103 protein-coding genes, 1 tRNA gene, 1 pseudogene and 1 riboswitch (2 of these 106 only partly in view) are annotated in these 115343 nt (G+C 60.0%); of the genes and pseudogenes, 35 read left to right on the top strand and 70 right to left on the bottom strand.

The features are described from left to right. Positions 1-1915, top strand: the final stretch of a protein-coding gene (locus ACYU7Z_RS15520) for a T9SS type A sorting domain-containing protein (RefSeq protein WP_460572099.1). 3002 nt of this gene lie to the left of the window's left edge; 1915 of the gene's 4917 nt are visible here — the last part of the coding sequence; the start codon falls outside the window, past its left edge; it ends in the stop codon at positions 1913-1915. A gap of 86 nt (positions 1916-2001) precedes the next feature. Next, positions 2002-2580, top strand: coding sequence for a hypothetical protein (locus tag ACYU7Z_RS15515; RefSeq protein ID WP_460572097.1), 579 nt, complete (start codon positions 2002-2004; stop codon positions 2578-2580). Here the strand turns inward: ACYU7Z_RS15515 and ACYU7Z_RS15510 are convergent. From ACYU7Z_RS15510 to dtd, 5 genes are all read right to left on the bottom strand, one after another. Beyond that, positions 2577-3278: a LytR/AlgR family response regulator transcription factor gene (locus tag ACYU7Z_RS15510; RefSeq protein WP_460572095.1), complete on the bottom strand. Its 702-nt coding sequence runs from the start codon at positions 3276-3278 to the stop codon at positions 2577-2579. The genes ACYU7Z_RS15515 and ACYU7Z_RS15510 overlap by 4 nt on opposite strands. Before the next feature lie 3 nt (positions 3279-3281). Beyond that, on the bottom strand, positions 3282-4322 hold the full coding sequence (locus ACYU7Z_RS15505; RefSeq protein WP_460572093.1) for a sensor histidine kinase: 1041 nt from the start codon (positions 4320-4322) through the stop codon (positions 3282-3284). Between the two features lie 268 nt (positions 4323-4590). Further along, complete coding sequence (locus ACYU7Z_RS15500) at positions 4591-4920, bottom strand: nucleotide pyrophosphohydrolase (protein WP_460572091.1); 330 nt, start codon at positions 4918-4920, stop codon at positions 4591-4593. After that, positions 4917-5300, bottom strand: coding sequence for a group III truncated hemoglobin (locus ACYU7Z_RS15495; RefSeq protein ID WP_460572089.1), 384 nt, complete (start codon positions 5298-5300; stop codon positions 4917-4919). The genes ACYU7Z_RS15500 and ACYU7Z_RS15495 overlap by 4 nt, the downstream gene beginning before the upstream one ends. Next, positions 5300-5752, bottom strand: coding sequence for a D-aminoacyl-tRNA deacylase (dtd, locus tag ACYU7Z_RS15490; protein ID WP_460572087.1), 453 nt, complete (start codon positions 5750-5752; stop codon positions 5300-5302). Before dtd ends, ACYU7Z_RS15495 begins: the two co-directional genes overlap by 1 nt. Positions 5753-6011: 259 nt before the next feature. Between dtd and arfB the strand changes: the two are divergent. The 3 genes and pseudogenes from arfB to ACYU7Z_RS15475 all read left to right on the top strand — a co-directional run. After that, positions 6012-6401, top strand: a pseudogene (arfB, locus tag ACYU7Z_RS15485) (alternative ribosome rescue aminoacyl-tRNA hydrolase ArfB); the annotation flags it as partial. A gap of 46 nt (positions 6402-6447) precedes the next feature. Then, on the top strand, positions 6448-7485 hold the full coding sequence (locus tag ACYU7Z_RS15480; RefSeq protein WP_460572085.1) for a cytochrome-c peroxidase: 1038 nt from the start codon (positions 6448-6450) through the stop codon (positions 7483-7485). A 241-nt stretch (positions 7486-7726) separates the two neighbouring features. Further along, a complete protein-coding gene (locus ACYU7Z_RS15475; RefSeq protein WP_460572083.1) occupies positions 7727-9235 on the top strand; it encodes a lipopolysaccharide biosynthesis protein in 1509 nt (502 codons plus the stop codon). Between the two features lie 674 nt (positions 9236-9909). Here the strand turns inward: ACYU7Z_RS15475 and ACYU7Z_RS15470 are convergent. Then, on the bottom strand, positions 9910-10554 hold the full coding sequence (locus tag ACYU7Z_RS15470; protein ID WP_460572081.1) for an MBL fold metallo-hydrolase: 645 nt from the start codon (positions 10552-10554) through the stop codon (positions 9910-9912). Between the two features lie 74 nt (positions 10555-10628). On the opposite strand from ACYU7Z_RS15470, the gene ACYU7Z_RS15465 reads away from it, so the two are divergent. After that, positions 10629-14123: a hypothetical protein gene (locus ACYU7Z_RS15465; RefSeq protein WP_460572080.1), complete on the top strand. Its 3495-nt coding sequence runs from the start codon at positions 10629-10631 to the stop codon at positions 14121-14123. A 191-nt stretch (positions 14124-14314) separates the two neighbouring features. Here the strand turns inward: ACYU7Z_RS15465 and ACYU7Z_RS15460 are convergent, their stop codons facing one another. From ACYU7Z_RS15460 to ACYU7Z_RS15415, 10 genes are all read right to left on the bottom strand, one after another. Further along, positions 14315-15001 (bottom strand): DUF1361 domain-containing protein, encoded by a 687-nt coding sequence (locus tag ACYU7Z_RS15460; protein WP_460572078.1) that lies wholly within the window; start codon positions 14999-15001, stop codon positions 14315-14317. A 3-nt stretch (positions 15002-15004) separates the two neighbouring features. After that, positions 15005-16327 carry a cell envelope integrity protein CreD gene (gene creD, locus ACYU7Z_RS15455; RefSeq protein WP_460572076.1) on the bottom strand — a complete coding sequence of 441 codons (1323 nt, stop codon included), beginning with the start codon at positions 16325-16327 and terminating at the stop codon, positions 15005-15007. A 12-nt stretch (positions 16328-16339) separates the two neighbouring features. Then, positions 16340-16744, bottom strand: coding sequence for a hypothetical protein (locus ACYU7Z_RS15450; RefSeq protein WP_460572074.1), 405 nt, complete (start codon positions 16742-16744; stop codon positions 16340-16342). A gap of 54 nt (positions 16745-16798) precedes the next feature. After that, the gene (locus ACYU7Z_RS15445) at positions 16799-17005 is read right to left on the bottom strand and encodes a hypothetical protein (protein WP_460572072.1); all 207 of its coding nucleotides are present in this window, start codon (positions 17003-17005) and stop codon (positions 16799-16801) included. A 46-nt stretch (positions 17006-17051) separates the two neighbouring features. Then, positions 17052-18194 carry a B12-binding domain-containing radical SAM protein gene (locus tag ACYU7Z_RS15440; protein ID WP_460572070.1) on the bottom strand — a complete coding sequence of 381 codons (1143 nt, stop codon included), beginning with the start codon at positions 18192-18194 and terminating at the stop codon, positions 17052-17054. Between the two features lie 35 nt (positions 18195-18229). Further along, positions 18230-18718, bottom strand: coding sequence for a hypothetical protein (locus tag ACYU7Z_RS15435; RefSeq protein WP_460572068.1), 489 nt, complete (start codon positions 18716-18718; stop codon positions 18230-18232). Positions 18719-18761: 43 nt separating this feature from the next. After that, a complete protein-coding gene (locus ACYU7Z_RS15430; RefSeq protein WP_460572066.1) occupies positions 18762-19067 on the bottom strand; it encodes a winged helix-turn-helix domain-containing protein in 306 nt (101 codons plus the stop codon). Continuing rightward, positions 19064-19714: a hypothetical protein gene (locus ACYU7Z_RS15425; RefSeq protein WP_460572064.1), complete on the bottom strand. Its 651-nt coding sequence runs from the start codon at positions 19712-19714 to the stop codon at positions 19064-19066. The genes ACYU7Z_RS15430 and ACYU7Z_RS15425 overlap by 4 nt, the downstream gene beginning before the upstream one ends. Positions 19715-19775: 61 nt before the next feature. Next, positions 19776-20699 (bottom strand): TraB/GumN family protein, encoded by a 924-nt coding sequence (locus ACYU7Z_RS15420; RefSeq protein WP_460572062.1) that lies wholly within the window; start codon positions 20697-20699, stop codon positions 19776-19778. Between the two features lie 33 nt (positions 20700-20732). Beyond that, entirely contained in the window at positions 20733-21917 is a 1185-nt protein-coding gene (locus ACYU7Z_RS15415; protein ID WP_460572060.1) for an aspartate aminotransferase family protein, read from the bottom strand. Between the two features lie 94 nt (positions 21918-22011). Here ACYU7Z_RS15415 and ACYU7Z_RS15410 point away from each other — a divergent pair, with 94 nt between their 5' ends. The 3 genes from ACYU7Z_RS15410 (at position 22012) to ACYU7Z_RS15400 (ending at position 23231) form a co-directional block, all read left to right on the top strand. Next, positions 22012-22575, top strand: a complete 564-nt coding sequence (locus tag ACYU7Z_RS15410; protein WP_460572058.1) for a gamma carbonic anhydrase family protein — start codon at positions 22012-22014, stop codon at positions 22573-22575. A gap of 67 nt (positions 22576-22642) precedes the next feature. Continuing rightward, a complete protein-coding gene (locus tag ACYU7Z_RS15405) occupies positions 22643-22828 on the top strand; it encodes a hypothetical protein (RefSeq protein WP_460572056.1) in 186 nt (61 codons plus the stop codon). 79 nt (positions 22829-22907) lie between these two features. Next, on the top strand, positions 22908-23231 hold the full coding sequence (locus ACYU7Z_RS15400; RefSeq protein WP_460572054.1) for a hypothetical protein: 324 nt from the start codon (positions 22908-22910) through the stop codon (positions 23229-23231). Between the two features lie 104 nt (positions 23232-23335). Here the strand turns inward: ACYU7Z_RS15400 and ACYU7Z_RS15395 are convergent, their stop codons facing one another. From ACYU7Z_RS15395 to ACYU7Z_RS15370, 6 genes are all read right to left on the bottom strand, one after another. Then, positions 23336-24616, bottom strand: coding sequence for an OmpA family protein (locus ACYU7Z_RS15395; protein ID WP_460572052.1), 1281 nt, complete (start codon positions 24614-24616; stop codon positions 23336-23338). A 241-nt stretch (positions 24617-24857) separates the two neighbouring features. Continuing rightward, a complete protein-coding gene (rsgA, locus tag ACYU7Z_RS15390; RefSeq protein WP_460572050.1) occupies positions 24858-25784 on the bottom strand; it encodes a ribosome small subunit-dependent GTPase A in 927 nt (308 codons plus the stop codon). After that, positions 25784-26776: a vWA domain-containing protein gene (locus ACYU7Z_RS15385; protein WP_460572048.1), complete on the bottom strand. Its 993-nt coding sequence runs from the start codon at positions 26774-26776 to the stop codon at positions 25784-25786. The genes rsgA and ACYU7Z_RS15385 overlap by 1 nt, the downstream gene beginning before the upstream one ends. Then, entirely contained in the window at positions 26773-27639 is an 867-nt protein-coding gene (locus tag ACYU7Z_RS15380) for a hypothetical protein (RefSeq protein ID WP_460572046.1), read from the bottom strand. The genes ACYU7Z_RS15385 and ACYU7Z_RS15380 overlap by 4 nt, the downstream gene beginning before the upstream one ends. Then, positions 27636-28511 carry a DUF58 domain-containing protein gene (locus ACYU7Z_RS15375; protein ID WP_460572045.1) on the bottom strand — a complete coding sequence of 292 codons (876 nt, stop codon included), beginning with the start codon at positions 28509-28511 and terminating at the stop codon, positions 27636-27638. Before ACYU7Z_RS15375 ends, ACYU7Z_RS15380 begins: the two co-directional genes overlap by 4 nt. Before the next feature lie 136 nt (positions 28512-28647). Then, entirely contained in the window at positions 28648-29649 is a 1002-nt protein-coding gene (locus ACYU7Z_RS15370; RefSeq protein ID WP_460572043.1) for an AAA family ATPase, read from the bottom strand. Positions 29650-29739: 90 nt separating this feature from the next. Between ACYU7Z_RS15370 and ACYU7Z_RS15365 the strand changes: the two genes are divergently transcribed. Both ACYU7Z_RS15365 and ACYU7Z_RS15360 read left to right on the top strand, forming a co-directional pair. Further along, the gene (locus ACYU7Z_RS15365) at positions 29740-30252 is read left to right on the top strand and encodes a hypothetical protein (RefSeq protein ID WP_460572041.1); all 513 of its coding nucleotides are present in this window, start codon (positions 29740-29742) and stop codon (positions 30250-30252) included. After that, the gene (locus ACYU7Z_RS15360) at positions 30252-31061 is read left to right on the top strand and encodes a hypothetical protein (protein WP_460572039.1); all 810 of its coding nucleotides are present in this window, start codon (positions 30252-30254) and stop codon (positions 31059-31061) included. The genes ACYU7Z_RS15365 and ACYU7Z_RS15360 overlap by 1 nt, the downstream gene beginning before the upstream one ends. A 190-nt stretch (positions 31062-31251) precedes the next feature. Here the strand turns inward: ACYU7Z_RS15360 and ACYU7Z_RS15355 are convergent, their stop codons facing one another. Next, positions 31252-32952, bottom strand: coding sequence for an NAD(+) synthetase (locus tag ACYU7Z_RS15355; protein WP_460572037.1), 1701 nt, complete (start codon positions 32950-32952; stop codon positions 31252-31254). Positions 32953-33135: 183 nt separating this feature from the next. Between ACYU7Z_RS15355 and gldB the strand changes: the two genes are divergently transcribed. Next, positions 33136-34146: a gliding motility lipoprotein GldB gene (gene gldB, locus ACYU7Z_RS15350; protein ID WP_460572036.1), complete on the top strand. Its 1011-nt coding sequence runs from the start codon at positions 33136-33138 to the stop codon at positions 34144-34146. Positions 34147-34490: 344 nt separating this feature from the next. Here the strand turns inward: gldB and apaG are convergent, their stop codons facing one another. Further along, the gene (gene apaG, locus ACYU7Z_RS15345; protein ID WP_131449253.1) at positions 34491-34877 is read right to left on the bottom strand and encodes a Co2+/Mg2+ efflux protein ApaG; all 387 of its coding nucleotides are present in this window, start codon (positions 34875-34877) and stop codon (positions 34491-34493) included. A 214-nt stretch (positions 34878-35091) separates the two neighbouring features. Here apaG and ACYU7Z_RS15340 point away from each other — a divergent pair, with 214 nt between their 5' ends. Continuing rightward, positions 35092-36543, top strand: coding sequence for an NADP-dependent isocitrate dehydrogenase (locus tag ACYU7Z_RS15340; protein ID WP_460572034.1), 1452 nt, complete (start codon positions 35092-35094; stop codon positions 36541-36543). Positions 36544-36664: 121 nt separating this feature from the next. Here the strand turns inward: ACYU7Z_RS15340 and ACYU7Z_RS15335 are convergent, their stop codons facing one another. From ACYU7Z_RS15335 to ACYU7Z_RS15320, 4 genes are all read right to left on the bottom strand, one after another. After that, positions 36665-36883 (bottom strand): hypothetical protein, encoded by a 219-nt coding sequence (locus tag ACYU7Z_RS15335; protein ID WP_460572032.1) that lies wholly within the window; start codon positions 36881-36883, stop codon positions 36665-36667. Further along, positions 36880-37224 carry a translation initiation factor gene (locus tag ACYU7Z_RS15330; protein ID WP_460572030.1) on the bottom strand — a complete coding sequence of 115 codons (345 nt, stop codon included), beginning with the start codon at positions 37222-37224 and terminating at the stop codon, positions 36880-36882. The genes ACYU7Z_RS15335 and ACYU7Z_RS15330 overlap by 4 nt, the downstream gene beginning before the upstream one ends. A gap of 126 nt (positions 37225-37350) precedes the next feature. Further along, positions 37351-38214, bottom strand: a complete 864-nt coding sequence (nadC, locus tag ACYU7Z_RS15325; RefSeq protein WP_460572028.1) for a nicotinate-nucleotide diphosphorylase — start codon at positions 38212-38214, stop codon at positions 37351-37353. Positions 38215-38946: 732 nt separating this feature from the next. Further along, on the bottom strand, positions 38947-39324 hold the full coding sequence (locus ACYU7Z_RS15320; protein ID WP_460572026.1) for a DUF4783 domain-containing protein: 378 nt from the start codon (positions 39322-39324) through the stop codon (positions 38947-38949). Between the two features lie 125 nt (positions 39325-39449). On the opposite strand from ACYU7Z_RS15320, the gene gpmI reads away from it, so the two are divergent. The 6 genes from gpmI to uvrC all read left to right on the top strand — a co-directional run bounded on the left by gpmI (position 39450) and on the right by uvrC (position 46169). Continuing rightward, positions 39450-40985, top strand: a complete 1536-nt coding sequence (gene gpmI / locus ACYU7Z_RS15315) for a 2,3-bisphosphoglycerate-independent phosphoglycerate mutase (RefSeq protein WP_460572024.1) — start codon at positions 39450-39452, stop codon at positions 40983-40985. Between the two features lie 20 nt (positions 40986-41005). Then, entirely contained in the window at positions 41006-41479 is a 474-nt protein-coding gene (locus tag ACYU7Z_RS15310) for a heme-binding domain-containing protein (protein WP_460572022.1), read from the top strand. Between the two features lie 255 nt (positions 41480-41734). Further along, positions 41735-42280 carry an RNA polymerase sigma factor gene (locus ACYU7Z_RS15305; RefSeq protein ID WP_460572020.1) on the top strand — a complete coding sequence of 182 codons (546 nt, stop codon included), beginning with the start codon at positions 41735-41737 and terminating at the stop codon, positions 42278-42280. A gap of 95 nt (positions 42281-42375) precedes the next feature. Then, a complete protein-coding gene (locus ACYU7Z_RS15300) occupies positions 42376-43668 on the top strand; it encodes a hypothetical protein (RefSeq protein ID WP_460572018.1) in 1293 nt (430 codons plus the stop codon). Positions 43669-43741: 73 nt separating this feature from the next. Continuing rightward, on the top strand, positions 43742-44308 hold the full coding sequence (locus ACYU7Z_RS15295) for a hypothetical protein (protein ID WP_460572016.1): 567 nt from the start codon (positions 43742-43744) through the stop codon (positions 44306-44308). A gap of 19 nt (positions 44309-44327) precedes the next feature. Continuing rightward, complete coding sequence (uvrC, locus tag ACYU7Z_RS15290) at positions 44328-46169, top strand: excinuclease ABC subunit UvrC (protein ID WP_460572014.1); 1842 nt, start codon at positions 44328-44330, stop codon at positions 46167-46169. A gap of 331 nt (positions 46170-46500) precedes the next feature. Here uvrC and porN read toward each other — a convergent pair whose 3' ends face one another. The 7 genes from porN to ACYU7Z_RS15255 form a co-directional block, all read right to left on the bottom strand. Continuing rightward, positions 46501-47541 (bottom strand): type IX secretion system ring subunit PorN/GldN, encoded by a 1041-nt coding sequence (gene porN, locus ACYU7Z_RS15285; protein ID WP_460572012.1) that lies wholly within the window; start codon positions 47539-47541, stop codon positions 46501-46503. A 9-nt stretch (positions 47542-47550) separates the two neighbouring features. Continuing rightward, positions 47551-49098, bottom strand: a complete 1548-nt coding sequence (gene porM, locus ACYU7Z_RS15280; RefSeq protein ID WP_460572010.1) for a type IX secretion system motor protein PorM/GldM — start codon at positions 49096-49098, stop codon at positions 47551-47553. Positions 49099-49160: 62 nt separating this feature from the next. Further along, positions 49161-49940 (bottom strand): type IX secretion system motor protein PorL/GldL, encoded by a 780-nt coding sequence (gene porL, locus ACYU7Z_RS15275; protein ID WP_460572008.1) that lies wholly within the window; start codon positions 49938-49940, stop codon positions 49161-49163. Between the two features lie 118 nt (positions 49941-50058). Beyond that, on the bottom strand, positions 50059-51357 hold the full coding sequence (gene porK, locus ACYU7Z_RS15270; RefSeq protein WP_460572006.1) for a T9SS ring complex lipoprotein PorK/GldK: 1299 nt from the start codon (positions 51355-51357) through the stop codon (positions 50059-50061). A gap of 255 nt (positions 51358-51612) precedes the next feature. Beyond that, complete coding sequence (locus tag ACYU7Z_RS15265; protein WP_460572004.1) at positions 51613-52413, bottom strand: uroporphyrinogen-III synthase; 801 nt, start codon at positions 52411-52413, stop codon at positions 51613-51615. Positions 52414-52449: 36 nt separating this feature from the next. Beyond that, on the bottom strand, positions 52450-53361 hold the full coding sequence (locus ACYU7Z_RS15260; protein ID WP_460572002.1) for a DUF4271 domain-containing protein: 912 nt from the start codon (positions 53359-53361) through the stop codon (positions 52450-52452). Between the two features lie 143 nt (positions 53362-53504). Beyond that, entirely contained in the window at positions 53505-55256 is a 1752-nt protein-coding gene (locus ACYU7Z_RS15255; RefSeq protein ID WP_460571999.1) for a BamA/TamA family outer membrane protein, read from the bottom strand. A gap of 75 nt (positions 55257-55331) precedes the next feature. Here ACYU7Z_RS15255 and hemW point away from each other — a divergent pair, with 75 nt between their 5' ends. Next, entirely contained in the window at positions 55332-56441 is a 1110-nt protein-coding gene (hemW, locus tag ACYU7Z_RS15250) for a coproporphyrinogen-III oxidase family protein (RefSeq protein ID WP_460571997.1), read from the top strand. A 64-nt stretch (positions 56442-56505) separates the two neighbouring features. On the opposite strand, the gene ACYU7Z_RS15245 is transcribed toward hemW, so the two are convergent. The 8 genes from ACYU7Z_RS15245 to ACYU7Z_RS15210 form a co-directional block, all read right to left on the bottom strand. Continuing rightward, positions 56506-57450 (bottom strand): hypothetical protein, encoded by a 945-nt coding sequence (locus ACYU7Z_RS15245; RefSeq protein WP_460571995.1) that lies wholly within the window; start codon positions 57448-57450, stop codon positions 56506-56508. A 1-nt stretch (position 57451) separates the two neighbouring features. Continuing rightward, complete coding sequence (locus ACYU7Z_RS15240; RefSeq protein WP_460571993.1) at positions 57452-58894, bottom strand: MBOAT family O-acyltransferase; 1443 nt, start codon at positions 58892-58894, stop codon at positions 57452-57454. Positions 58895-59124: 230 nt separating this feature from the next. Continuing rightward, positions 59125-60171 (bottom strand): NAD(P)H-dependent glycerol-3-phosphate dehydrogenase, encoded by a 1047-nt coding sequence (locus ACYU7Z_RS15235; RefSeq protein ID WP_460571991.1) that lies wholly within the window; start codon positions 60169-60171, stop codon positions 59125-59127. Positions 60172-60175: 4 nt separating this feature from the next. Further along, positions 60176-61549 (bottom strand): efflux RND transporter periplasmic adaptor subunit, encoded by a 1374-nt coding sequence (locus ACYU7Z_RS15230; RefSeq protein ID WP_460571989.1) that lies wholly within the window; start codon positions 61547-61549, stop codon positions 60176-60178. A 119-nt stretch (positions 61550-61668) separates the two neighbouring features. Beyond that, entirely contained in the window at positions 61669-63102 is a 1434-nt protein-coding gene (locus ACYU7Z_RS15225) for a TolC family protein (protein ID WP_460571987.1), read from the bottom strand. 120 nt (positions 63103-63222) lie between these two features. Beyond that, positions 63223-64383 (bottom strand): trans-sulfuration enzyme family protein, encoded by a 1161-nt coding sequence (locus ACYU7Z_RS15220; protein WP_460571985.1) that lies wholly within the window; start codon positions 64381-64383, stop codon positions 63223-63225. Beyond that, the gene (locus ACYU7Z_RS15215) at positions 64383-64706 is read right to left on the bottom strand and encodes a hypothetical protein (RefSeq protein WP_460571983.1); all 324 of its coding nucleotides are present in this window, start codon (positions 64704-64706) and stop codon (positions 64383-64385) included. The genes ACYU7Z_RS15220 and ACYU7Z_RS15215 overlap by 1 nt, the downstream gene beginning before the upstream one ends. Further along, a complete protein-coding gene (locus ACYU7Z_RS15210; protein WP_460571981.1) occupies positions 64699-66063 on the bottom strand; it encodes an APC family permease in 1365 nt (454 codons plus the stop codon). The genes ACYU7Z_RS15215 and ACYU7Z_RS15210 overlap by 8 nt, the downstream gene beginning before the upstream one ends. Before the next feature lie 238 nt (positions 66064-66301). Here ACYU7Z_RS15210 and ACYU7Z_RS15205 point away from each other — a divergent pair, with 238 nt between their 5' ends. Then, entirely contained in the window at positions 66302-72955 is a 6654-nt protein-coding gene (locus tag ACYU7Z_RS15205) for a T9SS type A sorting domain-containing protein (protein WP_460571979.1), read from the top strand. 162 nt (positions 72956-73117) lie between these two features. Here the strand turns inward: ACYU7Z_RS15205 and ACYU7Z_RS15200 are convergent, their stop codons facing one another. The 9 genes from ACYU7Z_RS15200 to ACYU7Z_RS15160 all read right to left on the bottom strand — a co-directional run bounded on the left by ACYU7Z_RS15200 (position 73118) and on the right by ACYU7Z_RS15160 (position 79112). Beyond that, entirely contained in the window at positions 73118-73726 is a 609-nt protein-coding gene (locus tag ACYU7Z_RS15200) for a dihydrofolate reductase family protein (RefSeq protein WP_460571977.1), read from the bottom strand. 15 nt (positions 73727-73741) lie between these two features. Next, the gene (locus ACYU7Z_RS15195) at positions 73742-74635 is read right to left on the bottom strand and encodes a hypothetical protein (RefSeq protein ID WP_460571975.1); all 894 of its coding nucleotides are present in this window, start codon (positions 74633-74635) and stop codon (positions 73742-73744) included. 135 nt (positions 74636-74770) lie between these two features. Next, positions 74771-75088 (bottom strand): DUF3303 family protein, encoded by a 318-nt coding sequence (locus ACYU7Z_RS15190; protein ID WP_460571973.1) that lies wholly within the window; start codon positions 75086-75088, stop codon positions 74771-74773. Between the two features lie 201 nt (positions 75089-75289). Then, entirely contained in the window at positions 75290-75853 is a 564-nt protein-coding gene (locus tag ACYU7Z_RS15185) for a DUF4256 domain-containing protein (protein WP_460571971.1), read from the bottom strand. Positions 75854-75897: 44 nt separating this feature from the next. Beyond that, entirely contained in the window at positions 75898-76374 is a 477-nt protein-coding gene (locus tag ACYU7Z_RS15180; protein WP_460571969.1) for a hypothetical protein, read from the bottom strand. A gap of 184 nt (positions 76375-76558) precedes the next feature. Then, positions 76559-77050: a hypothetical protein gene (locus tag ACYU7Z_RS15175; RefSeq protein ID WP_460571967.1), complete on the bottom strand. Its 492-nt coding sequence runs from the start codon at positions 77048-77050 to the stop codon at positions 76559-76561. A gap of 197 nt (positions 77051-77247) precedes the next feature. Next, positions 77248-77757, bottom strand: coding sequence for a hypothetical protein (locus ACYU7Z_RS15170; RefSeq protein ID WP_460571965.1), 510 nt, complete (start codon positions 77755-77757; stop codon positions 77248-77250). 142 nt (positions 77758-77899) lie between these two features. Then, complete coding sequence (locus ACYU7Z_RS15165) at positions 77900-78538, bottom strand: SanA/YdcF family protein (protein ID WP_460571963.1); 639 nt, start codon at positions 78536-78538, stop codon at positions 77900-77902. A 130-nt stretch (positions 78539-78668) separates the two neighbouring features. After that, on the bottom strand, positions 78669-79112 hold the full coding sequence (locus tag ACYU7Z_RS15160; RefSeq protein WP_460571961.1) for a hypothetical protein: 444 nt from the start codon (positions 79110-79112) through the stop codon (positions 78669-78671). A 448-nt stretch (positions 79113-79560) separates the two neighbouring features. Here ACYU7Z_RS15160 and ACYU7Z_RS15155 point away from each other — a divergent pair, with 448 nt between their 5' ends. The 5 genes from ACYU7Z_RS15155 to ACYU7Z_RS15135 all read left to right on the top strand — a co-directional run bounded on the left by ACYU7Z_RS15155 (position 79561) and on the right by ACYU7Z_RS15135 (position 84485). Then, complete coding sequence (locus tag ACYU7Z_RS15155; protein ID WP_460571959.1) at positions 79561-80304, top strand: DUF6261 family protein; 744 nt, start codon at positions 79561-79563, stop codon at positions 80302-80304. Positions 80305-80377: 73 nt separating this feature from the next. Continuing rightward, positions 80378-80667: riboswitch (cobalamin riboswitch) on the top strand. 114 nt (positions 80668-80781) lie between these two features. Beyond that, entirely contained in the window at positions 80782-82746 is a 1965-nt protein-coding gene (locus tag ACYU7Z_RS15150; protein WP_460571957.1) for a TonB-dependent receptor plug domain-containing protein, read from the top strand. A gap of 1 nt (position 82747) precedes the next feature. Beyond that, positions 82748-83458, top strand: a complete 711-nt coding sequence (locus tag ACYU7Z_RS15145; RefSeq protein WP_460571955.1) for a Dph6-related ATP pyrophosphatase — start codon at positions 82748-82750, stop codon at positions 83456-83458. Between the two features lie 167 nt (positions 83459-83625). Continuing rightward, positions 83626-84204 (top strand): MarC family protein, encoded by a 579-nt coding sequence (locus ACYU7Z_RS15140; RefSeq protein ID WP_460571953.1) that lies wholly within the window; start codon positions 83626-83628, stop codon positions 84202-84204. Between the two features lie 209 nt (positions 84205-84413). Next, positions 84414-84485, top strand: a tRNA-Arg gene (locus ACYU7Z_RS15135). Positions 84486-84579: 94 nt separating this feature from the next. Here ACYU7Z_RS15135 and ACYU7Z_RS15130 read toward each other — a convergent pair. The 4 genes from ACYU7Z_RS15130 to ACYU7Z_RS15115 all read right to left on the bottom strand — a co-directional run bounded on the left by ACYU7Z_RS15130 (position 84580) and on the right by ACYU7Z_RS15115 (position 89167). Next, complete coding sequence (locus ACYU7Z_RS15130; protein ID WP_460571951.1) at positions 84580-85092, bottom strand: DUF6691 family protein; 513 nt, start codon at positions 85090-85092, stop codon at positions 84580-84582. A gap of 20 nt (positions 85093-85112) precedes the next feature. After that, on the bottom strand, positions 85113-85676 hold the full coding sequence (locus tag ACYU7Z_RS15125; protein WP_460571949.1) for a YeeE/YedE family protein: 564 nt from the start codon (positions 85674-85676) through the stop codon (positions 85113-85115). A gap of 212 nt (positions 85677-85888) precedes the next feature. Next, positions 85889-88057, bottom strand: a complete 2169-nt coding sequence (locus ACYU7Z_RS15120) for a PAS domain S-box protein (protein WP_460571947.1) — start codon at positions 88055-88057, stop codon at positions 85889-85891. Positions 88058-88255: 198 nt separating this feature from the next. Beyond that, positions 88256-89167, bottom strand: a complete 912-nt coding sequence (locus tag ACYU7Z_RS15115; RefSeq protein ID WP_460571945.1) for a helix-turn-helix domain-containing protein — start codon at positions 89165-89167, stop codon at positions 88256-88258. Positions 89168-89318: 151 nt separating this feature from the next. Between ACYU7Z_RS15115 and ACYU7Z_RS15110 the strand changes: the two genes are divergently transcribed. The 3 genes from ACYU7Z_RS15110 to ACYU7Z_RS15100 are packed head-to-tail and all read left to right on the top strand — an operon-like array spanning position 89319 to position 92070. Beyond that, positions 89319-90170, top strand: a complete 852-nt coding sequence (locus tag ACYU7Z_RS15110) for an aldo/keto reductase (RefSeq protein WP_460571943.1) — start codon at positions 89319-89321, stop codon at positions 90168-90170. A gap of 19 nt (positions 90171-90189) precedes the next feature. Continuing rightward, positions 90190-91029, top strand: a complete 840-nt coding sequence (locus ACYU7Z_RS15105; RefSeq protein ID WP_460571941.1) for an SDR family oxidoreductase — start codon at positions 90190-90192, stop codon at positions 91027-91029. Positions 91030-91086: 57 nt separating this feature from the next. Continuing rightward, positions 91087-92070 carry an aldo/keto reductase gene (locus tag ACYU7Z_RS15100; protein WP_460571939.1) on the top strand — a complete coding sequence of 328 codons (984 nt, stop codon included), beginning with the start codon at positions 91087-91089 and terminating at the stop codon, positions 92068-92070. Positions 92071-92090: 20 nt separating this feature from the next. Here the strand turns inward: ACYU7Z_RS15100 and ACYU7Z_RS15095 are convergent, their stop codons facing one another. After that, a complete protein-coding gene (locus ACYU7Z_RS15095) occupies positions 92091-92477 on the bottom strand; it encodes a DUF302 domain-containing protein (protein ID WP_460571937.1) in 387 nt (128 codons plus the stop codon). Positions 92478-92591: 114 nt separating this feature from the next. On the opposite strand from ACYU7Z_RS15095, the gene ACYU7Z_RS15090 reads away from it, so the two are divergent. The 5 genes from ACYU7Z_RS15090 (at position 92592) to ACYU7Z_RS15070 (ending at position 98970) form a co-directional block, all read left to right on the top strand. Continuing rightward, positions 92592-93158 carry a helix-turn-helix domain-containing protein gene (locus ACYU7Z_RS15090; RefSeq protein ID WP_460571935.1) on the top strand — a complete coding sequence of 189 codons (567 nt, stop codon included), beginning with the start codon at positions 92592-92594 and terminating at the stop codon, positions 93156-93158. A gap of 84 nt (positions 93159-93242) precedes the next feature. Then, positions 93243-95663, top strand: coding sequence for a heavy metal translocating P-type ATPase (locus ACYU7Z_RS15085; protein ID WP_460571933.1), 2421 nt, complete (start codon positions 93243-93245; stop codon positions 95661-95663). A gap of 80 nt (positions 95664-95743) precedes the next feature. Next, positions 95744-95956: a heavy-metal-associated domain-containing protein gene (locus ACYU7Z_RS15080; RefSeq protein WP_460571931.1), complete on the top strand. Its 213-nt coding sequence runs from the start codon at positions 95744-95746 to the stop codon at positions 95954-95956. Between the two features lie 40 nt (positions 95957-95996). Beyond that, the gene (locus ACYU7Z_RS15075) at positions 95997-96470 is read left to right on the top strand and encodes a DUF3347 domain-containing protein (protein WP_460571929.1); all 474 of its coding nucleotides are present in this window, start codon (positions 95997-95999) and stop codon (positions 96468-96470) included. A gap of 31 nt (positions 96471-96501) precedes the next feature. Continuing rightward, positions 96502-98970 (top strand): multicopper oxidase domain-containing protein, encoded by a 2469-nt coding sequence (locus ACYU7Z_RS15070; protein WP_460571927.1) that lies wholly within the window; start codon positions 96502-96504, stop codon positions 98968-98970. Positions 98971-98990: 20 nt separating this feature from the next. On the opposite strand, the gene ACYU7Z_RS15065 is transcribed toward ACYU7Z_RS15070, so the two are convergent. Then, positions 98991-99260, bottom strand: coding sequence for a hypothetical protein (locus ACYU7Z_RS15065; RefSeq protein ID WP_460571925.1), 270 nt, complete (start codon positions 99258-99260; stop codon positions 98991-98993). Between the two features lie 166 nt (positions 99261-99426). Between ACYU7Z_RS15065 and ACYU7Z_RS15060 the strand changes: the two genes are divergently transcribed. Beyond that, on the top strand, positions 99427-100509 hold the full coding sequence (locus tag ACYU7Z_RS15060; RefSeq protein WP_460571923.1) for a serine hydrolase domain-containing protein: 1083 nt from the start codon (positions 99427-99429) through the stop codon (positions 100507-100509). 66 nt (positions 100510-100575) lie between these two features. Here ACYU7Z_RS15060 and cysK read toward each other — a convergent pair whose 3' ends face one another. The 12 genes from cysK to ACYU7Z_RS15000 form a co-directional block, all read right to left on the bottom strand. Further along, positions 100576-101487: a PLP-dependent cysteine synthase family protein gene (cysK, locus tag ACYU7Z_RS15055; RefSeq protein WP_460571921.1), complete on the bottom strand. Its 912-nt coding sequence runs from the start codon at positions 101485-101487 to the stop codon at positions 100576-100578. A 24-nt stretch (positions 101488-101511) separates the two neighbouring features. Further along, the gene (locus ACYU7Z_RS15050; RefSeq protein WP_460571919.1) at positions 101512-102321 is read right to left on the bottom strand and encodes a serine O-acetyltransferase; all 810 of its coding nucleotides are present in this window, start codon (positions 102319-102321) and stop codon (positions 101512-101514) included. Positions 102322-102374: 53 nt separating this feature from the next. Next, positions 102375-103628, bottom strand: a complete 1254-nt coding sequence (locus ACYU7Z_RS15045; protein WP_460571917.1) for a sulfate adenylyltransferase subunit 1 — start codon at positions 103626-103628, stop codon at positions 102375-102377. Between the two features lie 6 nt (positions 103629-103634). Next, complete coding sequence (locus ACYU7Z_RS15040; RefSeq protein WP_460571915.1) at positions 103635-104594, bottom strand: sulfite exporter TauE/SafE family protein; 960 nt, start codon at positions 104592-104594, stop codon at positions 103635-103637. 2 nt (positions 104595-104596) lie between these two features. Then, a complete protein-coding gene (locus tag ACYU7Z_RS15035) occupies positions 104597-105346 on the bottom strand; it encodes a DUF2490 domain-containing protein (protein ID WP_460571913.1) in 750 nt (249 codons plus the stop codon). Between the two features lie 8 nt (positions 105347-105354). Continuing rightward, positions 105355-108360 (bottom strand): TonB-dependent receptor, encoded by a 3006-nt coding sequence (locus tag ACYU7Z_RS15030; protein ID WP_460571911.1) that lies wholly within the window; start codon positions 108358-108360, stop codon positions 105355-105357. A 38-nt stretch (positions 108361-108398) separates the two neighbouring features. Beyond that, entirely contained in the window at positions 108399-109292 is an 894-nt protein-coding gene (gene cysD, locus ACYU7Z_RS15025) for a sulfate adenylyltransferase subunit CysD (RefSeq protein WP_460571909.1), read from the bottom strand. A gap of 7 nt (positions 109293-109299) precedes the next feature. Continuing rightward, positions 109300-109998 carry an adenylyl/phosphoadenylyl-sulfate reductase gene (locus tag ACYU7Z_RS15020; RefSeq protein WP_460571907.1) on the bottom strand — a complete coding sequence of 233 codons (699 nt, stop codon included), beginning with the start codon at positions 109996-109998 and terminating at the stop codon, positions 109300-109302. A gap of 179 nt (positions 109999-110177) precedes the next feature. Beyond that, positions 110178-110477: a hypothetical protein gene (locus tag ACYU7Z_RS15015; RefSeq protein ID WP_460571905.1), complete on the bottom strand. Its 300-nt coding sequence runs from the start codon at positions 110475-110477 to the stop codon at positions 110178-110180. Between the two features lie 168 nt (positions 110478-110645). Beyond that, positions 110646-111275 (bottom strand): response regulator transcription factor, encoded by a 630-nt coding sequence (locus tag ACYU7Z_RS15010; protein WP_460571903.1) that lies wholly within the window; start codon positions 111273-111275, stop codon positions 110646-110648. 9 nt (positions 111276-111284) lie between these two features. Next, positions 111285-113483 (bottom strand): PAS domain-containing sensor histidine kinase, encoded by a 2199-nt coding sequence (locus ACYU7Z_RS15005; RefSeq protein WP_460571901.1) that lies wholly within the window; start codon positions 113481-113483, stop codon positions 111285-111287. Positions 113484-114011: 528 nt separating this feature from the next. After that, positions 114012-115343, bottom strand: the end of a protein-coding gene (locus ACYU7Z_RS15000; protein WP_460571899.1) for a beta strand repeat-containing protein. It continues 1584 nt past the right edge of the window; only the last 1332 of its 2916 coding nucleotides appear in the window; the start codon falls outside the window, past its right edge — the gene reads right to left on this strand; the stop codon is at positions 114012-114014.

Here is a 115343-nt window from a genome sequence, read left to right as displayed (position 1 = left end):
CAGCGTGACACCGGTATCGGGCGGATGCAGCGGTGCTCCCATCTCCTTCACAATCACCGTCAACCCCGCGCCTTCCGCTACGATCACGTACGCGGGCTCGCCCTACGCAACCGGCAGCGGCTCTGCTTCGGCAAGTTTCTCCGGCACAACGAGCGGCAGCTATTCGTCCACTTCGGGTCTTGCACTTGATGCCACTACAGGAGCCATCGACCTGTCGGCCTCGCTGCCCGGTACCTACACGGTGACCTACACGGTAGCGGCCGCCGGCAGCTGCGACAGCTATAGTACCACAACGTCGGTAACGCTGTACAATCCCTTCTCGGCCAGCATCAGCTACAGCGGCTCGCCCTATTGCGATGCGACCGGTACAGCCACCGTTACCCACAGCGGCAGCAGCGGCGGTACCTACACGGCTACGCCCGCAGGCCTTTCCATTGACGCGGGTAGCGGCGCCATCGATCTTGCCGCATCGGCGGCCGGCACCTACACGGTGCGCTATGGCATCTCGCCCTCCCAGTTCAGCAACACGCAGGTCGTTATTCGCCCGGCCGTGCTGATCAACGGGTTACCCAATACGGTATTATGCAATGGCGACAGCTATGGTCCCGTGACCCTTACCGGCGCACCGGGCCTGACGCTCTCCTGGACTGCTCAAAACACGGCCATCGGCATTGCCGCCTCCGGCCAGGGCAGCATCCCCGCCTTCACCGGCAGCAACAGCGGCAACAGCCTCATCTCCTCCTACATCTACCTTCAGGCAAGGGGCGGCACAGGATGCCCCACCGGCAAGGCGATCTTCCGCCTCAGCGTCAACCCCACCCCTGTACTCAGCGGCCCCGGCAGCGCCCAGCTCTGCGCCGGCAGCGCCAGCGGTCCTATTACGTTCGCCAGCACCGTAGCCGGCACATCGGTATCGTGGACCAATACCAATACCTCCATCGGACTGAACGGCAGCGGCAGCGGTAGCATTCCTTCTTTCAGCACCGTGAACAACAGCGGCATCTTACAAACCGCAACGATCACAGCGACCGGCCAGGCGGAAGGATGCGCAGCCAGCCCCTATTCGCTGCAGCTCGACGTGTCGCCCGCCGCAGGCACAATCACCTACAGCGGATCTCCCTATTGCCAGGCGGGTTGGGCCTATGTGCGCCGCGCAGGCTCTCTGGGCGGTACGTTCTCATCCGCACCGGCCGGTCTTGCACTGAACCCCAGCGATGGATCGGTAAACCTCGCCGCTTCGACCCCGGGCACCTACACAGTGACCTACACGGTGGGCGCCTCGGGTGGCTGCTCGCCCACGGCTACAACCAGCATCACCATCAAGCCGATGGCTACGGTCAACGGCATCGCCAACCAGGTGTATTGCAACGGTACGGTAACGGCGCCCATCGCCTTCAGCGGTACGGCGACCAACTTCTCCTGGACCAACGACAATACCTCCGTCGGGCTGGCTGCCTCGGGCACCGGCACGAGCCTGCCTTCCTTTACAACGGTCAACGCAGGCCCGGGCGTACAGTATGCCTACATCAAGGTAACGCCGCTGGCCGGCTCGAACAGCTGCGTCGGCAAGGCCATTGGCTTCCGTATCTCGGTGAACTTCTGCCCGCCCATCACCCAGTCGGGTGGCACGGCTGCGGGTGGCGATGGTACGGCCCGCCTGTCGCCGGCGGCCAGCGTGCAGCTGAGCCCCAACCCCGCCAGCACCCAGCTGACGGTTCGCTACAGCGGCAGCGACGCAGGTCCCTTCTCGGTACAGCTTCTCGACGCCCAGGGTGCGCCCGCCACGCGCCTCCAGTCGTTCACCGGTGCAAGCACCACGATCGACCTGTCCACCGTGCGCCCCGGCATCTACCTGCTCCAGCTGGTCAACGCCCGCACAGCAGCTGCCCTGCAAAAACAGGTGATCAAGCTCTAGACTTCCGGCAGCAACGGCAAGCAATAAGAGGTCCCGTAGAAATACGGGACCTTTTTTATTAGGGACGGGCTTAGTACCTTGGAAGCATGAAGTCCAACGAATGGGACGTTTTGTGCTACGAGGGGCGGCAGCTCCCGCTCGGCGAGGCATTGCTGGAACCCTATTTTCAAAAGCACCCGGCCCTGCGCCCGCCGGGAAGCGGCCGTAGCTATTGGGCCAGCTATGCATTGGAGGATGGCGAGCTGCGGGTGCATGATGTGGAAGTGGCCGATGCGCGCAACCTGCGCACAGGGCGCCGCTCCGTGCTGGCGGGCGTGTTTGAAAGCCCCGAAGACCGCATCGTACGCTGGCACAGCGGCCTGTTGCTGCTGCCTTTCGACAAGCAGTTCCTGCTGCTTGAGATCCGCCGCGGGCGGCACACGGGAACACGGCTTTACGATGCCGCAAGCCTGGCCGCTTTCAAGAAAGAGCAATTTGATTATTTCTGCCTAACCGACGACTACGAAGCACTCGAGGCCGCGACACAAAAAGAGTTCGAGCTGCAGGAGCAGGAAGCGCGGAGAAAAGATGCGGGTCGCGGGTACCGCGCTTTTGATGCCGGCGCCTTTCGGCAGAAGCTTTTACAGGATATCCTGCTGCACTCGCGCGAGTTGCTCGCCGACTAGCGCCGCGCCAGCGCCGCCTGCAGGTCGGCGGCATAGCCTTCACTCACCGGTATCGGCCGGCCGCCGACGGTCACCTGCGTCCGCTCCACTTTATCGATCTGCGAAATAGCCACGGCAAAAGAACGATGCACCCGCAGGAAATGACCCGCAGGGAGCGCTGCCAGTGCTTCGGCCATATTGCTCCGCGACAGGAGGCTCCGCCCGCGCAGCACATAGGTAACATAGTTGCCCGAAGACTCCAGGAACAGGATATCATCCAGCGCCACTTTCACCTGCTCGTAGCCGGTCTTGATAAATACGTGCGCCGCGGCCGGCTCGGGCGCGCCGCGGTACCGAAACAGCTCGTAGGCCTTGTTACAGCCTTTCATGAAACGCGCCAGCGAAAAGGGCTTCAGCAGGTAATCCACCGCATCGAGCTCGAAGGAGGTGGCTGCGTGCTCGGCATAGGCCGTGGTGTAGATCAGCAGCGGCTTCCGCGACAGGCTCTGGAAAAAATCGATCCCCGAGATGTCGGGCATTTTGATGTCGAGGAAGATAAGGTCGACGGGCTCCTTCTGAAGGTATTCCAGCGCAGCGAACGCGTTGGTAAAGGTGGCCTTGAGCTCGAGGAACGGCACCCGGGCGGCATGGGCGCTGACGATGTCGAGCGCAAGCCGCTCATCGTCGACGGCGATGGCCTTCATTACGGGTTGCTGCATATGCTAAGTTAACCGGATCGACAGATGCACGAAGAATTCGGTGCCCGTGTTGCGCACGAACAGCTCGTGGCGATCGGGATAAAGCACCGCGAGGCGATGACGCACGTTGGCGAGGCCGATGCCGCTGCGGTCGCGCTCGGGATCGTCGGATGTCTTGGGTGCGACGCTGTTGTGGACATCGAGGAAAACGGTTCCATCCTTCACATCGAGCGTCACGTTGATATACGACGGCGTGCGGAAGGAAATACCATGCTTGAACGCATTCTCGACAAACGGGATAAGAAGCATCGGCGCAATGCGGAGGCCCGAAGGCACCTCGTTGATATGCGCCGTCACCAGCACCGACTCGTTGCCATCGGTACGGAGCCGCTGCAGGCGGATGTATTGCTGCAGGTAGTCGGCCTCGCGGGCCAGGTCGATCTCTTCCTGCTGGTTGTCGTGGATCATGAAGCGCATCAGGTCGCCGAGCATCTGCACGCCATCGGCGGTACGCTGCGCGCCCTCGTTGAGCGCCAGACCGTAGATGGAATTGAGTGCGTTGAACAGAAAGTGCGGGTTGATCTGCGAGCGGAGGAAATCAAGGCTGGCTTCCGACTGACCCAGCTCCTGCTTCAGGTGCGTGACCTCCTCTGTGGTTTTGCTGCTGCGTCGGTAGAAATACCAGGCCAGCGGCGTCATCACCAGCAGTTGCAGCGCCGCGTTCCCCATTACAAAGCCGAAGGCGTCGCTGGCGGTTTCGTGGTAGAGATGCGCGAGGAGGGCGAAGGGCACCGCCGAAAGCATCAGCAGCAGGCCGACCAGTACCAGCAGGGTGATAAAGTTGCGTCGTCCTTTCGGCATGCGCGGCAGGATCACCTGCGTGGTAAGCGTATACTGCAAAATGCTGTAGGGGAGCATAAGACCAAGCAGCACCATCATCTCACTGTCGGTGTCGGTAAAGCGGTAGAGGAGCAGGCTGAAGCTCCAGATCAGCAGGGATGCCAGGAAATTACGAAGAACGATGCCGTACCGGGGCCGGACCAGCAGGTCGATGTAGCGTTGCATGCTGCAATGTTAGCACGCACGGCCCACCTGGCGCGGGCCCATGTGACGAAGGGCCCCGAAAATGGGACAAGGCTGCCATGCCGGGCGCTCACCCCTTTTTTTCCGCGGACATCGTAACAGGGTGCGGTGCGCTGCGGACCGCAGGTGTACCCCGTTCATCAGTACGACGCTGACCAGCCGGCACAATGGGTAGGTCCTCAACCGGCTTGCTGATTGATTTCGTTGCGTGCGTGCTGCCTGGCCTCTTCGACCTCCGGCAGCGCGCGTTTTAGCTACCCAGCTTGGGGTTATCCCGATGACGGTTCGCGTCGCGGGCCGTTTTCTTTTCGAAATTCTTTTGCAGGGCATCGGTAAGGTCGACGCCGGTTTGGTTGGCAATGCAGATCAGGACCCAGAGCACGTCGGCAAGCTCGTCGCCCAGCTCTTTGTGGCGGTCGCTTTCCTTGAAGGATTGCTCGCCGTAGATCCGGCTCATGAGCCGCGCCACCTCGCCCACTTCCTCGGTGAGGATAGCCATGTTGGTGAGCTCGCCGAAGTAGCGCACGCCGGTGCTGCGGATCCATTGGTCTACCTGTTGCTGGGCCTCTTGCAGGGTCATAGTCCTTTGTTGGGGTGATTGAGTTTGATATCCATAAGGGTAGCCACCGAGCGTGCCCGCTGCTGCATGAGCGTGGCCCGTGGGCCTTCGAAATGCGCGGCGACGGTGGCCGTGAACAATTCGGCCCAGCGGTCGAGATGCTCCTTGCGGATGGCCGACAGCTCGTGAATGTGCTGGTGCACCGCCATCACGTTCTTTGTATAACTACGGGTATTGAGCACAATAGCTTCCCAGAAATCGGCGATCACCGGGAGGTGCGTTTCAAGGTCGAGGGGAACCACCTCGGTGAAGAACCGGCCGATGCGCTCGTCAGCAAAAGCCTTGCGGTAAAAGTCCTGCAGCACGGCCTCGATATCGGCCCTTGTTTCCACGTCGCGCATCATTCTTTGTTTTGCGTATCGATAATGATCGTTACCGGCCCGTCGTTGAGCAGGAACACCTCCATGTCGGCGCCGAAGCGGCCGGTTTCCACCTTCTTCCCGAGCTCCGCTTCCAGCTGCCGCACAAAGGCTTCGTATAGCGGGATGGCCACATCCGGGCGGGCGGCCCTGATAAACGAAGGGCGCGCGCCCTTCTTCGTGGCGGCATGGAGCGTAAACTGGCTGATGGCGAGGATACCGCCGTCCACATCGCGCAGCGAGCGGTTCATGAGTCCCGCCTCGTCGCCGAAGATCCGGAGCGATACGATCTTGGCGGCGAGCCACTGCACATCCTCCTGCGTATCGGCATCCTCCACACCCACGAGCACGAGCAGCCCCGCGCCGATGGCGCCGACCACATTGCCATCGACCTTTACCGATGCTTCCGTTACCCGTTGAATAACTGCGCGCATGCGGCAAAGCAAGGCAAAAATCAACAGGCAAAAATCAAAATCTTGGACGGCTGTGCCGGCGGAGCGCTCCCTGACCGTCATTGCGAGGAGGGCGCTCCGCAGGACGCCACTGCGAAGCAATCTCATGGGGCCCACCCGCAGGTCGAATGCATCCGCAGTACCAGCCGGGAAGGGATTGCTTCGCTGCGCTCGCAATGACGTTGCCAGACATGCATTCCGACGCTGCTAATGAACCTACTTTTGCCGCATGGATCTCTCCGCAGAAATACAATTCCAGACAACGCGCTCCGGCGGCAAGGGCGGGCAGAACGTGAACAAGGTGGAAACCGCCGTGATCGCCTGGTGGCCCGTTGCCGCGTCGGCGCTCGTGAGCGAGGAGCAGAAAGCGCTGCTGCTGCAGAAGCTCGCGCACCGGCTCAACGCGGAGGGCTCGTTGTGGGTGAAGGCCCAGGCCTACCGTACCCAGCTCGAGAACAAGCAGGATGCCCTGCGCAAGCTGCGGGAACTCGTGGAAGAAGCCCTCAAAAAGAAAAAGCCCCGCATCGCCACCCGCACACCGCGGGGTGTGAAGGAAGCGCGCCTCGAGCAGAAAAAGCGTTCGGGCGAGCGAAAGTCGGCACGCCGGCGGCTGCGTCCCGGCGACTTTTAACAGGTCTGCGCAGCCTTTTACTTTATTTTAGTAGCAACAAAAAAGCATGCGTTCGTTTCGTGTTATCGGGATCATTTGCGCCGGCGTGGTACTCGCGGTGGCGGCCCTGCAAAGCTGCCGCAGGGATGATATCGGCTTCGTGGGCACGCGGTTGCCCTTTGCCGTTCCGGCCGGTTTCCCCCAACCTGTTTACGACTTCACAGCCCACCCGTTGACTGTGGAGGCAGTCGATCTCGGGCGCCGCCTGTTTTATGAAGGGGCACTCTCGAAGGACAGCCTCTATGGCTGCGCTTCCTGCCACCAGCCCGCCGCGGCCTTTACCACCTTCGACCACGACCGCAGCCACGGCTACAACCATTCCCATACGCTCCGCAATGCGCCGGCACTGGCCAACCTGGCCTGGTACCGCGCTTACCTGCAGGACGGACGCTACGACAACCTCGAAAGTGTCATCTCCGGGCATATCACGCATCCCAATGAGATGGGCGAGAACTTCCCCGAGGTGATCGGCCGGCTTTCCGCCGACACGGCCTACCGGCGTCGCTTCCGGGCCGCTTACGGCGACGAGTCGGTAACCGAGGCCCGTATCGTGGATGCGCTCAGGCAGTTTTTGCTCAGCATGGTTTCGGCCGACAGCAAGTGGGACCGCGTGCAGCAGGGCACGGCCGCCTTCGACGCGGGCGAGGCCGCGGGCGCGCAGGTGTTTGCCGCGAAGTGCGCGACCTGCCACAGCGGCGCCCTCTTCAGCGACTTCAGCTACCGCAATACGGGGCTTCCCATCGACCCCAGCCTTTCCGACTTCGGCCGCATGCGCGTTACCGGTAACGGGGCCGACTCGCTCAAGTTCCGCGTACCGTCGCTGCGCAACCTGTCGCTCAGCAGCTATTACGGCCACGACGGCCGCTACAGCGCCTTTCGCCTCATGATCCGCCATTACCGCGACGCCGTAACGCCCTCGCCCACCGTTGACCCGTCGCTTGCCGGCGGCATCGCCCTCAGCAGCGCCGAGGAAGATGCGCTCGTGCGCTTTTTGTATACGCTTACGGATACGGGGTATATACACAACCCGAAGTACCTGCCGTAGGGGAAGTGATTAAGTCGGAAGTGGGAAGTGGGAGCTGTATACTCCACGTACTCATCGGGCAGCAGCGCCAGCCTGCAAGAGATTGCTTCGTTGCCTTCGTTTCACTGCGGCGCCTCGCAATGACGGTCCGGTTGGGGCGGCTCCTCGCAATGACAGTTCGAATGGGATATACTTGCAACGAAAGCGATCAACCCAACTTCCCGCTTCGCACTTCCGACTTCCGTACTTTTGTTGACCAACGATGAGTGAGATCAAGAAACTGGCCGGGCAAACGATGTGGTATGGCGTAAGCTCGATCGCCGCGCGTTTTCTCAACTACCTGCTGACCCCCTATATCACCAGCAAGCTGGCCACGAACGCATTTGGCGAGGTGAGCACGCTCTACGCGGCCATTCCCTTTCTCAATGTCATCTTCACCTATGGCCTCGAGACCGCCTATTTCCGCTACGCCAAAACCCGCGAAGACCACCAGCGGGTGTACAACACCGCGTCGATATCCCTGCTGACGAGTACGGCCCTGTTCACCACGATCCTCGTCGTTTTCCGCCAGCCGCTGGCGACGCTGCTGCTGTTCCCGGCCCACCCCGAGTACCTTACCTACAGCGCCCTCATCATCGGCCTCGATGCCGCTTCCACACTCGCCTTCGCACGGCTCCGCTACGAGGGACGCCCCCGGATGTACGCGCTGGTGCGCGTGTCGGGTATCCTGGTTAACATCGCGGCCACTTACTTTTTCCTGTCGGTCTGCCCCTCGCTGTATGCCGCCGATCCGTACAGCTTCGTGCACGGCTTTTACCGCCCCGGCTACGAGGTCGGCTACCTGATCTTCGCCAACCTGCTGCAGTCGGCCATCAGCTTCCTGCTGCTGGCGCGCGGCGTCTTCGCCTTCCGCTGGCGCTTTGAGCCGAAGCTGTGGACGGAGATCCTGGCCTACTCGGCGCCCCTTATCCTGGCCGGCTTTGCGGGGATGATCAACGAAACCTTCGACCGCATCATGCTCGGCTGGTGGGTGACGGCACCCACGCAGGAAGCCGCAAAGGCGCAGGTGGGCATCTACGGGGCCTGCTACAAGCTGTCCATTCTCATCACACTGTTCATCCAGGCCTTCCGGATGGGCGCGGAGCCCTTCTTCTTCAAGCAGGCGCAGGGGCAGGACCCGAAGCGCACCTATGCGCGCGTGCTCAAGTTCTTCGTTATCGTCATCTGCTTTATGTTCCTGGTGGTGGCCCTCTTCCTCGACCTGTGGAAGTATTTTATCGCGAAGCCGTATTGGCCCGGCCTCGGCGTCGTGCCGATCCTGCTGCTGGCCAATATGTTCCTGGGCGTGTATTACAACCTTTCCATCTGGTACAAGCTGTCCAACCGCACGTCGGCGGGCGCCTGGATCACGCTGATCGGGGCGGCACTGACGCTCGTGATCAACTACCTGTTCATCCCGCGCTTCGGCTACTATGCCTGCGCCTGGGCCACCTTCTTCTGCTATGGCAGCATGATGGTTGTATCGTATATCTGGGGACAGAAGGTGTACCGCGTTCCCTATCCCACCAAAAAACTGATCGCTTACGGAGTGATCAGCGTAGCGCTGTACGGCCTGCAGAGCGCCTTCAACTGGCTCGGGCTTTCCGCGGCGGTCAACTGGGCCTTCGGTGCCTTCCTGCTTTTGCTGTTTGGCGCGTTCCTGGTAACCGTCGAGCGCCGGGAGTTTGCCAAGCTGCCGGTTGTCGGCCGCTTTTTTCAGCAATCGGCGTGAGAAAGAACGCAGATTTCTTATGATTGTTAAGATTAGCGCATGGTTCGACAAGCTCACCAGGACATCCTTCGTATACGCTCAGGATGACAGTGTCACAGTAAGCATAGCCGAACTGGTCAGCCTGACGCCGTCGCCCAAAGCTTTGGCGTCGGACGAGCGCAGCTGAAGGCCGTTCGTCAGCAAATCATAACCAATCTTAATAATCTGCGCATACCGCCTGCGGGTCCCGAAGCTTCGGGATGTATTCTTTCTGTCCCGCCGCTTGCGGCGCTATGGCATCTTCACATACGGTTACCGTGGCCGGGTACACATCCTCGGGCAGACGAAGAACACTCCGCAGCGCGTGCGCATCGTACTTCGGGTGGCCGAAGGAGTATCTTCAGCCCCTGCGCATGGCACTTCGAATGGTCGAAGGAGTATCTGCACTTCCTGCGAAGGGTATTTCGTCTATCCGAAAGGTTATTTGCAGCACCTGCAGATGGTACTTCGGGTGGTCGAAGGGGCAAGTTCAACGCCTCCGGATCGCCATTCGACCGGGAAGCAGCAGGAATGTGAAACGGTCTTACCACATGCATTGCTGGCGAACCGCCCCATCGGGGCGGATGGTAGTAGCAAATCATAACCAATCATAACAATCTGCGCATCCCGCTCGCGGGATCTGCGTTCTTTCGCTCCTACGGCATCTTGACAAACGGGTTATCGCGCCGCTCGTCGCCGATGCTGGTGCTGCCGCCGTGGCCCGGGTATACGATCACATCCTCGGGGAGCGTATAGAGCTTCGTGCGGATGCTTTCTTCGAGAATGGTAAAGTCGCCGCCGGGGAGGTCGGTGCGACCCACCGAGCCTTCGAAAAGCACGTCGCCCGACAGCACGAAGCGCTGGGCCGCGGAATAGAAGGAGATATGGCCCGGCGAATGACCGGGAGTGAAGAGCACATGGAGCTCGTCGTCGCCGATGCGGACAATGTCGCCCTCATCGAGGAAGTGCAGCGGGCCGTCGTAGTTGACAAAGGGCAGCTGCCACAGTTGTCCCGACGCAGGGCCGCGCTCCAGCACGGGCAGCTCGGCTCGGTGCAGGTGGAGCTCAAGGCCCCAGCGCTCGTGCACAAAGCGGTTGCCGAATATGTGATCGAGATGACAGTGTGTGTTCAGAAGAAGCACCGGTTGGAGGCCGTTAGCACTGATAAATGAGGCCAACTGCTCCTCTTCGGAGGCGAAATAGCAGCCGGGATCGATAATACAGCAGGCGCCGTTTTCGTTAGAGAGCACGTACGTGTTCTCCTGGACCGGGTTGAACGTGAAGGTATGAACGGTAAGCATACTGCTTTTTTCCTATTTTTAAATGCAATTTAAATCATTAGCTGAGCGCCATTTCAGAAATTGAACCTGACTTTATGAAGCATCTGAGCCGAAGAGCCGCCCTAGCCGTCCTGATTTGTGTCGTTTTTTCCTTCCTTGGCCAGGCCCAGGTCAACACCGTTGAGTACGGCAAGAACCGGGTCCAGTTCAAGAAGTTCAAGTGGAAATACTACCAGACCGAGAACTTCAACACCTACTTTTCGCAAAACGGTCTCGAGCTGGGCAAATACGTGGCCCAGGTAGCCGAAAAAGAACTTCCGCAGCTGGAGGAGTTCGTGGAATACGGCATGCAGCGCCGCGCCAACGTGGTTGTGTACAACAACTTCGAAGACCTGCAGCAGTCCAATATCGGGCAGGGTATCGACTGGCAAAGCAACGGCGGCGTTACGCGCCTGGTGAACAACAAAATGGTGGTGTATTACGACGCCAACCGCAACAACCTGCGCCGCCAGGTGCGCCAGGGCATCGCGCAGATCCTGGTGCAGAACCTGCTCTTCGGCGACGACCTCGGTGAGTTTGCCGCCAACCAGGCCCTCCTCGATCTCCCCAAGTGGCTTACCGACGGCTACATCGCCTACGCCGCCGAGCCCTGGAGCACCGAGCTCGACGAGCAGCTGAAGAACGCCATGCTGGGTGGCAACTACAACAACTTCTACCAGTTCGCCTTCGAAAAGCCCGACCTGGCCGGCCATGCCTTCTGGTACTACGTCGCCAACAAGTACGGCCCCACGAAGCCGACCTACATGCTCTACCTCGCGCGCATCTACCGCAACCTGAACAGCGCCACGCAGAAGATCGCCAAGAAGAAATTCAAGGAGGTGCTCCGCGACTTCATGGAACAGGAGCAGAACATCTATTTCAAGGATATCCGCGGCCGCCGCATCATGCCGAAGGGCCAGCTGTCGGTGACGGAGGAAGTGAGCAGGAAAAAGGATTTCATCCGATTCAACGCCAACCCGCTGCCACGCTCGTTCACCTACGCCGTTACCGAATACAACCAGGGTAAGTACAGCGTGGTGCTCCACGAAAATTTCGTCAACACCAGGACGCTGCTCTCCTTCGGCCACCGCAGCCGCGAAGACGAGGTGAATCCCAACCTGCCGATCCTCGCCTGGGACAACAAAGGCACGCGCCTCGCCGTCGTGTATACCGAGAAGGGCAAGCTCAAGTTCTTCGTGTACGATGTCATCAACCGCATCAAGATCAACAAGCAGGAATGGAACCAGTTTGACCAGGTGCAGGACATCAAGTACATGCTCAACGCGAACACGCTGCTCGTAAGCGCCGTGCGTTCGGGCCAGAGCGACATCTACACCTACAACATCGAGAAGCAGACCTACGAGCAGGTGACCAACGACGTGTTCGACGACCTCGATCCTTCGTTTGTCAGCTTCCCCAACAAAACCGGGATCATCTTCGCGTCGAACCGCCCCTCGGCAAACGCCGTCAGCGCTGACAGCTCGATGCCCGCACCGCGCTTCAACATCTTCCTTGTCGACAACTGGAACAAGAGCGAGTTCAAGCAGGTGTCGCAGCTGACGAATATGAAGTTCGGCAACGCCCGCAACCCCTCGCCCTACAATACAACGCACTTCACCTTCACGTCTGACGAGAATGGCATCAACAACCGCTACGCCGGCTTCTTCACCACGCAAAAGACCGGTCTCGACACGCTCGTGTTCATCGGCGACGAGGTGCTCCGCAACCCCGAGGCCAAGGAGGTGGACAGCCTGCTGAAAGAATGGAAGAAGACCGACATCGACTCGGTGGGCTACTTTGCCACGAGCTCCGATTCGGCCTACGTGTTCCCGCTCACCAACTACCAGGCAGGCCTCGTCGAGACCCGCACCGCCGGCGACAACACACTGGTGAGCGAAGTGGTGCAGCAGGGCGACGTCAAGAACCTGTACCGCCTGCGGGTGGATGAGAACACGCTGCGCCGCCGCAACGTGAGCACGCCGCCCACCGAATACGTGAAGAAGCTCCGTGAGCAGGAACGCCTCCGCACGACGCAGACCAACACGATGACCAACACGGCCGACTCGACGCACAAGACGCAGACCGACTTCTTCCAGAGCGAGTTCAACGACAAGCGCGACAGCACAGCGGCCGCACCGGCCTCGTCGAATGCCAACAACGGCAAGATCTTCGAAGCCGAGGAGATCGTGGTGGAGCCCGTGCTTAGCCGGGCCAAGCTCTATGAATACCGTCCGCCGCGCTTCTTCACCGATTACGTGGCTGCCGGCTTCAACAACGCCGTCTTCCCGACCGCCAAGTACCAGCAGTATACCGGCGGCACCGGCCCCATCAACCCGGCCAACGGCAACCAGATCAACGGTCTTATCCGCATGGGTACCATCGACCTGTTTGAAGACTACAAGATCTCGGGCGGTATCCGCATCGCGCCGAACCTGCGCGACAACGACATCCTCTTCGAGCTGAATAATTACCGCAAGCGGCTCGACTGGGGCTTTACCTACTACCGCAGCTCCAACCGCGCCGACGTGACGGTCCCGGTATTGATCAACGGGGCACCGACGCTCGTTGACTTCCCCGGCAAGACCTTCGCCAACTACTACCTCGGCCGGTTCCGCTATGCGCTCGACAAAGTGCGCAGCCTGCGCCTCACGGTTGGTCCCCGCTTCGACCGCGTGGTGGTCACCACGGTGCCTGACCCGGGCTTCAACGCCATTTCGCTGCAGGTTCCCGATGTGAAGCAGTCCTTCGGCCAGGCTTCGCTCGAATACGTGCACGACAACACGCTCAACCCGGCCACCAACATCTGGAACGGGCTGCGCTACAAGATCTACTTCGACTACTTCAGCCGCCTCGACAAGGGCGGGCAGGCCTTTGGCCGCACGATGATGAACGCCGGATTCGACGCGCGTCACTATCTCCCGCTGTACCGCAACGTGATCTGGGCAGTACGCGCCGCCGGCGACTTCTCCTTTGCCGAGCAGAAAGTCGTTTACTACCTCGGTGGTGTAGACGGATGGCTCAAGCTGAAAAGCAACGAGATCGTGGACCCGAACACCAACCAGGTGACCGGCTACCGCTACTTCAACGCCGACCCGGCCGCCGCTCCCGATAACCTGACGAACTACTATGCGTACCAGACCCTCGCCGTGAACATGCGCGGCTTCAAGCAGAACCTGGCCAACGGCAACAACAACATCGTGATCAACTCGGAGTTCCGCGCGCCGATCTTCAGCACGTTCTTCAACCGCCCGATCAACAACGCCTTCCTGCGCAACCTGCAGGCGGTGCAGTTCTTCGACCTCGGTACGGCCTGGACCGGCGACATCACGCATATCGCCCGCCCGTCGACCACGTATAGCGATCCTTCGGGCGCCAACCCGATCACGGTACGCCTCAAGGCCGGCGGTATCGGACCCTTCGCCGGTGGCTATGGCTTCGGTCTTCGCAGCACGCTCCTCGGCTACTTCATCCGCTGGGATATCGCCTGGGAGATGAATGGCGTGTTCCGGGGCAAGCCGATGAACTACTTCGCACTCGGCCTGGATTTTTAAGAACAACACAAGCCCGTGATACACTAAGAAAGGCTGCCCTGCGGGCAGCCTTTCTTTCTTTAATGGTCAATGTTCAACACTCAAGAGTCAACTATCAACTGGTTTCGCTTGCTGTGTTGGAGGATTGAGGTGCCTGGCACCCCGTCCCTGAACATTGAATATTGAACATTGATTATTGAACATTTCCGATCTCACCCGCGCAGGCTGCTTCGCGTTCGCCGCATCGACTCGTACACCAGCACCAGGAAGCCGAAGAAGCAGAGGATCATGCTCCAGTCGAAGCGGTTGGCCAGCGGGTGCCGAAACAGGTCGAAGAGATCGCGGGCGAGGCTGCCCGGCGCGAGCAGCACGTCCCAGCTGTTGTAGCGGAGGTAGCGCCCGATGTAAACGCCGAAGCTGCACAGGGCCAGCACCGGAAACACAAAGAGCCAGCTCCGGCGCATGCCCCAGCGCGCGAGCAGCACCCGCTCCATTTGCCACAGCGACAGCACGCCCAGCAGGAGGCCGTTCCAGGCAAAGGCAAGCAGCAGCACGAGGTCGTACCAGATCGGCAGGCCGGCGCGTTGCCGCAGGTGCAGCAGGTCGGTAACGATGTAGAACGCATTGGGCAGAAACAGCATCCACAGCACAAACAGGCCGCGGAAGGTCCACCTGTGCTCGATCCAGTCGACGCGCCGGAGCAGCTGCCGCGTAAGCAGAAAAGGAAGTACCGCCAGCAGGAGGTTCCAGTTGAGAAAGAGAAAAAAACGGCTGCCCGTATACGCAAAGCGCAGGACCGACATGCCGACGGGGAAGGCTGCCGAAAGCAGCAGGCCACGCTCCGCCGCATCGAGGCGGCGGTAGCGGGCATACAGGTGTTGAGCAAAGGTGAGCTTCATCGGTTACCAGTTGATTTTACGGGAGAAATACATGACAACGGCCAGAGTGAGGAACAGACCAAGCGATCCCAGGAGCAGGGCAAAGTCCTGTAGCTGCAGGATCGTGAAGACATATCCATACAGCAGCACGAGCACCGCCGACAGCAGCGTGCTGAGCCGGCCCGATTGCAGCAGCCCGCGCACGAACCAGCCGATAAGACCAACCGTAGCGGCAGCGGCTACGGCGTAGGCCCAATTGAAGCCGATATACTCGGAGAACGAGAGGAGCAGCGCATAAAAGAGCACGAGCGCCAGCCCGATAAGGCCATACTGGAATGGATGCACGGAGCGGCGGTTTACCACTTCAATGAGGAAAAAAGCCGTGAAGGTGAGCACGATGCACAGGAGGCAATACTTTACCGAGCGCAGTGTTTTCTGGTACGCATTCACGGGCACAAAGAGGTCGACACCGAAGGAGGACGACGAAAGATCGTAAAGACGGCTGTCGGGGTGGTCGTCGTCGCGGAACTGCTGCGGGAAGCTGCGACGGTGGGCCAGGCTGCGCCAGGTGGCCACGAACCCATTCTCTGTGATGCTGCTTTGCTGCGGCAAGCCGGAGCCGCTGAAGCTCGGGTGCGGCCACGGAGACCGTAGTTCTACGGTCGTGGTCTTTCCCAGCGGGGCGAAGAGCAGCTGCTGCGATCCGTTGAGCGAGAGTGTTGCCGCGAAGGAGGCGCCGCCGATATCGGGTGCGCCCGTCAGCGGCAGTGGCGCTGCCAGCGACGAATCGCCGTAAGGATCGGAGGAGGCGTTGGGTGCGAATACGAGGCGGCGGGTTCCGTTCCAGGACATCGTGAGCTCGTCGTTGAGCCCGCGCACATCCGACAGCCGCAGGCTCAGGAAGGCTTCGTTCCAAAGCACGCGTGCGGGGTCGAGGTGTAACGCCGCGAGGTCGGGCGCGTCAAAGCGACCCGTGAGCTCCACCTGCGCCGAGTAAAGCATCACCTTGTAAATGCCGCGATGCCGCTCCTGCGGGTTGGCAACGGCCTTCACCTGGAGCTGGGCCGGCAGTATGTACGCATAGTGCCGCGCCAGCATGGCCTTTCCGCTGGCGTCGGTAAATGCCTGCAGGTAGGGAAGCACGAGCACAGGCCCGCCGAGGAGCTGCCGGCCAGCCCACTTGTCGCTCACTTCGGCAACGGCCTCCTTCTGCCGCGATTCGCGCTCTTCCACCAGCTGCTCCACCTTCCAGGCCGGGAGCAGGAGTACGAGAATAATGGCAGCCACCACGGCTACCTTGATAAGGATCTTGCTTTTCGAGCGGGGCTCGTTCGGTACTTCTTGCATGTTGATCAGGGTTTAGTATTCAGAAACAGGTATGTCGCGGTAATAGGGATAGCGGAGCAGCAGCACGAGCAGGGCCGTTCCGAAAAGCGGCACGATGAAGCGCGCAAACTCGCCGTCGAAGTCGAGCAGCTCGGGGCGGCCGAGCAGGGAGAGGATGGTCCACACCAGCAGCAGCACGGCGCCCGTCCAGAGCGTGTATTGCAGCAGCGGCGAGAGGCTGCGCACCTGCAGGAGCGAAAGCGCCAGCCAGCCCAGGAGCAAGGCCGGAAGCCCGAGCACGATAGCGCCGGCAAGCAGGGGCAGGAAAAGATGCAGCTCCGTAGAACTACGGGTGAGCACATCGCAGATCATCACGATAACGGGGTAGGAAAGCACGGCACACAGCCAGGTATACAGCACAAAGCGAAAGGTGTTCATGATCGGTTTTTTGAATGAACAGGAAAGCAGGCAGGTTCAGGTAACGACAGGGCGTCAGGCGATCGCGGGTGCAAAGCGGTCGCTGCGCTTTCGGCCCGAATCGGTCGAGAGAATGGATTCGAGCAGCGGCAGCATCCGGTTGAGGCCGCCGGTTTTGATAAGAAAATTCCAGAGCGGCTCGAACTTCTTCCAGCCGCCGGCGTAGGTGAAATGACGCAGGCGGTCTTTCCAGGCCTCGTGCGCGGCGCTTGCCTGCCACACGTTCCGCCACGAATAGAAGTCGCGGTAGGCGCGGCGATAGCCCTGCTCAAGAGTCGCGGCATCGAGCCCGCGCGTTTGGCACCACCTGGCGGGTATCGTAGCGGCTCCAGTCGCGGTGCAGGATGCGTCCCTCCTGCTCCATGCCGGCATAAAGCCGCGTGCCGGGGTAAGGTGTCAGTATATGAAAGGTAGCCGTCGTCAGCCCCTGCCGCACGGCCCAGTCGACAGTGCGCTCGAACACATCCGGGCCGTCGTCGTCAAGACCAAAAACAAAGGAGCCGTTGATCATGATACCGAGGTCGTGGAGGCGCCGGATCGCTTCGCCATAGTCGCGGCCCAGGTTCTGGCGCTTATTGCCTTGCGCGAGGTTGGCGTCGCTCAGGGTTTCAAAACCCACGAACACGCTCCGCAGACCCGCGCGGGCGGCGGTTTCCACGAGGTTACCCCGCAGCACCGCGTCGACCGTGGAGGCTCCCTGGAAAAGACGGCCCATGCCGCGCATTCCTTCGAAAAGAGCCGTGGCAAAGCGCTGGTTGCCGAGCAGGTGATCGTCTAAAAAATACAGGTGCTTCCCGGGAAGGCGGTCGATCTCGGCCAGCGCCGCGTCTACCTGCTGCGTGTAGAAGGAGCGGCCTCCCTCGAAGAAAGCATCCTTATAGCAAAAGCTGCAGTGATGCGGGCAGCCGCGCGACACCACGATCGAGTTGGGTACGAGGTAGCGCTCGCGACGGATAAGATCGCGGCGAACCGGCGGGAGCGCCGCCAGCGAGCGTTCGCGGTTGCTGTACACCCGCTTCGGCGCACCGGCGCGGAAGTCGGCGAGGAACTGAGGGAAGGTATCCTCGCCCGGCCCGATAAACACCGAGTCGGCATGCGCGCCGGCCTCGAGCGGCAGCGATGTCACGTGCAGCCCGCCGAGGCATACATGCACCCCGCGCGCACGGTAGCCGTCGGCGAGCTCGTAGGCGCGCCAGGCGTTGGTGATGTAGACCTGTATGACCACTACATCGGGGTTGTCGGATGTGTCGATGGTTTCGACATGCTCGTCGCAAAGCTCCACCTCGTCGTCGGTTGACGTGAAGGCAGCAAGGGTAGCAAGACCGAGCGGGGGAAACAGGGAGTACTTGATGGGGCGCCAGAAGGGGCTCTTCGCCTCGGTAAGCGCCGGGAGAATCATCTTGATCTTCATGACTGTATGTTTTGCAGTTGGGAAAGCGATGTTGTTCAGGCGCTGTGCGGCCGGCTGCCGTTTTCAAAGCGACGCACCGCGTTGTAACAGGGCCAGAGCACGGCGAAGCCGAACACGCCGAAGCTGCAGTCGACCAGCTGCCACCAGAACGGGATACCGCGGAGAGCGCCGCCGATAAAAGCCAGCGGGAAAATGGCGACGCAGGCACCGAGACCAAACTCGATCACCCAGCGGTTGCGCACCGGGTCGCGCCAGGGGCCGATGAAAAGACCGGCCAGCACAATGTGGGCAAAGGCCAGCCAGTCGTAGCCGTAAAACAGAAAGCCGTGCTCCGCCCCTACCCGTTCGTAAGCGCCGCGCACGCGCTCCAGCCAGAGCGCCACGCCGCTCCCGGGTCGCACGAGGCCGAGCGCGAAGCGCAGCTCCGCGGCCGCGGGCCATACGGTGAGGCCGCTGACAAACAGGGAAACGATAAAGAGGGCGAGCAGGAGGCGGGTGCGTTGGAGGGGGAATTGCTGTCTCATAAAAAGTACTTTGTATTTCAAAGTGAATGGGCAAAAAAAATAGTTACCGGATACCCTTGATCATTTTTTCGAGCGCCTGGATATGGTCGTTGAAGGCCTTCTCACCGGCTTTGGTGATGGAATAGGTGGTGTTGGTCTTGCGGCCGATGAATCCCTTGTGCACCTTCAGCAATCCATTCTCTTCCAGGCTCACGAGGTGCGTGGCGAGGTTGCCGTCGGTGACCTCGAGGAGGCCCTTCAGGTCGTTGAAGCTCACCTCCTCGTTCACGGCAAGGATGCTCATCACGCCCAGCCGGATCCGGTTGTCGAACAGTTTGTTGAGGCCTGCTATGGGATTGTTGTAGCTCATGCTCCTTTGTCGCCGCGTTCGTTTTTCCACCACATGATAAAGCCGTACACGATGTGCAGCAACCCGAATCCGAGCGCCCAGAAGAAAAGCCCGTAGCCGAGGTACTGCGTGTTGATAAGACCGAGTACAATTTCGAGAAGACCAAGGTAACGGATATCGTTGACCGTATACTTACTCGCATTCACGAGCGATAACCCGTAGAAGACGAGGCAGAGCGGTGCGATGAACCCGAGCATGTTGGCGTCTTCGTAGCGCAGCAGGGCCAGGAGCAGCACAGCACCGGAAACCAGCGGGATCATCATGTTGATGGAAAGCTGGCGGGCCGTGCGGTCCCAGATGGGAAGACCCTGCCGGCGGGCGCGGCGCCAGGTGAAAAAGAAGGCCGATGCCATGGCGAGGCCAAGCACCGCCGCGGCAATCAGGAGCAGGTGCTGCTTGAGCAACACGAACTCCGAAAGCGAATACCCGTTGCGGTTGTAGTCGTCGTAGTAGCTACCGATGCGCCGGGCCGCAGCCCAGGCGCCAATGAGGGCCCAGGCGCCGGCGGCAATGCCGCTGAGGCCGCTGAGCGAAAGGAAACGGCTGGAGCGGTTCATCAGGCGCCGTATGTCCTGTATCGCTTCGAGGGATTGGGTTTGCTCATTCATAAAAAGCACTTTGCACTACAAAGTAAATGCAGTTTTTCCATTCGCCAAGGATTTGCGTGGATTATTTTTTTCGGGGGCCATCGATCCCCTGCCAGCCTTCCGGCGGCAGATCCGAAGGATCGAGCAGGCGGCCGGCGGAGACAGCGCGTACGGTATAGCCCCGGCGCCGGAGCAGGGCCAGCACGCCTCCGGGGCCCGGCAGGTGACCGGCACCGATGGCGAAGAAGGTGGGCCGCAGCGCAGCAAGGCTGTCGATCCGGCCGGCCATCTTGCGGTTGCGCGCCAGCAGCTTCCGCGCTTCCTGCACACTGTCCGACAGCGCGAGCCGCTCGATGCCTTCAAGGTCCTGGTGGATATACAGCTGCACGATAGCCTCGGTTTGCTTCCGCACATCGGCCTCGGTCTGCAGCAGCGCGCGGGTATCGAAAGGCCCGTTCAGCACTTCGTCGGGACTGAACTGGTCCGACATATCCTCGATACCCAGGAGAAGCTTCTTCCTCTTTTTCGCCAGCCCGTGTAGGTACAGGTCCATCGGCAGCGGCATATCCCCGGGATGCGTTACCCGGTAGGGCCGCAGCTGCGCATAGAGCCAGGCCTCCTTGCGGGTAATGCTCCGCGCGGGCTTGTGCAGTGCGTCTTCAAGCAGGGGTCCGAGGCGGCTGAAAAGCGAGTCGGGGAGCACGGTGTAGAGAAGTGCCGACGTGTCCCGGCCCGTCAGGAAGGGCAGCAATTCCTGCGTGGTCTTTTCCGGGTCAAGCTCCATGGCGAAGGCGGCGCTCCGGTCGAAATAATAAAAGAATGAATCGGTGAAGCGGAACACGCGGCGGTCCTGCAGGTGAATGGTGCCCCAGAGATAGGAAGGCGCCGCGAGACCTTTGCCCGAGATCCGCCACAGGAGCGCCGCCGGCTGCGGCGATTGGGCCACTGCGGCTGCGCTGCTTCCCAGCAGGAAGGCAAAGAGCAGCAGGCGCAGGCGGGTTTTCATCGGGTTGTTTTGCTAAATGTACGACGGGCGCGCTCAGAGCCCCGCTGCGGCGGAACGGATCACGGCGCAGGCCCGCTCCACCTGCTCCGGGCTGATGCTGAGCGGCGGCGAAATGCGCAGGCAGTCGGCGGCAAACAGAAACCAGTCCGTCAGTACACCGGCCTCGATGCAGCGGTCAATAACGCCCTTGGCCGTTTCGAAGGAGTCGAAGCGGAGCGCCATCCAGAGGCCGCAGCGCGAAAAGCCGCGGACACCCGGCACAGCGCTAAGGCCGGCCTCGAATTGGGCGCCCAGCTTCTCGGCACCTTCCGCGAGCCGCTCCTGCCGCAGCGCGCTGAAAGCGGCAAGCCCCGCCGCACAGCATACGGGATGCCCGCCAAACGTGGTGATATGTCCGAGCACCGGCGCATCGGCGAGATGGTTCATGAGTGCGCGCGAGGCGATGAAGGCGCCCAGCGGCATGCCGCCGCCCAGAGCTTTGCCGAGCAGCAGCACGTCGGGCACAATGCCGTAGCGCTCGAAGGCCCACAGGGTCCCGGTACGGCCGAAACCCGTCTGGATCTCGTCGAGGATGAGCAGGGTGCCCGTTTCGGTACAGCGGGCACGCAGGGCCTGCATCCATTCGCGCGAAGGCGGAAGCACGCCGGCCTCGGCCTGCACCGTTTCGGCGATGACGCAGGCCGTATCCGTAGAAATACGGTCCAGCGATGCAAAGTCGTTGTAGCGTGCATGCTGTACGCCGGGGAGCAGCGGCCGGTAGGCATTGCGCCAGTATTCGGAGCCGATGATGCTGAGGGCGCCCTGCGTGGAGCCGTGGTACGAATCCTGGAAGGCCACGATACCGGTGCGGCCGGTGACCCGCTTGGCCAGCTTCATCGCTCCTTCCACCGCCTCGGCGCCGGAGTTGGTAAAGTAAACGCTGTCGAGCCCCGCGGGAAGCGAAGCGGCAAGCGCCTCGGCATAGCGCACCTGCGGGCTTTGCACAAACTCGCCGTACACCATCACGTGGAGATAGGCATCGAGCTGCGTGCGGATCGCGTCGAGCACGGCGGGATGACGGTGCCCCACGTTGGCAACGGAGATGCCGCCGATAAGATCGATGTATTCCTTTCCCGACGCGTCCCACAGGCTGCAGCCTTCGGCCTTGACCACCTCGATGGCAAGCGGCGCGGTGGAGGTCTGCGCTACATGGGAAAGAAAAAGCTGGCGGAGATTCATCGAACAAAGGTAGTTTGTAGTTTGTGGTTTGTAGTTTGTCGTTAGCTTTCGCCCGCAACCGGAAACGGCAAACTCAAAACTGAAAACCGATCTTATGGCACTCATCCTCCCCGTCGAAGACAAGCATCCCGCCTGGGGTGCTGACTGTTTTATCGCACCGAACGCCACCGTCGTGGGCGACGTCGTTATGGGCGATGAATGCAGCGTGTGGTTCAACGCCGTCGTACGCGGCGATGTGAACAGCATCCGCCTGGGCAACCGGGTGAACGTGCAGGACGGCGCGGTGATCCATGCCACCTACCAGAAAACAAAAGCCATCATCGGCAACCACGTTTCCATCGGTCACAACGCCATCGTGCACGGCTGCACGGTGCACGACCACGTGCTCGTTGGCATGGGCGCCATCGTGATGGACAACGCGGTCGTGCATCCGCATACGATCATCGCGGCGGGCGCGGTAGTGCTCGAAGGAACCGTATGCGAGGGCAACTCCATCTACGCGGGCGTGCCGGCAAAGAAGGTCAAGGAGCTCCCGGCGGGCTTGCTCGAAGGCGAGATCCACCGCATCGCCAACAACTACCTGCGCTACTCGGCCTGGTTCAGCGCGGTTAACGAAGCCGGCCCGGGGCACAAAAACGGGGATTCACCGCAAATCTGAGGCGCTGCGCCGGGAAGCCGGGCCATTCTGGGGAATTCTTCCGAAATTCGGGGTTCAATCGCCGTTTATGAAGCACCGCGTCTATCTCGTCATCACCGCTGCCTACCTGGTCCTGGGCTCGTCCTGCAGTGTGTTCAAGAAGAAAGGCGAAGGCTGCCCCAGCGACGGCCGCAACGTGGGCGCCGAGAAGCTGCTCAGCGAGCCGCCCAAGAAAAAGGCGAAGTGGCGCGGCCCGAAAAGCTATGATTTCTAAGGGTTTTTCTCCGGGCACAAAGTTTGCGAGGATGCAGCTAAGGACGCGCTTTCTGCGTCTTATTTAAAACCGCCCCGACATGAGCCTAACCTTACGCACCGCGCTGGGATGTACCGAAGCCGTTATCGACGACGACGGAGGCCTGAAGCGCTTTTACCTTGTAGCCGACATCCTTTCTACCGATCTCAACGTGTCCTTTGCGCAGAAAGAAGACGAGTTCGACAGCATCAACTGGAACTTTTCCTTCGGTAAGCACCTGATGACGCTTTGCTACAGCATTTACAACGGCATCTCCCTCTTCCCGACCCAGCTGAGCGAAGCTTCGCGCCGCGCCAATGAGGCCGTGGTGGAACTGGCGTCCGTGCTGGAAGGCAAGCTGATGACGGTCGACATGCGCAGCTGAAAACTGCTTCGCGCCGGCGCCTCCCGCCCGCGCAAAAAAAAGTTCCCGGCAAGCTGCCGGGAACCGTGGTAGAATGGAACTGAATTTCCAGGTGCGCGAAGCGCCTACTTTGCGTTCAGCTGCAGCGCAATGCGGCGGTCTTTTCTCCGCTCCTCATCGCTTGCCGTGGCAGGCACTTTCGCAAAAGCCGACCCATAACCTTCCGCACCAGTAAGCTGACCGGCTTTTCCTCCCGCCGCTTTTATGGCGTCCAGCACGGCATCCGCACGTTGCTGGCTGAGGGTCTTGTTGGCAGCATCATTACCGGTCTTATCGGTATAGCCACCCACCTTGACGTGCGCGCCGGGATAGGCATTCAGAATAGCGGCTATGTTGTTGATCTGCGCATTGCTTTCCGCTGTCAGGCGCGCGCTGCCCACTTCGAAGTTGATGTTATCGAAATCGAACCACTTGTCTTTTCCTGCCTTGCAGGCCGCGTCGTCGAGGCATTTCACCAATTGCTCCTCTACCCCACCCGCATAGGCATCCAGCTCAACTCCGTTGGCAAGGCGGACTTTGGTAGATGTTTTTCCCGTACTGCTCGTTGTGCTGGTATCCGGCGGCAGCGGGGCGGGTGTCACCGTAGTGACGGTATCGGACGTGCCGCTTTGCTCGTGCGACTTGTTGCAGCCTTTTCCGAGGAAATACCATAGTACCAGTGCGGCAATGACCAGCACCAGTGGCAATAGCCATTTGTTGCCGCTTGGGTTGCGGTCGGGAAGTGCCGGACGCACCTCGCTGATGCTGCGCTGCCGGATGTCGGGACCTGTAGCGGCGGTCGGTCCTGTCGTCGTTCCGGTCCACGAGCCCAGCGTGCCCAGGCCCGGGATGCTACCGAGGCTCAACCCGGCGGGGACCGCGGCCGCAATGGCTCCTTTCTGGCTTTCGAGGTACGAGGCGAAGCTGGACGCGTTCATGTTGTTTGCCGCAGCATGCTCACCCAGCTTGCCCAGGGCCACGGGCGCAACCAGCGCCATCAGCGAATTGGCCGATGGCTCCGATACACCCGAGAAGCCCGAGATGGATTTGTTGACGGCTGGCGCATGGCTTCCGAACAATCCGTGTACAAGGTCCATCCCGCGCGAAATGATCGATTGCAGGTCGCCGGTAGCAAGCCCCTTCAGTGTATTGGCAAGGCCTCCGCTCCCCGCGCTTTTCGCCATGTCGAGCACAGAGCCCGCATCGCCCGAACTCGCTTTGGAAACAGCCGACCCGAGGATCACGGGGATGATACCGGAAAGCGCCTTGTGAACATTGCTGTCGCTTTCACCGAGCGAAGCAGCGGCGCGCCCGGCTACTTCGTGGTTGAAAAAAGCCTTTACTGACTCAAGTACATTCGCTGACATAAAAATGATTTTGGTTAAGGGATAAAAACGAAAGGCTCCAGGTGGGAAGTGGTATTAAATATAAGCGAGGGCCAACCGCTACAGGACGACACAGGTCATGTTTTATTTACGGCTCAACCGTATTTCTACTGAATACCCGCATAGGGGCGACGCCCGGAATAACGCGGCTGCACAGCCGAAGGCCTGCGCATGTTCGTGTAAGTGATTGATGAATAAGGCATATGCAACGCCGGCGGAAGAGCTAGTAACGCTTCTCGTCGATCGTATCGAGGATGGTCCGGTAACTGATGTACCGCTCCTCCGAAATTTCGCCCGCGGCGACCGCTTCCTTGATGGCACAGCCCGGCTCTTCGGCGTGCAGGCAGTTGTTGAACTGGCAGCCCTGCAGGCGATCGCGCATCTCGGGAAAATAACCGCTCAGTTCGGCTTTTTCAATATTCACCAGCCCGAACTCTTTCAATCCCGGTGTATCGATGATCGAGCCACCGCCCGGCAGGTCATACATCTCGGCGAACGTGGTGGTATGCTGGCCCTTGCCGCTCCAGCCGCTCACATCCTGCGTCTTGATGGCAGTACCGAGCACCGTGTTGATAAACGATGATTTGCCCACGCCGCTGTGCCCGCTTACGAGCGTTGTCTTTCCCTGGAGCAGGCCCGCGACATCCTCCATTCCTGTTCCTTCTTTCAGCGAAATGAGCAGCACGCGGTAGCCGACCTCCGTGTAGATCGCTTCGGTCTCGGCATAAAGCTCCCATTCCTTATCGCGGTACAGGTCGGCCTTGTTGAAAAGGATCACGGCGGGCACATGGTACATCTCGCAGGTAACGAGGAAGCGGTCGATAAAGCCCATGGAGGTGCGCGGCTCGCGCAGCGTGGCGATAAGCAGCGACTGGTCGACGTTGGCGGCTACGATATGCTGCTGGTGCCGCCCCTTTGGCGAAAGCCGGTTGATGTGATTGCGCCGGTCGTGGATGCGGGTGATGGTGGCGGTATCCTCGCCTTCGTTTTCCGATACGATATCGACCACGTCGCCGACGGCGATGGGGTTGGTCGACGTGAGGCCATCCTGCTTGAAGATGCCCTTCAGCCTTGCCTTCCACCAGCGGCCCGCGCTGTCTTTCACGGAATACCAGCTGCCCGTCGATTTATACACCACACCTTCCATCATCAGGGCAAAGTACGGAATAAAGTATAGCGCAACAGCCCTTCCAGGAGCAGAAAAAAGAGGGCGCCGAGCACGAACCAGTGAAACTCTTCGTGGAAGCGTGTGCGGTTGATCACCTGTACGTCGCTTTTCTCGAGCTGGTTGATGCGGGCGTAGATGCCTTCGAGGGCCTGCCGGTCGCGGGCACGGAAGTAAGCACCGCCCGTGGTCTGCGCCATGCGCTGCAGGAGCGGCTCGTCGATATCAGCCAGCTTGCGCATCCCCTGCCCGGGCACGTCGATGCTGCCGCCCGAGTTGAGCCCGATGGTATAGACTTTCACGCCTTTGGCGTGGGCAATGCCGATGGCGGTCTGCGGGTCGATAAGGCGCGTCGGTGGCGCTTCCTCGCTTCCGTCGGTGAGCAGCACCACCACCTTGCTTTTTCCGGGCACGTCGTTGAGACGGGCTACCGAGGTGGCCAGCCCCTCGCCGATCAATGTACCGCGTACCAGCATGTCGGGCCGGAGGCTCCGGATCTGCTCCAGCAGCGCCTCGTGGTCAGTGGAGATCGGAAACTGCGTGAAGGTCTCGCCGGCAAACACCACCAGGCCGATCTGGTCGACGGGGCGGGCGCGCACAAATTCCATGGCCACTTCCTTGGCCACCGCGAGGCGGTAGGGTGCTATGTCGGGCGTTGCCATGGAGCCGCTCACATCCATGCACAGCACGATGGAGATGCCGTTGCCGAGAAAGCGCTTTTGCACGTCGCGCACCTGCGGGCGGGCGAGCGCGGCCACAAGCAGCAGCCCGGCCAGCATGCGAAACAGCGGCAGCAGGAAAAGCCAGCGGCTGCGGGCTGACCGCACGCGGAAGACGGCGGCTGTCGACACGCGCAGCGAGGGACGTCGTCCGTGCCGGCTGCGCGCCCAGATAAAGGCCAGCACCGGCACCAGGCCCACAAAGGGCAGCATCCAGTTGTAGGCAAAGCTTAGCTGCTGTATCCAGTCGTAGATCATCGGCTATGCTCCTCCATGGCCACGACGGCTCGTTTTAGGGTTTGCACGGCACCATCCATAGCGGCGGCACCGGGATCGTATTTGGCGAATTTCGCAAGATCACTTTCCTGGAGTGTGGCTTTCAGCTCCTGCTGCAGCGCAGCGGGTACCCGCCACTGCGGCAGCCTTGCCACGAGGTCGGTGGTCGTATCGGCGTCGGAGTAGTAGCCTTTCCGCTTCAGCAGGTAACCGCGGAAAATGAGCACGAGGTCTGTATAGAATTGCTTGGGCTGCCGGCGCCGCGCCTCGTCGTTCTGGAGCGCCTGCAGCTGCTGCAGCACCTTCTTGTAATACTGCTCGTCGATCCGCAGGGCCGCCGGCGCATCGCCCTTGCGGCGCGGGAAGAGCAGCAGCGCGATACCGGCAAGCAGGATCGCCAGCACCACGTACCAGACCCAGGTGTTGCGCGTGGGCAGCTCCACGTCTTCAACGTCCTTGATGTCGTGGTAGGGCGCATCCTTATCGAACGGCGACGAGAACCGCACGGCGATGGGGATCGCCGGCGACGATTGTTTTCCGTATACGATCGGCGGAATGCGCCGCAGCCCGCTGTCCCAGCTGGTAAGGGTCCAGTGCTGGTGCACGCTGTAGGCCCCGGCCTGCAATACCGTATCGGTTCGAACAGCCTGGAGCACCTCAAAGTAAGGGATGCTGTCAAGGGTGATCGGAGCCGCGGGCTGCGCGCCCGTGAGCGCCACCTCGAGGTCGAGCGGCTCGCCGATGAGGATCGTGCTTTTATCGGTGCGTACCGACAAGCGCGTCTCCTGGGCCGCAAGGGCCCCGCCTGAAAAAACAAGGAGCAGCAGGAAACAAAAACGTGTCATGGGCGGACGCGGCTGATGAAGAATCGCTGGAGCACTTTTACATAATCCTCGTCGGTGCGGAGGTGCAGCAGGTCGCTGCCTGCCTTCTTGAATTGCGTATTGGCATACTCGGTAATCCGGAAAAATTCCTGCTCGTATTCATAGCGTACAAAAGAATTGCCCGTGTCCACCAGCTGGCGGCGGCCGGTCTCGAGGTCCTGCACTTCCAGCAGGCCCACGTCGGGCAGCGTCTGGTCGAGCCGGTCGTAGATCTTCATCCCGACCACGTCGTGACGGCGCGACACCACGCGGAGCGCATCGGCATAATCGCGGTCTAGGAAGTCGCTCAGCACAAAGGAGATGCTGCTCTGGCGTCGTGTGTTGTTGAAGTAGCGCAGGGCCTGGTCAAGGTTGGTGCCTTTGCCTTTCGGCTCGATGGTCAGCAGCGTGCGCATCAGGAAGAGCACCTGCTGGCGTCCCTTCTTGGGCGGTATGTATTTTTCGATGCGGTCGCTGTACAGGATGGCACCCACCTTGTCGCCGTTGTTGATGGCCGAAAAGGCAAGCACCGCCGCGATCTCGGTGGCCAGCTCGCGCTTGCTGCTCGCCGAAGTGCCGAAGAGCGACGAAGCGCTTACATCGATCAGCAGCATTACCGTCAGCTCGCGCTCTTCCTCGAACACCTTGCTGAAGGCATGCCCGAAGCGGGCAGACACGTTCCAGTCGATAAAGCGCACATCGTCGCCCGGCGCATACTCGCGCACTTCCTTGAACGACATACCGCGGCCCTTGAAGGCGCTGTGGTACTCGCCGGTAAACAGGTCGCTCGTAAGCTTCTTGCTTTTGATCTCCAGGATCCGGACCTTCTTTAATATGTCGGGTGTCGTGAGCAACGGAGCGATTGATTAGTCTATTGGTAAAAAGTCCTTTCTGAATTATTTGCCTGCCTGTGTCAGCAATTCAACCGGCACACTGCAGAAGCATTACTGAAACCTGAAGCCAACTACAAACCCCAAACTACAAACTTTCCTAAGGCAGCGGAACCGCCTTAAGGATCTGTTCGATAACCATCTCCGGAGTGATGCTTTCCGCCTCTGCTTCGTAAGTGATGCCGATGCGGTGGCGCAGCACGTCGTTGCAGATGGAGCGCACGTCTTCGGGGATCACGTAGCCGCGGTGGTTGAGGAACGCATGGGCCTTGGCGGCGATCGCGAGGTTGATGGAGCCGCGCGGCGAGGAGCCGTACGAGATAAGGCCATCCAGGTTCTTGAGTCCCATGCCGCCGGGGTCGCGGGTGGCGAAGACGATGTCGAGGATGTACTGCTCCACTTTTTCGTCGAGGTATACCTGGCGCACCAGCTTGCGGGCGTCGAGCACTTCCTGCATGGCCACCACGGGCTCCACTTTGGGCGGTGCGGCGCCGGCCACCTGTTGGCGGATAATAAGCTGCTCTTCCTCGCGCGTGGGATAGCCCACCACCACTTTCATGATAAAGCGGTCGACCTGCGCCTCGGGGAGCGGGTAGGTTCCCTCCTGCTCGAGCGGGTTCTGGGTGGCCAGTACCAGGAAAGGCTCTTCCAGCTTATACGTATGGTCGCCGATCGTTACCTGCCGCTCCTGCATCGCCTCGAGCAGCGCGCTCTGGACCTTGGCCGGTGCGCGGTTGATCTCGTCGGCGAGGATCAGGTTGGCGAAGATCGGCCCCTTGCGCACCACGAAGTCGGCGCGCTGCTGGTTGTAGATCATCGTACCGATAACGTCGGCAGGAAGCAGGTCGGGGGTGAACTGGATGCGGCTGAACTGCGCGTGGATGGCCTGCGCCAGCGATTTGATGGTGAGGGTCTTTGCCAGCCCGGGCACGCCTTCGAGCAGCACGTGGCCGTTGCTGAGCATCCCGATGAGGAGACGGTCCAGCATATAGGGTTGCCCGATGATCACTTTACCCACCTCCTTGCGGAGGATGTCGACAAAGCGGGCGGAATAGGCAATGCGCTCATTGAGCTGCCTGATCTCTTCGGAGGATTGTACCATGGTGCCAAATTACGAAGCGGTACTCAGCAAATGACGGGCCGTTATCGCTGAGCCGTGCAGTGCCGGCCGGAACGACTATCTTTACCCGACATGAACCGCTCACTCAAAAAGACCGCAGCCGCCCTGCTGGCCTGCATCCTGGCCTTTGCGGCCTGCCAAAAGAAAAACGACGGCGACAGCCTCAGTTACGAGCAGCAGGAACGCCGCGCCTGGCTCACCGATACCACCTGGTCGTTCGACTGGGCCGCCCTCGACCTCAACGGCGACGGCAGCGCCGACCAGTACATCCAGCCCGGAACCCTGGCCGATTGCGTCTGGGACAACAGCTACACCTTCCTGCCCAACGGCAGCGGGATCACTAACGACAGCGCCTACCGCTGCGACACCACCCGACCCGTGCTGGCGCCCTTCAGCTGGAACCTGTCCGACAACGACCAATACCTCAACGTAAACGGTACTTCGATCCTCGGGATCGGCGGCCACCTGCGCCTGTACTACATCGGGCCGCACAACCTCACCGTGGGCCGCGATACCCTCGTGCCCGATCCGCTCGTGAACCAGCCCATCACCGCCACGCTCCTGGTAAGCCTTAAACACCGATAATGAAAAAGATCACAGCGCTTACCGCCCTCCTCGTATTGCTGTTCCTGGCCTGGAGCTGCCAGAAGGAGATCAGCCTCGAAGGCGGCGGACTACCGGCCACGGGCAACCGCCAATGCATCAATTGCCCCTACCTGCCTTTTTGCGATTCGTCCGTCTTCACCTACCTCGTGGATGGCACCGACACGGCCACCGGACCCGTGTATGTACTGGGCGATACGACGGTAGACGGGCAGGCCTTTTCTCAGGTAAGCGCCATCCCGGGCTTTGGCCAGGGACTCCTGTATAGCTGCGCCAACGGCGACTACCGCCTGGCGATGCCGCTGGCCGGCATGGGTATCGACCCCGACTCGATCCGCGCCCTCATCGCGCCGCTGCTCGATTCGCTGCTGCCCGTTCCCGCCGATCCGTCCTCGCTCTATATCCCGGCTACTTTTTACGCCACCGTGCTCAAAGCCAACAACGCGCAGGGCAGCACCTGGCTCGATACGCTTACGGCCATCACGATCCCGTTCAACGCAGGCCCCGTGACCCTCAACGTCCGGCTTTACGCAGCGATTGAATATACCTACCTGGAGAAAAACAGCAACCACAGCGTGCTTGGCCACCTTTACCCCAACACGCAGCACGTACAGGGCAAGCCCACGATCGGCGTTGCTTCGCAGTTCCCCGTGCCCATCCCGCTCCCGCTGCCGGCAATCAATGGCCAGATCGATTTTTACCTGGCGAAAGACGTAGGTGTTGTGGAAATGAAAGCCACCGACTCCACGGGCGTGCGCAACTCGGCGCAGCTGATAAGCTACAGACTTTAGGAAGCGCTCGCCTTGAAACGTCATTGCGAGCGCAGCGAAGCAATCTCTTGGAGCATACGCTGCGGCCCGATCGAGCCGCGGAGCCAGCCCGGAAGAGATTGCTTCGTCCGCTCCGCTCCCTCGCAATGACGGGCATAGGTGTACTGCGCAACCCTTCTTCCGACTTCCGACTTCCCACTTCCAGACTTTCTCACCCGAGGTACTTCGCCACGATCGGCAAGCGCCGGCCCACACCGAATGCTTTTGCCGACACGCGGATGATGGGGCAGAACTGGTTGCGCTTGTATTCGTTCATGTTCACAAGACGCAGCACGCGGTTCACCAGGGCCTCGTCGAAGCCCTGGGCGATGATGTCGCGCGGGCCCTGACGCAGCTCGATGTACTGGTACAGGATCCGGTCGAGAACCTCGTAATCGGGGAGCGAGTCGGAGTCCTTCTGGCCCGGCCGCAATTCGGCGCTGGGCGCTTTTTCAAGAATATTGTTGGGGATGATCTCGCGGTCGCGGTTGATGAAGCGCGCGAGGGCATATACCTGCATCTTGTACAGGTCGCCCAGTACAGACAGGCCACCGGCCATATCGCCGTAGAGCGTGCCGTAGCCCGTGGCGAGCTCGCTTTTGTTGGACGTATTGAGCAGGATGTAGCCGAATTTATTGGCGAGCCCCATGAGGATGTTGCCGCGGGCGCGGCTTTGCAGGTTTTCCTCCGCTACATTGAAGGGCAGGTCGCCAAACAGCGGCTTGAGCGCGCCCAGCAGGGCCTCGTACACGGGCGCAATGGGCACGATGTCGTGCCGGTTGCCCAGGGTCTTGCTCAGTGCAACGGCATCCGTTACCGAATGATCCGAAGAGAACTCCGAGGGCAGCAGGAGCACATGCACCGCATCCTTACCCAAAGCTTCCACCGCCAGGGCCTGCACTACGGCGCTGTCGATGCCGCCCGAGGCACCGAGCGTGGCCTTGCTGAAGCCCATCTTGCCGAAGTAGTCGCGGATGCCGAGGATCAGCGCATCGTGGATCTCGCTGATATTCTTGTCGTCGCTGAGGTAGTGCAGCGTATCGGTATCGCGTCCCACCTCGGTGGCCGAATAGTAGTACTTGTGGGCCACGGAAGGCACCTCGGCTACTTTCGTCAGCTCGTCGAGGTCGAAGAGGGCTTCGTCTTCCCGGAAATAAGCCATCTCCTTTACCAGCAGGCCGTTGCGGTCATAGACAAGCGAGCCGCCGTCGAACACGATCTCGGTTTGCGAACCCACCGTGTTGCAATACAGCATCGGGATGCCGTACTTGACAGTATGCGCTTCCACGATGGAGCGGCGCACGGTATCCTGGGCGTAGTTATACGGGGAGGCCGAAAGATTGATCATCACCTCGGGACCTTCCTTGATCAGGTGCTCCATCGGCGTTTCGCGGTACGTCGGGTTGTCGCCAAGGTTCCAGATATCCTCGCAGATCGTCACGGCGAGCTTGCGGCCCTTGAAGTCGACGCAGCTCCAGGAGAAGGCCGGCTCGAAGTAGCGGTTCTCGTCGAACACGTCGTAGGTAGGCAGCAGCGTCTTGTGGATCTCGGCCTTCACTTTGCCTTCATGCAGGAGAAAAGCCGCGTTGAACAGGTCCTTGCCCTCGCGCTGCGGGTTGCGGGCGGGCGCACCCACGAGCACACCGAGGTCGCCGGCATAGGTCGCCACGTCCTGGAGCGACTCGTAGCACTGGCGCACGAAATCGCCGAACTCGAGGAAGTCGCGCGGGGGGTAGCCACAGATACACAGCTCCGAAAAAACGGCCAGGTCGGCGCCGGCCGCGCGGGCACTGTCGATACCCTTCTTGATCCGCGCCACGTTGGCGGCGAAGTTGCCGATATGGTAATTCTGCTGCGCGAGGAAGATCTTCATACGAGAATGCGTGTATTCGTTCATTAGTTTGCCGGCCAGTAGGTACCGACCTTTCAAAACCTGTCAAAACCTGTCAAAACTCTCCGAAACCTTTCAAAACTCTCCGAAACCCTTTCAAAACCTTAAGAACCCGGAGAACCTTGAGAACCTTGGCTAAATTGCCGCAAAGTTCCGGAAAAGACAATGAAGCCACTTCCCTTCCTCGCTGCAATTTTGATGCTCCTCGCCGCCTGTGGTCACGACAGCCGTCACCCCAACATCTCGAAGATCAAGGTGCACCTCGAAACCGAGCGCTTCGAGCGCGACTTCTTCCGGATCGACAGCAACAACATCCCATCCGGCCTCGCGGCGCTGCGCAACGCGCACCCGGCCTTCTACGGCGATTTCCTCGGACGCATCGTCGGCATCAACCCGGCAGATTCCGCCGGCCAGAAGGTAGTGCGCCTCATGCTTCACGACTACAAGCCCATCTACGACAGCATCGAGCGCAAGTACCCCTCGCTCGACGATGTGCGCGAAGACCTGGAGAAAGGCTACCGCTATGTCAAATATTATTACCCCGATTATGCCGTCCCTGGCCGCATGATCACGTATATCGGCCCGCTCGACGCCGAGTGGACCGCCATCAGCACCGACTATGTAGCCATCGGACTCCACGCCTTTGCCGGCAAGAATTTCTCGGTGTATGCCGCACCCGACGTGCAGCAGATGTACCCGCTCTACGTCAGCCGCCGCTTCGACCGCGAGTACATTGTGCCGGTGGCGATGAAGAACGTGGTGAACGAGCTCTATCCCGACATGAGTACCGGGCGCCCCCTGCTGGAGCAGCTGGTGGAAAAGGGCAAGCAGCTCTTCCTCCTCGACCACCTGCTCCCCGACGCGCCCGACAGCGTAAAGACGGGCTACACGGCCGCGCAGCTGAAGTTCATCGCGAGCAACGAAGGCAATATCTGGGGCGAGCTGCTCAAGAATGAAAATCTCTACAGCATCGACCCGTCGACGATCCAGACCTATATCGGCGAGGCGCCCTTCACGCAGGGGCTTCCCGAAGAGGTGCCCGGCAACATCGGGCCCTGGATCGGCTGGCGGATGCTCCGCGCCTACGCCGACCGCAACAGCAAAAAGACGCTCCAGGAGATCCTCGCCACGCCGGCCCGGACGATTTACGAGGAAAGCCGGTATAAGCCGAAATAACAGCCTGCTTAAGCTCCGGGACGTGAATCGGGAATCGGGAATCGTGAATCGTGAATCGTGAATGGCTGACGCCCGAAGCCAAAGAACGGATGCCTTTGGCATCCGTTCTTCCTTACCGCGCCTGGCGGATTGACGATTGACGATTCACGATTCACGATACTAAAAAAGGAAAGCCCCCGCCTGCGACGGGGGCTCTTCGTGAATCGTGAGCCGTGAACCTGGGCTACGGGCCCTGGTGCACGATTCACGTTTCACGCTCCTGTGGTATCCAAAGGAATAATATTGTTTTGTGTCATCCCGGTCGCCGCATAGCGGTCCCACGGCGCTCGCAGGGATGAGCCTGGTTAGTTGTATTTGAACGGGGTGATCATCTCGAAAGCCGGGATATTCACTTCGAACAGCTGCTTCGTATGGAGGTTTTCCATCAGGTACGTGCCGTGCATGCGGCCCATCTCGGTGTGCAGGTTGCAACCACTCACATACTGGTACTCATCGTGTGCGTTGATAACGGGCTGCATTCCTACGACGCCCTCGCCCTCTACTTCACGGTATTCACCGTCGGAATCAAAGATGTACCAGTGGCGGCTCAGCAGCTTCACCGGGAAGGAATTGTTGTTCTCAATCGTGATCCGGTATGCGAACATAAACTCCGACTGGAGCGGGTTGCTGTAGTCTTGTTGGTAGAACGTCTCCACGCTTATCTTGACCCCCTCTGATATTTTGGATACCATACTACAAGTTTAGAGTAAACTATTCAAACCCGGTACCAAGAATTAAGTGCAAAGCCCTTCGTACAATAGATTCCCCACTCCTAATTTTGCGGGCACATTAATTACCCAACCAACGGGGCCCCGCGGGGGCCGGCGGAGGGAATGCAGCACGGCCCGGGCTTTTCAGCACAGCCGTGGATTGCCCCTTTCGCATTCAAAACCAAAATATTAGACAATGAAAATCGCTGTAGCCAAAGGAGATGGGATCGGACCGGAAATCATGGACGCGGTATTGAGCATCTTTACCGCCAATAAGATCGACCTGGAGTATGAATTTGTGGAAATGGGTAAATGGGTCTTCGATAAAGGCTACTCCAACGGGATGACACCCGAAGCGCAGGCTACGATCGAGCGTTACGGCATCCTCTTCAAAGGCCCCATGGAAACGCCGAAGGGCAAAGGCGTCAAGAGCGTGAATGTCACGGCCCGCAAGACCTGGAACACCTACGCCAACAAGCGCACCTTCCAGACGCTCCACGGCGTGGACACGGTTTTCTCCAAGGCCGGCATTCCCATCGACCTTACCATCGTGCGCGAGAACATCGAAGACACCTACGGCGGTATCGAGCATATGCTCACCCACGACGTAGCCCTCTCCCGCCGCTTTATCACCCGCCCCGGCTCCATGCAGGTGATCCGCTACGCCTTTGATATGGCGCAGAAGAAAGGAGCGCGCCGCATCACCTGCGGCCACAAGGCCAACATCATGAAGCTCACCGATGGTCTTTTCCTGGATTGCTTTAATGAGGTTGCCAAAGAATACCCCGACCTAAAAGCCGACGACAAGATCGTCGACGACCTCGCCATGCAACTCGTGGTGCGCCCCGACCAGTTTGACGTGATTGTGATGACCAACCTCCAGGGCGACATCATCTCCGACCTCTGCGCGGGTCTTGTGGGCGGCCTTGGCTTCGCTCCTTCCGCCAACATCGGCGACCATATCTCCATCTTCGAGGCCGTACACGGCACCGCGCCGGATATCGCCGGGAAGAACGTAGCCAACCCCACGGCCCTGCTGCTGTCGGGCCTGGCGATGCTCCGCCACCTCGGCTACCGCGAGAATGCCGCCGTGATCGAGAACGCGCTTCTTTATACACTCGAGCAGGGTATCCGCACCGGCGACTTCGGCGATCGCAGCAAGCCCGCCGTCAACACCACCGAGTTTGCACAGGCCATTATCGACAACTTCGGCCGCGTACCCGAGCAGGGAATGAAGCCGAGCCTCCCCAACGTGCCCGAAACCGCTGCCGTATGTCGCCTCGAGCACAACACCATGATGGTGAGCCGCGAGGTAAGCGAGGAAAAGATCGTGGGCGCCGACGTATTTATCGAAAGCTCCGAAAACCACAACGAGGTGGCCCGCAAGTGCCTCCTCCATACCGGCGACCTCTTCAAGCTCGTCACCATCTCCAACCGCGGCACGCAGGTGTGGCCCAAAGGATCGGTCTACACCAACCTCGTAAACCAGTACACGGCACGCTTCGAAAGCGTCGGCGAGGAAGCCGTTACGCAGACCGACATCCTCGAGCTCCTGAAGCGCCTTACGGCCGACTTCAAGATCTGCTCGACCGAGCTGCTGAATGTATGGGATGGGAAAAAGGCATACAGCCTCGCGCAAGGGCAGTAAGTCCTGCAGCCACTGAATAAACAATAATGTCTATTGAATAATGTTTACCGGGGCGCCAGCCCCGCATTATTCAATAGACATTTTTCATTAGCTATTATTCAATGCGCGGCGCCCGCCGCGCTCAGTCCATCTGCCACATCAGCCAGAACCAAAGGCGGTACAGCAGCACGAGGGCAATAAAGCACAAGGCGATCATGTATACAGAATTGCGCTGCCGGCGCTGGTCGTCGTGGCGGAAGCCGCCGACCATCTGGCGCAGCGAAAGGGCGAGCTGCAGCAGCACAAAGCCCGCGGCGGCGATAAAGAGAAGCGTTACCAGCATCTGAAGAAGCTCACTCATGCGCCGCCTGCTTTCTTGGTTCCGGAATAGCCGTTCTTGAGAAGCCAGCCAATCACCTTCTCGCGCTGGTCGCCCTGCACGAGCACTTCGCCATCCTTCACCGAGCCGCCGGTGCCGCAAAAGCCTTTGAGCTTCTTGCCGAGCTCCTCGAGGTCGGCGGGTTGCCCCACGAAGCCGAAGACAACGGTTGTCGGCTTGCCGCCCCGCTTTTCGAGCAGCACGCGCAGCTTCTGGCGGGCCGGGGGCAGCGTTTCCGCGGCGCCCGTCTCGTCGGGTGCATATTGAAAGTTGGGATCGGTGCTGTACACGAACCCGTTCTTATCGGATTTCTTTTTGCTCACCTTCGTACGTTTTACGTTCTGCGTGTTACGTTTTACGTTTTGTGTATTACGTGTTACGTTCAGGGTCCTGTGCTTCAGTTCAGGTTGAACGTTGCAAACCCAAACGTAAAACATAAAATCTAAAACTTACTTCACGACTGCCTTCAGGCTCAGGTCGAGGCTCCGGGCCTGGTGAATAAGCCCGCCAACGGAGACATAATCGACGCCGGTGGCAGCATAAGCCTTGATCGTGTCTTTGTTGATACCGCCCGACGCTTCCGTTTCAAAGGCGCCGGCAATCAGGGCAACGGCTTCCTGCACCTGCGCCGGACTGAAGTTATCCAGCATCACGCGGAACACCTTGCCTTGGCCGATCTCCAGCACCGTGCGTACGTCGTCGAGCGAGCGGGTTTCCACCTCGATCTTCTGGTCGGGGCGGTACCGCTGCACATAGTCGTGCGCACGCTCGATCGCGGGCTGCAGCCCACCGGCATAGTCGATGTGGTTGTCCTTAAGCATGATCATATCGAACAGCCCGAAGCGGTGGTTGACGCCACCGCCGATCCGGACGGCTTCTTTCTCCAGGAGGCGAAAGTTGGGTGTCGTCTTGCGCGTATCGAGCAGCTTCGTCTTAAAGCCTTCGAGCAATACCGTATAACTACGGGTGAGGGTGGCGATCCCGCTCATGCGCTGCATGATGTTGAGCACGAGCCGCTCGCACTGAAGGATTACGTGTACCGGCGCTTCCACCTCGAAGGCGGTTTCGCCCGCGCGCATGGCCTCGCCGTCGCGCTTATGCTCCCGGAATACGGTCTGCGGGTACTGGCGCCGGAATACGGTTTCGGCCACGGCTACGCCTGCCAGCACGCCGTCTTCCTTGATCTTGAGCACGGCTGTCCCGCGCGCGTCGGCGGGAATGCAGCAAAGCGTGGAATGGTCGCCGTCGCCAACGTCTTCCCGCAGGGCACTGGCAATGAGTTCATCAAGTCGGTTGTCGAAGTCGGGGATCATGCCGCTAAGGTAACGCCAGGTTGGCCGCAAGCGGCGGGGAGAGAAAGAACGCAGATTTTTTATGATTTATAAGATTAGCGCAGATTTTCTTTCGCGTGCGTAAGCAAATCATAACCAATCATAATAATCTGCGCATCCGCCAGCTGGCGGATCTGCGTTCTTTCGCTCCTCGCCGCAGGCACAAAAAAGCACCCTATCACTGCGGGGCAGGCTGCGATCGCGCAAGCGCGATGGGCAGGTTTTCAGGATGATCCAGATCAGCATGGATTTTTTGCGGAAGGCTTCGTAAGCCTTACAAACCGTTCTGCATTTTTCACAATAGGGTTTGTACACCGTACAAAGCGGATGTTCAAATCCGCGATCGGGTTTGTACACGTTACAAAGTGGATGTTCAAATCTGCGTTCAAGTTTGTAAAGCGCACAAAGTCGCTTGTCAAATCCGCGACCGGGTTTGTAAGCCGTACAAAGTGGGTTCCCGTTTTGAAAACCCGCTTTGCAATCGTTACAAGGGAAAAGCGGCATACAGGACCGAATGAGCGCTTGTCGTAAGTGGAATGCGGACCGTTTCCGCCTCCCTTTCCGGGAGGGTCCAAGTGCTGGGGGCAACGAAAAAGGCCCCTTCCGGGGCCCTGGTGGATGATGGTCTGTCTTTTCAATCAGGTCTACTCCCCTTCCCTTTTACCGCCGGCCGTAGCCTTTGGCGAAGGACGGGGGAACGGGTAGGGGGATGGGTCATTGCTGGAAGCGGATCTCCCGGACCAGCTGGCGGCCATTGCGGCTCGACAGGTATACGGTGGTGCGGTAGGTGCCGCCGCGTGTCAGAAGCGTGCCGATGCAGAACTGGTTGCCGCCGTTGTCGCCTTTGTGCTTCAGCTCAAAGCTTTTGACACCGTTGGAGGCGAAAAAATCCTGGAGCACCATGGTCGCCTGGGCGCGGCTGTAGCGGTCGGATTTATCGGGCAGCGAGATCTCCACGTTGTCGTCGATGTAGCGGGCCAGCTCGCTGGCATTGCCGCTGCGCAGGGCGCCGATGACATCGTCCAGGCCGCTGAGGGCGCGGAACGAAAGCAGCGCCACAAGAGCGAACGAGAAAAGTAATAGTTTCTTCATAGTGGATTGTTTTCAACCGCCACTTGGCTAAAATGGTGCCAGTTGCAGCGGCAGGGCTTTACGGCACTAAAATAAACAAAAGGTTTACGATTCGGTAGCTTTGCGTCCAACGAAACAAATTTCAAATGCCGCAACATAAAGTCATTCTCCTGATCATGGACGGCTGGGGCCTCGGACGCGTCGAAAAAGCCGATGCGATCCGCGCCGCCAACACGCCCTTTGTCGATGCGCTGTACCAGCAATACCCTCATACCACGCTTACCACCTGCGGCGAGGACGTAGGGCTTCCCGAGGGCCAGATGGGCAACTCCGAAGTGGGTCACCTGAACCTGGGCGCCGGCCGCATCGTGTACCAGGAGCTCCAGCGGATCAACGTGGCCGTCCGCGACGGCGAGCTGGCGCGGAACCCCGAGCTGCTCGCGCTTATCGACTATGCGAAGCAGCACGGCAAGCCCCTGCACCTGCTTGGCCTCGTCAGCGACGGCGGGGTACACTCCCACAGCCGCCACCTGATGGCCCTGCTCGACATCTGCAAGGAGCACGGCCTCAGCGAGGTTTACATCCACGCCTTTACCGATGGCCGCGACACCGACCCCAAAGGCGGCTACAACTATATCCGCCAGATCGAGGAGCACCTCCCCGGCTCGACCGGCCGTATTGCTACGGTCAGCGGCCGCTACTACGCGATGGACCGCGACAACCGCTGGGAACGTGTTCAAAAGGCCTGGGATGCGCTGGTGCAGGGCCGCGGCGAAACGGCCCCCTCGGCGCTGGAAGCGATCCGGGCTTCCTACGATAAAGGCGTTACCGACGAATTCATCCTGCCCACCGTTATCACCGAAAACGGCGCCCCCGTGGCCCGCATCCAGGAAGGCGACGCCGTTCTTTGCTTCAACTTCCGCACGGACCGTTGCCGCGAGATCAGCCGCGCGCTGACGCAGACCGAGTTCCCGACCTACGGCATGCACCCGCTGAAGCTGTACTATGCAACGATGACCGAATACGACGCGACCTTCCAGGACGTGCACGTGCTCTTTCACAACGACAACCTCAACAACACGATCGGCGAAGTGATCAGCAAGGCCGGTCTCCGGCAGATCCGCCTGGCCGAAACGGAGAAATACCCGCACGTAACGTTCTTCTTCAGCGGCGGGCGCGAGCAGCCTTTCGAAGGAGAGCAACGCATCATGGTGCCTTCGCCCAAGGTGGCCACCTATGACCTGCAGCCCGAAATGAGCGCCATCCCCCTCACCGACGCCATCGTGGCGGAGCTGCAGGGCGAAGGTCCCGATTTCGTGTGCCTCAATTACGCCAATGCCGATATGGTGGGCCATACGGGCGTATGGGATGCGGTGATCAAAGCCGTCGAAACGGTCGACCAGTGCGTGGCCCGGGTTGTAACTACGGCCCTGGCGCATGGTTATACCGTGTTCCTGACTGCCGATCACGGGAACTCTGATTATATGATCAACGAGGACGGCACGCCCAACACCGCGCACACCACCAACCCGGTACCCCTCTTCATCATTGACAAGAATTGGCGTGGCAGCATCCACCCCGGGAAGCTCGGCGATATTGCCCCTACTATTCTTAAAATGATGGGGCTCCCGATCCCGGCAGAGATGACCGGCACGATTTTGATCGAACCGGAAGTATTGTGATCGTTCAAAAGTTTTGATGTATGGTTAAGCGCATATTGCTCATCGTTGTCATTCTGCTGGTGCTCATCCAGCTCATCCGTCCTGAAAGAAACATCCATCCCGGCCGCCAGGCGGCGGCTATCGGCGAGCACTACCCGGTGCCCGCGGGCGTACAGTCCATCCTGGCAAAAGCCTGTAACGACTGCCATTCCAACAACACCCGGTACCCCTGGTACGCCAACATACAGCCGGTGGGCTGGTGGCTGCAGCACCACGTGAACGAGGGCAAGGGAAAGCTCAACTTCGACGAGTTTGCCGGCTATACCCGCCGCCGCCAGAGCCGCAAGATGGAAGAGTCGGCCGAGCTGATTGAAAAAGGCGCGATGCCGCTCGACTCCTATACCTGGATTCACAAGGATGCCGTGCTCTCCACCGAGGAGCGTGCTGCCCTTATTGCCTGGGCCCACGATATCCATCGCCAGGCTGCCGACAGCACGAAGGCGGATACGGATTAAGCCTTCGACTGCGCTCAGGCTGACAGGGGTGAGCGGTGGGCAGTGAGCGCAAAGCTCCCCTTTAAACGAACGGATGCCATTGGGCATCCGTTCGTTGTTTCTGCGCTTCCCGCTGCCCGATTGCCGGTTCCCGCTCACCCGCTCACCGCTCACGATTTTTTTCCCCGCCATGCAGCATTTCCCAGCGGCAATTGTCTAACTTACAGGCACACCACACGGAAGCTTATGACAGAGGAAGCCCTCTTACAAGGATGTTTGCAAAACAACGCTTCGGCGCAGAAGGAACTGTACCTCCGGTTCAGCTCCAAGATGCTCGGCGTCTGTTACCGCTACGCCCACAACCGGGAGGATGCCGAGGATATGCTGCAGGAAGGATTCATCAAGGTCTTTTCGCAGATCCGAAGCTTTGAAAACCGCGGCTCGCTCGAAGGCTGGATCCGCCGCATCATGGTGCACACCTGCATCAACATCCTGAAGAAAAACAAGAAATTCAACGAGAGCGTGGACCTGATCCACGCCAATACGCTGCAGGTCCGGGAAGACGCGATCCCGTCCATCATGCAGGCTAAAGAAGTGGTCGAATGCATCCGCCTGCTGCCCCTGGGCTACCGGACGGTGCTCAACCTCTTCGCCCTTGAAGGCTTCTCCCACCGCGAGATCGCCGATATGCTCGACATCGAAGAAAGCACCAGCCGCAGCCAGTACACACGGGCCAAGGCGATGCTCGAAGATATTTTGAAAAAGAAAAACATCCTGCTGCCCCGCTCCCCCGAGTGGATGTCGGTGGCAGCCAGGCGTTAACCAAAAAGCTTGCTTTAGCAGACACGACCATGAGGCGATTTTATACAGATGATTCGTTGGAGGACTTTCTGAAACAGAATGCAGATCGGTTTCAGATGCGCCCGTCCGATAAGGTGTGGAAAGGAATTTCCGACCGCCTGAAGCGCCGCAACCGCCGGATCGGCTGGTTCACCGGTTTCTTCATGGTGGCGGCATCGCTTTCCGGTTACCTGCTCAGCGGGCGCTCCGGCGATAGCCCCGCTCCTGGCCGCATAGCCCAGGCGGGTTCCGCCAACGCTTCGATAGCCGGCACTACCCGGCAGGATCGTCCCGGCTACGGTATCGCCTCCGGCAGTGCCGACGCGGGTACCGCGGGCTCCGCTCCTGTCCGCTCGCTGTTTGCGACAAACGAGCTTCCTCAATCTAATTTCGAACTGACTGCAAGCATCGCAACGCATAACCGCCGCCGCCACGCCGGCACCCGGGGTGCCGCTTCGAGCAAAACTCTGTCTGACGCCGCACCCGGCACAGACGATTTAGCCAGCCTGGAATCGGCCGGGGCCGATGAGCTCGGTCGCCTCTATACCGACGCATCCCTCGCCGAGCCCTATGCGCTGAAGCTGGCCAATGCCGCCCCCGCGAATCCTGCTGCGAAGGTCAGCCTACCCAAAGCTGCCGACAGCCGCCTGAGCGTCCAGGTCTTCTTTACGCCGACGCTCAGCTACCGCTCGCTGACCGAGAACAAGGATTTCGTCGACAACGTTCCGCCCACGAATGCCGATCCCAATACCCTCGCACTGTATAATGTAAACGATGCCGTGAGCCACAAGCCAAGCCTCGGCCTGGAAGTGGGCGTTACGGCCAAGTACGCCTTCGCCCGCAACCTGAAGGTCCAGGGTGGTGTGCAGTTCAATGTAAGCCGCTACGTGGTACAGGCCTTCGACAATTTCGCACCGCAAACGGCCACGATGGCCTATAACGGCGGCGGCTCAACGCAGCGCAGCACCCCGTACAGCAACCTCGACGGCGGTGGCCGGAAGGAGAACCTGCAGAACATGTACTTCCAGGTATCCGCACCTGTTGGTGTGGAGCTCCGGATCGCCGGCAACGAACGCACGCAGTTCGGGCTGACCAGCACTATTCAGCCGACCTATATCCTCAGCGACCGTGTGTACCTCCTTTCCACCGACTACAAGAGCTACGCGGAAGTGCCCTGGCTCGTTCGCCGCTTCAACGTCAACACTGCCCTCTCGACCTACGTAGGCTATTCCACCGGGAAGCTTGCCTGGCAGATCGGCCCCCAGGTACGCTACCAGCTGATGTCGAGCTTCGTCAGCAAGTACCCTGTCAAGGAAAACCTGTTCGATGTCGGTCTCCGCATCGGCGTATCGCTTAACGGCAAGCACTAGGAAATCCGCCTGCTTACCGCATTTGATCCCGGCTTATGGCCGGGATCTTTTGTTGATCCCTAATTTTGAAGCTATGAAGTACCTGCTGCCCGGATTGCTGTCGCTGCTGTTCCTGTCGTGCAAAGACAAGAAAGACCCCGCGGCCGATACGCAGTCCTTCCCGGCGCTTTCCTTTATCCGCAGCCAGGTACGCGACGTCGACACGAGCCTGTACCATATCCGCAAAATCAGCGAGGAGCCCGGCCACAGCGACACAACGGTGATCAGCCGCGAGGAGTTCCGGAAAGAGGCAGCCCCCTTTCTCAACATGCCCGACATCAGCTCCGACGAGCTGCGTGACGACTATACGGAGAATAAGTACTTCGATGAAACCCTGAACAAGGTGGTGCTTTTCTATACGGCGAAAAATGCAGAAGCGCCCCTGCAGCGCCAGCAGGTATATATCGATCCCGATGAGGGCGGCGGCCTGGTAAAGACCATCATCATCGACATCTACGAAAACAAGAATGGCTTCAGCGCCCACCGAAACCTGATCTGGAGCTCCAACAGCCATTTCCAGATCTCCGAGAATTACCCCGGCCCCGGCGGCACCGAGCGCATCCGGCGCACCAAGGTGTTCTGGAACGATTTTCCCAGCTAACCCTCACGAGCGGAACAAAATGACCCAGGAAGAATTCCAGAAGATAGCCTCTACCCTCCCACAGGAACCGGGCATCTATAAATATTACGACGTCAATGGCAACCTGCTCTACGTGGGAAAGGCCAAACATATCCGCAAGCGGGTGGCTTCCTATTTCAGCAAGAGCGACCATAGCTACAAAACCCACGAGCTCGTGCGCCGCATCCGCCGCATCGAGTTCACCATCGTCGGCACCGAGCAGGACGCATTCCTCCTGGAGAACTCGCTCATCAAGCAGTTCCAGCCGCTCTTCAATATCAACCTCAAAGACGACAAGACCTATCCTTGGATCGTGATCAAGAACGAGCCCTTCCCGCGGGTGTTCCTAACGCGCCAGCGTATCGAAGATGGCTCGCAGTATTTCGGTCCGTACACCTCGGTGGGAAAGGTGCGCGACCTGCTCAACTTCATCAAGCAAACCATTCCGCTCCGCACCTGCCCGCTCAACCTGACGCCGCGCAATATCGAAAAGGGAAAGTTCAAGGTGTGCCTCGAGTTTCACCTGGGCAACTGCAAAGGCCCCTGCGAGGCGCGGCAATCGCTCGAAGACTACGACGAAAACATCGCCCAGGTAAAGAACCTGCTCAAGGGCCAGTTATCACCGGTATTCCAGCATTTCAAAAAAGAGATGAAAGCCCACGCCGAAGCGCTCGAGTTCGAGAAGGCGGAGGCCGTGCACCGCAAGATTCGCTTCCTGGAGCAATACCAGTCGCGCTCCATCGTGGTCAATAACCAGGTCGACGGGCTCGATGTGTTCTCGATCCAGAAGGAAGGCGACATAGCGTACGTCAATTACCTGATGCTCGAAAACGGCGCCATCGTGCAAACAAAAACGCTTCGTGTGGAAGCCCAGCTCGACGAAGGCGTCGAGGAGATCCTTTCCTTTTCGATCGGGCAGCTCCGCTCTACTTTCAACAGCACGGCCCATGAGATCGTCATTCCGTTCCCGATCGAGTACGACGAGCCCGGCGTGCAGGTAACGATCCCGAAAGCAGGAGAAAAGAAAAAGCTGCTGGAGCTTTCGGAAAAGAACGTGCAGTATTTCGTGAACGAGCAGCGCAACAAGGAGCGGCTGAATACGGGTACCAAATCGACGAAGTATCCCGTGCTGCTCCAGATCAAGGAAGACCTCAACCTGTCGGAAGTGCCGGTACATATCGAGTGCTTCGATAACTCCCACTTTCACGGCTCCTTCCCGGTGTCGGCCATGGTCTGCTTCCGCAACGGCGAGCCAAGCCGCAAAGACTACCGGATCTTCAACCTCAAGACCACCGAGGGAAAGAACAATGATTTCGCTTCGATGAAAGAAGGCGTGTACCGCCGCTACCGGCGCCTGCTGAATGAAGGGGAGGACCTGCCGCAGCTCGTGATCATCGACGGCGGCAAGGGGCAGCTGGGTGCCGCGCATGAAGCCATCGAGGAACTCGGACTGCAGGGCCGCATGACCCTCGTTGGCCTCGCCAAGAACGAAGAGGAACTCTTCTTCGTGGGCGATAAGGAATCGCTGAAGCTGCCCTACAACGGGGAAAGCTTGCTGCTGATCCGCCGCATCCGCGACGAGGTACACAACCATGGCGTTTCGAGCCACCGCAACAAGCGCAGCAAAGGCACCTTTAAGAACGAATTGGAAGATATCAAGGGCATCGGCACACAAACCGCGCAAACCCTGCTGAAAACGTTCCGCAGCGTGGCGGGCGTGCGGCGCCAGTCGCTCGAAGACCTCTCGAAAGTGATCGGGGTGGGGAAGGCGAAGATCGTGCGGGCGTACTTCAACCGCGATGATGAGACAGACGAATCCGTCCCGGCTTCGTCGGAACAATGAACAAGGAACAAGGAATTGAGAGTTACGCATAAGGCAGCAACAGTAAAGGGCGAATGTTGATTCGCCCTTTACTATTTCGGTCTTCATTTCAGCACTCCTTGTTCCTTGTTCTTCTGTTCGCTACTCTTTCCCCGTAGGGACAAAAGAAAAGGGCTGGATGGAAATCCGGCCCCGTTTAAAATCCAATATCCTATGAAAAACCGAGGTAAAAGTACTGTACTTTCTTTGATAAACACCCGAAAATGCCCGGAAATATTTTGAGTTTTTTTCATGTCGCTCCAAAGAAAAAGTCCCTCGTTTCCGGGGGACTTTTTCTAAGAGGAAAGATCTGTTAGTACGACCAGAGGTCCTGCTCGTAGTTGAAGATGCGGTCTTTGATGTTGTCGCCTTCCAGCAGCGCCAGGATCGGGTCCTTGATCATCGCTTTGATACCCTTGTTACCCGGGTTGTCGAGCGTGGACTTGATGATGTAGGAGCTGAACATGCGGGCTTCGAAGAGTTCTTCCCAGGTCATGCGGCTAGCACCCATGTTCTTGGGGTTATACACTTCGTACTTGGCCAGCGTGCCGCGGAGGTCGGGGTAGTAAACCCAGAACATAACCGAGGAGCCACGCTCTGTACCGTTGGCATTGAAGAGGGTCTTCAGCGGCGCGATACCGAGGATACGCACAAACATGCGGCTCGCTTCGCGGTCGAATACCCACTCTTCCTTGATACGCAGCTTCGTTACCGACTTGGCATCGAAGGAAGCGCTCGTTACCGTGTACTTCACAATCTTGCTCGGGTCGTTGATATCAACAACGGGTGTTGTATCGCGCGAGCCCTGGGTGAGACCCTGGATCTCCGTGGAGGTCATGGGCGTCGTAAAGCGCTCATCGGAGAAGGCCGTCACCGAGCCGTTGTTGACGGCGCGCATCAGGATGTTGATGAACATCTGGCTGCCGTTATCGTCTTCAGCGGAGTATTGGAAGGATTTGTTGATCTTCTCGCGGAGATCGATCTCACGCCATACCTTTTCGGCAAAGAGGGCGTCGTCCCAGCGCAGGTGCTCGTAATTAAGCGGCGTGCGGTCATTCAGCGCCGACTTGTCGTAGGCGTTGTCGTTGCGCAGCGATTTACGAACCGTGGTGTCGTTGGAACCGGTCGAATCCACTTCGATCGGAATGTTGCCATAGGGGTTGTAGCCGGAGGGGGCCTTTGTTTGGTTCACCGACTCCTGCGTACCCGCACCGGCACCAGTGGTACCGGCACCCGCACCGGCTGCGTTACCACCGGCAGGGCGGCGACGCGGGGCGCGCTGGGCATCGGCCTGGCTGAAGGCCAGGGTCAGAAGCAGGGCGAAGAAACTACCCTTGAGGACAAGGTTTTTCATATTCAATGGTTATTTGATATAGTAAACGAGCGAAGGCAGTTTGCGCGATACACCGTCCGGGCCCTGGGCGCGGATGGCATCGATGGTCACCGTGCGGCCGGCTGTGAGGCCTTTGAGGGCAGCCTGCGCCTTGGGGCTCCAGGTGTTGCCGGTGCAGGGAGCTTCAACGATATCGCCGTCTTCCGTATCCATGGTGAGCGTAAAGGACGTAACCGTGTACTTCAGCTCGAAGGGGAAGTCTTTGATATAGGCACCAACACCAGCCTGGGCGCGGAACGTACCGGCATTGATGTTGTCACCCGAAGCGTAGCCACCTACGGTAGCCGTCGGCGTGGGGATCGTACGAACACGGAACTCAGATACGCCGGCAACTTTACCGTCAACCATTACCTGGATCTTGGCGTTGTCGGTCACCGAGCTGACACGGACGACGTACTTACCGGGAGCAACACGGTTGATCGAACCACCGCCACCGATGATCGAGGCTTGAACCTTGTCGTCACCACCACCCGAAGCGGCGATAGTTACGGGGTTGTCAACACCGATGTACAGTACGTTCATCTTATCGAGGGCGATCGAGGCGTTGGCCTGGCCCACCGTGTATTCTACATTCTTCGTAACGGTCTGCATTTTACCGTCCTGGTCCTGGAAGCGGATCACTACAGGCACGCTGTGCTTGCCGAGACCACCACCGGGAACTTTGAGTACAGCCTGGCCGTCGGCACCGATGGGAGCACCCTGTCCGTTGATCGAGATCTGCGGAGCAGCGGCGCGCGAGAAGGCACCTACGCCTGCATTGATTTCGATTTCCTGGCCGGGCATCACGTAGTTGGTGTTCTGGCCTACGATAGCGGCGAAGGTGTCGTAACGAACGGTTACTTTACCTACCTGCTCGTGGCAGAAGGCAACCACCTTGTTCTCAGAGGTCTTTACGTCGTTCTGGAATTTGCTGAGGATCGTGATGGCAGCCACGGTGGGCACCATGTGGAAATAAGCGGATTCCAGGGTCTTGTTCGACTTGTCCTGCGTTACCGGCATGTTGAGGTCGATCTGCAGGCTGTTTTCGAATTCCTTGGCAATCAGCGGGTCGATGGCCAGGAGTTGCTGGCGGTACTGCTTCAGGCGCTCGAAGAGCTTCTTGCCGTCGCCTTCTTCCACCATGATGCGGGTAGCGATGTCGAGGTTGTCGGCGCGGAACGAAGAGTCCGGCTTGCCGTCCTTCATGCGGGTCGGGTCGAAATCGGCCGCTTTCAGGATCTTGTTGCGGAGCTCCCCGATGTAGTTGTACATATCCTTCGACAGGGCTTGAGCCTGCTGGGCTTTGGGAAGCCAGATCTCGGCTTTGGCCTTCGACGAGGGATCGGACAGCTTGTCCTGGAGCGAGGAAATGATCGAGACAGTCGACGCGTCTACTGTCTGGTTGGTCTTCCGCAGACTGTTGTCTACGGTTCGGAAGGCGTTCAGAATCTCAGCCGAGACGTTCAGTGCCAGCAGGGCTGTCAGCACCAGGTACATCAGGTTGATCATCTTTTGCCGTGGCTCTTTAGGTAGTGCCATATCGGGTCAAAAATTTAAAGGTCGGGTTGTTGAGAAGTGGTTTAAAACGGATCGCAGCGCGATTAGCGGCCCTGCATGGCGCTCAGCATGTTGCCGTACACCGTGTTGAGGCGGGTCAGGTTACCGGCGAGGCCAGCGATCTGCTCCTGTACCTTCTTGGCATCTTCGGCGCTGTTCGACATAACCTTGGCAGTTTCGGCGAGCTTGCCGTAGAAACCATTGAGGGTCTTCAGGTGGTTGTTGCTTTCCTGCAGCTCCAGCTCGTAGATCGTGTTGAGCGAGGAGAGGTTCTTCGTCAGCACCTGTACCTGCTCGTGGAAGATCTTGGCACCTTCGGTAGCCTGGTTGAAGGCACCTACGGAGTTGGCAGCACCGAGGTACGCGTCCTTCACTTTGGAGAGGGCCTGCGTTACTTCAGCGGTACGGGTTGTATAGTCGCCGGTAACTTTCACTACGTCGGCGATCTGGTTCATGTTCGTCAGGGTCGTGTTGAGCTTCTTGAAGTTCTCACCCAGCAGGTTGAGGTTCTGGGGCGTGATGTCGGCCTGTGCCATTGCCTTGTCGAGGGCGTGCACGGTACCGGGGGCAGCTTTGTGACCACCGGAGGTTTCAACCAGCAGCTCTTCGCTGTGCGAGGCGTCGCCAACAGCGGGGTAAATGATGTAAAGAACACCATAGATAAGGAATACAACGGCTTCCGTATAGAGACCGATCTTCAGCCAAAGGTCGGCAGTGGGCGAGTGAAGGATTTTTTGGAGAGCACCGTAGATAACGAGCGCCGCAGCGATCGAAACGACTACGTCTACATACTTGCTTACTTTGGGAGGAATAGCAGCTGCCATAAAATTGAGCGTTTAAGAAATGGTTGGTTAAAAAAAGTTAGTATGAAACAGAAGGCAGCTTTACTAACGAAAGCTGTCTTCTGTTTATTGAATAAGTGGAGATAATTCTTTGGGAAGATTATTTGCGGCGACCGCGGCCAGACATGGCCGGAAGATCGATCACCGAGCGGAAGCCGATGTACGACTTGGCGGAATCCTGGTACTCGTAAGTGCGGGTGCTCGTTTGCAGGTAGTAGCCAACATCTTTCCAGCTACCGCCGCGAATCACTTTGCGCTTCATTTTCGGGGGATCGCTTTCCTTGGCATTGAAACGAACATCGGGGTTCATGTCGTGCTGGAAGGTATAGCCACCCTCGTAGTAGATGGAGGAGGTCCACTCGGCTACGTTACCCGACATGTTGTACAGGCCGAAATCGTTGGGCCAGTAAGCATCGGCACGAACCGTGTAGAAACCGCCGTCTTCGGGGTAGTTACCGCGGCCGGGCTTGAAGTTGGCGAGCAGGCAACCCTTCTTGTTACGGAGGTAGTAGTTACCCCAGGGGAACATCGACTGGGAGCGTCCGCCACGGGCGGCGTATTCCCACTGGGCCTCGGTGGGCAGGCGGAAATCGGATTCCTGCGCCTGCTTCTTCGACTCCAGCCAGGAGTTGAGGTAGTGTGTACGCCAGTTACAGAAAGCCTCGGCCTGCTTCCAGTTAACACCTACCAGGGGGTAGTTGCCGAAAGCGGGGTGCGCGTAGTAGCGCTTGGCCATGGGCTCGTTGTAGGAGTAGGAGAAGTCGCGGATCCAGACGAGAGTGTCGGGATACACACGGATGGGATACTTGCGGATGAACTGCGAGCGGGGCTTGGAGGCGTTCTCACGCTTGGCGGCCTCACCGTAGTCGTAGGCTTCGAACTGGTAGACGATCTTGTTGGCGTCCAACTCTTTCTTACCGTAGATGCGGTCTTCGGGCGAGAGGATGATGTCGGTCTGGCCGAGCTGCTCCACCACTTTGGGGTCGCCCCACTTCATGGTCTTCATCTTGGCCCAGTCAACGTACTCATTGCCGTCGGCGCCGCTCTTCACATAGCCCATTTTCTTGGCTACGATCGAGTCGGTTACCCACTTGGTGAACTGACGATACTGGTTGTTGGTTATCTCTGTGGCGTCCATCCAGAAGCCACTGATCGAGACGGAGCGGTTGCGTGCGCTGAAGGCGTAAGCCGGATCTTCGTCGGAAGGTCCCATGTGGAACGTACCTTGAGGTACATAGACCATGCCGGGGGGGCGCTTCATAACAAACTTGCCGCCAGGAGCGACACCGTGGAGCTGGCCGTCATTCGGCAGAGCGCCACCACTTTTCTTCCCGGAGCCACATGATACAAGGGCGAGGGAAGTCGCAGCCGCGAGGATCGCAACGTAATGGTTTTTCATTGTCATACACGAGGGTATTGGGCAAATATAAGCTTTTGATAAAATTGACCGCACAAGGTTACAACTTATTTTTTTCATCTGCAAGCCCTTTTGGCGTACCGTCTTAAACGGGCCTGTACTGCAATTATTGCATTAATTTTTAAGTTTTCTATCGCTATTCCGGTGAAATCCGCAAAAGATCAGATGAATTGTCACCCCGCATCGAAAAAGGGACCGCTGTGGCGGTCCCTTCGGGGAAAATAGGGTCAATAACGGTTATTTTTTCTTGAGGGTCGACGCCAGGAACTGGTCCAGCGCAGCCACCATGGACGGCGCCTGGGGCTGCGGCGCCTTGATGCCGAGCTCCAGGCCAAACTCTTCCACCGCTTTCGAGGTGTTGGAGCCGAAGGCGCCGATAACGGTGCCGTTCTGCCGGAAATCAGGCCGGTTGTCGAAGAGGCTCTTCACGCCCGATGGGGTAAAGAAGCAGATGACGTCGAACTCGGTCGCCGTAAGCAGCTCCTTCACATCGCGGCTGACGGTGCGGTACATGAACGCCAGCGAAAAGTCGCAGCCGTTGCTCTTGAGCCAGCCGGTGATCTCGGAGTCCTGCTGGTTTTCGGAGCAGACATAGAGAAACTTCTCGTTGCTCTTGTGCTTGTTGATGACGTCGAACAGGCTCTTGTTGGACCCGTCGGCGCCATAGAAGACCTTGCGCTTGCGGTAGAGGATGAACTTCTGGAGGTAGAGGGCTACGGCCTCGGTGATACAGAAGTATTTCGTGTCCTGCGAAACGGAAACGCGCATCTCCTCGCAGGTACGGAAGAAGTGGTCGATGGCGTTGCGGCTCGTGAGGATCACGGCGCTGTGGGCCTGGATATCGATCTTCTGCTTTCGGAATTCTTTAGCGGGAATAGGCTCCAGCTGGATAAAGGGCTGGAAGTCGAGGGCGACCCCATACTTGCGGCTCAGCTCAAAATAGGGCGATTTGTCGCTTTCCGGTTTAGGCTGTGTGATCAGGATCCGCATGCCGGCTTTGGCCTGCGCACCCGCCTTTGAAACCTCGTTTTTTACCATAAATGGGTAACCTAATGTAGGGCGAAGGTACGTATTTTACCCTAATAAGCGGAACAACAGTTTGTTAATCAGCAGTAAGGGGATCAACTCAAAGGCAAGCAGGTAGAGCAGGAAATGAAAGAACGGCAATCGAACCTGCCGCTGAACGGTGGTGTACGACAGGAAATAGCGGTAGGCGAAAACGGCGCCGGCCAGCGTCAGGGCAAGGGTGAGCGCCACCTGGTTGAGCGCGCCTTCCGTGAATGCGAGCAGCAGCACAAAGGGCATCAGCAGAATCCCGAGAATCTTGTTGGCGGTAAAGACGATGAACACGTAAGCCTCTGTGGACGCAGGTATGCGGAATACCCAGCCCAGCACGCGGAGCACCACGAACTTCCCGATGTACAGGGCCGCGAGGCCGGCCGCCAGGTAGCCAAAAAGCGGCCAGAAACCAAACTGCTCTCCAAGCCCGAAGCGCTGGAACACGAGGTACAGGAAAAGGGCACCGGCCCCGAAGAACAGGATGTTCATGTACACCGAAGGAACGGGCGATTGCTGGAGCTGCTCCTTCGCATGGCGCTGCCGCAGGTTCGTGCGGAAAAACAGCCGGAACAGGTCGGCGAGGTAGCGCGGAAAGCCGCTGCGGGCAATGGCCAGCAGGAGCATCAGCCCCATCACGCAATAGAAAAGCGACTCCTTGCCATGCGCCACGTGGATGGACTCGCGCAGCCGCACCGGGTTTTGAAAGTTGATGAAGGGATGGCTTGTCCAGGTGATGCTGTCGAAACGCATCGGCACGACCACGAGTGCGGGCAACTGGAAGGTATCGCGGCGGAGGCTGTCTGCACGGAGCGTTGTGTCAAACGACTGTACTAACGGAGGGGCCGAAAGGGCAGGACTTGTATCGCGCCGGCGGGAGCTGTCGCGCTGCTGGGCCCCGGCGCACAGGCCGGCCAGCAAAAGGAGCATCAGGCAAAGGGTTCGACAGCTTTTCATGGGACAGCAACAAATTTAGGAGAAAGGACGGCACCGCCGTATGCGGACGCTACATTCCCGGCGACGAAAGTGTAAATACCTACCGGTCCGCACAGGCTGCCCCTGATGAGGCGATATCAGAAATAACTGACGTAACCCAGGTGCACCTTGCTTTTGCGCAGGTTGAAGGGCACATCGTCGCGGCGCCCGATGGCCCAGGCCAGGTTGAAGATTCCGGCTTTCGTACTGAGCGACAATCCGAGCCCGGTGCCCAGGTAACCGCGGGTGGCGTTCACGGGCTCCGGCTGGCGTCCCACGCCGATATCCGCGAACCCGAACACGAAGGAGTTCTGGTCGAGGAGATAGCGGAATTCACCCGTTGCGATGGCATACTGCGACAGGTATTCGCTCTCCTCGTCGAAGCCGCGGAGCAGCTTGTAGCCACCCACCTGGAACAGCTCGTTGCGGTAGATGCTGCCGCTGCTGAACAGGCCCGCGTTGAGGGCCGCGCGCACCGTGCTCTGGCGCCCCACGGGGAAGAAGTGTGCGCCCGAAAAGGTGGCCCTGAACTGGTAGGTGCGCAGTTTCACCGTGTCGTATAGCCGGGCGAAGGAAAAGGCCGGGTCGGCGGGGTCTTTGAGCTCGAGCACCTGGTTGTTGGGGCGCAGCTTCTTAATACCCGCCGAAGCCAGGATCCGGTATTCGGTGCCGCGGCGCGGGTTGTAGCGATAGTCGGTGCCGTTCCACTCATAGCCGGCCCCGAGGTTGTTGGAGCCGACGTCGGCTTCGGACGGGAGGCGGCGGCTGGCGGCCACCTGCTGCACGTCGACGCCGTTGACGATGGTGGAGCGCCGCTGGTAAAACAGGCTGGCAATACCGTTGCCGTTGCGGTAGCGGGCCGTTATGTCGAAGGTCAGGTTGAGGAAGGTCGTATCCTTGCGGAACATCTCGAAGTCGAGCCCGAAGCCGAAGGGGCTCCGGAGAAAGTAGGGTTGCTCGAAGAGCAGGTGAAGGCGCGGCGAGCTTTGCTGGAGCTGCTGCCAGTTGAGGCCGATGGTTTCGCCGCCACCAAACCCGTTACGGAGCAGGAGGTTGGCCTCGCCCGTCACCAGCAGCTTCTTGCGGGCATTGACGTCGGGGTTGGGCAGGAAGCCCACGAGGGCATTTACCTGGCTGTTGCGCTTGTTTTTGAGGTACACGTTCAGCACCGAGCCGGTGTTGAGCATCGTCAGGTCGGAAGGGCGCTCCACCTGCACATAAGGCAGCTCGGCGAGGCGCTTGTCGACCGCCTGCAGGCGCCGCTTGCTGTAGGGCGACCCGGCCGGGAGATCGAGGTGACGCTGCAGCAGCTCGTTGGAGATGCGGAGGTCGCCGTAAACGCGGATGCTGTCGATCAGGTAGTGCATCCCGCGATCAACCCGGAGCAGTGCGCTTACCTCGTCGCCGTTGATGCGGACCGAGTCGAGGAAGACGCGGGCGAAGGGGTAGCCATTGTCTTCGAGGCGGTCGAGGAGCCGCTCCTGCAGCGTGCGGAGGCGGGCAAAATCCATGGGCGTGTTGCTGAAGGACGCGGCATTCCAGCGAAGTGCCGCATAGAGATCCGCATCGTCGGGGCGGGTGCTGAGGCGGGCCCAGCGATAGGCCGCGCCGAGGAACAGGTGCGCCGTTCCTTCCGCCGAATCGAGCCGGGTGCTGTCGAGCGAAGCGGTTACATAGCCGAGACCGCGAAGGGTGGCGGGAAGCGTTGCGAGGTAGGCGGCGGCGGCTGTCCTCGATGGAAAAAGGTTGTGGAGGGCCGGCGGCACGGGGTGCGCGGCCGAATCGGCCAGTACGTACCGAAGGCTGTATTGAGCCCGCAGCGCGCTGCCGGCCAGCATTAACAGGATCACCGCAAGCATTTGCTGTACCTTCGTCCGCACGTTTGTAAAAGTATTCAATCCAGAACGCCGTTGGCCGGAATTTATTTGCATATCCCCTTTTGTAAGCAGGCCTGTCACTATTGCAACTTCCACTTCAGCACCTCGCTTCGCTTCAAACCCGAGCTCGTGTCGGCGCTGCTGCGCGAGGCGGAATTGCGGCAAGAGTACCTGCAGGGCGCGCCCGTAGAAACGATCTATTTCGGCGGCGGCACCCCCAGCCTCCTCGACGATGGTGAGCTGCAGCGGATCCTGGACGCCCTCCGCCGCCACTATCCTGTGCAGCACGACGCGGAGATCACACTCGAAGCCAATCCCGACGACATCACAGCAGCCCGCCTCGGTGCCTGGAAAGCCGCTGGCGTGAACCGACTCAGCATCGGCACGCAATCGTTTTTCGAAGACGAATTGCGCTGGATGAACCGCGCCCATACGGCGGCCCATGCGCGGCAGTGCATCGAAGACAGTCTTGCCGCCGGCTTCGACAACCTGAGCATCGACCTTATCTACGGCTCCCCGCTCCTGTCGGACGAACGCTGGGAAGAAAACGTGCGCATCGCCACCGGCTACGGCATCTCCCACCTCTCCTGCTACGCACTTACGGTAGAAGAAAAAACGCCGCTGCACAAGCAGGTCGCTTTGAGCCAGAAACGCGATGTCGACAACGAGCAGCAGGCGCGGCAGTTCGTGCTGCTGATGCGCTGGCTCCGGGAGTCGGGCTACGAGCACTACGAAGTGTCGAACTTCGCAAAACCCGGTGCGCGGAGCCGTCACAACTCGAGCTACTGGAAGGGCCTCTCCTATCTTGGTCTTGGCCCGTCGGCCCACTCCTACAACGGGACCGAGCGCGCCTGGAACATCGCCAGCAATCCCGTATATATACGATCCATCGGTGAGGGAATTCCACCTCTTGAACAGGAAACGCTTACGCGCGAGCAACGGCTCAACGAGTACCTGATGATCGCGCTGCGCACGACCGAGGGCCTGCTGCTGGAGCGGATTTCGGCCCAGGCAAGCAGCCAGGAGCTTCGCGCGATCGAGCAACGCCTCTCCGTATTTCTACAGGAGGGCCTCGTGCGGACCAGCGCGGGCGGATTCGCGCTTACCGACGAAGGAATGCTCCGCGCGGACGGGCTCGCGGCGGAGTTGTTTGTCTGATGATCCGCGTCGTCCATTCCATCAAAATTTCAGTACTCGCTTCTCCCCTATTCTCCATGGCGCATCAGTGCCGGAGGAATGCGTCCTTCTCGAACTGATCGATCACCGCCCGGCTGAATTTCACCGCGCCGGCGGGCGAGAGGTGCACGTTGTCGACAAAGTCGAAGCTGTCGGAGAGCGCAATGCGCCCGTTGAAATTGTAATAGGGACCATGCCGCAGAAATACGGAATCGACAAGCGGCGCGTCGCGGTGGCACGCATAGCGCTTCGGGCTGAGCGGTGCCTGCAGCAGTACATAGGGAATACCGCGCTGCCGCAGCATCAGCAGGCAGGAGTCGAGGTAGCGCATATGTACCGGGTTGAGCGGCGGCTTCGGACCCGGCGTGCAGGCAATGGCGAGGTCGGGATTGGGCACGGGGTTAATGCGTTCCTGGAAGCCGCCGCTTACATAGCGATCGAGGGTGCTCGTGTAGCGCAGTGCCGGCGGCGGGCATCCCAGCTCCTGCCGCATCCACCAGTACAGGAGCGTGTTGGAGAGACGTAGATTAGGACGGCGCAGCAGGTCGCGCCAGTTGTCGGCGTCGACGCGGTCGCTCAAAATGAGGTCGAGGCTCGGCTCGATACGGTCTTCCACGTTCATCTCGGGATATACCGCCAGCACAACCCGGCGCGGCCGGATCACATCGAGGTAGCGCTTCAGCAGGATATGCGTTTGCATCGTGTTCTGCCCGCTCGAGGCCAGCACAAACAGGCGGTAACCGCTCCGGGCAAACACGCGCGGGTCGAAGCCATACTGGGCCACCGAGGGGCCAAGCACCAGCAGGTCGGGCCCTGTTGCGCGTGGCAGCTCGTCGATGCGCTCACGGAGGTAGGAGCGCGTATCGGGTGTTTTGAAAACGTTCTTCTGGTAACGCTGCGGCACCGTCGCGCCAACCGCGAACAGCAGTACCAGGTACGCCGCGGCGGCGAAGAGCAGGAACAGGGCGGTATCGGCAACAAAGCGCTTCATCTCAGAATTGAAAATACAGGAAAGGCTGCTCGCCGGTGACCATATACAACCCGATGAGCGAAAGCAGCAGCGCGTAGAAGCCCCAGCGGGCAACCCGCGGCCAGCGGGCACCGAAGCCGGCCAGCGCATAGGGCCGCTCACGCCCCAGCCATTCGACGCCAAATAAAAAAGCGGAGAAGAAAAGTGTCAGCAGCGCCATTGGCGGGAACCAGGGCACCGAAAAGAGCGAAGGCCGGAAGGTGCCGCGGAAGTAACGGATCGCAGCGCCGATCGTGGGTGCGCGGAAGAACACCCAGGCCAGCGTAACGAGCAGGAAGGTGCCCGCCATCCGGAACGCATCGCGGAGTGACGGCAGCCAGCGCCCCGGAGCAACGACGGCGAGGTGCATGCGGTTGCGGCCGAAAAGCAGCAGCGGCAGGAAATACAGCGCATGCAGGGCGCCCCAGGCCAGGAAGGTCCAGTTCGCGCCGTGCCAGAACCCGCTGACCAGGAAGATGATTAGTGTATTGCGTACGGCAATCGCGCGCCCCGAGCGGCTTCCACCGAGGGGGATGTACAGGTAATCGCGGAACCAGCTCGTGAGCGAGATATGCCAGCGGCGCCAGAATTCGGCGATGTCGCGGGCGAAATACGGGAAGGCGAAGTTGCGGAGCAGGTCGACCCCAAAGAGACGGGCAGCACCGAGGGCGATGTCGGAGTAGCCCGAAAAGTCGGCGTAGATCTGGATCGCAAAGAACACCGCACCAAGTAGGTGCACGCTGCCGCTGTAGCGCGCCTCGTTGTCGAACACAAGGTTGGCGGCGAGCGCGCAGTTGTCGGCGATCACGAGCTTCTTGAAAAAGCCCCAGAGCATCTGCCGCAAGCCTTCGGCGGCCTCTTCATACCTAAAGACGCGCCGCTCCTTGAGCTGGGGCAGCAGGTGCGTAGCCCGCTCAATAGGACCTGCCACCAGCAAGGGAAAGAACGACACGAACAGGGCGTACGTAATGAAATTCCGCTCCGGCGCGATGCGCTGCCGGTAGCAGTCGATCACGTACGACAGGCCATGAAACGTGTAGAAGGAAATGCCAACGGGCAGCACAAGACGCAGCAGCGGAATGCTGGCGGGAAGTCCTGCGCTATGGAGCAATTCCGCGAAGGAGCCGGCAAAGAAATTATAGTATTTGAAGAAGCCGAGGAAGGCAAGGTTCGCTCCCACGCTGAGAACCAGCCAGGCCTTGCGTTCGCGCGCACCCGTTGCAGCGGCAATGCGCAGCCCCGAGCCCCAGTCGAGCAGCGTGGAAAAGAGCAGGAGCCCGAGGAACCGGACATCCCAGCATCCGTAGAAATACCAGCTTGCCGCCAGCAGGATCCCGTTCTGCGTCGCAGCCCGCCGCCCCAGCAGCCAGTGCAGTGCGAAAACCACGGGCAGGAAGAGGGCGAAGGAAAGGGAGTTGAAGAGCAAAGGCAGTTGGGGGTTTGGAGTTTGGGGTTTGGAGTTGAGGGAAATCTGTAGTTTGTAGTTTGTGGTTTGTGGTTTGTAGTTGAGGGGAGAACGATAGAGGTTCCAACGCATTCCCCTGACAGTGCGCTATTCTTCCACAAGACTATCATGACGGAGCACCTGCTGTATACTGTCACGCTGAGCGTAGCCGAAGCACCATAACCACATCACCACATCACCACATTACCACATTAAATCAGCACTCCTTCAATCGTTTCAAAACCCTCTGCCGGGGCGAGGCGCTCCCAGAGAATACGGTAGATGGTGTCGGCAATGGGCATGTCGGCGCCGATGCGGCTGTTGATATGGTGCATGCACTTGCAGGCATTGTAGCCTTCGGCCACCATGTTCATTTCGAGCTGCGCCGATTGCACGGTGTAGCCTTTCCCGATCATCGCCCCGAAGGTGCGGTTGCGGCTGTAGAGCGAGTAGCAGGTTACGAGCAGGTCGCCGAGATAAACCGAGGCGGCGTAGTTGATATCCCTGCGCTGCGCGCCTTCCACGGCGGCGTGCTTGCCCACCTCGATATGCTCGATCCCGGCTTTCTGGAGGAAGCCGGCCATCTCGTCGGCGCTGTTGGCGATGTACACGCTCAGGAAGTTGTCGCCGTATTCGAGGCCATGGGCAATACCGGCACCGAGTGCGTAGATGTTCTTTAGCACCGCGGCATATTGTACGCCGATGATGTCGTGGTTGGTAACGGTGTTGATGTAGGGCGTACGGAAGTCGTCGGCGATCGTTGCCGTCAGTGCGTCGTCGATGCCGGAGAACGTGAGGTAGGAAAGCTTTTCGGCAGCAACCTCCTCGGCATGGCAGGGCCCGAGCACGGCGAAGTAGTCGGCAAGCGGCACGCCGTACTGCTCCGTGAGGTATTCGTTGAGCAGCACATCGCGGCCGGGCACGATGCCCTTGATGGCCGATACGATCTTCTTACCCTGCAAGGCGCCTTCAGGCACCTGCTCCAGCACCTCGGTGATATAGGCCGAGGGCACAGCGAGCACGAGCACGTCGGCGGCGGCTACCACCTCGCCCACGTTGCCCGCGATGCGCAGCTTCGATACATCGAGGTAGGCGGTGGGCAGGTACTGCGGGTTGTGGCGGCGGCGCTGGATAAAGTCGCTTTGCTTTTCGTTGCGCACCCACCAGTGAATGCTGTGGCCGTTGTCGGTAAGGATCTTGACCAGCGCGGTAGCCCAGCTACCGCTGCCGATCACGCCGTAAGTGAGAGAGTCGGGCATCGGATTATTTCTTGTCAAACAATTTGTCTTTGGGAACCACCTTCACGCGGTCGCCGTTCTTCAGGCTTTTGCTGATGGCGTTGAAGGGTGCCGTCACCACCTGCTCGCCGGGCTTGATGCCGCTGAGCACTTCGATATAGTTGATGTCCTGGATACCGGTGGTCACCACGCGGCGCTCCACGGTATTGTCGGCTTTGAGCACGAACACCACTTCCTCCAGATCGTCGGCCGGGGCGGCGTTGTCGCCCTCATCGATGCCGGCATCGTCGTCGGACCCGCTTTTCTTTTCCTTCTTCTTGTCGGCGAGGTTCTTATCGCTGCCTTTCACACGGGCTGCTACGGCAGTGATCGGGATGGCGTTAACGCCCGTGCGGCGGCGCGTCTTGATATCGGCCGACGCGTTCATACCGGGACGGAAGGGGAAGGTGCGGGGATGGGCCGGGTCGAGCAGGTCGGCGTAGGAGGCCGGGTCGAGGCGGATATGCACTTCGTAGTTGGTAACGTCGTTGGTCGTGGGGGCGGCGCCCGTCTTGTTGGTGCTCGACGCGATCTGCGTAACAACGCCGCGGAACTTGCGGGTGTTATAGGCGTCCACCTGCACATCGGCGCTGTCGCCCACGTGCACTTTCACAACGTCGTTCTCGCCCACGTCCACACGCACTTCAAGCGAGCCCATATTGGCCACGCGGAGCATCTCGGTGCCGGCCATCTGCGCGGTACCGACCACGCGCTCGCCTTTCTTCACATTGAGTTGCGATACGACGCCGCTCATAGGAGCGAGAATAGTTGCGCGGTTCAGGTTCTTGTTGGCCATCTGGAGCTGCGTGCGCGAGCCCTGCACACCGGCCTGCCCGGCGCGGATGCCCTGCATGGCGGCGTCGTACTGCGACTGCGCGGCGCGGAGTTTCGTGCCGTATTGCTCGAACTCGGCGTCGGAGATAACCTTGTCGTCGTGGAGTTGCTTGTAGCGGTTGTAGTTCTGGCGGTCCTGGTCGAGTTGCGCCTTGAGGGCGGCGATGGCCGCGGAGCTGTTGGCCACCTGGGCCTGCGATTGCGCTACCTGCGCGGCGGCCTGGTCGCGTTGTGCCGAGTAGATGTCGGCGAAGATGCGCGCCAGCACCTGGCCTTTCACCACGCTGTCGCCTTCCTGTACGTTGAGGTCGGTGATCTCGCCCGAGATGTCGGAGCTCACCTTTACTTCCACTTCCGGGTAGATCTTGCCCGATGCGTTGACAGTTTCGGTAATGGTACGGGCCGTCACTTTCTCCACGGCCACTTTCGTTCCTGTATCGCTGTTGCCGGCGCTCACCTTAACGATCACCAGCACGAGCAGCAGCAGCGCCACGCCGATCAGGATCCATTTGGTTGATTTACTCATAAGAGTTTGTGGTTTGTAGTTTGTGGTTTGTGGTTTTCGTAGCGGAACATGCCTGCCTTTTCTGCCGATTGTCTTTAACTTCTAGCTACCAACGACAAACGACAAACCACAAACGCTTTCTATAGTTTAAGTCCTTGTCCTTTATAAAATTCGAGCAGCTTCATCCGGAACACGTATTCGAATTGCGCGGAGGAGCGCTGCAGCTGCGCGGTGTAGAGGGTCGTCTGGGCGGTCAGCAGGTCGAAGGTGCTGAGGAGGCCGATGCCGTAGCGCTTCGTGGCGAAGTCGTAGGCGCGCTGGCTGGCTTCGACGGCTTTGCCGGCGGCGTTGAATTTCTCCAGCGCGTTGAGAGCGTCGGCGTAGGCCTTGTAGATGTCCTGCTTGATCGTGAGGCTGTCGGCGGTTTGCTGCAGCTGGAGGTTTTGCAGGTTGAGCTGCGCGCGCTTCCAGGCCGTGCGGGCCTGGCCGCCGTTGAAGATCGGCACGTTGATGGTGAAGCCGGCAAACTTGCTCAGGTTGTTGTTGAACTGCGTGAAGTAACCGCTCTTATAGGGCTGCCCATCGGGCACCGGGTAGTTGGTAACATTGGTGAACACATCCTGGTTGGTGCCGCCGACATAGCCCACGGGGATAGCGCCCGTAAAGCTTTTGAAGTTCTGCTGCTTCGCGGTGCTCACGTAGTTGCTCTGAACGCCCAGGCCGGCGGTTACGCCGGGATACATGGCACCACGCGCGGCGGCCACGTTCTTCTGTGCTGCCTGGATGCGGAGACCGTTGTAGCGCTGCTGCGGAAGGTTCTGCAGCGCGGACTGGTACACGGCATCGGGCTGCAGGGAGGCCAGCGGCTCCACGGGGATGACGTCGACCGGAGGCGTGTAGACGTCGAAGGGCTGGGCCGCATCGATGGCGAGGAGGGCCTTCAGGTTATACAGCGTCTGGATCTCGGTGGTCTTTGCATTCACGACGTTCGACGAGTCCTGCGCGATCTGTGCTTCGAGTTGCGCGGCATTGAGCTCCGGCAGCGCGCCGGCCTTCACCTGCTTGCGGGTGACGTCGAGCTGCGCGGCGGTCTGCTGCTGCTTCAGGCGTAATATCTGTACCTGCTGGCGGGCCTGCAGTACCGTGAGGTAGGTGGTGGCCACGTTGAGGGCGATGTCGTTCTTGACCTTTTCCACGAAGGCGCCCGCGGCCATCGACTCGATGCGGTTCGCCTCGATCAGGTTGCGCTTGGCGAAGAAGTTGAACACGTCGACGCTCGATTGCAGCGACAGGGAATTGTAGAAGAACGGGTTGTCGGTAAACTGGTTGGTGGTCCGGTCGATGGAGCGGCCCGAATTGTAACCGAGGTTGGAGCTCAGGTTGAGGCTCGGGTACCGCGACAGCAGCGACTGGTCGTAGCTAAGGCGGGCAAGGCGCGCCTGCACATCCTGCTGCTTCACTGAAATATTATTGGCCAGCGCATAGTCGACGCAGCGCCGCAGGTCCCACTGCTCCTGCCCCTGTGCCGCAACGGCGAGGAGCAGCGCGAGAAAGCAGCTGATTGGCTTTTTCATGGGAGTAAAAATAGGCGATCTGGGACAGTTTGGTGTTTACAGTTTGTAGTTTGTGGTTTGTAGTTTGTGGTTTGGTCGATGGCAACCTTTCCAAACCTCCCTGAACCTTCTCAAACCTTTCTAAACCTTCTCCAACGCCTGCCCGAGGTCGCGGACCAGGTAGTCGGGGTCTTCGAGACCGACGTACAGGCGGATGTATTGGTGTTCCTCGTTGGCCCCGTCGAAGGCTTCCGGCGCAATGCCGGCGCACCTGGGCAGGATGAGCGATTCGTGGCCACCCCAGCTGACGGCCATGAGAAAATGTTTGAGCGACTCGCAGAAGCGCGTGATGCGTTCCGGCGTTCCGCCCGCGAGGGTAAAGGTCATAAGGCCGCCGGCGCCACTCATCTGGCGGCTTGCCAGCTCGTATTGCGGGAAGCCGGGATCGAGCGGGTAGAGCACGCGCGCCACTTTCGGGTGCCCCTTGAGGAAAGCCAGCACCGTGGCGGCGCTGCGGCCGATGCGCTCGAGGCGCACAGGGAGCGTGCGCAACCCGCGGAGGAGCAGCCAGGCATTGAAGGGCGATACGCCGCTCCCGATGGCGAGGTAGTCGAGCTCAAAGATGCGGCGGATGCGCTCGTGCGTGCCCGTGAGTACGCCGCCAAGGGTGTCGCTGTGACCGCCGATATACTTGGTGGCCGTCTGCATGCACAGGTCGATGCCCAGCTCGTGGGGCCGCTGGAGCAGTGGCGTGGCGTAGCTGTTATCAATCAGCGTAACGATGCCGCGGGCGCGGGCAAGGGCCGCTACTTCGGCAAGCGGCTGTATGGCGTAATTCCAGGAGTTGGGCGACTCGAGGTAGATAAAGCTCGTATTGGGCCGGAGAGCTTCCTCGAACTGGCGTATGTCGGTGCCATCTATATAAGTGGTTTCGATGCCGAAGCGCGTGAGGATGTGGTCGAAGGTCTTTTGCGCCCAGCTATAGGGATTCCGCACCGAGATCACATGATCGCCCTGCCTGACATGCGGCAGCACGCCGGCGAAAATTGCCGCGGCACCGTTGGCGAACACGAGGGCGTCTTCGGCGCCGTCGAGCGCCGCGAGCTTTTTGCGCAGGATGTCGATCGTGGGGTTGAGTCCGCGGGAGTAGAGGTAGCCGCCCATCTCGTCGGCGAAGGCGGTACGCAGATCGGCTACCGTGCGGAAGGCAAAGTTGCTCGTCTGCATGATCGGCGGCGCCACCGCATTGAAGTACAGCGCGCGGTCTTCACCCAGCTCGTTGAGGATCTCCGACAGCTCCATTACTTGCGTTTTTTCTTGCGAAGACCCCGGAAGAAGAACAGGAGCCCGATGAGGGCCGCCCCGGCAAGGCCTGCCACGGCGGGAAGGGGGGCGCGGTGTACGTCGTTGACGAGGTAGAGCAGGGTCCCCAGCGTGCCGGCGCTCCAGATGAGGAGCAGGGCCTGGCCGATGGTAAACTTATTTTTCGAGGTCGATGAGGAGGACGACGAGCGGCTCCGGCGGTGGCCGTGGCCGCTTCCGGCGCGGCTGCCGTTGCTGCGGCTGCTTCTGCGGCGGCGCCTCGATTCCCCGGGGTTCAGGTTATGTTGAACTTCTTCAGGCATCTGCAATCTTTTTGACCTTGCTGAAAAACAGGAAATAAAGCCCGATGAACAGGCCCATTACCAGCAAGCCGACCAGGCAAAGCCTGGTTTGCTGCCGCAGCAAGCTTATGGCTACAAATAAATACGCACAAATGAACAGGACGGGTTGCAGCGGGTACAGCTTCATCCGGAATATCCCTGTTTCGTTGAGGTGTCGGGTGCGCGGACGCAGCAGGAAAATACTGCCGGCCGAGAGAATCATTCCAAAGCAATCGAGGAAAATCGAGAAGCTCAACACGTTGTCGAACTGCTGCGCCCAGCCTACAATGGCGATGCAAAGAGCCGCAAATATAGTCAGCGAAACAACGAGAACCCCGGTGCGCGGGTGGCGCCGGCGGAAGGCGGGCGGAAGGATCCCGTCTTTGCTCATGGCGTACATCACGCGGGGATTGCTCAGGAGCAGGGCATTGACATAGCCCAGCACCCCGAGAAACAGGAACAACGAAAGCACCTGCTCGGCGCGGGGGCCAAACACGCGGGCGGCCATCAGCGCGGCGATGTTGCTGGTAGCGGGGTCGCGGAGGCGCTCGAAGCCGATCACGTGCACATAGGCATAGTTGATGGCGAGGTACAGTACGATGATGACCGCTATGCCGAGGAAGATGCCCCGCGGCAGGTTGCGCGCCGGGTTCCGCACTTCGCCTCCGAAGTTGATCGTTTGCTGGTATCCGCCGTAGGTGAACGAAACGGCCACGAGGCCGCTGCCGAAAGCCAGCAAGTATTGATTGAGCCCGGTCTTCGCCGAAGCAAGGCTGTGCGCGGGCTGCACGGCGGCGTCGGTGAGGAAGATCGGGAGGATCAGCAGGAGGATCAGCGTGATCTTGATCAGCATGAGGGCGCTCTGGGTGCGGGCGCTCATGCGCAGTCCCAGCAGGTTGATGCCGTAGAACAGGCTGATGGCGCCTACCGCGATGGCCAGCTGCAGGCCATGGCTCGCATCGGCGGCCGACCGCCCGAAAAGCGGCAGCAGCACCGCTGAAATATATTCCCCGCCGATCAGGGCCACGCCCGCGAGGGAGGCGGCGTTGGATACGAGGATGACGCAGTTGATGGCAAAGGCCACCGAAGGATGGTAGGCGTAGGAAAAGACCTTGTAGTAACCGCCCGTCACGGGAAGACGAGAGCCGATCTCGGCATAGGTAAGGGCGCCGCAGAGCGCCACGATACCCCCGGCGAGCCAGACGGCGAAGAAGACACCCACCGACGGTGCATCGCGCGCCACGTTGACCGGCGTTCGGAAAATGCCCATGCCGATCACCAGGGAGATGACGATCATGGTGAAATCAAACAAGCGAAGGCCAGGCTTAGATGGGGTCATTCGGAATGCTGGCCCTAAATATAGAGTGTCGGTCCGAAACTACGCCGTCAAAAATGACAGAGCTAAAGGCCGCTGAATGTATCCCCCATACTCGTTAAGCAAATCCCCGTAAACGGGGGCCGGCAAAACCCAGCCTTAAGCGACACAAAGGCGGATTTCACCGAGAGCGCCCCAAACTGGGGAGCCGGGCTAAATAGCTTTGCGGTTCATTCCGCAGCTCAAAACGAAAACACCGCTTATGAAACCCCTTTTACTCTTCCTGCTTGGCTTCTTCACGATCGCGGCAAATGCCCAAACCAGCTGGAAGGGAACGGCCAGTACTTCCTGGACGAACAGCAGCAACTGGACCAACGGCGTACCGAGCGCCACGAAAGCCGCTGTTGTCGGCGATGCGAGCTTCACCGGCGCCTTCCAGCCGACGGTCGCCTCGAGCGCTTCCTGCGCCGGCCTTACCCTCGGCGGCACGGTCGCTTCCACCCTCACCCTCAGCAAGAACCTGAGCGTAAGCGGTTCCGTGGTTATTAACAGCAACGGCACCTTTAAGCAAGGCAAAGCCACCCTGACCGTGTCGGGGAGCTGGACCAACAACGGCACCTACAGCTACAGCGCCAACCAGGCATCGACCATCTTCTCGGGTACGGCGGCGACGCTCAGCGGCACCTCGACAACCGCCTTCCGCAAGGTGACGATCAACGCCAACGCAGTGCTCACGGCGAGCAGCGCCTTCAGCAGCGCGACGGGCATCACCGTCAGCGGCACGCTGGCCCCGGAGAGCGGCATCAGCATCCCCAGCGCCATCTCGGTAAGCAGCACGGGCACGCTCCGGGTGACGGCGGCCACACTCTCTGCGAACTTCGCGGGCGCCATCACCCTGAACGGCGGCAGCACGGTGGACTATAATTCTACGGGCGCACAGACGATCTCCTCGTCGCTCACTTACTCGACGCTGCGTATCAGCGGCAGCGGCACCCGATCACTGACAGCGAGCTTAAGCAGCCTCAACTCGTCGAACGCGGCCTGGGGCAACCTGTACGTCGATGCCGGCGTGCTCGATCTTGCCGGCAACAGCATTCCCCGCGGCGCAACAACAACCGGCGGCACCCTGATGGTTGCCAACGGCGCCACCCTGCGTCTCAGCGGGTCGAACTTCCCTTCCGGCTTCAACACGAATACCCTGAGCTATACGAGCACCGTGGAGTACTACGGCGCAGCGCAAACCGTTTCGGCCAAAACCTACGGCTACCTGACCCTCTCGGGCAGCGGCACGAAGACGCTCCCGACGACCGCCTTTACGGTGGCTAACGCCTTTACCACGTCGGGTACGTTGACTGCCAACGCGGGCGCCAACATGACCGTCAGCGGCGCGGCCACGATCGGCACCGGCACCACGCTTACGGAAAACAGCTGGACGGTGCAGGTGGGCGGCAACCTCGTGAACAACGGCAGCATCAACGGCGGCACGGGCACGCTTACAATGGCCGGCGCCGGCGCAAGCCTCAGCGGCACGGGCACCTGGTCGCTCAACAACCTTACGATCGCCGCCTCCGGCACCACGAGCAGCGTCAGCAGCATCAGCCTGACGGGCAACTTGGCAACAACGGGCTCGGGCGTGTTTACCCACACGGGCGGCGCCATCAGCATGAGCGGATCGGGCAAAACGATCTCCGGAAGCAACATTACCCTCAACGACCTTACGGTCACGGGCACCGGCTCGGTGACCGCCTCTTCGGGCTTTACCCTGTCGGGAAACCTGTCGGTAGCCGGCTCGCTGACGAGCAGCGGCATCCTCGTCATGGGCGGCTCGGGCAAAACGATCTCGGGCGCGGGCAGCATTTCGCTCAATACCCTTTCGGCCACCGGCTCGCTGACGACCGCCACCTCCTTTACGATCGGCAACACACTCGACGTAACGGGCTCGCTGGCCGCGAGCGCCGGCACGGTCACCTTCAGCGGCACCTGCCTGTACAACGGCACGGCGAGCCTCTTTAATGTAACGCTCAGCGGAACCTCCTCGCTGCAGCTGGCGGCAAACTCCAGCATGGGCATTGCCGGCGCGCTGAGCCTCGGCTCGGGCACGCTCAACGCCACGACAACAACGCCCAACACCGTGATCTACAACGGAAGCGGCCTGCAGAACATCAGCGGCGCCACCTACGACAACCTGACCCTTTCGAACGGCAGCACGAAGACCGCCGCCGCGGCCATCACGGTCAATACCGACCTGACGATCTCCTCCGGCACCACGTTCGCCGCAGGCGCCTTTACCCATACCGTGAAGGGCAACTGGACCAACAGCGGCAGCTTCACGGCCGGCAGCAGCAGCATTACCCTCAGCGGCGGCAACGATGCCACGCTGACGGGTGCTACGACCTTCAACGTACTTACGATCAACAAGACGAACGCGACCAACTCCGTGTTCCTCGCCAACAACATGACGACGCCGACGCTCAACATGACCAACGGCATCCTGCGCACGCAGACCAGCAAGATCAGCATCACCGGCACCCGCAGCGGCAGCGGCTATATCTACGGAACCATCGAGCGCGTACACAGCTTCAGCTCGGGTACCGACTACGCCTTCGAGGGCGCCGACAACGTGATCAACTTCACCGGCGCCTCGGGCATTACCGCCGTTACCGTCGTGGTAACGCAGGGCAATGTATCCAGCTTCCCCTTCGGATCGGCCATCAACCGTAGTTATACGGTGAGCGTCACGGGCACCTATACCTCCGCGAAGCTGCGCCTCCATTATGAAGACGTGGAGCTGAACGGAAATACCGAAAGCGGCCTGCAGCTCTATCGCTACAACGGCAGCAGCTGGGTGACGAGCGCCACGGCAACCAACAACACAACGTCGAACTACGCCGAGCAAAGCGGCATTAGCACCGTTACCGGCACCTGGACCCTTTCGTCGGTATCGAACGTGGTGAGCTGGAACGGCTCGGCCAGCACCGACTGGAACAACGCCGCCAACTGGACGACGACGCAGGGCTCGCCCTCGCTCCCGCCTTCGGCGAACGATATCGTGCAGATCGGCAACCTCGCCTTTACCAACCAGCCGACGATCTCGACGGCGGCGCAAGCCAAAAGCATCCTGTTCGGCAGTGCAAAGGCGGCCATCCTGACCATGGCGTCCGGCGGCTCGCTGACAACGCAGGGCAATATCTCCGGCTCCTGGAGCAGCAACGTGACCCACTCGATCAGCGTAGGCGCGCAAACGCTTACTGTAAACGGCAACATCCTTCTCAGCGACGGAACCACCGGCCACGCCATCGACCTTTCGATCGGCAGCGGTACCGTGAGCCTCAGCGGCTCGCTCACCGAGAGCGGCGGCGCCAACGTCAGCTTCACTGGCGCGGGTGGCCTCACGATCGGCGGCGACTTCACCTACAGCAGCGGCACCTTTAGCGCCGGCAGCGGCACCGTTACCTACAACGGCGGCAACTACCAGAGCGTGGGTGGCGTTACCTACAACCAGCTCGTGATCAACAAGACGGCGGCCACGGCCACCACCAACCCGCTTGCGAGCACCACGGTGAGCGGCAACCTCCTCGTTTCGGCCGGCACCTTCGACTTCTCCGGACCCACCACGATCGTGGGTGATGTAACGGTCGCCTCCGGCGCCTTCGCCACCAACCGCACTTCCATCCAGGTGGGCGGCAACTGGACCAACAACGGCACCTACCTTCCCAACGGCGGCAGCGCCACCTTCAATGGCACGGGCGCGCAGAGCATCTCGTCGACCGCCTTCAACAAAATCATCATCAACAAGGCTTCAGGAACGGCCACGCTGACCGGCAACCTGACCCTCAACAGCGACCTGCTCATTACAGCCGGCACGCTCGACATGAAGACCTTCACGGCCAACCGCAATACCATCGGCGGCACCCTGCAACTCGCCGACGGAGCCACACTCTATGTAGGCGGCGCGGCCAACTTCCCCGCCAACTATACGTACTACACGTTCGGCTCGGCGAGCAACACAGTGTACAACGGAACGGTGGCCCAGAGCGTATCGGGCATCTCGTACGGTAACCTGTCGTTCGCCAACGGCGGCACGAAAACGCTGGCGGCGCCGGCTACCGTGCAGGGCAACCTCTCCATCGGCAGCGGCGCTACCCTCGACGGGGCTGCGCATAACCTGACGCTGTACGGCAACTGGACCAACAGCGGCACCTTCACGCCCTCGAGCGGCGCGGTGCTGGCGATGGGCAGCAGCAAAACGATCACGGGCAATACGACCTTCAACAAGCTCACGGTGTACGGATCCTATACCGTTGCCGGCAGCGATATCACCTACAACGGTCCGCTGACCATCGTAGCCAACGGCGGATCCTTCGACGCGGGCAGCGGCACCGCGGTGCTGTACGGCAACCTCACGAACAGCGGCTCGCTTGTAAGCAGCGGCACCACCACCTTCGCCGGCACGCAGGCGCAGACGATCCAGCTGATCAACGCGATCACGTCGACCTCCACGGGTGTCATCAACTTCAACGGCACGGTGGCCCCGACACTCAACTCCACGAGCACGCCCACCTTCGCCACGCTCAACATCAACAACACGGGCGGCATCAGTCCTTCGGTGAACTGGACGATCCTCGGGCCCTTCACCATCGCCTCCGGCGCTTCCTTCAACGGCGGCGTGGCCACGCATACGATCGCGGGCAACTTTACCAACAACGGCGTGGTGACGAGCAGCGGTACGCTCCTCTTCAGCCCCTCGACCGCGAAGACCGCCAACCTGGGCACCAACTCGGGTGGCAATACCTTCAGCAGCACCGGCACCGTGCAATTCGGTGGCACAGGCGCGCTGACCGTTTCGGGAACGCCGACGGCGCTGGACCACGTGATCATCAGCAACACGAACGCCGTGTCGCCCTCCTCCAACTGGTCGAACATCAGCGGCACCTTCTCGATCGACAACAACGGCGTTTTCAACGCCGGCGCGAATACCTACACGCTCGCCGGCAACATGGAATCGAACGGTACGCTCAACGGCGGCACGTCGAACTTCATCTTCACCTCGGCAACCGCCCAGATCTCGGGATCGCCCAGCACCACGCTCTACGACATGCTGGTAAACACGGGTGCCGCGCTGACGGTCAACTCGGAATTCAACGTAAGCCACGACCTCACGATCAACGGCACGGTCGACGCGAGCCTCGCCGGCGTGACCTTCAACGGCGCCATCAACGGCAACCTCACGGGCTCAGCCTCCTCGCTGACCCTTGCCGATTTCGACATTGAAAAAACAAGCGGCTACTCGCTCACCCTGCAGAAGAACATCATCGGCATTACCGACCTCAACGTCAGCTCGGGTAACCTCGACATGGGCGCCTTCGCGCTGACACAGGATGCGGTGAATACGCCCAACACGCTTACGATCGAAAACTACGCGCGCCTGCGCATTGGCAGCACGAGCACGCTCCCGGCCTTTACCACGTACCAGCTGGATTCGTTCAGCGTGGTGGAATACTACGGCGGCACACAGGCCCTCTCCCCCACCGTTACCTACGGTTGCCTGGAGATCACGGCGGGCGCCAAGACCACGTCGGCGGCACTCACGCTCCTGAAGAATATGACCATCAGCGGCGGCTCGTTCACGGCCGGCTCGTTTACCCACAACATCGGCGGCAACTGGCTCCAGACCGGCGGCACCTTTACAAGCACCGGCAGCACGATCCTGTTCAACGGCGTAAGCGCGCAGACCGTTACGGCTACCGATGCCTTCAACAACATGACCCTCAGCAACGACGCGGGCCTCTCTCTCGGCAGCGCCGTAAGCGTGGGTGGCACGCTGGCACTCAGCACCGGCAAGGTCACGCTGGGCGCCTACAGCCTCACGGTGAGCAGCGGCAGCATCAGCGGTGCCACCTCGGCCAAGTACATCGTGGCGGGCGCCGCGGGCGCACTCGTGCAGCCCATCGCGGCGAGCACATCGCGCAGCTACCCCGTGGGTACGACGAACGATTACATCCCCGCAACGATCGCCTTTGCCGCGGGCTCCACGGCCGACAATATCAGCGTACGCGTGAAAGACCTCGCCTATGTGGCCGGTGAAAGCGGCTCACTCAAAATGAACAGCGCCGTCAACGCCACCTGGGTGATCGACGAAGCCGTAGCCGGCGGCTCCAACGCCACGGTTACGCTGCAGTGGCCCGCCACCCTGGAGCTCACGGGCTTTACACGCAGCACGACGCGCCTCGCCCACTTCGGCGGCAGCACCTGGGATTACGGCACCGTGGCTCTTTCGGCTTCGGGCAGCAATCCCTATACGCTCACGCGGAGCGGCTTCACGAGCTTCTCGCCCTTCTCGGTACGCAACTACGTGGATCCCCTGCCCGTAACCTGGCTCGCCTTCAGCGGCCAGCGCCGCAGCGGCTCCGACGAGCTGCAATGGAGCACCGCCACGGAGAGCAACAATGGAGGATTTACGGTGGAAGAAAGCAGCGACGGCCGCAACTTCACAGCCGTAGCCACCGTGGCCGGCGCCGGCAACAGCACGATCGACAATCACTACCACTATACCCGCCGCAACGCGCAGGGTACGCGCTACTACCGCATCCGCCAAACCGATCTCGACGGCCGCTACAGCTATACGTCGGTGATCCGTCTCAGCGACGGCAGCGCCACGGGCGGACTGCAGGCGACCTTCGGTGCCAACCCGGTTCGCGGCAACGCATCGGTGCAGCTGACCGCCGCACAGGCAGGCACCGTGCAGCTCGCACTCTTCGACGCGCAGGGCCGCGCGCTCTGGCAGCAGCGGAGCACACTCGGCGCCGGCACGCAAACGATCAGCGTACCGCTGTCGGCACAGCCCGCCGGTGTGTACTTCCTGGCTGTTACCGATGCGGATGGCGGGAAGCAGACGCTGCGGATGCTGAAGGAGTAGACCCATTCTCGTCCGGCGCCAAAGGCTTCGGCCGGCGGCCCACGCCCGCAAGACCCATCCCCCGCCCCCTTCCCTAATGGAAGGGGAGTAAAAGAAACAAACAAGCCGCCCGGATGAGGGCGGCTTGTTTGTGTTATGGGTAGTTGGTTGATAGCTGGAAGCCTACACGCCAACCGTGCCGGTGGTTACCTCGCCCGCGCGCTGGTAGGTAGCGATGATGACACCAGTTGGCGTGACCACGCTTTCGGTTAATTTGAAAGCAGCAGCATTCGTACCGCTGCCGAAAAGCTTCTTGCCCTGCCCGAGCGTGAGCGGGTGGATCTTGAGGCGCAGCTCGTCGACGAGGTTGTGCTCCAGCAGGAGCGGCACGAGGGCGCTGCTGCCCCATACCTGGATGTCGCGGCCGTCCATTTGCTTCAGCGCCCGGATGTCGTCCACGCTGTTGACGACGACGGAATTTTTCCAGCCGGTAACAAGGGGATCAGTGGGCGAAAGATTTTTCGAGAATACGTACTTCGTGCCCTCGTTGATACCGGGCCAGAAGTCGCCGTGCTGCGGCCAGTAGCCGGCCCAGAGCTCGAAGGTCTTGCGGCCCAGTAGGTAGTCGGCCGGCTGCAACTCCTGCTGCACGGCCTTGCCGTAGGCTTCGTCGCTATAGGGAGCCACCCAGCCGCCATATGGAAATCCGCCCGACCGGTCCTCGTCGGGGCCGCCGGGTGCCTGCAGCACGCCGTCGAGCGTGATCATCGACAAGACAATAATTCTGCGCATACGGGTATTGATTTATCAGCCAAATTTCGGCAACGGACAAGAGCCGGACGCCGGGCGGACGCGACAATTGCGGTGGCCGGTTGCGACAGGCGCCGGCAGCCCATAGCGGGCCTGCAGAAAGGCATACCAGCCGGCCGAAAACTGCGCGGGCGTAACGCCGAAGGTTTTGCCGATGTCGCCCCAGTTGCGGAGAAGTCGAAGCAGCCCCTCCTGCCCATAGCGCGCCCGGATGTACGCCACAAGCGTGAAGCCGCAGCTGTAGATCTTTCCGCCCTGCGCGCGGCTATCGAGCTCCGCGATGCCCGGGTAGTGCCCGCCCGCGAGCCAGGGCAGGCTGCGCGGATCCACGAACTGGCCCGCTTCGTATACGGCCACGGCTTCCCAGAGCCAGGTGGGAAACGCTGCAAACTTTTTGTCGAAGCGGGCCGCATCCAGTGGCCGGGGCTCGTTGTCGATGAGGAGCTTCAGCACAACGGAATGGGCGAACTCGTGCACGGCCACCTTGCGGCTGTCGGGCTCGCTCCAGGCCTGCGCCACGAAATGAAGCTTCGCAACGCCCTCGATATTACCCGAAGCGCTCCAATGCCCCGTGGCCTTTACATAGCGCCAGCGCTCCGCGTAGACGTTGGTTTCGATAATAGCTGCGGGAGTTGTTGCGAGGTCCGCCGCGATCCGCGGGTAGCTCTCTTCGAGCGCAGCGGCCAGCGACCCCATCGTAGCCGTGTCGATGCCGCGGCTGTAACGAAAATGGAAATGCGGGCCGGACAAAGTGACACGGCGCTCCGGCAGCGCGTAACCAACGGCCAGCAGCAGGAGCGCGCCGAATAGCAGCAGCAAGACGAGGCGTCCTCCCGAAGGAAAGCGCCGGCCGCGCCGCGACAAGGAAGATCGGTCCATTACTGTAGCCATACCTACACTAAATATAACCGACCTCGTCGAGGTTGCGCCGTATTGGATGCTATGTCCGTGCAGGAAGCGCCGGTATGCTTCACAAAAAAGGCCGCGCCCCGATGGAGCGCGGCCCGTTAGCCGGAGCTGCCATCGTTAGTGCGCGGCTTCCTGGAGCCGGGAGCTGAACGCGGCCTTCAGGCCTTTCTGCAGGTCGGCATGGTTCATCACCGGGCAGAACTCGACACGGGCCTGCAGGTGGGTGAACAGGGGCTCTGCGATGGCGGGGATGTCGGACGCGTCTTTAAGGTCGAAGACCATGAAGCAGGCGCGGTTGCCGTGTTCGGAATAAAAGAAGCTGCACTCCGGCTGGAGGCGCTCGATGGTTTGCTCGATAATGCCTTGGAGCGAGCCGTCGGCGATGGCGGCATTGCCGGCGTTGATGTCCATTGAAACCTTGAGAAGCGTACGCATGGCTATTGATTTTAGGTAAAAAAATAAAAGCAGCAGCGTTTCCTCGGGCGGAACGGTGTTCAACGGGACGGAAATAAAAGCTTCTTAAAGGTAAACGTTACGCAGCGCACTTCCCTTGCCGGGCTGGCAAAATAAAGGGCCGCCCGGCCGTGCTCATCCAGAGGCGGCGCGGTCGCCCCGGCAGTAATTCTACGGTTGCCCTTACACGCGGAGCATCCCGCGGAAGCCCCGGGCCGCGTAGTAAGACTCGGCACCGTTGTGGTACACGAACACGAGGTTGTAGCGCCGGTCGCAGAAGAGCGCGCCCCCGAGCTTGCGTACGGCGTCTGGTGTTTGCACCCAGCTCGAGGTCTTGGTATCGAAAGGGCCGAGCTCCTGCAGCTGCCGGTACTGCTCTTCGCTCAGCAGCTCGATGCCCATGGCCGCGGCCACGTCGTGGGCGCTGTTGGCGGGCTTGTGCTCTTTGCGGGCATCGAGGGCCGCGCGGTCGTAGCAGAGGCTGCGCCGCTCCTTCGGGCTCTCGGCGGCGCAATCCACGAAAAGGTAAGCATCACCCTCGGAGCCAATCACATCGGGCTCGCCGCCCGTGCGCTCCATCTCGTACAGCGACGCGAGGCGGCCGGGCTGTGCTTCGAGACGGGCCTGCACGTCGGCCCAGGGGATGCCTTTATGACGCTGCGGATGTTTTTCGAACCGGGCTTTGAGTGTTGCGAGCAGCTCGTCGCGCTGCGCTGCGGTTAGTTTTTTGGTTGCGGTGGTTGCCATTGTCTTGACGGTTATGATGTGCAAAGATGGAGCAGCGGACCGGATCAGGGTGCGGGCTCTTCAAGTGCAAAGAGGTATTGACCCGGCTTCGTCCGGCTGACGTACAGGAACACATGCCCCTCGAGCACATGGTACCTGAGCGTGGTGGGATCGATAGGCAGCACCTGCGCCAGCCGCCGGCCGGCGAGGACGGCGGGATCCTGGTAGTAGAGAAGCGTTTGCACGGTCTCCTGCAGCTCCGTGCGGTTGGAGGCCATCACGAGCGGACCGGCAGCCAACACGCCTGCCGCCATCTGCAGGTCGGAGATATCCTCGGGCACTTCCTCGGCATAGGAGCGGTCGCGGAAATCGCAGCGGTCGAAGTCGACAGGGTAGCGATCGGCGCCGCGCTTGAACGCCTGCAGCCGCCCCTGCTGCTGCTCCAGCGACGGGATGGCCTCGCGCCTGCGCCGCCGCGATACGAGGAACAGAATGTATACGGTGAGCGCCAGGAGCCCGAAGTAGGTTAGGTAAGGTGACATAACGGGGGTTATTGCCGGTAAGGTAAAAAGAAAAAATGGGCGTGTGATAACTCAAGTCGCTCGAACATTGCGCTGCTCCGGAGATGAAGTTTTACGGCAAGCCTTTGCACACGCTAAGTAGACTGACTGCGGGCTAGGCAGGAATCTAAATCTGTAAATCCATGCTGGATCGACACAGTTCATGTTAGCGGCCGTTCCTGCGGAGTCGTCGATCAATCTCCTCGTCGAGCCAGTTAGGGACTGTATAACCCCTGCCCCAATAAAAGTGGTACATTTTGCGAAGGTCGTCTATCCGCGCAGGAATAACTTCTTGAAGAAACTCGCGAACCCAAAAATTTCGAACGGGGTAAGGTTTGCCATAGCGCAAAATCTCATACCTCGGATTGTCGAGCAATTTGAAGTCATTCGTGTCCTTTCCAATAAAACACATTGATATCCTAATCGTACAGTAGAAATAGGAAAATCTGGCAGTCAAAACCCTTGAGTCATCTGGATAGAAAACACTCACCTCTTCAGCCTGCCCTAAGCTATCCATCGAAGGGGATAGAACATCGGCAATTGTGTTACACCAAATACCAAACGATTTTTTGTTCAGGGCAGTCCACACACCGCCAAGGCTATCATCCGCTTGTTGAAAAACTTTGTCACCATTTATGTCAAGCATATATCCTTTCATGGTCACTGGTAGACATTCATTACCAGCCTGGCAAAAACAAGTTATGACAGAGAAACAAAATATAATACTAACAAGCAGTCTTTTCATTTGAACTTAATGACTGTTACTATGGCGGCTAACGGCAAGGGCTTTGCGCTGGCCGGTCGAACTAAGTTAGCTCACAACTTTGAAACTGCAGGCTAGCGCAACAGCCCCTGTTAGCAGATGTTGCCTGGAGTGAGGTTCGACCTAATAAGCTCGACTTGCGACGCAAGGGCTCCGTTATAAAGCCCAGCCGCCTTTTCCAATAGTGCCGTAGCACGCTCGGGGTCAGTAATCCTATCACACCAAACAAGTTGGTCCAAAAGCCCTAAACCCCAATGTGCGACATTTTCGTCTCCAAGGAACTCGTCTACCCAGTAAATAGTATCTGGATGTGCGATATGCTTGATAAGCCAGACGGCTCGGCCTGCTCGATCACCTTTGGATGACTTGTAAATCGAAAAAGCGTAATTGGCGGCTTCATAGGAGCAAATAAGGCGTAAACAATTCATGGCCAATTCTGACCCGGGCTTGAATGTCACGATTTGATCTACCGCTGAAGCGACCCACTCAGTGCCAAGGATTCGTTCTAATGCGGCCTGTGCTATGTTGTCACCACCGATTTCGGATCCATCGTCTCTCAACGAGCCAAGTTGTAAAGCAAGTTCTTTCCAGTTGGTTGTCATGTTAAACAAAATCTCGTCGCATAAAAACTGCCTGCCGGCAATAGCTGCTAACGACCAGGGCTTTGCGCTGGCCGTCGAACTAAGTTAGCGTTTTGCTTTGAGACACTAGGCTAGCGCAACAGCCCATGTTATGCGCCGCACATCAAGAGGGCAGGTCGACTTTAGGGCCAAGGTACTTAGGTTGCTTTCCCAGTAAGTAATCCAGGAATAACTTCACCCTGGCAAGGCGTTCCCTTACCTGAACACGAAACCCAGTGCGTGCACTTACGTCGCGGGCGTTAAAGCCAATTGCAGAAATACCCTCTTTCGAAGCAATAAAAAGCGCTCTTTCGTTATGAAAGGGCTGTGAAATCACTGTAACTGAATCCTGACTGAAGATCTCGCGCAGCCGTACCATGGAGTCAAAAGTGCGAAAGCCGGCATAATCCAGAAAGATTCGGCTGGAATCTACACCCGCTGCGATCAGGTCGGAGCGCATCATCTCCGGCTCATTGTAGTCTTTTCGGCCGTTGTCCCCGCTGATGATCAGGTATTTGACTTTTCCTGCTTTAACCAAGGCAGTTGCTGCCTGAATCCGGTATTTATAGTAAAGGTTCTCCCACCCTCCAGCAAGTTGTTTGCTTGTTCCCAGCAGTAAACCAACTTTACGATAGGGAATAGCAGCTACATCCGAGTATAAATGTCCTGCAGCCGCCTTATCAACTGCGCTATTGCACATGTAAATCGACATGATTATCCTGGCAATAACGATTAACGTGATGGGTAAGATTCTTCTTCGCATAAGGACAGTTGCCGTGTGGCGCATAACGACCAGGGCTTTGCGCTGGCCGGTCAAACTAAGTTAGCTAAATGCTTTGAGACTGTAGGCTAGCGCAACAGCCCATGTTGTGCGCTGTCCGTCGAGGCGCCTTTTAGTGAGGTCTCTCCATCCGATAGGTAATTGTGCTCGACTTTATCACAGAGTTTGTAGTAAAAAGTACTTCCATAGCAGGAAATTCAGATCCGTTCAAAAGGTGCTCACTAGTTCGTTGAGCGACCAGTTCCCCTAGCCCCTTTAATTGCGGGCTCGAAGAAGATAAACCTGCTCCATTGAAAAGTTCGATAACAAGCTTTGATTTCCCCGACTTATCATCATGCATTGATGTAACCTCAAGCTTACTCAAATTGTAGGCTTTCTTAAGATTGATGAATAAACTATCACCGTAGCGATCGAACTGAGGTTGCACACCAGGCGAATTCATCTGAACAGAACCTCCACAGCCGAAAATGATAAAAGCACAGAATAGCGTCGTAAATAAAAATAATGGTTTCTTGTATTGGCTCATAATTGGTGCCGGGTCTTTTGGATTGCGCACAACACGTAAATATACGCAACCCATTGCGGCAAGCAGCCTCTTTGCACGGCTTTCCGCAATGAACCTGTCTCTAGAGCATTACCCGCAGCACACCGCAAACACTTGCAGGCGTTTCCAGGCTACATCACCCGCAACAAGTCTTTCCCACCCGGCGCAAGCATCCCGCAGCCCTGCAACTAGCCATCCCCGCCCGGGACTGCCCTTTACACGAAGTGCGACAACCCGCTCCCGCCCGGGAATGACCTGCTGCGGCCTGTGCAACAGCCCGCTCCCGGCCGGGAACACCCCGGCCTGCGACTGCAGCACGCCGCTCCCGGCCGGGAATGCATTCCCGCGGGGCAGGCAATCCCCTGAAGCCGGTGCGTGCCGCCGCAAGTCAAAAAAATGCGGGTTTCGTTTGTCCCCTGCCGTGGGTTTTGTAAATTAATGTTCCAAAACCCCTTGCATTATGACCCAGAAACTAGGCTTCAAACGCCTCCACAATGCCGAACTCATCGAGTTCCTGTCCCAGATCCTCCAGGTTGCCGCCGAAGCGGGGCCACTGCCCGCAAAGGTTGCCGAAACGGCCTCCACACTCCGGGCATGCGTCGACGGGCTCGAGGCCCTGCACAAGAGCGATCCCTCGTCGCTTGTTACCCGCGAACTCATCGACCTCGACGGCGAGCGCGACGACCTCTTCACCGGCCTGCTGACCTTCTGCCGCTCCTTCAGCTGGCACAACGACGCCGCCCTCAAACAGTACAGCGCCGCGCTCCTGCACTGCATCGACAACTACGGCACGGCGGCGGACATCACCCGCAAGCCCTATGCGGAGGAGTCGGCCACGATCCATTCGCTGCTCGACGACCTCGCCCGCCCCGAGCTGCAGGATGCCATCAGCCGCACCGGCGCCGCACTCTGGATCGCGCCGCTGAAGGCCGTCAACGACCGCTTCCGCGAGCGCTTCCTCGCCCGCAACGAGGAGGGGGCCCGCAAGGAGCTCGCCTTTACCATGATCCAGAAGCGCACCGAAACGGCCGGCGCCTACGACAGTTTCCTCCGCACACTCGACGCCGCCCGCATCATGGGCGAGCAGGGCCTCGACGACCTCTCCCGGAAGATCAGTACCCTCACCGACACGCAGCGGCGCGTGCTGGCCCAGCGCGCCGGCCGCGCCGAAGCCGCCGCGACGCCACCTGCCGCAAGCGCCTGAATCACGTCGAACCAATAAACCGCAAGCCCTCCGCACAACGGCGGGCTTTTTTGTGCCGTCCTCCCATCTCCCCTATCTTCGCCCCGCAATAGGTTCCCGGTGCGCAAATCGCCGGGATGAAAAGGGAATCCTGTTGGAATCAGGAGCTATCCCCGTAGCTGTACGACCCGAGGCGGGTCGCCATTGAATAATGAGTATTGAATAACAAGTATTGAATAACGGGAAGACCCCACTTATTCACTATTCATTAAATATTATTCATTCAATGTCTCCCCGCCTTCCAGGCACTCACGCCACTGCTCGAATGAGCGGGAAGGCGCCGCCGGGTTAAGCCAGAAGACCTGCCTGCTGCACCCGCAATCCCGGCACCGCGCCGGGATCTAACCAATTTTGCTTTCGGGTGAAAAGCAAGGAATGGAAAGTGTATACTTTTTAGTTCCCCTTTTACCGGAAGCAGTCACTTCAAATCACTTTTCCATGAAGAAAAGAGCTTTTGCCGTGGCTGCCGTCCTGGGCTGCAGCCATGCGTACGCACAAACCGACAGTGCCCAGCGAACCCTCCCCGAGGTGGTCGTAACCGCCAACAAGCTTTCGAAGAACGTCAATGAGACCGGTAAGGTCGTGACCGTCATCGGCCCCGACGTGCTGCGCCGCAGCGCCGGCCGCAGCGTGGCCGACGTGCTCAACGGGCAGGCCGGCCTTACCGTCATCGGCGCGCAGAACAACCTCGGCACCTACCCCGACGTGTACCTCCGCGGCGCCGGCATCGGCAAGACCCTCATCCTCCTCGACGGCATCCCCGCCAACGATCCCTCCACCATCGTCGGCTCCTTCGACCTCAACAACCTCGCGGTCGACAACATCGAGCGGATCGAGATCGTGAAGGGCGCGCTCTCCACGCTCTACGGCTCCGACGCCGTCGCGGGCGTCATCAACATCATCAGCCGCAAGGGCGCCGAAACGCCGCTGCAGGGCACGGCCACGATCGCCCGCGGCTCCTGGGACACGTTCAAGGGCGCGCTGAGCCTCGCCGGCCGGGGCAAGAAACTCACGTACACGGCCTCCTACAACCGCCTGTCGTCGGAAGGCTTCTCGAGCGCCGAAGACACGGTCGGCGGCCGCGGCTTCGACAACGACGGCTACCGGCAGGACGCGCTCGCCGCCTCCATCGGCTACCAGCTGTCGCGCACGGTGAACCTGCGGGTATACGGGCAGGGATCGCATTACCTGACCGACCTCGACGGGGGCGCCTTCAAAGACGAGCAGGACTATACCCTCAAGGTAGACCAGGCGAGCGCAGGCGTTGCCGCCACGATCCAGTACAGTGCCGCAAATAGCCTCTTCATCAACTACAGCTACAACGCCACGAAGCGCCGCTACTGGGACGACTCGCTCATCGTGACCGGCTTCAGCGACTGGACACGGCAGCGCTACACGGGCCGCGCGCATTTCGCCGAAGCCTACACGAGCGTGCGTCTCTCCGATCACTTCGACCTGGTTGGCGGCGCCGACCTGCGCCTGCAGAACACCGACCAGTATTACGGGTCGCACAGCTCCTTCGGTTTGTATGAAACGAAGCTGGATAAGGATTCGGCGAAGGCCACGCAGACCGCGGTCTTTGCCTCGCTCCTCATGAAGGACGTCAAAGGATTCAGCGCGGAGCTCGGTGGCCGCTACAATCATCATTCGCTTTACGGCGACAACTTCACCTACAGCTTCAACCCCTCCTACCGCATCGCGGGCCAGGTGAAGCTGTTCGTCAACATCGCCTCGGGCTACAAGGTGCCGACGCTGTACCAGCTGTACGACGGCTTTGCCGGTGTGCGCGCGCTGAAGCCCGAAGAGTCGACGACGATCGACGCCGGCGTGGAAGTGCGTCCCGTGCGCCAGCTGATGCTCCGCGCTGCCTACTTCAGCCGCGATACGAAGAACGGTATCGACTACAACTCGGCCACCGACAAGTATTTCAATTACAACCGCCAGCAGGACCATGGCTACGAGCTCGAGCTGCAGGCCCGCACGAGCCGCTACTTCGCCTCGGCCAGCTATACCTGGGTAACGGGCACGGTGAACACACACAGCTACCTGTACGACCCGTCGACGTTCACGTATTCGGTGAAGGGCGACACGACCTACAACAACCTGTTTCGCCGTCCGAAGGACCTCGTGAGCCTTACTACCGGCTTCTACCCGTGTAAATACTGGACCGTCAGCGGCACGTTCCGCCACGTCGGCGGCCGCCAGGAGTTCATCTACGGCGACACGCCCAGGGACCTGGAGGCGTACAGCACGGTCGACTTTTACACCGACTATTCGCTGCGCCCGTCGCTGAAGCTTTTTGCCGACCTGCGCAACCTGTTCGACGTGACGTATACCGATGCGTACGGCTATAATTCCCGCCGCTTCAATTTCATGATCGGCGCCACCTTACAATTCAAGTAACATGAAAGCCTTCCTCAACTGGAGTGGAGGAAAAGACTCGGCCCTCTGCCTGCACTACGCACGGCAGCAGGGCCTTTCTTTTGACTGCCTGCTCACCGCCGTCAACGAGGCCACGGGCCGCATCGCGATGCACGGCGTGCCCCGTCCGCTGCTTGAAGCGCAGGCCGCTGCGTTGGGCCTGCCCCTGCGCACGATGGGGCTTCCCGCGCAGCCCGCAATGGGCGACTACGAGCGCATCCTGGCCGACACACATGCATCGCTGAAGGCCGAAGGCTATACGCACGCTGCCTACGGCGACCTCTTCCTTGAAGACCTGCGGCAGTACCGCCTGCAGCAGCTGGCGAAGGCCGGTCTCGAAGGCCTCTTCCCGCTGTGGGGGTTCGACACGAAAGCACTGCTCGAAGAATTTATCGCGCTGGGCTTCCGGGCCGTGATCGTGTGCGTCAACGAGAGCCGCCTCGACCGCTCCTTCTGCGGCCGCGAGCTCGACGCCGCCTTCCTCCGCGACCTGCCGGAGGGCGTGGATCCCTGCGGGGAGAATGGCGAGTACCATTCCTTCGTATACGATGGCCCCGTATTTCTACAGCCGGTGCCCTTCCGCCGCGGAGCGGTCGTGCAGCGGGGGTACCCCACGCCGAAGGGCGCCGATGATTGCTTTACGGAGCCGCAGCCGGAGACGTTGTTCTCGTTTTTGGAGCTGCTGGGGGCATAGCGGCACTCCCGGGAGAAAGAACGCAGATCGCGCAGGCGCGATACGCAGATTTGTTAGGATTGGTTATGATTTGCTGACGCACCCAACGCCATCTGCATAAATCTTAATAATCATAAAAAATCTGCGTTCTTTCTCTCCTCCCGATATTTGCTGCAAACCCTTCGCCGATGCCTATCAACATCAACGAGCTGCTGACGGTCACCTTTACCCTGTTTGCGGTGATCGATATCGTGGGGGCGGTGCCCGTATTGATCTCCCTCAAGAACCGCCACGGCGGCATCAGCGAGGGGCGCGCCACGCTGATCTCGGGGGCCCTCATGATCGGCTTTCTTTACCTGGGCAAGCCGTTCCTGAGCCTGCTGGGCCTGGAAGTCAATTCCTTCGCGGTCGGCGGCTCGATCGTGATCTTCATCGTCGGACTCGAGATGGTGCTGGGCGTTGAATTTTTCAAGGGCGAGTCGGAGGCCCGGGCCGCCACGGTGGTGCCGATCGCCTTCCCGCTCATTGCCGGCTCGGGCACGCTCACCACGATCATCTCGCTGAAGGCCAACTACGATTATACCACGCTGCTGCTGGGCATCCTGGCCAACCTGCTGTTCGTGTTCCTGGTGCTTCATTCCCTCCGCCATATCGAGCGGCTCCTGGGCCCGTCAGGGCTCCTCGCCATCCGCAAGTTCTTTGGCGTGGTGCTGCTCGCCATCGCGGTGAAGATCTTTGCGACGAATGCGCATGGGTTGATCAAATAGGACCAGTTTGGCGTTTGGAGTTTGGGAGTTTGGGAGTTTGTAGTTTGTGGTTTGTAGTTCGGAGAAGGCGACGGAATGGGGCACCTATACTATCGTGCCCGGCAAGGGTCGGAGGATTTACAACCGAAGCCAGCTATTACAGGCAACCTCAGAACCAGCAGTACCTCCGGAACCTTAGAACCCCCTTTTCCCCCTATCTTTGCCGGCCCGGCCTCGTAGTACAATGGATAGTATGAGAGTTTCCGAAGCTCCAGATCCAGGTTCGATTCCTGGCGAGGCCACAAAAAAACGCAAAACCCTGACCGCCCGTCAGGGTTTTTCATTGCGCGCGCTGAGCACTGTGCCACGAAGATCCGGAAGACGTCCGGCAATGCCTCAGTGTGGCAGGCGCTCGCGGAAATAGCCGTACACCCAGGTGCCGGCGATCGCGCTCAGCAACACAACCGACACGACGCCGAAGCCGGAGGCGATCTGGGCAAACAGCGGCCCCGGGCAAGCCCCGGTCATTGCCCAGCCAAAGCCGAACAGCAGGCCGCCGTAGACCTGCCCCTTGCTGAATTTCTTCGGGTGAAAGCGGATCGGCTCGCCGTGAATCGTTTTTACCCGGAAGCGTTTGATAAGCGCGACCGAGATCATCGCGACCACGACAGCCGAGCCGATGACGCCGTACATATGGAAGCTTTGCAGGCGAAACATCTCCTGGATACGGAACCAGGAAATGATCTCGGCCTTGACGAACACGATACCGAATACGGCGCCGATCAACAGGTATTTCAAATTGTACCACCAGGGGTGCACGATCTCCGATTCGTTGACGCACATCGTATCGAGACTGCGCACTTCAAAATCGGTATCCGCTTGCGGATTCAATACGGTTATTTTTTCCATGAAGGCAGGGTATTACATTCTTACAGGGACAGGATAAACGGCAGGATCCAGTTGGCCATGAGAAAGCCACCTGCCATGAACGAGATGGTTGCGATCAGCGAGGGCAGCTGCAGGTTGCTCAGGCCCATGATCGAATGCCCCGACGTGCATCCGCCCGCGTAGCGGGTGCCAAAGCCCACCAGGAAGCCGCCAGCCACCAGCAGGATAAGCCCCCGTAGCGTAAACAGGCTGGCGAAGCTGAAAAGCTCCGGCGGCAACTGCCCGCCTTGGGGATGGATCCCGTACCCAGCGAGCTCCCTGGCCAGCTCCGGGTGGATCAGCACCGGCGCCGGGTTGGCCAGCAGCCGCTGTGCGAGGAAGGCGCCGACGAAAATGCCGCCGACAAAAAAAAGGTTCCAGATCTCCTTCTTCCAGGCATATTGAAAAAAGGGTATCCGCGCAGGGAAGCAGGCCGCGCAGGCATGCCGCAGGTTGGCGGAAATACCGAAGTGCTTGTTACCGGCCAGCAGCAGCGCCGGCACAATCAGGCCAATAAGCGGCCCGGCAACATACCAGGGCCAGGGTTGACGAATAAAGTCGGGCATAGGGAACTGATTTTAAATTTATCCGTATAAATACGGTTGACGGGCAGGTATTGTTCGCAGGAAGCCTTTCCGCAAATGGGCGCAGGCAGCAAAGCGCAAAGGTCGGGGATACACAGGAGCAGACCCACACCCCGGCAAAAGGCCCACGCCAGCCGATGAGCAGCCACGGGACCTGACATCCACGGTAAGGCGGATCAATGGCCCGCTTCCCGCTACTTCCGCACGGCAAACGAGATCATCTCACGCGCGTTCTCCACGATCTCCTCCACCGAATTGCCTTTTTGAATGTAGGCCGTGGCCATCGCGGCGAGGCACTTCTCGCGGTACTTGTTGCTGCCGGATGTCGAATACACCACCTTGGGGATGCCGCTGAAGCGCGGCTCGAGCTGCAGCGAATGCAGCATGTGCAGCCCGTTGAGAAGCGGCATGTTGTAATCCAGCACAATGAGATCGGGAAGCTCGTCGCTGCCGGCCGCATGCATCGCGTCGAGGAGGCTGGGGCCATCGCTCCAGAAGTGGACCTGGATGGCCGGATCAACGCGCTCGAAGGCTGCCTCCAGGAAAGCGCGGTCGTCTTCGTTGTCTTCGGCCACGAATACGCGGAGCGGTCCCGTGCTGCCACTTTCAAAGTATTCCTGCACCGGCACCTGCACCCGCAACTCCGTGCCCCGGCCGGGCTCCGAGCTGATGGAGACGCTGCCGTTGTACACGTCCATGCGGTTGCGGATGTTGCCCAGGCCCAGGCCCGTGGCTTTGCGCGCTGTATCGAAGCCGCGGCCATCATCGCGGAGCAACAGCTCCAGCTCACCGTTGCGGATGTGCAGCGACAGCGCCACCTCCCGCGCACCGGCGTATTTGCTGACGTTGGTGAGGCCTTCCTGCACGGCGCGGTACAAGCACACTTTCAGGTCGCTGCCCACCTGCTCCACCAGCGGATCAAGGTCGAGGGAGATCGCAAACTGCTGCGCCGCGCGAAACGAATCGGCCAGCTCCCCGATCGCCTGGATAAGACCGATCTCGAGGAGCTCCGGCGGGATCAGCGAGCGCGACAGGGCGCGTATCTCGTTGATCGTACCGGCGAGTACCGATTCGCTTTTCTCGATAAGACCCGCCTGCAGGTCGCTGCGGCTGCGGGCGAGGTCGAGGTATAATTTGGCAGTGGTAAGCTGCTGGTTGACGTTGTCGTGCAGCTCGCGGCCAAGGCGCTTCCGCTCGCTCTCCTGCGCCTCGATCTGCGCACGCAGGATACGCTTCTGCGAGGTCAGCTTGAGCTCCGTAACCTTTTCCTCCAGCGAGAGCTCGTGGGTGATGTCGGCCGTGCTTACCAGGATACAGGGACAATCGTCGTACTGGATGTTGACCGCATGAATTTCCACGGTGATCAGTGTACCGTCCTTCTTCTTCTGCCGCGAGATCTCGCGGTAGGGCTGGGTTGATTGCAGCAGGCTGTTCAGCGCCACATCTATCGCGGCGAGCTCCTCCCGGGGACGCAGGTCGTACGAGGTAAGGCGAAGCATCTCCTCTTTGGTATAGCCATACTGGCGCAGGGCCGCCGCGTTAACCCTGAGGATACGCAGCGACGGCGGCTCGCAGATATACTGGGCGAGCGGGGCATCCTCGAAGAGGCTGCGGTGGTTCTGCTCACTTTTCTGCAGCAGCTTCTTCGCCCGCTCCTGCTCGGTAACATCGTGCATGGTGGAGAGGCGCGCCGGTACGTCGCCGAACTGGATCGTGGTCGAATTAACTTCTACCAGCCGCTCACTTCCGTCCTTCCGGCGATGGCGCCAGATACCGAGCCCCGACTCCGAGCCCGTGCGGTTGGCGATGTAGTCGCGGAAAGCAGCGCGCTCCTCTTCAGGACGCAGGTCCAGGATGGTCATCTGCAGGAGCTCCTGCCGCGAATAGCCGTAGTGCCAGATCACCGCCTCGTTCACATCGAGGATGCGGAGCGTTTCGGCATCGTAGATCCACTGGGGCAGCGGCGCGTTGTCGAACAGCGACTGGTAGCGCTGTTGCAGCGCCAGCAACTCGTTCTCCTGCTCCTTGCGGCCCGTCACATCGCGGAAGTAAAGAGCCAGGCCATCCGCAGACGGATACGCCGTCACTTCAAACCAGCGGTCAAGCTGCTCCACGTATTCTTCAAAAGAAACTTTTACCTGGTCGCGAAGGGCCCGCTCGTACTGCTGGTGAAACGTGCGCCCGACCTCCTGGGGAAAGAGGTCCCAGATGCTGCGCCCGATGGCGGCATCGCGCGGCACCGCCAGCAGGCGCTCGGCACGCTGGTTCCAATAATGGATCCGGTAGTTTACATCTACGAATATGAAACCGTCGGTGATACTCTCTAAAACTGTTTCGACCGAAAAGGGACTTGAAGGGAGCATGTACTAGCTGGATAGGTGTATCGCGAATTTAGCGACACTGGCGCAATTGAAACGTCGCGTTCCTCTGCAGTTTCCGGGCTTAGGTGGTTCTGCTTAACCAAGATGTTCCTCTCCCGGCCTCAACGGGGAGTGCATCTTTTGCTCCGGCATTCATAGTTGTTGTGCTGATGAGCACTCATTTCGCCCGGTGCGCTCCCGTTAATTCAGGGCGCTCCTGTATTCGTTCGGGGTCCTGCCCTCCTGCTGCTTGAAGAAGCGCGTGAAATGCTGGGGGTATTTGAAGCCCAGCTCGTAGGCCACTTCCGACAGCGACTTCGACCCGTCGAAGATCTTGCTCTTGGCGGCTTCCACGAGGCGCGTGTGAATTTGCTCGAGCGCGGAGCGGCCCGTTTCCTTGCGTACGAGGTCGCCGAAATAATTGGCCGAGAAGTGCAGCTGCGCGGCGAAGTAGGAAACGGTCGGCACACCTAGCGCCTGCGCCTTACCCGAGTTGAAGTAATCGTCGAGCAGCGCGGCGAATTTCCCGCCGATGCCGCCGACTCCCTGCTCGCGTGTGAGGAATTGCCTGTCGTAGAAGCGAAGGCAGTAATTGAGAAAGAGCTCGATGTTGGATGCGATCATCGTCTTCGTATGCTTGTCAACACCCTGCTGCATCTCGAGTGCGATGCGGTGAAAGCAGTCGACCACAACGCCGCGCTCCGCCTCCGACAGGTGCAGCGCCTCGTGTGCCTCGTACGAAAAGAACCCGTAGTCTTTCATGTGCTGCCCCAGCGCCGTTCCGCGGATCAGGTCAGGATGAAAGAGCAGCGCGTAGCCGGCAGGCACATAATCGGGCGTCCGGCGCTCGATCGAAAACACCTGGCCGGGCGCCATGAATACCAGCGTGCCGCTCTGGAAGTCGTAGTAATTTCTCCCGTAGCGGATATCGCAGTGCTTTTCGTCTTTCAGGAAGACGGCGTAGAAGTCGAATGCTACGTTGCCCGCATCAATGAACTGCCGGCGCACGCCCGTCTTCGAAAAGTCAAGCACGCTGACGAGCGGGTGCAGCGTCGGCTGTCCGGCCAGCGTGTTGTAATCGTGAATGGTCAAACTGCGGTGATCGTTTTTCATGGAACCGTTTTGCTGCAACGAAGGTACCGGCGAATGGCGCGGCGAATAAAGCTGAGCAGGCCCCGCCAGTGAAAATGGTAATACAAACCGTAATCGGGGTAACCAGGCCCGGGCACGCCGTTGGTAGCTTTGCCGCGAAATGAATCCAACTATGCAAACAGTGACCTTAAACAACGGCGTCGCGATGCCGATCCTCGGTTTTGGCGTGTTCCAGGTGGCCGATCCTGCCGAGTGCGAGCGGGCGGTAAAAGACGCCATCGAAGTGGGCTATCGCCTTATCGACACGGCCGCCTCGTATATGAATGAAGAGGCCGTCGGCCGCGCGATCAAAGGCAGCGGCATCCGGCGCGAAGAGCTTTTTATCACGACCAAGCTCTGGCTGCAGGACGCCAGCTATGAAGCAGCCAAGCGGGCCTTCCAGCGCTCGCTCGACAAGCTCCAGCTCGACTATCTCGACCTCTACCTGATCCACCAGCCTTATGGCGATGTGTACGGCGCCTGGCGCGCGATGGAAGAGCTCTGCAAAGAGGGTAAGGTCCGCGCCATCGGGATCAGCAATTTTTACCCCGACCGCGTCGTCGACCTCGTGCTCCACAACAAGACGGTGCCCGCCGTCAACCAGATCGAGATACATCCCTTTCAGCAGCAGGCCGAGGCCCAGGAGCTGCTCCGGGAATACGGCATCCAGACTGAATCCTGGGGCCCGTTCGCAGAAGGAAGGAACGGGCTCTTCGCCAACGAGCTGCTGGCGGGCATTGGCGCGAAGTACGGCAAGACCATCGCGCAGGTGGTGCTCCGCTGGATCGTCCAGCGCGGCATCGTGGCCATTCCGAAATCGGTGCGGCGCGAGCGCATGGAAGAGAACTTCAACATCTTCGACTTCGAGCTGAGTGCCGGCGATATGGATTCGATCGCCACACTCGACCAGAAAAAGAGCGCCTTCTTCGACCACCGCGACCCGGCTATGGTCAAGTGGCTCGGCGAGCGGAAGCTGGATTTATAATCGCTGATAAAACACTACAATGAAACAACAGAAAGTATGGCTGATCACCGGAGCAGGCCGCGGCATGGGCACCGATATCGCCAGGGCCGCACTGGCTGCCGGCCATAAGGTGGTTGCTACCGGCCGCGACCGCAACCGTGTTGCTGCTGCACTGGGCGATGCCGAAAACCTCCTGGCAACCAAGCTGGACGTAACGAGCGAAGCGGATGCCGAGGCTGCGGTCCGTGCCGCGCTTGACCGCTTTGGGCGAATAGACGTTTTGGTAAACAATGCTGCGAATTTTGTTGCAGGCTTCTTCGAGGAATTGACCCAGGAAGAGATCGGGCAGCAGCTACAAACCAGCCTGATTGGCCCCATGCTGGTAACGCGCGCCGTTCTGCCTGCAATGCGCCGGCAACGCTCGGGACAAATCATCGCGATCTCGTCAACAGCGGGCCTTACCAGCCTCGAGTTCTGCAGCGCCTACTCGGCTTCCAAGTTTGGGCTGGAAGGATTCATGCAGGCGCTACAGGTGGAAGTGCAGCCGTTCGGCATCCACACCACGATCGTCAACCCGGGCTTCTTCCGGACGGAATTGCTTACCGACCAATCGACGCACTATGCGAATCACCCCATACCCGATTACGACCAGCGACGGAACGAATTGCTGCAATTCTGGAAAGGCGCCAACGGGCAGCAAACAGGCGACCCGGCGAAGCTGGCGGCAGCACTGATCGCCATTTCAGATGAAGAGAAACCTCCGCAGCGATTCCTGGCAGGTGCCGACGCGATCGATACAGCCGAGCAGGTTGCCGCAACGCTTCAGCAGCAGGCAAATGCCTACCGCGAGCTGTCGCGCTCGCTTGCATTCGATAAATGACCAACAGCATTTTGTTCGACAGCAATCGGCCGAGCAGGCAAACAAAAATTTACCAGTATGCAACAACGAAAATTAGGGAAAAGCGGTCTTGAAGTTTCCGCACTCGGCCTGGGCTGCATGGGACTTAGCTTCGGCTACGGCGCGGCCACGGAAAAGAAAGCAGCGATCGACCTGCTCCGCGCCGCAGTGGAGCGCGGCGTCACGTTCTTCGACACGGCGGAGGCCTATGGTCCATTTGCCAACGAGGAGCTGCTTGGCGAGGCACTGCAGCCGTTCCGCAACGACGTCGTCATTGCGACCAAGTTCGGGTTTGCCGACGGCGTTACCAGCAAAGGCCTCGACAGCCGTCCAGAAAACATCCGTGCCATGACGGAGGCAGCGCTGAAGCGACTCCGTACCGACCGCATCGACCTGCTGTACCAGCACCGGGTGGATCCCAATGTTCCGATCGAAGACGTAGCCGGCACCGTGAAGGACCTGATCGCGGAAGGCAAGGTGAAACACTTCGGCCTTTCCGAGGCCGGTGTCGGCATCATCCGCCGCGCACATGCGGTGCAGCCCGTGACGGCGCTGCAAAGCGAGTACTCGCTGTGGTGGCGCGAGCCGGAGGCAGAAATACTTCCGGTGCTGGAGGAGCTCGGGATCGGCTTTGTTCCCTTCAGCCCGCTGGGCAAGGGCTTCCTGACCGGCAAGATCGACGAGAACACGCAGTTCGGCGCCGGCGACTTCCGCAGCACGGTGCCGCGTTTCTCGGAAGAGAACCGCAAAGCCAACCAGGAGTTCGTCGCCTTTATCGGGCGCATTGCTGCGGAGAAAGGCGCAACGCCCGCGCAGGTGGCGCTGGCCAGGCTGCTGGCGCAGAAGCCCTGGATCGTTCCCATTCCCGGCACCACGAAGCTGCATCGGCTGGAAGAGAACATCGGCAGCGCGCAGCTCCAGCTGACGGCAGATGACCTGCGTCGCATCGAAGAAGAAGGCGCGAAGATCAATATCCATGGCGCGCGTTATTCCGAGGCGGCGCAAAAGATGATCAACCGATAAACGGTTAACGATCGCAAGCCTCACAAGCCAGCGATCACCCGCGCCAGGCGGCTGCTGACGTCGGCTGCTATGGCTTCGAGCGCCGGGTTTTGCACCGCGCCGATGGAGGCGAGCGGGTTGATGGCCGCGATCGACACGGCGCCCGATGGCGCATCCTGCACAACGATATTGCAGGGAAGCATCACGCCGATATTCGGCTCGAAGCCGATGGCCTCGTAGGCCAGCTTCGGGTTGCAGGCGCCGAGTATGGTGTAGCGCCGGAAATCGGTTTGCAGCTTTTCGAGAAACTTCTCCCGGAGGTCGATCTCGGTGATCACCGCAAAGCCCTCCCCCTGAAGCCGCTGCTTCAGCCGGCCGATGACTTCGTCGAAGCCGAGCGCTACTTCCCCGTTGATGGCGTAGTCCATGATCGATCATTCGTTGGTGCCCCGAAAGGGCGCCAATTCTATGCCACCGCCACGGAGATGCCTTCGAAAGCGATCCAGGAAGACCGCCGTATTTTTGCGGTATCAATGCAAGCGATGACGAAGCTGATGATCAAGAATATGGTCTGCCCGCGCTGCATCCTCTCGGTGGAGCAACTGCTCGGCGAGCACGGGCTGCGGGCCAGCGCCGTGCGGCTTGGCGAGGTGGACCTCGTGGAAGCGCCCACGGCGGAACGGCTGCAGCAGTTTTCCGATGCGCTCCAAAAGGTTGGCTTCGAATTGCTCGACGACCAGAAGAAGCAGCTCATCGACCGGATGAAAACGCTGCTCATCGCCAAGGTGCAGTCGGGGAGCATCGAGGAGCATTTTGGTCTCTCGAAATTCCTGGCCGGCGCCCTGCACAAAGACTATTCGAACCTGAGCCGCCTCTTCTCGGAGGTTGAAGGCATCACGCTCGAGCAGTATTTCATCCTGCAAAAGATCGAGAAGGCAAAAGAATGGCTGCTCTACCGCGAGCACACGCTCAGCGAGATCGCCTGGCGCCTCGGCTACAGCAGCACGCAGCACCTGTCGGCCCAATTCAAGAAAGTAACGGGCATGACGCCGAGCCAGTTCAAGGAGCGCGGGAGCACGCTCCGCAAGCCGCTCGACGACCTCGCCTGAGCCAATTAAGTATACAAGTTCGCCATCAGCGTATAACATACAGGCCCCGCGTCCCATCCACCTTTGTGGGCACAACGACCCGTTATGGCAACAAATACGAACACAACCTTCGAGCTCCCGCTCGCCGGCGTCGACAGCGAGCACTGCGCGCTGATCGTCGACAAGGGGCTGTCAACAGTCCCCGGCATACGTGCGCACCACGTTGAGCTCAACAACCACAAGGCCGTCATCAACGCCGATGGCGAGGAAGCGGTGGCAAAGGCGGTCAGCACGATCCGCGGACTCGGCTACGACGTGGAAACAGTCCGGCAGACCTTCCCCGTAACCGGCATGAGCTGCGCGTCCTGCGCCGCCAGCACGGAATCCATCATCAGGGCCCAGGCAGGGGTTGTCGATGCGGCGGTCAACTTTGCCAGTTCGTCCGTGAAGGTCGAGTACGTTCCTACCATCGTTACACCCGGGCGGCTGAAAGCAAGCGTCCAATCGATCGGCTACGATCTCGTAACAGAAGATTCGCAGGACGCAAATGACGCGCTGGAAGACCTGCACCGCGCAAAGCTCCGCTCGCTCCGGCAGCGCACGATATGGTCGGTGATCCTTTCGGTGCCATTGGTTGCCATCGGCATGTTCTTCATGAACATTCCCTACGCCCGGTACATCATGTGGGCGCTGGCAACACCCGTGGTGCTCGTGTTCGGGCGGCAGTTTTTCAGCAACGCGTGGAAGCAGGCAAGGCACCGCTCCGCCAATATGGACACGCTCGTGGCGCTCAGCACCGGCATTGCCTATCTCTTTAGTGTATTCAACAGCCTCAACCCCGGCTTCTGGGAGCGGCGCGGGCTCGCTGCGCATGTATATTTTGAAGCGGCTGCTGTTGTCGTGGCCTTCATTCTCCTCGGCAAGCTGCTTGAAGAACGCGCGAAGGCTTCCACGTCGTCGGCCATCAAAAAGCTTATGGGACTGCAGCCGAAAACGGTGACGGTTGTGCGCGCCGGAGAACAGCTCGTCGAAACGCCGATCGGCAACGTCGCCGTTGGCGACACGCTGCTGGTAAAGCCCGGCGAGAAGGTGGCTGTTGATGGGACGGTGACCTCTGGCGAATCATATGTCGACGAAAGCAGCATTTCGGGCGAGCCGGTGCCGGTGGCCAAAACGACGGGTGCGCGCGTGTTTGCCGGGACCATCAACCAGAAAGGCAGCTTCCGCTTCGAGGCGAAGAAAGTGGGTGGCGATACTGTGCTGGCGCAGATCATCCGCACCGTGCAGGACGCGCAGGGCTCCAAGGCGCCCGTGCAGAAGCTGGTGGACCGCATCGCCGGGATCTTTGTGCCGGTGGTGACCGCGATCGCGCTGCTGTCGTTCGGCGCCTGGTGGCTGCTCGGCGGCGCCAATGGCCTCACGCAGGGCCTGCTGGCGCTCGTGACCGTGCTGGTGATCGCCTGCCCCTGTGCCCTCGGGCTGGCAACGCCCACGGCTATCATGGTAGGCGTTGGACGCGGCGCCGAGCAGGGCATCCTGATCCGGGACGCCGAAGCCCTTGAGCTCGCGCATAAAGTAAACGCGATCGTGCTCGATAAAACGGGCACGCTCACCGCCGGCAAGCCCGAAGTGGTAGACAGCCTGTGGCTCGACGACCGCGCGGCACTTCGCTCCGTGCTGCTGGGACTTGAGCGCGCCTCAGAGCACCCGCTCGCCGAGGCCATCGTACGAAGCCTGGAAGGCAATACGGTGGCGGCTCCTGTGGATTCGCTCGAATCGATCACCGGCGCGGGTGTGCTGGCTGTTTCGGGCGGACAAACCTATTACGCCGGCACGGCCCGGCTGTTGGAAGAAAAAGGCATCGCTCTCCCGGACACTGCGGCTGCCTGGAGCCGGCAACAACAGTCCGACGCGCGCAGCGTGATCTACTTTGCCGGTGCCGGGCAACTGCTGGCAGCCATTGCCATTGCCGATACCATCAAGCCCAGCTCGCCCGAAGCGGTGGCACGCCTGCGATCACTCGGCATCGATGTCTATCTTTTTACCGGCGACAATGCGCAGACCGCCGCAGCCATTGCGCGGCAGGCCGGGATCGACCATTACCGGGCCGAGGCGCTGCCGCAGGATAAAGCGGCTTTTGTGAAAGAGCTGCAGCAGCAGGGAAAGGTAGTGGCGATGGTCGGCGATGGCATCAACGACAGCCAGGCACTGGCGCAGTCCGACGTGAGCATAGCGATGGGCCAGGGCAGCGATATCGCGATGGATGTAGCGCGGATCACCCTCATGAGCTCCGACCTTGCCCGCATCCCGACGGCCTTGCGGCTTTCGCGGGCCACGGTGCGCACGATCCGGCAGAACCTGTTCTGGGCCTTCATCTACAACATCATCGGCATCCCCATCGCAGCAGGCCTCCTGTATCCCGTCAACGGATTCCTGCTCAACCCGATGATCGCGGGCGCCGCCATGGCGCTGAGCAGCGTGAGCGTTGTGGCCAACAGCCTTCGCCTCAAATGGGCCCGCACCTGACAATTAACTGTACAACGTTGCCGCCTAAGTATAACAGCCACGCGGTAGCGGCAAGTGAACTTTGCATCAACTAAAAACGTATGAAACAACAATTCAGGACAAACATCAATTGCGGCGGCTGTGTGAAGGCCGTGACGCCGCAGCTTAATGCAGCAACGAATATCAAAAGCTGGAACGTCGATACCAATCACCCGGAAAAAATACTGACCGTGGAAACCGACGGGCTGACCGCAGAAGCCGTTTGCAGCCTCGTGCAGAAAGCCGGCTTCAAGGCAGAGCCGCTGGCCCGATAATTTGTGCAAACCCATCGTCATCACCCGTAAAAAAACGACCATGAACTATTTCCTTGTATTGCTGCTCACGCTTGCGCTCGGTACCGGCGCGGGTGCCCAGCAGGCGTCGATCGAGCCATCGCCCGCACGCCTGCTCCGGAGCTACCTGCAGTTGAAAGACGCCCTTGTAGCCGGAAACGCCGCAGGCGCCGCTGCGGCTGCCGACAGCTTTTCGCGGGCGGCCAATGCCGTCGACTACAAGCTGGTTTCCGAAGACAATATCCGGATACTCGTGGCCGATGCCGGCCTTATCTCAGGAAGCACCAGCCTCGCGAAGCAACGTACCGTGTTTGCCAACCTCTCGCACAACATGCAGGCCGTGGCGCAAGCCGTGAAGCTGTCCGACGCACCCGTATATATACAGTATTGCCCGATGAAGAAAGCCACCTGGCTGAGCACCGACCAATCGATCCGTAATCCTTATTATGGCAACGCGATGCTGACCTGCGGCGAGGTGCAATCGACCATCCGCTAAGCGCGCGTTTTATCCTATCAAAGAGAATTTCATGAAACAGTGGCTCCTGCTGCTTTTTAGCCTGCTCGTCGTTTTGGTGTCGCTGGCACAGACGGTACCGAAGGTGATCTACCAGTGCCCGATGCACCCCGAAGTGCAGCGCGACCGGCCCGGCACCTGTCCCAAGTGCGGTATGCCGCTGGTGAAACGAACCATCCGCGTGGCGGCGCCCAAAGCCACCCGCCCCCCGGAGCCGAAGCCGCGCCCGAAGCCGGCTCCAGGCAATGCGCAGCCCACGGCGCCTTCCCACACTAAGCCCGACACGGCTGCAACCACTACTCCGCCGACTGATACAGCTGTAGCGGAGACCTATGTTCCCGAAGCGGTGCGCCTGGAGCCCGGACGAACCGTTGTGTACCACCTGTATGTTACCGACACGATCGTAAACTATACCGGTAAGCGCCGGCACGCCTATGCCATCAACGGCCAACTGCCCGCGCCTACGCTCGAATTCACCGAGGGCGATACGGCGGAGATCTGGCTGCATAACAAGCTGCGCAAGGAAGAAACCTCGCTGCACTGGCACGGCGTCATCCTGCCCAACCGCTTCGACGGTGTTCCCTCGCTGACCACTAAACGCATCGGGCCGGGTGAAACGTACCGCTATAAATTCCGCGTGGTGCAGAACGGCACCTACTGGTATCACTCGCACACGTCGCTGCAGGAGCAGCAGGGCATGTACGGGATGCTGCGGTTTAAAAAACGAGGCGCAGTTGCTGCGCCTGCGGCCCGCGCCCCGCAGGTGAACCTTGTGCTGAGCGAATGGTCCGACGAGAACCCGATGCAAACCCAGCGCCGCCTCCGCACGGGCAACGACTGGTACGCCATTAAGAAGGGGAGTACACAAAGCTATTCGGAAGCGATCCGCGCGGGGCGGCTGGGCACCAAGCTGACCAACGAATGGAAGCGGATGAAGGCCATGGATGTGAGCGACGACTACTACGAGCGCTTCCTCGCCAATGGCCGGCCGGAGGCTGGCGACAACAGCTTTTCGACAGGCGACACCGTGCTCCTACACGTAGTCAATGCCGGCGCTTCAACGTATTTCTGGCTGATGTGGGCGGGCGGCAGGATCGAGGTTGTGGGCAACGACGGCAACGACATGGCTCCTGTGACCGTCGACCGGCTGATCATCGCACCGGCGGAGACCTACGACCTGCGCGTGGTACTTCCGGCCGCAGGGAGCTATGAGTTCCGGGCCACGGCCGAAGACCGCAGCGGCGCATCCTCGCTTTGGCTGGGCAGCGGCGCGCGGCAGCCGGCAGCGCATCTTGGCCGGCTTGACTACTTCGGGGGGATGAAGATGATGAACGACATGATGAACCTCGATGGCTCCATGAACGATATGGGAATGAAGATGAGCCTGCAGCAGATGGATATGAACAGCGTCATGTACCCCGAGCTGACCGACAGCACGAGCGCGGCCTACAACCCCGACCTCGCGACGCTGAACTACGGCCTCCTCCGCGCGCCCCAAAGCACCGCGCTCGCCGATGGGCCCACAAAGACGCTGCACTTCCAGCTCACCGGCAACATGAACCGCTACGTGTGGACGCTTGACAATAAGACGGTGAACGAAGCCGACCGGATCCTGATCCGCAAGGATGAAAAGGTGCGCCTTATCCTGACCAACAACTCGATGATGCGGCACCCGATGCACCTGCACGGGCACGACTTCCGCGTTCTCAACGGGCATGGCGACTACGCCCCGCTGAAGAACGTGCTCGACATCCTGCCGATGGAAACCGATACGATCGAGTTCGCGGCAAACCAGGAAGGCAGCTGGTTCTTTCACTGCCATATCCTTTTTCACATGATGGCCGGGATGGGCCGCGTGTTTGAGAATTCGGAGAAAGCGTCGAACCCCGACCTGCCCGACAGCGCGATGGCGGCCCGGATGTTCCGCCACGACAACAATATGTACCACCTCATGGTCCGCGCCGGTATCGAAAGCAACGGCAGCGACGGCGAGGCCATGCTCTCCTCCAACCGCTACGAACTGCAGGGCACCTGGCATATCGGCACACACCCCGAGCATGGTTACGAAACCGAGATCGCCTTTGGCCGGTACCTCGGTGCCAACCAATGGTGGTTTCCCTATATCGGTTACGACTACCACCGCAAGCAGTACACAAGCCCGAAAAAGGCCGCCGCCGAGGAGAAGAACCTGTTTGGCCAGGTAAGTAACAAGGCCAACCGGAGCACCGTAACGCTCGGTGTGCAATACCGCGCGCCTTTCCTGGTACTTGCCGATGCGCGGTTGGATGGCCTGGGAAAGTTCCGACTGCAGCTAAGCCGCGAAGACATTCCGATCACGCCGCGCCTGCGGTTCAACCTGATGGGCAACAGCGACAAGGAGTACATGGTCGGCTTCCGCTACGTGCTCCGGAAGTGGCTTGCCCTCTCCACACACTACGACAGCGACATGGGTCCCGGCGCAGGTATCACCCTCACCTACTGAGCTCACTGCCTCGCGCGCGATCAGGCCACGTTGCGAAATTGCGGCGCGCCCGGAAGCAGGTCTGCGAGCAGCCGGTACAGGTCGATGCGGTTGAAGATGCAATAGAAGAAACATTCGAGCAGGGCGGAGTCGAGCACGGCGCCTTCCTCCTCGTCGAAGGCCGGGGCGCCATCGGAGGTCAGGAGCGTACGCGCGTCCTGCGCCGGGTCGAAGGGCTGGCCACAGCGCCAGTAGATGTATTGAAGCAACCCGCGTACGTCGTCGATGGAATTGATATGGTATTGATTCATAGCAGCCGCTTTTAGGTTAGCAGTAGATGCGTAGGATCGGGAAAAAAGGAATTGGTTTAAAAGACCGCGCGATTTCAAGGAGAACCGGTCACTTGTGCCGGTCAATCGCGTTTGTTGATTAAACTTTGCGCGCCTGCCTGTTTCTAACCCGCACAAGACAATGTTCATGAGACCCTTCTTCGTAACCGCCTTCCTCCTGCTCTCCTGCTTATGCCACGCTCAATACGATTTCAGCGCTGTCGACGCCTGGCTGCAGCGCAACGCCCCGCAGATGGGCGGCCGCGCCGTACTGGTCGTATACCGCGATGGTAAGATCGTATATACGGGCAGCGCCAACGAAACCAGCGGGCGACAGAAGCGGGTGGCGCAATTCATCGCAAGGCGGCGTGGACAGGAAGCGGAGACAGGCGACTACACACCCGAGACGAAGCAGATGATCGCCTCCTGCAGCAAGTGGCTCAGCGCCGCGCTCGTGATGACCTTCGTGGATGAAGGCAAGCTGCGGCTGACCGATACCATCGGCCGCTGGCTGCCGTCGCTGTCGCGAAGCGGCAAGGGCGGCATCACCATCGCCCAGTGCCTGTCGCACACAACGGGCATCCGTGCTCCCGACCTCCGCGAAAGCCTGCAGGAGATGCAGGGCATCCGGAGCATGGATGAAGCCGTGGAAAAGCTGGCCGCACTTCCCATGGAAGGCGCGCCGGGCACGGTGTTCCGCTACAGCAACGCCGGCCTCCAGCTCGCTGGCGCGGTGCTTGAAAAGATCAGCGGCCAGCGCTTCGCCGACCTCTTTGCCGTGCGTATCGCCGCGCCGCTGAAGATGACCCATACCGACTGGGGCGACAAACCCGTGGCATTGCCCGCCGGCGGCGCCCGCAGCACAGCCGATGATTACCTCCGCTTTCTCGTCATGATCCTCAACAAGGGAACCTTCGAAGGCAAACGCGTGCTGAGTGAAGGAAGCGTGGCCGCCATGCAGGTCAATCGCATTACGTCCGCAGTGCGCGTGGCCTACGCACCCGCCGAAGCCGGCAACTTCGGCTACGGCTTCGGCGAATGGGTGATGGAAACCGCCAGCACCACCAACGCAACAAAAGCGGTTACGAGCCCCGGTCTCTTCGGCTCCTTTCCACTCGTGGATAACGACAAAAAATACTGCGCCTTCCTCATGACGTTCTACCTCAAAAGCGCCGGCCGCAACGCGCGCTACAAGGAGCTGAAGAAGCTGCTGGATGAAGCGATGAAGTGAGCGCTTCGCCCGCAAATACCGAAGGGCAGCTTTGCTGCCCTTCGGTATGTAGAAAAAACATTCATTTCAGAACAATCCCTCGATGGAGAAGTAGCGCTCGCCCGTATCGTAGTTATACGTAAGGATCTTCGAGCCCTTTGGTATCTCCGGGAGCTTTTTGGCAACAGCCGCAAGCGCCGCGCCGGTCGACACACCGCCAAAAATTCCTTCCTCTTTGGCAAGGCGTTGCGCGTAGCTGTAGGCTTCGTCCTTGCCCACCTGGATCACGCCATCAAGTACCGACATATTAAGGATCGACGGCACAAAGCCGGCGCCGAGGCCCTGCAGCGGGTGCGGTGAGGGCGCGCCGCCGCTCAGCACCGGTGAAAGCTCGGGCTCCACGGCAAACACTTTCAGGTTCGGCAGTTTTTTCTTCACCACTTCGGCAATGGCCGTGATATGCCCACCCGTGCCCACACCTGTGATCACGTAGTCGAGGCCGTCGCCGAAGTCGTCGATGATTTCCTTTGCCGATGTCGTTCGGTGGATCTCCACGTTGGCGGCGTTGTCGAACTGCTGCGGGATCCAGCCACCGGGTGTTTCGGCAGCGAGCTCCTTGGCCCGCTCGATGGCACCCTTCATCCCCTTCTCGCGCGGCGTCAGCACAAACTCGGCGCCGTACACCTGCATGAGGCGGCGCCGCTCGATGCTCATGCTCTCGGGCATCACCAGGATCAATTTGTAGCCTTTCACAGCGGCCACCAGCGCCAGGCCGATCCCTGTGTTGCCTGATGTCGGCTCGATAATGACGCTGTCTTTCGTAAGTATTCCCTTTTTCTCCGCGTCCTCGATCATCGACAGCGCGATGCGGTCTTTAATAGACGCGCCGGGGTTTTGCTTTTCGAGCTTGATCCATACTTCGTGGTCGGTGCCGAAGAGGCGGTTGAGCCGTACATGGGGCGTGTTGCCGATGATGCCGAGAATGTTGTCTGCTTTCATCTTATTTGGTTTATGGGTGATGTGTCAGATGACGAAATTGAGCGGCTCCGGGAAGGGAACGGCCGATTTGATGTGCACCTCGCTCTTGTGGTACACCACCGAGTTGGGAGGTACGCTGTACGTAAGCCATACGTTGCCGCCGATGATGCTGCCGTCGCCGATGATGGTATCGCCGCCGAGGATCGTCGCACCGGCATAGATCACCACGCCGTCGCCGATGGTCGGGTGCCGCTTGGCCGCAGCTGCTTCCTTCGACACCTGCAGGGCACCGAGCGTCACGCCCTGGTAGATCTTCACGTGCCGGCCGATGACGGTGGTCTCGCCGATCACGATACCGGTGCCGTGGTCGATGGCGAAGGCTGCCCCGATCCGCGCGCCGGGATGGATGTCGATGCCGGTGCGCCCGTGGGCATGCTCCGCGAGGAAGCGCGCCAGCAGCTGGCATCCCTGCTGCCATAGCTCGTGCGCCACGCGGTACACAAACGTTGCGTAAAACCCGGGGTAGGAACTGAGCACCTCCTCCAGCGAGCGGGCCGCGGGATCGCTGTCGAGGATGGCCTGCGCGTCGTCAAGAAGTGCGTCGTAGAGTGACGGAAGCTTTTCGAAAAAATGCTCGGCTTCCGCGCGCAGCGATTGGGGCAGCAAGGCGCGGAGCTCAAGTGCAAGCTCGTCGTAGCGGGCAGCAAGCGCCGACGCCGACGAATCCTGGCCGTAGCCAAACAGGAGCGAAAAAAGTTCCTCCACGAATTGCCGGGCCTGCTCTTTATCGGGCCCGAAGCGGCACGCAGCGCGGCCGGCCGCCTCCAGCTTTGCGATCAATTCCTGTCTGCCCATGTCGTTACGGTTTATCTAAAAACAAATGTACCCGGGGGCCAAAAGCCCCAAGGCTAATTTCCGGGCGCTTCGATAAAACCTACCGCTACCGTCCGGTTGCTGAACTCATCGATCAGGATAAAGGCGCCATTGCGGCGGTTCGCAGCAAAGGGCTCGGCAAACAGCGGCGCGGCCGTACGCACCTGCACCTGTCCGATATCGTTAAGCCCGAAAACGGTCACACCTGTACGCGACTCCATCGTATGCACGTCGAGCACCGACTGCGGCAACAGCTTCGCCTTGACACGATTCGTACCGTGTTGCAGGATGTAGGTCTTTGCCGGTGCCAGCGCGGTCTCATCCATCCAGTTGATCGTGGCACCGAACGACTGCAGCGCTGCGGGTGCTTCCTCCGCAGGAACGATCATAGAACCGCGGCTTACATCGATGTCGTCGTCAAGCTCGAGGCTGATGGAGTCGCCCACGCGCGCTTCGACCAGCTCCTGCGCGGCCTTCGTCATCCGGCGTACCCGGCTGCGGCGGCCCGAAGGCAGCACCTGCACCTCGTCGCCGCGGCGAAGCACACCGCTCGCGAGCCGTCCCGCGTAGCCGCGGTAGTCGTGGTGCTCGTCGGAGTGCGGACGGATGACCAGCTGCACAGGGAAGCGCGCGGGCAGCCCGGCTTCTTCCGTATGCACCGGTGTTTCTTCGAGGTACTGCAACAGCGGCGCACCGGTATACCAGGGCATACGCGCGGATGGCGTTACGATGTTATCGCCATCCTTCGCCACGATAGGCAGGAAGTGCAAGGAGCCTTGATAGCCAATGGCGGCAACCAGCGCGCGCACTTCCGACTCGATGCTTCGGAAGGAGGCCTCGTCAAACTGCACGAGGTCCATTTTGTTGACACATACAAACACCTGCCCGAGCCGCAGCAGCGACGAGAGGAACAGGTGCCTGCGCGTTTGCTCGATGACGCCGTTGCGCGCGTCGATCAGCACGATGGAAGCCTGCGCGTTGGAAGCACCGGTGATCATGTTGCGTGTATACTCGATATGCCCCGGCGTATCGGCGATGATGTATTTGCGCCTGCCGGTTGCGAAGTAGATATGCGCCACGTCGATGGTGATGCCCTGCTCGCGCTCGGCGATGAGTCCGTCGGTGAGCAGCGACAGGTCGGTAAAGTCGAGCCCCTTGCGCCTGCTGCTGGCCTCGAGTCCTTCAAGCCTGTCGTTGGGAATAGAGCCCGTATCGTATAGCAGGCGCCCGATGAGCGTGCTTTTCCCGTCGTCGACGCTGCCTGCTGTTGCTATGCGTAAAATATCCATGGTCGTTTATTGAATGCTTTTAAGAAACATGCGCACACACCAGATCATCACCATCACGCCCACCGCGATCATCATCGTCTTGCGGGGAAGGCGACCGGCGAGCCGCGCCGCAACAGGCGCCGCCAGGCAGCCACCCGTAAGCAGCCCCAGCACGATCGACAGGTGACTGACACCCACCGTAACGAGGAAGGTGAAGGCGCTGGCGAGCGTCACGAAAAACTCGGTGAGGCTTACCGACCCGACGGTGTATTTCGGCGAGCGTCCCTTGGCAATAAGGCTACTGGTAACGATCGGCCCCCAGCCGCCACCGCCAAACGAATCGAGAAAGCCGCCCACAGCTGCCAGCAGCCCGAGGCGCTTCACCTTGCCGCTGGCCACAGGCTTTCCGAAGGCTTTGATCAGGATCTTCAACCCCAGGAAACCGGCATAGAGCGCGATGGCGGGCATCAGCCACTTGCCGGCCCGCTCACCCAGCAGCACCAGCATGCCGGCGCCAAGCACCGCACCAAGTACGCCCGGGATCACGAGATGGCGAAACAGCTTCTTGTTGACGTTGCCGAATTTGTAGTGGCTGTAGCCCGAGATGCCGGTGGTAAATACTTCGGACGTGTGAATGGCGGCACTTACCGAAACTGGGCTGATGCCCAGCGACATGAGGAAGGTGGCCGACGTAACGCCGTACCCCATGCTCAGCACCCCATCGACCATCTGCGCAACGAAGCCGGCGAGCACGAAGAGAAAGAACTGCCGGTTGAAGGTGGGCGCTAGGTCGCTCCACCACTCGCGCAGCGGCGGCAGCGGCAGGTAAGCGACAACGAGGTTGGCAACAACGAGCAAGGCAAAAAACAGCACGAGCCGCGAGGCCAGCCGCTTCCAGCGCCGCTCACCGTTGTTGGCGGGCGCAACGATTTCGACCGGTTCTGTCTCCACAAGTACTTCAGGCTCCGTGTTGCTGGTTGGGTTCATGGTCAGCTTTTCTTTTTTCGCAGGTCTAGGTTATGAAAGAAGGATATCCGCGCCGTGTGCAGCGTACGGTAGCGCCCCGGTGTAGCGAGCTGCTGAAATACGTTGAGGTAACCCAGCTGCAGGTTGTCGGTTGAATTGATATGGTAGGCGGCACCCAGGAAGGCCCGGTTCTGGTCGAAATAGTTGGTCACGATCTCCTTGCCGAAGTTGACCATCAGCTCGTTGTTGGCAATAAGCGACACGCTGCCCTTGCGTATTTCCCGCGAGAGCGGGAGCTGCAGCAGGAAGTTGTAGCGCGCGCGGTAGTTGAACTGGTAACCGTCGCCGAGGCTGCCGTCGGCGGCGATGCGGCGCCGGTAGCGCTCCTCGAGCCGTATCCACTGCATCGTACGGAGGCGCCGGTACTTCGTGTGCCACTGCAGCTGCTGCCAGGCGCGGTGCTCGGGCTGCGACACATCGGGGTGATTGTCGGCCGGGAAATGATTTACAAACGCATAGCCGGCCGTGAGCTTGGTAACATCGGCCAGGTAGTAGGTGATGCCGCCGCGGAGAATGCTTTGCGACAGCTCGTCTACGAGCCCGTCTTCGGTGCGCAGCTGCCCCTCGAGCCAGAGCCCCCAGCGGTTGCTGAGCCGCGTTTGATTAAAGTAGCCAACCCAGCTTTGCACGGCCTGCGTGCGCACTTTCGTCTGCGCACCTGCGCCAAAGACGATGAACAGTATAAATACGGGTATCAGGAATAGTTTCTTCATCCGGCAATTTACTTAGCAAGAAGATTATCGATGGTAATAGCGGTGTAGTAAAGCGCGCCAATGCTGGGGCCGCCGGCGTACTGCAGGTAGCGCCGGTTGAAAATGTTGGAGCCACCCAGCTTGAAGGTTGCATGGAGCTTTGGCGCCGCGAAGCTTACCTGCGCATCCACGGTGCTGTACGCGTCTACCTGCCCCGTCACCAGCGGGCTTTCCCAGAGAAAGGCATCCTGCCAGCGCCACACGACGTTGAAGCCAACGTTCTTGGCAATAGCCCGGTTGCCAAAGGAAAGATTGGCCGCCCATTCGGGCGTGTTGAAGCCCGTTACGAAAATGTCGCCGCTGCTGTTGGCCTTCATCCTGTTGTATGACAGGTTGCCGCCGAACGTGTACTTCCGGTAGAAGTTGTAGGTAACGCCAAGCGCGGAGCCATAGTTGTTATACGCGTTGCGGGCATTGGTGTACACGCGGTAGCGGTCCTGTCCCTTGCTGGCGGCCGTTGCCGGCGTCGCGCTGGTCGCATCGCGGTTGCGGTCCAGCATCGCCAGTACCGCCGCATCGGAGCCCAGCGTCTCTCCTTTTGGCACATACACCTGCAGCTGGCCCAGGAACCCGTCGTAGCGATTGAAATACGCGTCCACATCAACCAGGAGCTTCTGATCGAACAGGAGGCCTTTGTAGCCGATCTCGAAGGAGCGGATCCGCTCGGGGCGGGCTTTGGGAAGGTTAGCAACGACCAGTTTGTCGCGGTTGGCAAGGGCGGCGGCATCCGTGTTGCCCTGCGCCGACACCGCCGCGTTGAAGTCGATCACGGAAGCCTGTGTGTAGCTGTTGTCGAGGTAGCCCAACCCGTCGTTGATGTAGGGAAGGCTGCCCACGCGGCGTACGCGACCGTTGTTGACAAAAGAAAGCGCCTCGAAAAGTGCCGGGAACCGGTATCCCTCCTGCCAGGTTGCGCGGAAGTTGTGGTTCTTCCGCAGCGTGTACACAGCAGCGAGGCGCGGCGTCAGCTCGGGATCGAAGGCCGGGTTGTAGTCTGCGCGGAGCGATCCGAACAGCCGGAGCCGGTCCTCAAACAGCTTCTTTGTGGCCTGCGCGAAGGCACCGACCTTTTTGTAATAGACGTTCTTTCCATACGAGCCGTCTTTAAGCGGCACATTGCGCTCGTCGATGGGACGCGAGAAGTCGACGAAGTTGTTGCCGTCCGGGATCACCTCGTACACGCGCGCGTCGGCGCCGGCGAGCAGATCCACGAAGCGGATGCGGTCGCTGAGATCCCACTGCGCATCGAAATGATACATCCGGCTCCGCTGCACGAGCGCGGCGCCACCCGTTTCGGGGGCGTTGGGAATGGCCGCCGACCGGATATCCCAGTTATTGATCGAGATGATCGTGTTCTTCAGTTGGTCAAATTCAGGCGTACCCGGGAGTACGCGGTCGGCATCGGCCTGCGCACGCGCCCAGGCGCTGGCAGCCGCCAGGTTGGCCGACGTAAGGCCTCCGTTGGCAGCCGCATAGCTGTTAAGGGCGTTGCGGAATTTCGTGCCCCAGCTTGCCGGCGTTTTGGTATCGGTGGCACCGCCGCTGTACAGGTCGAGGTTGTCGGCAAGCGGCTTGACGTTGTACGAATTGCCCGTGTTTTCGATCGATGCATAGGCCCGCAGCAGGAAGGCCTTGCCTTTAAGCTCCAGCCTGTGGTTCTGCACCCACACGTTATCGAGCTGGATCTTGTTGCCCCGCTGGAATACGCCATCCATACGGCCCGCACGGTACGTGTACGAAAGCACCGATCCGCCGCGCAGCTTGTAGTACAAACCCGCATCGAATTTCAGGTTGTCGACACGCGCGCTCACCAGGTCCGTTTCCCAGTAGCCGGTTCGTGCTACGCGCAGCGTCTGGTTGCCCTGCCCGTTGATCGTGAGGCCGCTGATGGATACTACGTTCGACCCGGCCAGCGCATCGTCGCCGTACTTATTCCAGCCATCGAAGGCAATGTTCGCACCACCGTTCAACTCGGGGTAACGCGGGTTGGCGCTTTTGAGATCGTTGGTATTCTGGTCAAGACGGGTATCGGCACGCCAGTCGGTTCCGCGCATATAGCCGAAGTTGACCTTGAACGCAAGGCGGCGGAACGATGCAGCATATCGAAGTGCCGTCTCGCTCAGGAGTGCGGGTGCATGGTCGATGCCGTCGACGTGGTTGACGCCGGTGCGCTGGTAGATGCTCAGCCCGGTGCTGTGAAAGGGATCGCGGGTCAGCAGGTTGGCCATCCCGTTGATGGCGTTCATGCCATAAAGCGCTGAAGCCGCGCCGGGCGTGATTTCCACGCTCTGGATGTCGAGCTCCGTAGGCCCGATGGCGTTACCCAGCGGCACACCGAGCGTAGCAGCCTGCATGTCTACACCATCTACAAGCTGCATGAACCGGAAGTTGTTCGGGATGTTGAAGCCACGTGTGTTGGGCACCTTGAACGTAAGGCTCGAGGTGGTCATCTGCACGCCTTTTACATTTTCGAGTGCGTCGTAAAAGGTCGGCGCCGGTGATTCCTTGATGGCGCGGATGTCGAGCTTCTGTATCGCCACAGGCGAATGGAGAATGCTCTCCGGCACACGCGAGGCCGTTACCACGATCTCGTTTTCGAGCACCGTTCGCGTGGCTAGGGCTACCCGGAGCTGCGCATCGGCCTGCCCGATCGTGACCTCCTGCGGCGCGTAGCCGATCGAAGTAAAGGCGAGCGTCAGCGGCAAGGGGCCGCGCACGCGGAGCACAAAAGCTCCATTATCGTTGCTCACGGTTCCAACCGGCCGTCCCTTTACCTGCACCGCTACGCCGGCCAGCGGCTCATGCCCTTCCTGCGCGGTAACGATGCCCGATATTTCAATAACGTCCTGTGCCTTCAATACATTCAGTCCCGCGCCCAGCAGCACGAGCAATACGATGAGCAGCGCCTGCAGCAGGTAGCGTCCCGCCCTTTGCCAGCGGTTGTTGTCCTGTCGTTCCGAAAAAAGCCGCAACATAGTTCCTGGTTACTTGATGATTGATTGTAGTTCTACGGTCAGAAATAGCCTTCCTTTTTCCGCTTTTCCATGGCTGCCTCCGAACGCTTGTCGTCGATCCGCGCGCCCCGCTCCGAAAGCGTGGCGGCTTCGATCTCCGCGATCACGGTGTCTAGGTCGGCGGCATCGGAGAGCACCGCGGCGGTGCAGGTCATGTCGCCCACGGTGCGGAAGCGGACCGTTCCTTCGAAGGGAACCTCGTCGGGCGTTGTGTTGAGAAAGTCCGAATAAGGCCAGTAGAGTCCGTCGCGCTCGATGATGGGCCGCTTGTGCGAGAAATAGATCGACGGGATCCGCAGGCCTTCCTCGCGGATATAGTTCCAGACATCGAGCTCCGTCCAGTTGGAGATCGGGAACACGCGTACGTTCTCCCCCACCTGGATGCGTCCGTTGAGCAGGTCGAAGAGTTCGGGGCGCTGCCGCTTGGCATCCCACTGGCCGAAGTCGTCGCGCACGGAGAACACACGCTCCTTTGCGCGGGCCTTCTCCTCATCGCGGCGGGCACCACCGATACAGGCGTCGTACCGACCCTCGGCAATGGCGTCGAGAAGGGTTACGGTCTGCAGCACGTTGCGGCTTGCGTATTTACCGGTCTCTTCCTGCGCCCGGCCGGCATCGATGGAGTCCTGCACATAGCGCACCTGCAGCTCGAGGCCGCTCTCGGCGGCGAGCCAGTCGCGGAAGGCGATCGTTTCGGGGAAGTTGTGTCCGGTGTCGATGTGCAGCATCGGGAAGGGCGCCCGGGCCGGGAAGAAGGCCTTGCGCGCGAGGTGCACGAGGGTTATCGAATCTTTTCCGCCGGAAAACAGCAGCGCCGGCCGCTCGAATTGCGCCGCCACTTCACGCATTATGTAGATCGCTTCGTCTTCCAGCTCACGGGGAAATCGGGTCATGGATCGTTTATTTTACAAGGTGTAAGCCGCATTCTTTCTGGGAGCTTTCCCAGTACCAGCGGCCGGCACGCGGGTCTTCGCCGGCGCTGATGGCGCGTGTGCAGGGTGCACAGCCGATGCTAATAAAGCCGCGGTCGTGCAGCGGGTTGTAGGGGACGTCGTGTTGCTGCAGGTAATCGAGCACATCGCTGTAGGTCCAGTGGAGCAGCGGGTTGATCTTGTACAACCCGCGCTCGGGGAGCCATTCCACGAAGGGAGCGCTTCTTCGGTGCTCGTTCTGCTCCGAGCGCAGCCCCGTGATCCAGGCCTGCGCCCCGAGCAGCGCGCGGTTGAGGGGCTCCACCTTGCGCACGGCGCAGCAGGACTTGCGCTGCTCCACCGACTCATAGAATCCGTTGATCCCGTCGCGGGCCACGAGCGATTGCACCGCGTCGGCCTGTGGGAAGTAGAGGTCGATGGAAAGCCTGTAGCGTGCCGACGTGCGGTCGAGCGTATCGTAGGCCTCGGTAAAGAGCCGGCCGGTATCGATCGTGAAAATGCGCACGGGGAGCGCGTTTCGGGCGATGAGGTCGGTAAGCGCCTGGTCTTCCTGCCCCAGCGAGGTAGAGAAGACGGTGCTGCCCGGGAAAAGCTCCGTTACGCGGCGCAGGGCCGCAACGGTGTCGCCCGCTGCAAAGAGATCGTTGAGTTCCTGTAGATAGACCATAGGATTTGTATTGTGTCCTACAGCAAGCAGTCGAAAAAGCGCAAGCGCCGGGGCGAAAATAGGTGCGCTCCATTAGTCTACCAAATTAATATAGTATTTGACCGGGGCATGACAGGCACGCATAAACGCCAATGCCCGCACAGGGTGCGGGCATTGGAGAACGATAAGGGCGAAGCGGCTTATACAGCGAGCGCGAGGCCTTCGCCTGCGGGCGGCAGCTGCCGCGTGAGGCGGATCATTTCGTGGATCACCTGGTCCACCAGGTCTTTGGCTTTCGCGAGGAGCACGCGGTCGTTTTCGCGCTCGGCAAGATCGAGGTACAGCTTGGCGGCGGCCAGGCTCTGCGCCATGTTTTCCTGGAGCTCCGAGCGGATGGCCTGCGCATGGGCGGCCCATTGATACAGGGGCTCGCTGGCGGAAGCAGGGGTCACGGCACAAGCGTTTTTCAGACCCGTCAGCGGGTTCGTGGATAGCGTCATAGGAGTGTGGATTTTACAGTTTCCCGGCAAGCGGTACTCTAAAATGCAGCATTATTCCGGCACGCGGAAACCAATTTGGCGCCGCTACCGGAAACCGCTTAGCCGGCGTGCAGGAAATTCCGGAGGGCTCGTAAAAGCCCGCGTAGTTTCCCGCTGCTCGCCGCGTAGTTACAGCAGCGAATGATCCAGCGCGTAGCGGATCAGCTCGGCATTCGACGAAAGGTCCATCTTGCTGAGGATGCGCGCGCGGTACGTGCTGATGGTGGTGGAGCTGAGGTGCAGCTGCTCGGAAATCGTGGCGATACCGAGGCCGAGGCAGATCATCCGGAATACTTCAAACTCGCGGTCGGAGAGCTTTTCGTGCGGCATCGTGTGGCCGTCGTCGCGGAGGCTTTCGAGCAGCTTTTCCGCGGCCATCGGCGTAATGTACTTGGCGCCCGAGAGTACTTTGGCCACGGCCCGCACGAGCTCCTGCGGCGCCATATCCTTATTGAGGTAGCCAACGGCACCGGCCTTAAGCACGCGGGCGGCATATTGCTCCTCGGGATACACGCTCAGGATAAGCACAGGAAGATGGGGCAATTGCTGCTTCAGCTGGAAGAGCATTTCCAGGCCGCTGCGGCCGGGCATGCTGATGTCGGAGATGACCAGGTCCCAGCGCTGGCGCATGCAGGACACCACCACGGAGTCGGCATCGCCTACCTCGTGGATCTCGGCGTTGGGATATTCCTCGTGCAGAATGTCGCGGAGCCCGCGTCGTACAATGGAATGATCATCGGCAATTAAAAATCGCAACATGGTATGGGGTTAGTTGGTTTTGGAAAATGCGTCGGGAACCGACACCTGAACTACGGTGCCGCGCCCTGGCCGGCTATTGATGGAATAGTCTCCGTTGATGGATTTGGCGCGCTCCTTCAGGCCCAGGATACCGATGCTGTCGGCCTTGCGCGACTGGCCCACATCGAAGCCCACGCCGTCATCCTCGATGCGGAGCGAAAGCGTGGAGCCGCACTGCTCGATCAGCATGTCCACGCGCTTTGCCGAGGCATGACGCGCGATGTTGGTCAGCGATTCCTGTACGATGCGGAACAGCACGATGGAGAGGCGCGGGTCGGTAACGGCGTCGGCGCAGTTCACGTCGAGGCTCAGGCTGATCTCGAGGCGCTTGGCGAAGGTGTCGCAATACCAGCGCAGTGCCTCGATGAGCCCGAGGTCGTCGAGCAGCGTCGGGCGCATTTCGGTGGCGATGCGGCGCACGGCGTGGATGGTTTGCTCGGTAAGATCGAGCGACTCCTCCACCTTGGCGATCACTTCCTCGGTGCCGGGCCGCTTGCGCAGGATGCTGGCGAGGTTCATCTTGATGGCGGTGAGCGACTGCCCGAGCTCATCGTGGATCTCGTGGGCGATCTCGGTGCGCTCCTTCTCCCGGACGTCCTGCAGGTGCGAGGCCAGCTCGCGGATTTCCTGGAACGACTGCCGCAGCAGCTGCTCCATTTTCTTGTGCTCCGAGATATCGATGCCCATCCCCACGAGCGCCGGCTGGCCACCGAGCTGGGTCAGCTTCCCGTTGAAATAGAAATGCCGCGCTTTGCCGTCGCGGTGCTGCAGCCGTATTTCTACGGATCCATCGCCGGTGCGGAGGGCGCGCTCAAATACGTCGAGCACGAGGGCGCGGTCTTCGGGTACCACCAGGTCGAGCGGCGCCAATCCGGCCACCTCGTCGTGGTTGTAGCCGCTTACCTTCTCGAGGTTCTCATTCCAGCGTCGGAGGCGGCCATGCTCGTCGAGCACGTAGAAAACACCGGGCAGGCTGCCGATAATGGAATTGGAGAGCTCCTGCTCCTGTAAGAAGGCGGCTTCCGCCTCCTTGATCTGGCTGATGTCGCGGATGGAGCCGGCCATGCGCAGGGCCTTGCCCGCTTCGTCGAACTGGGCCTGCCCCGTTACTTTCTGCCAGCGGTACTCGCCGGAGGCATGGAGGTGCAGGCATTCCGCCTCGAGGGGCGGCCCGCCGAGCAGGTGTGCCTGGAGTTGCGCCTCCACCGATTCGCGGTGATCGGGATGAAGCCGCCCGGCCCAGGCTTCGTAAGTCCGCTCGAGTGCCGGGTCGTCGAAGCTGTAACCGAGGATCTCGCAGAAGCGGGGGGAAAAGTACATGCTGCAGTTGCGGATCTCCCATTCCCAAACGCCGTCGCGGGTAGCCTGGAGGGCGAGGTGAAAGCGCTGCAGGCTGTGATTCAGTTCCTGCTCCATCGCCTTACGCTCTGTAATGTCTGCCAGCATGGCCAGCGTGCCGACAAACTCCTCGCCTTCGAAGATCGGGTTGGCGGCGACCATGGCCCATACCGAGCTCCCGTCCTTTTTGCGGAGGCAGCATTCGTAGTGGCTCGAGAGGCCCTGGCGGCGGCCGGCCATTTGCTGGTCGAAACTCTGATAGAGGTCTGTATTGACCAGGCGGCTGGCGGGCTTTCCCACAAGCTCGCTTTCGGTGTACCCGAGCATCGAGGCTGCCTGGTAGTTGACCAGCACGATCTGCCCGTCGCTGTCGACCAGGCAAACCCCCTCGTGGCAGTTCTCGACGATCTGCCGGTAGAGTTCCCTTCCGGGCTCCAGCAGGGCGGCGCTGCGGTTGCGTGCGGCATCAGGCCCCGATGCTTCGTCGGGCCGGAGCAGCAACAGCACCGGGGAGTGCTTCCCGCCGAGGGGCAGCAATTGCGCTTCCACGCTGCTGTTCGTATTGGGAATGGTGAAATGGCTGCTGCTCCCCTGGCCGCTTTCGGTAACGCGGGCAAGCAGGGCCATGAACTGGCCTTCATCGGCAGTTGCGAGGAAGTGGGCGATATTCGGTTGGTTGCCGCCCTTGGTCAGGCCCAGCAGGAGGGCCGCTTTCTCGTTCCAGGAAGCGATAAGACCGTCTTCCTCGAGGCAGAGGGCCGCGCCGGGTGCACCGTTTACAACGGCGATGGCGTCTACGCTCGTACGCGGCCAGGCATAAGTGTGGCTCATGGGCAGTGGTCAGTTTAGTGAACGAACGGCTTGCGTAGGGAGGGCGAGAAAAGTGCTTGTAACAGCGGCAGTTGGTTTTTCGAGGATAGCAGATCGTCCTGATCCAAACAAGGATAGTGGGACGGTAGCAGACCAAGCCGAAGCTTTGCGTCCTGCTATACGTAAATTTACGTATCCCCTGCCAGATAAAACCATTTCCTTCCCTTTATTTTCCACCGATTTCACGTAGTACTCCGACTACACGAGTGTTGGTAGCGGGAGCGGTCTCCACTTGTTCCGCCTTGATGAAATCGCCTGGATTCCCACGAAAGATCCGGACCAGTTTTCACAGCAGGCGGCAGGCCCGAAGCCCCGCCCGGCGTGCGCTCCGGAGGTTTGCCGGCAGGCACCGATGCTGGCGTAACGCGTCGGTTTGCCGGCACCGGGATCCTTCGCAACGTCTTGTAGTTACGATCCGGGCACTCCTCGCGGAATTCGGGGCGCGGTGCATCGGCACCGCGCCCGGGATTTAGGTAAAAGGGCTGAAAATCATTGCTTCACGAAGCGCATGCTTGCGGTTGTTGTACCGTCGCTGGCCTGGAGCAGGTAGCTGCCTGCGGGAAGCGCCGCTGCGTCGAGGTCGATGCTGTTGTTGCCCGCACCTACCGTTGCCGACCAGCTGCGCACGACGGCGCCACTGGCGCTGATGATCCGCAGGCTCAGTGTACCGGCATCGGTAGCCTCGACAGACAACTTTGTACCACCGCGAACCGGGTTGGGCGAAAGGCCGGCAAGCGACAGAACCAGCACATTGTCTTTGCCTACCGAGATCGTGTTGCTCAGGCGGCCGCGGCCATCGAGGTCAACCTGGTTGAGGCGATAGTACAGGCGCATGCTGCTGCTGCCGTTATCGGTAAAGCTGTAGGAAAGCTGGCCCGAGCTGTTGCCGCCGGGGGCCTTGCTGTGCACAAAGGCAACGGTGGTAAAGCGGACGCCATCCACAGAGCGCTGCAGCTCGAATCCGGCGTTGGCCGACTCGCTGCCCGTGATCCACGACAGCACCGTGGCATTACCCTGCTTGCGGCCGGAGAACGAAAGAAGCCGGATGGGAAGCGGTGATGCCGCCGACGACGCCGCGAAGGGCGAGAACTGGCTTTGTCCGCTCAGCGACACCGTACGTACGCCCCCGGCCGTGCCACCAACGCTCACGTTCTGCGCGGCCATGTACCAGCCGGCACCGTAGTTGTTGGGGTTCGGCACGGGGACGCCGTAGTGGTAGATATCCATGGTTGAAGGCGACGAATAGCCGAACTGCGACTCGTCATACTGGAAGGTTACTGATGCTGTTGCCGCCGCGCCGGGCGTTACATGCCATACCGCGGGCAGGGCGCCGGCGGTGCCGGTGCTGGGATAGCCGCTGAAGGAATTCTGTACGCGAACCGACCAATCGGTCGACGTACCCGAGATCGTCACCGGTGTATAGAGCGAAGAAGAAGGTCCTACCGGGAATGTGGACGAAGCCGTGGACGTCACTTTCAGGGCACCACTGCCGTCGGTAACAAAGTAGTTGGCCGAGCCGCCGCCGCTGACGGAGCCGACGGTCAGGGTATTCCCGCCAAGGCTCACCCGGGCGCTGCCCGAAAGGGCTACCGTTGTCGCCGATACATTACCGCCGATGCTCTTGGAGCCGCTGATCGTCAGGGTACCGAAGGATTGCGCGGGAATAGCCACGGAGCCGGCAGCCGAGAATGTCATATTAATACCGGCAGGGAAGGTGCCTGTATTGGTCCAGGTGCCGCCGGTCAGCGTAACCGTAGACGTGCCCTTAGTGAGGCTGCCCGAGCCACCGATACCATTCCCGACAGAAACAACCGGGTTATT

Source organism: Flaviaestuariibacter terrae, assembly GCF_054777635.1.
The sequence above is the reverse complement of the archived record's forward strand: the minus strand, read 5'-3'. Positions and strand labels throughout refer to the sequence as shown.

Bases quoted from the DNA above. Each gene is read 5' to 3' on its own strand.
- ACYU7Z_RS15150 (WP_460571957.1), top strand. From the start codon at position 80,782: ATGAAGAAAAGAGCTTTTGCCGTGGCTGCCGTCCTGGGCTGCAGCCAT.
- ACYU7Z_RS15110 (WP_460571943.1), top strand. From the start codon at position 89,319: ATGCAAACAGTGACCTTAAACAACGGCGTCGCGATGCCGATCCTCGGT.
- cysD (WP_460571909.1), bottom strand. From the start codon at position 109,292: ATGACCCGATTTCCCCGTGAGCTGGAAGACGAAGCGATCTACATAATG.
- porK (WP_460572006.1), bottom strand. From the start codon at position 51,357: ATGAAAAACCATTACGTTGCGATCCTCGCGGCTGCGACTTCCCTCGCC.
- ACYU7Z_RS15500 (WP_460572091.1), bottom strand. From the start codon at position 4,920: ATGACCCTGCAAGAGGCCCAGCAACAGGTAGACCAATGGATCCGCAGC.
- ACYU7Z_RS15180 (WP_460571969.1), bottom strand. From the start codon at position 76,374: ATGTCACCTTACCTAACCTACTTCGGGCTCCTGGCGCTCACCGTATAC.
- uvrC (WP_460572014.1), top strand. From the start codon at position 44,328: ATGACCCAGGAAGAATTCCAGAAGATAGCCTCTACCCTCCCACAGGAA.
- creD (WP_460572076.1), bottom strand. From the start codon at position 16,327: ATGCAAGAAGTACCGAACGAGCCCCGCTCGAAAAGCAAGATCCTTATC.
- ACYU7Z_RS15295 (WP_460572016.1), top strand. From the start codon at position 43,742: ATGAAGTACCTGCTGCCCGGATTGCTGTCGCTGCTGTTCCTGTCGTGC.
- dtd (WP_460572087.1), bottom strand. From the start codon at position 5,752: ATGCGCGCAGTTATTCAACGGGTAACGGAAGCATCGGTAAAGGTCGAT.
- rsgA (WP_460572050.1), bottom strand. From the start codon at position 25,784: ATGATGGAAGGTGTGGTGTATAAATCGACGGGCAGCTGGTATTCCGTG.
- ACYU7Z_RS15105 (WP_460571941.1), top strand. From the start codon at position 90,190: ATGAAACAACAGAAAGTATGGCTGATCACCGGAGCAGGCCGCGGCATG.
- ACYU7Z_RS15245 (WP_460571995.1), bottom strand. From the start codon at position 57,450: ATGAAGCGCTTTGTTGCCGATACCGCCCTGTTCCTGCTCTTCGCCGCC.
- ACYU7Z_RS15140 (WP_460571953.1), top strand. From the start codon at position 83,626: ATGCCTATCAACATCAACGAGCTGCTGACGGTCACCTTTACCCTGTTT.
- ACYU7Z_RS15015 (WP_460571905.1), bottom strand. From the start codon at position 110,477: ATGACGCTATCCACGAACCCGCTGACGGGTCTGAAAAACGCTTGTGCC.
- ACYU7Z_RS15515 (WP_460572097.1), top strand. From the start codon at position 2,002: ATGAAGTCCAACGAATGGGACGTTTTGTGCTACGAGGGGCGGCAGCTC.
- ACYU7Z_RS15005 (WP_460571901.1), bottom strand. From the start codon at position 113,483: ATGAGCCACACTTATGCCTGGCCGCGTACGAGCGTAGACGCCATCGCC.
- ACYU7Z_RS15210 (WP_460571981.1), bottom strand. From the start codon at position 66,063: ATGACCCCATCTAAGCCTGGCCTTCGCTTGTTTGATTTCACCATGATC.
- ACYU7Z_RS15300 (WP_460572018.1), top strand. From the start codon at position 42,376: ATGCGCCCGTCCGATAAGGTGTGGAAAGGAATTTCCGACCGCCTGAAG.
- ACYU7Z_RS15130 (WP_460571951.1), bottom strand. From the start codon at position 85,092: ATGGAAAAAATAACCGTATTGAATCCGCAAGCGGATACCGATTTTGAA.
- ACYU7Z_RS15415 (WP_460572060.1), bottom strand. From the start codon at position 21,917: ATGAATCTCCGCCAGCTTTTTCTTTCCCATGTAGCGCAGACCTCCACC.
- ACYU7Z_RS15030 (WP_460571911.1), bottom strand. From the start codon at position 108,360: ATGTTGCGGCTTTTTTCGGAACGACAGGACAACAACCGCTGGCAAAGG.
- ACYU7Z_RS15020 (WP_460571907.1), bottom strand. From the start codon at position 109,998: ATGGTCTATCTACAGGAACTCAACGATCTCTTTGCAGCGGGCGACACC.
- ACYU7Z_RS15355 (WP_460572037.1), bottom strand. From the start codon at position 32,952: ATGAAGATCTTCCTCGCGCAGCAGAATTACCATATCGGCAACTTCGCC.
- ACYU7Z_RS15320 (WP_460572026.1), bottom strand. From the start codon at position 39,324: ATGAAGAAACTATTACTTTTCTCGTTCGCTCTTGTGGCGCTGCTTTCG.
- gldB (WP_460572036.1), top strand. From the start codon at position 33,136: ATGAAGCCACTTCCCTTCCTCGCTGCAATTTTGATGCTCCTCGCCGCC.
- ACYU7Z_RS15165 (WP_460571963.1), bottom strand. From the start codon at position 78,538: ATGCGAAGAAGAATCTTACCCATCACGTTAATCGTTATTGCCAGGATA.
- ACYU7Z_RS15470 (WP_460572081.1), bottom strand. From the start codon at position 10,554: ATGCTTACCGTTCATACCTTCACGTTCAACCCGGTCCAGGAGAACACG.
- ACYU7Z_RS15190 (WP_460571973.1), bottom strand. From the start codon at position 75,088: ATGCGTACGCTTCTCAAGGTTTCAATGGACATCAACGCCGGCAATGCC.
- ACYU7Z_RS15480 (WP_460572085.1), top strand. From the start codon at position 6,448: ATGCGTTCGTTTCGTGTTATCGGGATCATTTGCGCCGGCGTGGTACTC.
- ACYU7Z_RS15465 (WP_460572080.1), top strand. From the start codon at position 10,629: ATGAAGCATCTGAGCCGAAGAGCCGCCCTAGCCGTCCTGATTTGTGTC.
- ACYU7Z_RS15260 (WP_460572002.1), bottom strand. From the start codon at position 53,361: ATGCTCCTTTTGCTGGCCGGCCTGTGCGCCGGGGCCCAGCAGCGCGAC.
- ACYU7Z_RS15430 (WP_460572066.1), bottom strand. From the start codon at position 19,067: ATGAGCTACAACAATCCCATAGCAGGCCTCAACAAACTGTTCGACAAC.
- ACYU7Z_RS15420 (WP_460572062.1), bottom strand. From the start codon at position 20,699: ATGAAAACCCGCCTGCGCCTGCTGCTCTTTGCCTTCCTGCTGGGAAGC.
- ACYU7Z_RS15145 (WP_460571955.1), top strand. From the start codon at position 82,748: ATGAAAGCCTTCCTCAACTGGAGTGGAGGAAAAGACTCGGCCCTCTGC.
- ACYU7Z_RS15045 (WP_460571917.1), bottom strand. From the start codon at position 103,628: ATGGATATTTTACGCATAGCAACAGCAGGCAGCGTCGACGACGGGAAA.
- ACYU7Z_RS15075 (WP_460571929.1), top strand. From the start codon at position 95,997: ATGAACTATTTCCTTGTATTGCTGCTCACGCTTGCGCTCGGTACCGGC.
- ACYU7Z_RS15495 (WP_460572089.1), bottom strand. From the start codon at position 5,300: ATGCGCGACGTGGAAACAAGGGCCGATATCGAGGCCGTGCTGCAGGAC.
- nadC (WP_460572028.1), bottom strand. From the start codon at position 38,214: ATGATCCCCGACTTCGACAACCGACTTGATGAACTCATTGCCAGTGCC.
- ACYU7Z_RS15450 (WP_460572074.1), bottom strand. From the start codon at position 16,744: ATGAACACCTTTCGCTTTGTGCTGTATACCTGGCTGTGTGCCGTGCTT.
- porN (WP_460572012.1), bottom strand. From the start codon at position 47,541: ATGAAAAACCTTGTCCTCAAGGGTAGTTTCTTCGCCCTGCTTCTGACC.
- ACYU7Z_RS15400 (WP_460572054.1), top strand. From the start codon at position 22,908: ATGAGCCTAACCTTACGCACCGCGCTGGGATGTACCGAAGCCGTTATC.
- ACYU7Z_RS15310 (WP_460572022.1), top strand. From the start codon at position 41,006: ATGGTTAAGCGCATATTGCTCATCGTTGTCATTCTGCTGGTGCTCATC.
- ACYU7Z_RS15385 (WP_460572048.1), bottom strand. From the start codon at position 26,776: ATGATCTACGACTGGATACAGCAGCTAAGCTTTGCCTACAACTGGATG.
- ACYU7Z_RS15065 (WP_460571925.1), bottom strand. From the start codon at position 99,260: ATGAATCAATACCATATCAATTCCATCGACGACGTACGCGGGTTGCTT.
- ACYU7Z_RS15125 (WP_460571949.1), bottom strand. From the start codon at position 85,676: ATGCCCGACTTTATTCGTCAACCCTGGCCCTGGTATGTTGCCGGGCCG.
- ACYU7Z_RS15365 (WP_460572041.1), top strand. From the start codon at position 29,740: ATGAACCGCTCACTCAAAAAGACCGCAGCCGCCCTGCTGGCCTGCATC.
- ACYU7Z_RS15475 (WP_460572083.1), top strand. From the start codon at position 7,727: ATGAGTGAGATCAAGAAACTGGCCGGGCAAACGATGTGGTATGGCGTA.
- porM (WP_460572010.1), bottom strand. From the start codon at position 49,098: ATGGCACTACCTAAAGAGCCACGGCAAAAGATGATCAACCTGATGTAC.
- cysK (WP_460571921.1), bottom strand. From the start codon at position 101,487: ATGAAAGCAGACAACATTCTCGGCATCATCGGCAACACGCCCCATGTA.
- ACYU7Z_RS15360 (WP_460572039.1), top strand. From the start codon at position 30,252: ATGAAAAAGATCACAGCGCTTACCGCCCTCCTCGTATTGCTGTTCCTG.
- apaG (WP_131449253.1), bottom strand. From the start codon at position 34,877: ATGGTATCCAAAATATCAGAGGGGGTCAAGATAAGCGTGGAGACGTTC.
- ACYU7Z_RS15225 (WP_460571987.1), bottom strand. From the start codon at position 63,102: ATGAAAAAGCCAATCAGCTGCTTTCTCGCGCTGCTCCTCGCCGTTGCG.
- ACYU7Z_RS15380 (WP_460572046.1), bottom strand. From the start codon at position 27,639: ATGACACGTTTTTGTTTCCTGCTGCTCCTTGTTTTTTCAGGCGGGGCC.
- ACYU7Z_RS15510 (WP_460572095.1), bottom strand. From the start codon at position 3,278: ATGCAGCAACCCGTAATGAAGGCCATCGCCGTCGACGATGAGCGGCTT.
- ACYU7Z_RS15070 (WP_460571927.1), top strand. From the start codon at position 96,502: ATGAAACAGTGGCTCCTGCTGCTTTTTAGCCTGCTCGTCGTTTTGGTG.
- ACYU7Z_RS15035 (WP_460571913.1), bottom strand. From the start codon at position 105,346: ATGAAGAAACTATTCCTGATACCCGTATTTATACTGTTCATCGTCTTT.
- ACYU7Z_RS15265 (WP_460572004.1), bottom strand. From the start codon at position 52,413: ATGGTAAAAAACGAGGTTTCAAAGGCGGGTGCGCAGGCCAAAGCCGGC.
- ACYU7Z_RS15120 (WP_460571947.1), bottom strand. From the start codon at position 88,057: ATGCTCCCTTCAAGTCCCTTTTCGGTCGAAACAGTTTTAGAGAGTATC.
- ACYU7Z_RS15405 (WP_460572056.1), top strand. From the start codon at position 22,643: ATGAAGCACCGCGTCTATCTCGTCATCACCGCTGCCTACCTGGTCCTG.
- ACYU7Z_RS15095 (WP_460571937.1), bottom strand. From the start codon at position 92,477: ATGGACTACGCCATCAACGGGGAAGTAGCGCTCGGCTTCGACGAAGTC.
- ACYU7Z_RS15085 (WP_460571933.1), top strand. From the start codon at position 93,243: ATGGCAACAAATACGAACACAACCTTCGAGCTCCCGCTCGCCGGCGTC.
- ACYU7Z_RS15370 (WP_460572043.1), bottom strand. From the start codon at position 29,649: ATGGTACAATCCTCCGAAGAGATCAGGCAGCTCAATGAGCGCATTGCC.
- ACYU7Z_RS15230 (WP_460571989.1), bottom strand. From the start codon at position 61,549: ATGAGTAAATCAACCAAATGGATCCTGATCGGCGTGGCGCTGCTGCTG.
- ACYU7Z_RS15460 (WP_460572078.1), bottom strand. From the start codon at position 15,001: ATGAAGCTCACCTTTGCTCAACACCTGTATGCCCGCTACCGCCGCCTC.
- ACYU7Z_RS15090 (WP_460571935.1), top strand. From the start codon at position 92,592: ATGACGAAGCTGATGATCAAGAATATGGTCTGCCCGCGCTGCATCCTC.
- ACYU7Z_RS15440 (WP_460572070.1), bottom strand. From the start codon at position 18,194: ATGAAGATCAAGATGATTCTCCCGGCGCTTACCGAGGCGAAGAGCCCC.
- ACYU7Z_RS15335 (WP_460572032.1), bottom strand. From the start codon at position 36,883: ATGAGTGAGCTTCTTCAGATGCTGGTAACGCTTCTCTTTATCGCCGCC.
- porL (WP_460572008.1), bottom strand. From the start codon at position 49,940: ATGGCAGCTGCTATTCCTCCCAAAGTAAGCAAGTATGTAGACGTAGTC.
- ACYU7Z_RS15195 (WP_460571975.1), bottom strand. From the start codon at position 74,635: ATGGCTACAGTAATGGACCGATCTTCCTTGTCGCGGCGCGGCCGGCGC.
- ACYU7Z_RS15215 (WP_460571983.1), bottom strand. From the start codon at position 64,706: ATGCCTGAAGAAGTTCAACATAACCTGAACCCCGGGGAATCGAGGCGC.
- ACYU7Z_RS15435 (WP_460572068.1), bottom strand. From the start codon at position 18,718: ATGAGACAGCAATTCCCCCTCCAACGCACCCGCCTCCTGCTCGCCCTC.
- ACYU7Z_RS15060 (WP_460571923.1), top strand. From the start codon at position 99,427: ATGAGACCCTTCTTCGTAACCGCCTTCCTCCTGCTCTCCTGCTTATGC.
- ACYU7Z_RS15010 (WP_460571903.1), bottom strand. From the start codon at position 111,275: ATGTTGCGATTTTTAATTGCCGATGATCATTCCATTGTACGACGCGGG.
- ACYU7Z_RS15505 (WP_460572093.1), bottom strand. From the start codon at position 4,322: ATGCAACGCTACATCGACCTGCTGGTCCGGCCCCGGTACGGCATCGTT.
- ACYU7Z_RS15410 (WP_460572058.1), top strand. From the start codon at position 22,012: ATGGCACTCATCCTCCCCGTCGAAGACAAGCATCCCGCCTGGGGTGCT.
- ACYU7Z_RS15235 (WP_460571991.1), bottom strand. From the start codon at position 60,171: ATGCCCGACTCTCTCACTTACGGCGTGATCGGCAGCGGTAGCTGGGCT.
- ACYU7Z_RS15170 (WP_460571965.1), bottom strand. From the start codon at position 77,757: ATGACAACCAACTGGAAAGAACTTGCTTTACAACTTGGCTCGTTGAGA.
- ACYU7Z_RS15050 (WP_460571919.1), bottom strand. From the start codon at position 102,321: ATGGGCAGACAGGAATTGATCGCAAAGCTGGAGGCGGCCGGCCGCGCT.
- ACYU7Z_RS15340 (WP_460572034.1), top strand. From the start codon at position 35,092: ATGAAAATCGCTGTAGCCAAAGGAGATGGGATCGGACCGGAAATCATG.
- ACYU7Z_RS15155 (WP_460571959.1), top strand. From the start codon at position 79,561: ATGACCCAGAAACTAGGCTTCAAACGCCTCCACAATGCCGAACTCATC.
- ACYU7Z_RS15100 (WP_460571939.1), top strand. From the start codon at position 91,087: ATGCAACAACGAAAATTAGGGAAAAGCGGTCTTGAAGTTTCCGCACTC.
- gpmI (WP_460572024.1), top strand. From the start codon at position 39,450: ATGCCGCAACATAAAGTCATTCTCCTGATCATGGACGGCTGGGGCCTC.
- ACYU7Z_RS15200 (WP_460571977.1), bottom strand. From the start codon at position 73,726: ATGCGCAGAATTATTGTCTTGTCGATGATCACGCTCGACGGCGTGCTG.
- ACYU7Z_RS15205 (WP_460571979.1), top strand. From the start codon at position 66,302: ATGAAACCCCTTTTACTCTTCCTGCTTGGCTTCTTCACGATCGCGGCA.
- ACYU7Z_RS15175 (WP_460571967.1), bottom strand. From the start codon at position 77,050: ATGAAAGGATATATGCTTGACATAAATGGTGACAAAGTTTTTCAACAA.
- ACYU7Z_RS15080 (WP_460571931.1), top strand. From the start codon at position 95,744: ATGAAACAACAATTCAGGACAAACATCAATTGCGGCGGCTGTGTGAAG.
- ACYU7Z_RS15185 (WP_460571971.1), bottom strand. From the start codon at position 75,853: ATGGCAACCACCGCAACCAAAAAACTAACCGCAGCGCAGCGCGACGAG.
- ACYU7Z_RS15040 (WP_460571915.1), bottom strand. From the start codon at position 104,594: ATGAACCCAACCAGCAACACGGAGCCTGAAGTACTTGTGGAGACAGAA.
- ACYU7Z_RS15220 (WP_460571985.1), bottom strand. From the start codon at position 64,383: ATGGAGCTGTCGGAGATCCTCAACGAGCTGGGTGAAGACCGCGCGCTG.
- ACYU7Z_RS15395 (WP_460572052.1), bottom strand. From the start codon at position 24,616: ATGTCAGCGAATGTACTTGAGTCAGTAAAGGCTTTTTTCAACCACGAA.
- ACYU7Z_RS15425 (WP_460572064.1), bottom strand. From the start codon at position 19,714: ATGAATGAGCAAACCCAATCCCTCGAAGCGATACAGGACATACGGCGC.
- ACYU7Z_RS15115 (WP_460571945.1), bottom strand. From the start codon at position 89,167: ATGAAAAACGATCACCGCAGTTTGACCATTCACGATTACAACACGCTG.